At 71.2% G+C, this 87,722-nt stretch carries 73 protein-coding genes and 1 pseudogene; 30 read left to right on the top strand and 44 right to left on the bottom strand.

Annotated elements, in window-relative coordinates:
* Positions 1–2: 2 nt before the first annotated feature.
* The 15 genes from Q0P88_RS09645 to Q0P88_RS09575 all read right to left on the bottom strand — a co-directional run bounded on the left by Q0P88_RS09645 (position 3) and on the right by Q0P88_RS09575 (position 22,185).
* A complete protein-coding gene (locus Q0P88_RS09645) occupies positions 3–290 on the bottom strand; it encodes a WXG100 family type VII secretion target (protein WP_295013533.1) in 288 nt (95 codons plus the stop codon).
* Positions 291–409: 119 nt separating this feature from the next.
* A complete protein-coding gene (locus Q0P88_RS09640) occupies positions 410–1,084 on the bottom strand; it encodes a hypothetical protein (RefSeq protein ID WP_295013531.1) in 675 nt (224 codons plus the stop codon).
* A 1,039-nt stretch (positions 1,085–2,123) separates the two neighbouring features.
* Positions 2,124–2,978: a hypothetical protein gene (locus Q0P88_RS09635; protein ID WP_295013529.1), complete on the bottom strand. Its 855-nt coding sequence runs from the start codon at positions 2,976–2,978 to the stop codon at positions 2,124–2,126.
* Positions 2,975–3,553, bottom strand: coding sequence for a hypothetical protein (locus tag Q0P88_RS09630; protein WP_295013527.1), 579 nt, complete (start codon positions 3,551–3,553; stop codon positions 2,975–2,977). The genes Q0P88_RS09635 and Q0P88_RS09630 overlap by 4 nt, the downstream gene beginning before the upstream one ends.
* A complete protein-coding gene (locus Q0P88_RS09625; RefSeq protein WP_295013525.1) occupies positions 3,550–4,881 on the bottom strand; it encodes a hypothetical protein in 1,332 nt (443 codons plus the stop codon). The genes Q0P88_RS09630 and Q0P88_RS09625 overlap by 4 nt, the downstream gene beginning before the upstream one ends.
* A gap of 10 nt (positions 4,882–4,891) precedes the next feature.
* Positions 4,892–5,236, bottom strand: coding sequence for a hypothetical protein (locus Q0P88_RS09620; RefSeq protein WP_295013523.1), 345 nt, complete (start codon positions 5,234–5,236; stop codon positions 4,892–4,894).
* A 117-nt stretch (positions 5,237–5,353) separates the two neighbouring features.
* Positions 5,354–6,100, bottom strand: a complete 747-nt coding sequence (locus tag Q0P88_RS09615; RefSeq protein WP_295013521.1) for a hypothetical protein — start codon at positions 6,098–6,100, stop codon at positions 5,354–5,356.
* Complete coding sequence (locus tag Q0P88_RS09610; RefSeq protein WP_295013518.1) at positions 6,097–7,788, bottom strand: serine/threonine-protein kinase; 1,692 nt, start codon at positions 7,786–7,788, stop codon at positions 6,097–6,099. The genes Q0P88_RS09615 and Q0P88_RS09610 overlap by 4 nt, the downstream gene beginning before the upstream one ends.
* Positions 7,785–9,191 (bottom strand): FHA domain-containing protein, encoded by a 1,407-nt coding sequence (locus tag Q0P88_RS09605; protein WP_295013516.1) that lies wholly within the window; start codon positions 9,189–9,191, stop codon positions 7,785–7,787. The genes Q0P88_RS09610 and Q0P88_RS09605 overlap by 4 nt, the downstream gene beginning before the upstream one ends.
* Positions 9,191–10,027, bottom strand: a complete 837-nt coding sequence (locus Q0P88_RS09600) for a PP2C family serine/threonine-protein phosphatase (RefSeq protein ID WP_295013514.1) — start codon at positions 10,025–10,027, stop codon at positions 9,191–9,193. The genes Q0P88_RS09605 and Q0P88_RS09600 overlap by 1 nt, the downstream gene beginning before the upstream one ends.
* Complete coding sequence (locus Q0P88_RS09595; protein WP_295013513.1) at positions 10,024–11,319, bottom strand: RDD family protein; 1,296 nt, start codon at positions 11,317–11,319, stop codon at positions 10,024–10,026. The genes Q0P88_RS09600 and Q0P88_RS09595 overlap by 4 nt, the downstream gene beginning before the upstream one ends.
* Positions 11,316–13,799 carry a transglutaminase family protein gene (locus Q0P88_RS09590; protein ID WP_295013511.1) on the bottom strand — a complete coding sequence of 828 codons (2,484 nt, stop codon included), beginning with the start codon at positions 13,797–13,799 and terminating at the stop codon, positions 11,316–11,318. Before Q0P88_RS09590 ends, Q0P88_RS09595 begins: the two co-directional genes overlap by 4 nt.
* Complete coding sequence (locus Q0P88_RS09585) at positions 13,796–15,052, bottom strand: DUF58 domain-containing protein (protein ID WP_295013509.1); 1,257 nt, start codon at positions 15,050–15,052, stop codon at positions 13,796–13,798. The genes Q0P88_RS09590 and Q0P88_RS09585 overlap by 4 nt, the downstream gene beginning before the upstream one ends.
* Positions 15,053–15,098: 46 nt before the next feature.
* Positions 15,099–16,070: a MoxR family ATPase gene (locus Q0P88_RS09580; RefSeq protein WP_295013507.1), complete on the bottom strand. Its 972-nt coding sequence runs from the start codon at positions 16,068–16,070 to the stop codon at positions 15,099–15,101.
* A gap of 64 nt (positions 16,071–16,134) precedes the next feature.
* On the bottom strand, positions 16,135–22,185 hold the full coding sequence (locus tag Q0P88_RS09575) for an Ig-like domain-containing protein (RefSeq protein WP_295013505.1): 6,051 nt from the start codon (positions 22,183–22,185) through the stop codon (positions 16,135–16,137).
* A 238-nt stretch (positions 22,186–22,423) separates the two neighbouring features.
* On the opposite strand from Q0P88_RS09575, the gene Q0P88_RS09570 reads away from it, so the two are divergent.
* A complete protein-coding gene (locus tag Q0P88_RS09570; RefSeq protein WP_295013503.1) occupies positions 22,424–22,951 on the top strand; it encodes a hypothetical protein in 528 nt (175 codons plus the stop codon).
* Between the two features lie 36 nt (positions 22,952–22,987).
* Here Q0P88_RS09570 and Q0P88_RS09565 read toward each other — a convergent pair whose 3' ends face one another.
* From Q0P88_RS09565 to Q0P88_RS09545, 5 genes are all read right to left on the bottom strand, one after another.
* Positions 22,988–23,557: a DNA-3-methyladenine glycosylase I gene (locus Q0P88_RS09565; RefSeq protein WP_295013501.1), complete on the bottom strand. Its 570-nt coding sequence runs from the start codon at positions 23,555–23,557 to the stop codon at positions 22,988–22,990.
* Between the two features lie 88 nt (positions 23,558–23,645).
* The gene (locus Q0P88_RS09560; RefSeq protein ID WP_295013499.1) at positions 23,646–25,715 is read right to left on the bottom strand and encodes an acyl-CoA dehydrogenase; all 2,070 of its coding nucleotides are present in this window, start codon (positions 25,713–25,715) and stop codon (positions 23,646–23,648) included.
* A 197-nt stretch (positions 25,716–25,912) separates the two neighbouring features.
* Positions 25,913–27,931 (bottom strand): DNA helicase RecQ, encoded by a 2,019-nt coding sequence (recQ, locus tag Q0P88_RS09555; protein ID WP_295013497.1) that lies wholly within the window; start codon positions 27,929–27,931, stop codon positions 25,913–25,915.
* 349 nt (positions 27,932–28,280) lie between these two features.
* Complete coding sequence (locus Q0P88_RS09550; RefSeq protein ID WP_295013495.1) at positions 28,281–29,438, bottom strand: ROK family protein; 1,158 nt, start codon at positions 29,436–29,438, stop codon at positions 28,281–28,283.
* A 115-nt stretch (positions 29,439–29,553) separates the two neighbouring features.
* Positions 29,554–31,065 (bottom strand): family 20 glycosylhydrolase, encoded by a 1,512-nt coding sequence (locus tag Q0P88_RS09545; RefSeq protein WP_295013493.1) that lies wholly within the window; start codon positions 31,063–31,065, stop codon positions 29,554–29,556.
* A gap of 162 nt (positions 31,066–31,227) precedes the next feature.
* Here Q0P88_RS09545 and Q0P88_RS09540 point away from each other — a divergent pair, with 162 nt between their 5' ends.
* The 4 genes from Q0P88_RS09540 to Q0P88_RS09525 all read left to right on the top strand — a co-directional run bounded on the left by Q0P88_RS09540 (position 31,228) and on the right by Q0P88_RS09525 (position 35,781).
* Positions 31,228–31,587 carry a GNAT family N-acetyltransferase gene (locus Q0P88_RS09540; RefSeq protein WP_295013491.1) on the top strand — a complete coding sequence of 120 codons (360 nt, stop codon included), beginning with the start codon at positions 31,228–31,230 and terminating at the stop codon, positions 31,585–31,587.
* Positions 31,584–32,525: a pirin family protein gene (locus Q0P88_RS09535; protein WP_295013489.1), complete on the top strand. Its 942-nt coding sequence runs from the start codon at positions 31,584–31,586 to the stop codon at positions 32,523–32,525. The genes Q0P88_RS09540 and Q0P88_RS09535 overlap by 4 nt, the downstream gene beginning before the upstream one ends.
* 81 nt (positions 32,526–32,606) lie before the next feature.
* The gene (locus tag Q0P88_RS09530) at positions 32,607–33,152 is read left to right on the top strand and encodes an ECF transporter S component (RefSeq protein ID WP_295013487.1); all 546 of its coding nucleotides are present in this window, start codon (positions 32,607–32,609) and stop codon (positions 33,150–33,152) included.
* A gap of 73 nt (positions 33,153–33,225) precedes the next feature.
* Positions 33,226–35,781, top strand: a complete 2,556-nt coding sequence (locus Q0P88_RS09525) for an ATP-binding cassette domain-containing protein (protein ID WP_295013485.1) — start codon at positions 33,226–33,228, stop codon at positions 35,779–35,781.
* Between the two features lie 94 nt (positions 35,782–35,875).
* On the opposite strand, the gene Q0P88_RS09520 is transcribed toward Q0P88_RS09525, so the two are convergent.
* From Q0P88_RS09520 to Q0P88_RS09495, 6 genes are all read right to left on the bottom strand, one after another.
* Positions 35,876–36,640: an ABC transporter permease gene (locus Q0P88_RS09520; RefSeq protein WP_295013483.1), complete on the bottom strand. Its 765-nt coding sequence runs from the start codon at positions 36,638–36,640 to the stop codon at positions 35,876–35,878.
* On the bottom strand, positions 36,637–37,434 hold the full coding sequence (locus Q0P88_RS09515) for an ABC transporter ATP-binding protein (RefSeq protein WP_295013481.1): 798 nt from the start codon (positions 37,432–37,434) through the stop codon (positions 36,637–36,639). The genes Q0P88_RS09520 and Q0P88_RS09515 overlap by 4 nt, the downstream gene beginning before the upstream one ends.
* Complete coding sequence (locus Q0P88_RS09510) at positions 37,431–37,799, bottom strand: DUF1048 domain-containing protein (RefSeq protein WP_295013479.1); 369 nt, start codon at positions 37,797–37,799, stop codon at positions 37,431–37,433. The genes Q0P88_RS09515 and Q0P88_RS09510 overlap by 4 nt, the downstream gene beginning before the upstream one ends.
* Position 37,800: 1 nt before the next feature.
* Complete coding sequence (locus Q0P88_RS09505) at positions 37,801–38,172, bottom strand: PadR family transcriptional regulator (protein ID WP_295013477.1); 372 nt, start codon at positions 38,170–38,172, stop codon at positions 37,801–37,803.
* A 170-nt stretch (positions 38,173–38,342) separates the two neighbouring features.
* The gene (locus Q0P88_RS09500; protein ID WP_295013475.1) at positions 38,343–39,506 is read right to left on the bottom strand and encodes an acyl-CoA dehydrogenase family protein; all 1,164 of its coding nucleotides are present in this window, start codon (positions 39,504–39,506) and stop codon (positions 38,343–38,345) included.
* Between the two features lie 158 nt (positions 39,507–39,664).
* Entirely contained in the window at positions 39,665–40,627 is a 963-nt protein-coding gene (locus Q0P88_RS09495; protein ID WP_295013473.1) for a D-alanyl-D-alanine carboxypeptidase family protein, read from the bottom strand.
* A 97-nt stretch (positions 40,628–40,724) separates the two neighbouring features.
* Here Q0P88_RS09495 and Q0P88_RS09490 point away from each other — a divergent pair, with 97 nt between their 5' ends.
* Positions 40,725–41,834, top strand: coding sequence for an Rv2578c family radical SAM protein (locus Q0P88_RS09490; protein ID WP_295013470.1), 1,110 nt, complete (start codon positions 40,725–40,727; stop codon positions 41,832–41,834).
* An 88-nt stretch (positions 41,835–41,922) separates the two neighbouring features.
* Here the strand turns inward: Q0P88_RS09490 and Q0P88_RS09485 are convergent, their stop codons facing one another.
* The gene (locus tag Q0P88_RS09485; RefSeq protein ID WP_295013468.1) at positions 41,923–42,786 is read right to left on the bottom strand and encodes a phospholipase; all 864 of its coding nucleotides are present in this window, start codon (positions 42,784–42,786) and stop codon (positions 41,923–41,925) included.
* A gap of 288 nt (positions 42,787–43,074) precedes the next feature.
* Entirely contained in the window at positions 43,075–45,018 is a 1,944-nt protein-coding gene (locus Q0P88_RS09480) for a DEAD/DEAH box helicase (protein WP_295013466.1), read from the bottom strand.
* 310 nt (positions 45,019–45,328) lie between these two features.
* Between Q0P88_RS09480 and Q0P88_RS09475 the strand changes: the two genes are divergently transcribed.
* The 7 genes and pseudogenes from Q0P88_RS09475 to Q0P88_RS09445 all read left to right on the top strand — a co-directional run bounded on the left by Q0P88_RS09475 (position 45,329) and on the right by Q0P88_RS09445 (position 54,212).
* Entirely contained in the window at positions 45,329–46,894 is a 1,566-nt protein-coding gene (locus tag Q0P88_RS09475) for a carbohydrate-binding protein (protein WP_295013464.1), read from the top strand.
* A gap of 220 nt (positions 46,895–47,114) precedes the next feature.
* Positions 47,115–47,858, top strand: coding sequence for a galactose mutarotase (locus Q0P88_RS09470; RefSeq protein WP_295013462.1), 744 nt, complete (start codon positions 47,115–47,117; stop codon positions 47,856–47,858).
* A gap of 80 nt (positions 47,859–47,938) precedes the next feature.
* A pseudogene (locus tag Q0P88_RS09465) lies at positions 47,939–48,691 on the top strand (IclR family transcriptional regulator).
* 243 nt (positions 48,692–48,934) lie between these two features.
* Positions 48,935–50,410: a xanthine dehydrogenase small subunit gene (locus tag Q0P88_RS09460; protein ID WP_295013460.1), complete on the top strand. Its 1,476-nt coding sequence runs from the start codon at positions 48,935–48,937 to the stop codon at positions 50,408–50,410.
* Complete coding sequence (gene xdhB, locus Q0P88_RS09455) at positions 50,407–52,803, top strand: xanthine dehydrogenase molybdopterin binding subunit (RefSeq protein WP_295013458.1); 2,397 nt, start codon at positions 50,407–50,409, stop codon at positions 52,801–52,803. The genes Q0P88_RS09460 and xdhB overlap by 4 nt, the downstream gene beginning before the upstream one ends.
* A gap of 67 nt (positions 52,804–52,870) precedes the next feature.
* On the top strand, positions 52,871–53,737 hold the full coding sequence (xdhC, locus tag Q0P88_RS09450) for a xanthine dehydrogenase accessory protein XdhC (protein ID WP_295013456.1): 867 nt from the start codon (positions 52,871–52,873) through the stop codon (positions 53,735–53,737).
* 109 nt (positions 53,738–53,846) lie between these two features.
* Positions 53,847–54,212 carry a cupin domain-containing protein gene (locus tag Q0P88_RS09445; RefSeq protein ID WP_295013454.1) on the top strand — a complete coding sequence of 122 codons (366 nt, stop codon included), beginning with the start codon at positions 53,847–53,849 and terminating at the stop codon, positions 54,210–54,212.
* Positions 54,213–54,294: 82 nt separating this feature from the next.
* Here Q0P88_RS09445 and Q0P88_RS09440 read toward each other — a convergent pair whose 3' ends face one another.
* Positions 54,295–54,795, bottom strand: coding sequence for a tetratricopeptide repeat protein (locus tag Q0P88_RS09440; RefSeq protein ID WP_295013452.1), 501 nt, complete (start codon positions 54,793–54,795; stop codon positions 54,295–54,297).
* A 245-nt stretch (positions 54,796–55,040) separates the two neighbouring features.
* Here Q0P88_RS09440 and Q0P88_RS09435 point away from each other — a divergent pair, with 245 nt between their 5' ends.
* Genes Q0P88_RS09435 through Q0P88_RS09420 form a run of 4 tightly spaced genes read left to right on the top strand, consistent with a single transcriptional unit; the run spans position 55,041 to position 60,797 of the window.
* Positions 55,041–56,357: an XdhC family protein gene (locus Q0P88_RS09435; RefSeq protein WP_295013450.1), complete on the top strand. Its 1,317-nt coding sequence runs from the start codon at positions 55,041–55,043 to the stop codon at positions 56,355–56,357.
* Complete coding sequence (locus Q0P88_RS09430; protein ID WP_295013448.1) at positions 56,348–57,313, top strand: FAD binding domain-containing protein; 966 nt, start codon at positions 56,348–56,350, stop codon at positions 57,311–57,313. Before Q0P88_RS09435 ends, Q0P88_RS09430 begins: the two co-directional genes overlap by 10 nt.
* Positions 57,310–60,183 carry a molybdopterin cofactor-binding domain-containing protein gene (locus Q0P88_RS09425; protein ID WP_295013446.1) on the top strand — a complete coding sequence of 958 codons (2,874 nt, stop codon included), beginning with the start codon at positions 57,310–57,312 and terminating at the stop codon, positions 60,181–60,183. The genes Q0P88_RS09430 and Q0P88_RS09425 overlap by 4 nt, the downstream gene beginning before the upstream one ends.
* Positions 60,180–60,797 carry an NTP transferase domain-containing protein gene (locus tag Q0P88_RS09420; RefSeq protein WP_295013444.1) on the top strand — a complete coding sequence of 206 codons (618 nt, stop codon included), beginning with the start codon at positions 60,180–60,182 and terminating at the stop codon, positions 60,795–60,797. Before Q0P88_RS09425 ends, Q0P88_RS09420 begins: the two co-directional genes overlap by 4 nt.
* An 83-nt stretch (positions 60,798–60,880) precedes the next feature.
* On the opposite strand, the gene Q0P88_RS09415 is transcribed toward Q0P88_RS09420, so the two are convergent.
* Both Q0P88_RS09415 and Q0P88_RS09410 read right to left on the bottom strand, forming a co-directional pair.
* The gene (locus tag Q0P88_RS09415; protein ID WP_295013443.1) at positions 60,881–62,413 is read right to left on the bottom strand and encodes an NCS2 family permease; all 1,533 of its coding nucleotides are present in this window, start codon (positions 62,411–62,413) and stop codon (positions 60,881–60,883) included.
* 125 nt (positions 62,414–62,538) lie between these two features.
* Positions 62,539–63,057 (bottom strand): nucleoside deaminase, encoded by a 519-nt coding sequence (locus tag Q0P88_RS09410; RefSeq protein ID WP_295013441.1) that lies wholly within the window; start codon positions 63,055–63,057, stop codon positions 62,539–62,541.
* A 249-nt stretch (positions 63,058–63,306) separates the two neighbouring features.
* Here Q0P88_RS09410 and Q0P88_RS09405 point away from each other — a divergent pair, with 249 nt between their 5' ends.
* From Q0P88_RS09405 to moaA, 5 genes are all read left to right on the top strand, one after another.
* Positions 63,307–63,711, top strand: coding sequence for a molybdopterin-binding protein (locus Q0P88_RS09405; protein WP_295013439.1), 405 nt, complete (start codon positions 63,307–63,309; stop codon positions 63,709–63,711).
* Positions 63,708–64,517, top strand: coding sequence for a molybdate ABC transporter substrate-binding protein (gene modA, locus Q0P88_RS09400; protein WP_295013437.1), 810 nt, complete (start codon positions 63,708–63,710; stop codon positions 64,515–64,517). Before Q0P88_RS09405 ends, modA begins: the two co-directional genes overlap by 4 nt.
* Before the next feature lie 28 nt (positions 64,518–64,545).
* Positions 64,546–65,358: an ABC transporter permease gene (locus Q0P88_RS09395; protein WP_295013435.1), complete on the top strand. Its 813-nt coding sequence runs from the start codon at positions 64,546–64,548 to the stop codon at positions 65,356–65,358.
* Positions 65,355–66,476 (top strand): sulfate/molybdate ABC transporter ATP-binding protein, encoded by a 1,122-nt coding sequence (locus Q0P88_RS09390; protein ID WP_295013433.1) that lies wholly within the window; start codon positions 65,355–65,357, stop codon positions 66,474–66,476. The genes Q0P88_RS09395 and Q0P88_RS09390 overlap by 4 nt, the downstream gene beginning before the upstream one ends.
* 69 nt (positions 66,477–66,545) lie before the next feature.
* Positions 66,546–67,622 (top strand): GTP 3',8-cyclase MoaA, encoded by a 1,077-nt coding sequence (moaA, locus tag Q0P88_RS09385; RefSeq protein WP_295013431.1) that lies wholly within the window; start codon positions 66,546–66,548, stop codon positions 67,620–67,622.
* A gap of 57 nt (positions 67,623–67,679) precedes the next feature.
* On the opposite strand, the gene Q0P88_RS09380 is transcribed toward moaA, so the two are convergent.
* Together Q0P88_RS09380 and Q0P88_RS09375 are read right to left on the bottom strand one after the other, a co-directional pair.
* Positions 67,680–68,087: a molybdenum cofactor biosynthesis protein MoaE gene (locus Q0P88_RS09380; RefSeq protein WP_295013429.1), complete on the bottom strand. Its 408-nt coding sequence runs from the start codon at positions 68,085–68,087 to the stop codon at positions 67,680–67,682.
* A complete protein-coding gene (locus Q0P88_RS09375) occupies positions 68,084–69,271 on the bottom strand; it encodes a ThiF family adenylyltransferase (protein ID WP_295013427.1) in 1,188 nt (395 codons plus the stop codon). Before Q0P88_RS09375 ends, Q0P88_RS09380 begins: the two co-directional genes overlap by 4 nt.
* Before the next feature lie 101 nt (positions 69,272–69,372).
* On the opposite strand from Q0P88_RS09375, the gene Q0P88_RS09370 reads away from it, so the two are divergent.
* The 4 genes from Q0P88_RS09370 to Q0P88_RS09355 are packed head-to-tail and all read left to right on the top strand — an operon-like array spanning position 69,373 to position 71,154.
* Positions 69,373–69,615 carry a MoaD/ThiS family protein gene (locus Q0P88_RS09370; protein WP_295013425.1) on the top strand — a complete coding sequence of 81 codons (243 nt, stop codon included), beginning with the start codon at positions 69,373–69,375 and terminating at the stop codon, positions 69,613–69,615.
* Between the two features lie 54 nt (positions 69,616–69,669).
* Positions 69,670–70,098: a cyclic pyranopterin monophosphate synthase MoaC gene (gene moaC / locus Q0P88_RS09365; RefSeq protein WP_295013537.1), complete on the top strand. Its 429-nt coding sequence runs from the start codon at positions 69,670–69,672 to the stop codon at positions 70,096–70,098.
* Positions 70,095–70,568, top strand: a complete 474-nt coding sequence (locus Q0P88_RS09360; protein WP_295013423.1) for a molybdenum cofactor biosynthesis protein B — start codon at positions 70,095–70,097, stop codon at positions 70,566–70,568. Before moaC ends, Q0P88_RS09360 begins: the two co-directional genes overlap by 4 nt.
* A 46-nt stretch (positions 70,569–70,614) precedes the next feature.
* Positions 70,615–71,154, top strand: a complete 540-nt coding sequence (locus tag Q0P88_RS09355; RefSeq protein ID WP_295013421.1) for a YaeQ family protein — start codon at positions 70,615–70,617, stop codon at positions 71,152–71,154.
* Between the two features lie 12 nt (positions 71,155–71,166).
* Here the strand turns inward: Q0P88_RS09355 and Q0P88_RS09350 are convergent, their stop codons facing one another.
* The 4 genes from Q0P88_RS09350 to Q0P88_RS09335 all read right to left on the bottom strand — a co-directional run bounded on the left by Q0P88_RS09350 (position 71,167) and on the right by Q0P88_RS09335 (position 76,000).
* Positions 71,167–74,529 carry an efflux RND transporter permease subunit gene (locus Q0P88_RS09350; RefSeq protein WP_295013419.1) on the bottom strand — a complete coding sequence of 1,121 codons (3,363 nt, stop codon included), beginning with the start codon at positions 74,527–74,529 and terminating at the stop codon, positions 71,167–71,169.
* Between the two features lie 4 nt (positions 74,530–74,533).
* Positions 74,534–75,136: a TetR/AcrR family transcriptional regulator gene (locus Q0P88_RS09345; protein ID WP_295013417.1), complete on the bottom strand. Its 603-nt coding sequence runs from the start codon at positions 75,134–75,136 to the stop codon at positions 74,534–74,536.
* A gap of 94 nt (positions 75,137–75,230) precedes the next feature.
* Positions 75,231–75,596 carry a CrcB family protein gene (locus tag Q0P88_RS09340; protein WP_295013415.1) on the bottom strand — a complete coding sequence of 122 codons (366 nt, stop codon included), beginning with the start codon at positions 75,594–75,596 and terminating at the stop codon, positions 75,231–75,233.
* Positions 75,593–76,000 carry a CrcB family protein gene (locus Q0P88_RS09335; protein ID WP_295013413.1) on the bottom strand — a complete coding sequence of 136 codons (408 nt, stop codon included), beginning with the start codon at positions 75,998–76,000 and terminating at the stop codon, positions 75,593–75,595. The genes Q0P88_RS09340 and Q0P88_RS09335 overlap by 4 nt, the downstream gene beginning before the upstream one ends.
* A gap of 140 nt (positions 76,001–76,140) precedes the next feature.
* Between Q0P88_RS09335 and Q0P88_RS09330 the strand changes: the two genes are divergently transcribed.
* On the top strand, positions 76,141–76,806 hold the full coding sequence (locus tag Q0P88_RS09330) for a Pr6Pr family membrane protein (RefSeq protein WP_295013535.1): 666 nt from the start codon (positions 76,141–76,143) through the stop codon (positions 76,804–76,806).
* On the opposite strand, the gene Q0P88_RS09325 is transcribed toward Q0P88_RS09330, so the two are convergent.
* The 6 genes from Q0P88_RS09325 to Q0P88_RS09300 all read right to left on the bottom strand — a co-directional run bounded on the left by Q0P88_RS09325 (position 76,798) and on the right by Q0P88_RS09300 (position 83,732).
* A complete protein-coding gene (locus Q0P88_RS09325; RefSeq protein ID WP_295013412.1) occupies positions 76,798–78,210 on the bottom strand; it encodes an FAD-dependent oxidoreductase in 1,413 nt (470 codons plus the stop codon). The genes Q0P88_RS09330 and Q0P88_RS09325 overlap by 9 nt on opposite strands.
* A 71-nt stretch (positions 78,211–78,281) precedes the next feature.
* Positions 78,282–79,457 (bottom strand): Gfo/Idh/MocA family protein, encoded by a 1,176-nt coding sequence (locus tag Q0P88_RS09320; RefSeq protein ID WP_295013409.1) that lies wholly within the window; start codon positions 79,455–79,457, stop codon positions 78,282–78,284.
* Between the two features lie 59 nt (positions 79,458–79,516).
* The gene (locus tag Q0P88_RS09315) at positions 79,517–80,614 is read right to left on the bottom strand and encodes a LacI family DNA-binding transcriptional regulator (RefSeq protein ID WP_295013407.1); all 1,098 of its coding nucleotides are present in this window, start codon (positions 80,612–80,614) and stop codon (positions 79,517–79,519) included.
* A gap of 2 nt (positions 80,615–80,616) precedes the next feature.
* Positions 80,617–81,501 (bottom strand): carbohydrate ABC transporter permease, encoded by an 885-nt coding sequence (locus tag Q0P88_RS09310; RefSeq protein ID WP_295013405.1) that lies wholly within the window; start codon positions 81,499–81,501, stop codon positions 80,617–80,619.
* A complete protein-coding gene (locus Q0P88_RS09305) occupies positions 81,494–82,462 on the bottom strand; it encodes a carbohydrate ABC transporter permease (RefSeq protein ID WP_295013404.1) in 969 nt (322 codons plus the stop codon). Before Q0P88_RS09305 ends, Q0P88_RS09310 begins: the two co-directional genes overlap by 8 nt.
* 1 nt (position 82,463) lies before the next feature.
* Positions 82,464–83,732: a sugar ABC transporter substrate-binding protein gene (locus tag Q0P88_RS09300; RefSeq protein WP_295013402.1), complete on the bottom strand. Its 1,269-nt coding sequence runs from the start codon at positions 83,730–83,732 to the stop codon at positions 82,464–82,466.
* 259 nt (positions 83,733–83,991) lie between these two features.
* On the opposite strand from Q0P88_RS09300, the gene Q0P88_RS09295 reads away from it, so the two are divergent.
* Positions 83,992–84,933: an alkaline phosphatase family protein gene (locus Q0P88_RS09295; RefSeq protein WP_295013400.1), complete on the top strand. Its 942-nt coding sequence runs from the start codon at positions 83,992–83,994 to the stop codon at positions 84,931–84,933.
* Here Q0P88_RS09295 and Q0P88_RS09290 read toward each other — a convergent pair.
* Complete coding sequence (locus tag Q0P88_RS09290) at positions 84,891–85,715, bottom strand: MerR family transcriptional regulator (protein WP_295013398.1); 825 nt, start codon at positions 85,713–85,715, stop codon at positions 84,891–84,893. The two genes, Q0P88_RS09295 and Q0P88_RS09290, sit on opposite strands and share 43 nt — an antisense overlap.
* 209 nt (positions 85,716–85,924) lie before the next feature.
* On the opposite strand from Q0P88_RS09290, the gene Q0P88_RS09285 reads away from it, so the two are divergent.
* Positions 85,925–86,776, top strand: a complete 852-nt coding sequence (locus Q0P88_RS09285) for a DUF4097 family beta strand repeat-containing protein (protein WP_295013396.1) — start codon at positions 85,925–85,927, stop codon at positions 86,774–86,776.
* Entirely contained in the window at positions 86,773–87,417 is a 645-nt protein-coding gene (locus tag Q0P88_RS09280) for a PadR family transcriptional regulator (RefSeq protein WP_295013394.1), read from the top strand. Before Q0P88_RS09285 ends, Q0P88_RS09280 begins: the two co-directional genes overlap by 4 nt.
* The last annotated feature ends 305 nt before the right edge of the window (positions 87,418–87,722 follow it).

Raw genomic sequence — 87,722 nt, 5'->3', positions numbered from 1 at the left:
GCTCAGTTGCCGGCGAGCTGGGTGTCCAGATCCTGGATCGCCCGCATCATCCCCAACAGCGACTCCGACATGTCATTGATGCCATCCACCGCCTGCTTCAACCCCGTCGTCAGCTCCCCATACCCCTCACCGAACTTCCCCGACGCATGCTGCGTCTTGAAGTCCTCACCCAGAAGGTTGTCCACCTGACCCTTCAACGTGTCCAACTGCCCCTGAATGTCATCCCGAGCCTGCGACAGCGACGACGCCACCTGCTCCATCTCCGCATAAGACGCACCGAAATCGGCCATCGTCCACACCTCCGCTAAATCAACTGGACCGGACCCCACCGGCCCGACAACAACACCCTACGAAACCCCCACCACCCCCGTCGATGGGGACAACTCCCCATCACCCCCACACCGACAGCTCAGCCCTCGGGTTCGGATTCCCCTGTCGGGGCGGGCAGCACGGGCTCCTCGAGCTCGTTCTCCCAGGTGAACGTCGAGATCATGCCGTCGCTGAGCAGCTCCAGGGCATCGACGACCTCCTCCGGCACCACGTCGCCGTCGGGGATCACGATCGTCGTCGTGAAGACGAGCGCCTTGCGCCGCTGGGTGCCAGGCGCCGGGATCACGTAGGTGAGCGTCCGCCCGCCGACACCCTCGATGCGGCGCGCCCCGGCCGGTCGCTGCGGCTCGGAGCGCCAGCGCACGATGTGCGCGGAGTCGTCGTCGAGGAACTGCGCGCCCTTGGTCCGGAAGGCCTCGGACACCCAGCCGTCGAGGTTCTCCCCGTCCGGCGCGCTGAGCGCAGAGGCGGTGATCGACATCGGCAGCAGCTCGTCCATCTCCACCTGCTCCTGGCGGTAGATCGCGAAGACCTTGGTGCGGGCCATCGCCTGCGTGGTCTGCGCCATGAGCGCGCGGAACTCCGCGTCGAGATCCGGCCGGTTCGCCTGCCGGAAGATCGCGCTCGCCTTCTTGACGTCCTCGTCCTGCGCGGCGTTGGTCGGCACGTGCTGCACCCACCCGGGCGGAAGCACGAACCGGAACGCGGGGATGCCGAACCGCAGCTCCACCCCGAGATCGTTCATCGTCCCCATGTCGGTCCTCCCCCGGCCCGCCTCGCGGCGTGCGCGTCCCTTGTCGTCTTCTCGCACGATAGTTCATCGCGGCCGACGCGGCACCCTCACGGACAGCTTCGCGACGGATGCGCGGGCGTGGACCGGCAGAGGCTAGCCGAGGACGTCACGATCGCTCTTCAACGCCAGGGCGGCGAGACCGGCCGCACCTAGACCCCGCTTCGGAGCCCGCACAGACTCTGCACGGACCGAGGTCTGCATTGCTTTTGCGCCGAGTTGCCCAAGGCCGCGCCAACGCTCGGAGGGGAGACCCCTCCCCTCCGAGCCGCCACGACGCCGAGCCGGCCCGGACAACCTGCCCAACCGACGACCGCCCCGTGAGCGCACATCCTTGAGATCGCTTGCGGGAGTCTCGCTTCGACGTCCGATCTGTTTGTCCTGGCGGGCCTCGGTATCGACCAGGATCTCCTCCACCCGCACCCCATAATCCGGGACCCCCGCCAGCAGACGCACCTCCTCCGCCGCCCACCGCCGCACGATCACCTCACCGCACTCCACACACAAACCCCTCCCCACCACACCCGACTCCGCAAACCCGCACCCACAATCAATGAACGCCCGATTCGGAACCACCGGCCGAAACCCCCACGCCTCCCGCAACGACAACGCCCCCACCGCGCTCACCCACACCTCATCCACCAAAAGCCCACGCCCCGACCGCACCGCACCCTCGCCCACCAACGCCGACCACCGCGCCGCATCCGCCGCAGCGACCACCCCCGCCACACGCGCCGCATACTCCCCCCACAACGCGAACACCTCCGACTCCACCACCGCCGACCGCATCCCCGACGACGACGTAATCCCCCGCCACGGCGACCCCACCCGCACCGCACCCGCCGCCCTCACACGCCCCACACCCGACACCCGAAACTCCTCGAACACCGACCGCACCGCACCATCCCGCGCCAACACCTCACGCTCAAACCCCACCGCCGCATCGAACCACGGCAACACACTCACGGCAGCCGCTCACCGACATCGCCACGCCCGACGGGACTCACCGCGTCCTCCGAGCATCGACATCGCGGTTCCCATACAGGGCGAGCTGCGCGAGCTGGGCAGTACCAAGACGCCGTCGTCCTCGACGCGCCTCCGCCCGCATCGCCGGCAGTGACGCCCGCCGCGCGAGCGCGGCAAGTTCCTCCCAGCGAGTCAGATCGAGGATCGACGAATCCTTCCGATGGCGACGATGTGCGCGCGCGAGCGCCCGCCGCGCTCGGAACAGCGCCGCCTCCTCCGTGCTGAAGGAGTCATCGGTGCCCTTCGACCTCGCGGCGGCAAGGTCCGACGTCACCTCGTCCAGGACCTCGGACACCTCTGCCCCGAGCCCAGGAGCACGCTGGAGGAGCGACCGCTCCTCCGCCACCCACGCAGCACCTACCGCTCGCGCGCACGCGTTACAGAGCTGTCGTGGCACGACCCTCGTCGTGGCATACCCGCAGACGCATCTCTTGGCCGCCGCCGAAAGCGCCGTATCCAGGCCGCCCTTCGATTCCGGCCCTTCCCGCGCAAGGTCCATCGAGTCGAACAACCGCGCCGCGCCCGGCACGCCATGCTCGCGCAACAACGTCATCGGCCCGTTCGCCGGCAGTCGCTCGACGAACGCCCGCCAACGGTCCGTGTCTTCCGAGGAGAGCAGCCCGGCCGCGCCCGCGGCGTAATCGTCGAGAACCTCCGCGTACAACCGCTCCAGTCGTGACTCCAGCTGAGGATCAGCGACCCCATCGGCTTCATGCAGCGCCCTGACACCGGCGCGGCCCCGAGCCACCGCCTCCGCATGCACCCGCCGCAGCGGGGCGGAGCCCGCAAGGAGCTCCTCCTCGTAGGCGACCACCTCCCGCAGGGTCGTCATGCGGTGAGCGTCCCGGGAACGCGCACCCCGACAATCAGACCCGGCAGCTGCTCCTCGAACAACAGGAAGGCTGGGAGGCTCGTCCCGAGCACATCCACCAGCACCGTCCACGTCCCATCGTTGAGGACAACCGACCACTGTTCCACGAGGGTTCCTCCGCTGTCCTCCGGATCGATCAGTGCTCCCCACCGGATGAGGTATCCCGCGCCGTGCGTCGCCGTGCGTAGCGGCGTCACATCGATGCTGGTCGACGAGATGGCGTCGGCGAAGAGCTCCTCCGTGGACGGACGTTGCGCCGACGACTCCACCGCGACGTTCACGAGCAGATCGCTGTGCACGCCTGGCGGCGCGAACCAGAACTGAGCGGGTCCCGGCCGGGAGTTGACCAGCATCATCTGCGCGATCGCTTCGATTCTTCGAGCTTCGGGGGATGTGACGCCCTTCTCCACTCCGAATCGCTCGAGGCATGCCTCTATCCAGTCGGCGGAAGCGGCCGGGGAGGCCGTCCGAGGAAGGGATATGAACTGCGCCGCGTCGTAGGTGAGCTCCCAGGGACGCTCCACACGCTCGGTCATCGGAACAAGCCGTTGACGAGGCCCGCGGGCGAGAGCGCCCCGGACGGTTTGCCGTCCTGCGCGAGCGAGACCCCCCTATCCGTCCATTTGTAGGTGTTCCACATCGCCTCGAACGTCGAGAACGAGGGAGCATCGGCGATACTCCGCAGACCTGCCGGCAAAGACTCGCGGAGTGTCTTCTGGAAGAAAGGTCCTGCCGACTCGACGCTCTCATGGAACGCGACAGAGAAGGATCGACCGGGCCCGAACAACAACCGTTCCGTCATTCCCTCGGCAAGGCCGGTCAGAGGGTTCTGTCCGAACCGGTTCAGGCCGCGCACACTCTCGTAGTACTGCTTGAATCCACGGGATCCGTATTCGATTCCCGAGTCCGCAAAGCTCTTCAAGCCTCGGAGCTGCTGCACCGGGTTGCGGAACTGCCCGACGAACTCCGACCCGAATTTGCTGAGCATGTTCCCCTTGCCCGCGGAGAAGATCTTGCCCAGCTTGCCGATCGGGAGGACGCCGACGATCGCCCAGGCGAGATCACCCCAGCCCTTGCGGCCGTCGAACATGAGCGCGATGGTGAGCGCGAGCGCGATGACGCCGACGACGAGCGCCGCGATCGCGAAGAACGGGCCGCCGATGATGAGGCCGAGCACGGCGATCGCCAGCCCGATCCAGGAGACCCACTCCGAGATCACCGCGAGCACGCCGGCGATGTTCTCCCAGGTGCTGTCCTCGCCGATCTTGTTCGCGTCGCCCAGCCCGCTGACGGCGTCCTCGTAGGCCTCGTGCCAAGTGTCGTACGCGGTGTCGAAGCGACCGAGGTTGTGATCGTGCTCGGATCCGGCCGCGCTGAGCGTGGACGCCGCCGAGCTGGCCGCGTGCGCGAGGTTGTCGCCCGTGGTCTTGGACGACGCGGCCTGATCGGGTGTCGGCGGGTGGTCGGCGACCGCGTGCTCGTGCACCGAGAGCGCATGGCTGGCCTGCTGGGCGTCGCTCTGCGCCGTCGCTAGGGCCTGGTGGCTCTTCTCGCAGTCGGCCACGATGGTCTTCATCTGCGCCTGGACCGTGGCGAGGACGCCCGCGTAGTCGGTGAGCGTCTTGCCCGCCGGCTTGTACCGCCGGCCCGCTTCGTCCAGATCGCCGTGGACGTCGCCCACGACGTCCTTGATCTTGTCCATCGCGTAGCCCTTGCCGACGAGCTTGCCGCTCTTGATGTCCTGCAGGGTCTGTGCGGCGGTGGTCATCTGCGTCGCGAGCGACGAGATGGTCGCGCCGCGATCGTGGATCGCGGTCGCGTCGCCGTCGATGACCTCGACCTCATGCCCCTTGTGCGTCTTCATCCCCTGCTCCTCAGTTCGCGACCGCGCGGCCGTGCGCGGGAGCGGCCCCCTGGCCCGACTGGTGCATCGAGTTGGCCATGTCGTTGTCGGTCTTGGTCACCTCGTCGACCGTGCCCTTGACCCGCTCCGCGATGTCTTTGAGCTTGGAGAGCAGCTTGTCGCGGCTGTCGTTCCAGCTGCCCTCGAAATCGTGCACCCGCGACTTCAACCGGTTGTCGCCATCGGGGCGGCCGACGGCGCTCTCCAGGTCGTCGCGCCGGGCGGAAGCCGCCTCGAACTCCTCGACGATCGCGGTGAGCTGCGCGCTCGTGGTGCGCAGATCGTCGATCGGGTAGAGAACGCTGTCCCCCGCCATGTCATGCCCTCCGAGTCCTGTGGTGCCTGAAAACCATCGCTGTCGCGACCTCACCACAAGCTAACAACTCCCGTGGCGACGGTCGATGGGGACAACTCCCCATCGCCCCAACCTCGCTCACTCCGGATCCGCCGGGCTCGCGGTCGTGACGTCGAGGAGCACGAGATCGTCCTTGCCGACGAGCCGGGAGGCGATGACGTGCTCCACGAGCCGAGCGCGACGGTTCGTCGCGGATCCCCGCGCTCCGCCGCGCATGCCGGGGACGCCGATGCGGTCGAACTTGTCGCACACGTTGTCGAGCTTGCGGTTGAACCGCGTCACCGTCCAGCCCAGGCGGGCGGCCGCATCCGCGCTGGAGGGCAGCGCGCTCATCCCCGTGCCGTCGCGACGCAGCAGCGGCTCCGCGAGCGCGACGAGCAGCTGCTTCTGGCTCAGCGTGAGCGGCACCTCGCCGATCGTCGAGTCACCGTCGGCCTCGTGCTCCCGCCGGGTCTCCCGGAACGTCGGCTCCGCCGCGTGGATCGTGAACTCGTACGTGGTCGGGCCGGCCGAGAAGACCACGCTCGTCGTCGCGAACACGAGCGGGAGGCGCGCGCCGGGGGCGAGCCAGGCCTGCACCCCTCCCGTGGCGTCGGTCACCGTCGCCTGCAGCCGGCCGCCGATGTTGGCCAGCCACCACAGCCCCGCGAACTCGGCGATCTCCAGGAAGTGCCGATGCAGGAAGAGGTTGTCGTCGATGGCGAGGTCGCCTTCGCGCCCCACGACGAACCGCCCTCCGGGGGCGATGGGGAAGTACTCGCCCGCGAACTCGACCGTGACCTGAGCGCGCGCCGGGTCCTGCGTGGTCCCCACGTCGACGGTCACGGCGTGCACCCCCGCACGGGCGACGACGCCGATCCGTTCTCGCGGCGGAGCACGACCTCGACGCACGTCTTGCCGCCGGACTCGGCCGGGATCGTGATCTCGGGGGCGTCCGCCTTGACGGGCGCGCCGTCGCCGTCCAGCCGCACGACCGTGACCAGGAACGAATCGCCGTCCTGCGGGCTCGGGTTGGTCCACGTGACGTGCACCTGCCCCGATCCGGTCGGCGTCGCGACCAGGTCCTTCGGCGGCGGGGCCAGGTCGGCGAGCGGATCCTGCGGCTCCGCGGTCGCCGCGGTCGTGGGCTTCGCCGACGGGGCACCCGCGTTGAGCAGATTGACCGCCAGCACCGATCCGCCGACGAGCAGGATCACGGCTGCCATGGCGGCGAGGGTCCAGACGAGGCCCCGCCGGGAGCGCGGCGACCCGGTGTGCGCGGACGGGGGCTCGACGGGGGGCGCGGAGGACGGCGTGGCCGTCGGAACGGCCGCGACGGGATCGACCGTCCGCGGCGCGCGGCGCACGGTCGGGTCGCTCTGCGAGGCCCCTGGCGCGGAACCGGGGACGACGGACGCCGGGTGCGGGGCCACGGGCGCCTGCGCGGTGGGCGGGATCACCTGTGGCGCGCGGATGACGGTCTCGTCGTCGTCGGCGGTCCGCGCCGGTGCATCGAAGCGCGGCCCCGGCGCGGTGGGCGGCGAGGCCGGAAGCACGGGGCTCGTCGTCGCCGACGGCCGTGTGGCGGTGTGCCCCGGATCGATCTGGACGACCTCGCGGACGCGGGTCCGTCCGTCGGCGTCGTCCTCGGGATCCGGGTCGAGCGGATGATCGTCGACGATGTCGATCGGGGTGACCGAGTGGCTGAGCTCGATCTGCACCTTCTGCAGCGCGCGGGCGAAGGCCACGGCACTCCCGAATCGATCGTCCGGGTTCTTCGCCATGCCGCGGGCGAGCAGGCGCATGAGGCTGTCGGGGACGTCGGCCCGGCCCACGGGGGGAAGCGGCTCGGTCTCGATGCGGGAGATGAGGTCGGCCCCGCTGTTGCGCTGACCCGGCTTCTCGAAGGGGCTCCGCCCGGTGAGCAGCGTGTAGACGGTCGCGGTGAGCGCGTACACGTCGGAGCGGACGCCGCCGCGCGGCGGATCGGCGAAGGACTCCGGCGGCGACCACGGGATCGACATCCCCGCCGCCTCGTCGACGGCCCCGGTGGTCGACGCGATGCCGAAATCGGTGAGCGCGGGCCTGTTGTATGCCGTGACGAGGATGTTCGCGGGCTTGATGTCGCGGTGGAGCACTCCCGCCCGGTGCGCGGTCTCCACGGCTCCCGCCACCTGCACGCCCACCCGCAGCGTCTCGGCGACGCTGAACGGCTCCGTCCGCGCGCGCTGCTGCAGGTTGGGCCGCGGGCAGTACTCCATGACGAGGTACGGACGGCCGTCGGCGGCGACGCCCGTCTGGTAGATCGTGACGATGGCGGGGTGCGTCGACAGCATCGCCATGACGTTCGCCTCGTCGGCGAACTCCTGCGCGGCGCCCGAGGCGAGCCGATCGGCGAGCAGCACCTTGACCGCCACCTGACGGCGAGGCTGCTGCTGCTCGTACAGGAAGACGTCGGCGAAGCCTCCGGTGCCCAGGGGCTCGACGTAGTCGAAGCCGTCGAGCTGGGGAGGCGGGGACGGCGGCCGGCTCACGGCAGCTCCTCGAACGCGACGGTGACGCCGTCGCCGAGGTCGATCACGTCGCCGTCCACGACGATCGTCTGCTCGCCGGGGTGCAGGCGCACGGGGTCGGCGCCCGGACGGAGGAGCGTGGAACCGTTGGTCGTGTGCAGGTCGAGCACGACCACGGCGTCGGCTTCGGGACGGATCTCGAGGTGGCTGCGCGAGATGTCCTGCTCGGGGCTGTCGACGGCGACGAGGTGGGGCAGGGTCGCACCCGTGGATCGGGTGGCCCGCGGGCGCCGGCCGATGACCACGGTGCGATCCAGCAGCACGACCTGACCGGTGGAGAGCCGGATGCGCGGCGTTCGGGCGGGCTCCGCCCCGGCCGGCGCGGCGACGCGAGAGGCGGAGGATCCCGGATCCGTGATGCCGGGGACCACGGACACCGGCTCCGACGCGACGGACTGCCGCTCCTGCGGGGTCTGCGCGCGCTCCGCGGCGTCGCGCAGCGCCCTGGCCTGGGCGACGGAGACGGTTGCGCCGTCGTGATCACCGTCGACCGGCGCGGGCGGGCGGAGGTCGAGCGTGTGCCCGCCGAGCGGCGCGGCGAGAGTGTCGGAGGGGGGCAGGATCGTCTCGACCGGCGCCGGCACGCTGAGCACCGTGTCGTCCACATCGACGACGTCTTCGTCGGCAGACCCGGTCCCGGACGCGACGGCGACCGCCTCCGAGACGGTCGGATGCTCCGAGAATCCCGGGTCCTCCGAGGCGGCCGGGTCCTCCGATGCTGCCGGATCCTCCGAGACTCCGATCGGTTCCGGTTCCGGTTCCTGCTTCGCTTCCGGCTCGGGGGCGACGTGCGCCGTCGTCGGGGCGGGCTCCGCGCTCGCGGGCTCCTGCCCGGATCCGGCGTCGGTCGGGACGGCGTCCGTCGGGACAACATCCACGGCGTCGGTCGGGACGGCGTCGGTCGGCACGTCATCCGCGACGGCGGCGGGGGCCTTCCCTGCGACCACCGCGGCGGCACGGACGACGCCGGCGACGATCGGGAAGGACTCCGCGCCGACCTCCTCCGCCATGAGCTCCGCGCCGGTCATCCCCGCCACGAAGCGCTCGCTCCAGGTGGTGACCTCCGCGCCGCGGGCCTCCTGCACGCCCTCGGCGGTGAAGATGCGCGCGCGGACGGGGCCGCGCACGGCGATCCGCGCGTCCTGACCCTCGCGGACGACGGCGGCGAACGGCGGGATCGCGGAGAACGTCCCGCCGCCCGCGGCCGTGAACGCGTCGACGACGTCGGAGAACGAGATCGCGTCGTCCCGGATCCCCTCCCACAGCTGCGCACGCAGCGCGGGGTCCGCATCCGGCGGCAGCATCAGCACCGCTCGCGGTCCGATCAGGGCGTACCAGCTCCCTGCGCGGTAGACCGTTTCCATCACCGCATCCCTCCCATGGCCTCCGCACGCGGCCGCGTGTCGGAGTCGATGTCGTCGTCGACCTCGCCGCCTCCCGATCCCCCGGGACGGCTGCTCACATGCAGCGCGTCGACGACGATCGCCGTCACGTTGTCCCGCCCTCCGCATTCGAGCGCGTGCTCGATGAGGCGGTCGGCGGCGACCTGCGGATCCTCGTGCACCGTCAGCACGGTGCGGATCTCGTCGTCGCCGATCTCGCTGCTGAGACCATCGGAGCAGACGAGGATCCTGTCCCCGATCCGCGCCGGGATCATCCAGTAGTCGGCTTCGCCGGTGCTGCCGGCACCGATCGCCCGCGTGATGACGTTGCGACGCCGATCGCGCGACGCGTCTGCACGGGAGAGCTCGCCCGCGTCGATGAGCTCCTGGACGACGGAGTGGTCGACCGAGACCTGCTCGAGGACTCCGCCGGACAGCCGGTAGGTGCGCGAGTCCCCGATGTTCACCGCGAGCCAGTAGCCCACACCGTCGACCGCGGCGACCGCGACGCCGCTGAGCGTCGTCCCCGCCCGTGCCGCCGTCCCCTCGTCAAGCGCGGTGCCGCCGAGCGCCTCGACCGCCGCACGGGCCCGCGCGAGGGTGAAGGCGACGTCGTCCACGGTCAGGGTGGCGCGCCCGGCGAGAGCGGCGAACCCGTCGATCACGGTCCCGCTCGCGAGATCCCCGGCGCGATGCCCTCCCATGCCGTCCGCGACGAGGAACAGCGGAGCCTGCGCGAGATAGGCGTCCTCGTTGAGCGAGCGGCGCAGCCCCGTGTGGGTCGCGGCGCCGACGCGCGGCACGATCGGGGGGATCACGCGTACCCTCCCACGGTCACGATCCGGTCGCCGATCTCGATGGCGTCGCCAAGACGGATCCGCACGCGTTCCCCCGGAGGACATGCGATCCGCACCCCGTCGCGCACGATCGTCATGCCGTTCGTCGAGTGGCGATCCATCACCCAGCCGCCCGCGGACTCCGCCGCCGCCTCGAAGTGCGTCTTGGAGAGCGAGAGCGTCTCGTCGCGCACGACGACCACCGCGGCGCCGGCCTCCGCCGCGGGATTGCGGCCGAAGAGCGTGCGACCGGAGACCGTCGCGCGGGCGCCGTCGTCCCAGACGAACTGGAGGCGGTGGCCGGGGATCGAGATCCGCGTCTCCTCGAGGTCGTCGTCCTCGGCTGTCTGCGCGATCACCGGCGCTGCCACAGGGGTGACCGGCACGGGGGTGACCGGCACGGGGGCGGGAGCCGGTGCCGGAGGGGCGGACGGCGCCGCGCTCTCCGGTCCCGACACGATGGTCGGCGCCGGAGCGGCGACCGCGGGGCTCACGCCGGGGACGGTCGTGATCATCGCCTCGTCGGCGGATCCGTCGACCGTCGTGGAGCGGTTCGGCTCGGGCGTGCGCGCCGAGAGCACCGTTGCCTCGGGCGACTCGACCGCCGAGCGCGCCTCGGCCCCGGGCGCGTGCGGCAGGGTGTGACCCGTCGGTGCAGCGGACGGGGGCGGCGAGAAGGCGGACGATACGCCGGAGAGGACGGGCGCGGACGTGGCCGGCCCAGCCGCGGCCTGTGCGGGGAACGACGACGTCCCCGACGTGGCGTGCGGCGCGACCGCGGCCGGTGCGGCGGGCGGGGCCGGGCTCCGGACATCGCGCATGAGTGCGCCCGAGGCGCGGTCGTGCCAGCCCTGGAAGCGGCCCGAACCGTCGAAGAGCGGGGAGAAGTAGCCGACCACGATCGTCGCGGCGAGCCCGAAGACGACGTTGCGCAGCAGCGCGCGGCCGAAGCCGAGCGGCGCGTTCCCCTCCTCGCGCACGAGACGCAGCCCCATCGCGCGCATGCCGATCGATCCCGCCGCGCCCTGCAGGAAGCTGTAGACGAGCAACCACGCGACCAGCACGAGCGCGGTGATGCCGAGGCCCACGACGAGGGCGACGAGCGCCGCCGACAGATCGCGGCCGCCCGTGCCGCTCACGACGACGGACACGACGATCCCGACGATGCTCAGCGCCGACGCGATCGCCGCGTCGATGACGTACGCGATCGCTCGGCGCGAGATCGGGGCGATGGGCGCTGTCGTCGCGTCCGTGACGCTCGGGGCGTTCGTCATGGCGTCTCGCTCTCGGATCCGGGCCGGGGCGCACGGGCGTCGTCCGATCCCGGTGCGGTGCTCTCGATCGTGCCAGGTGCGGACGAGTTCGCGCCACCGCCCCTCGTGCGGCGGATCCGCTCCGCGGCCGCCTCGCGCAGGCGATGCACCCCCTCGGATGCCCGTGACCCGCCGAGCAGCGAGCGCAGGCTGAGCCGCGCGAGCATCCGCCGGTGCCACCGAGCGCGTGTGCCCAGGCCGGCCACGATGGCGTCGACCTCGCGCCAGAACGCGTCGACCTCCTCGGCCGTGGGCTCGTCCGGCCCGAAGACCTTCGCGTCCGCGTCGTCGGCGAGCGCCGTGACGGCGGGGACCGTGAGGGCGGCCGAGACCGAACGCGCTTCCTCCGCCCTGGTCGCCCGCACCGGGAGCCGTGCCCCGTAGTCGACGGCGCGATCCGTGAGCTCGTCCCATCCGCCGCTGATCCGGTCCGCGGCCAGCGTCGAGGCACGACGGCGGCGGCGCCTCGCCGCCTTCCATGCACCGATCAGGATGAACGGGGCGGCGAGGATCGCGAGAACGACGAGGAGGGATCCGGCGATCGCGAGGATCGCCCCCAGGATCCCGAGCAGGTTGTTCGGGCCGTCCTGGTTCCCGCGCTGGTCCGGCACCGTCGGGGGCAGCTCCGCGGGCTCCTGCGGCGGAGGCGGCGGCTGGAGCACCTGCGGCTTGGGGACGACCTTCGGCTTCGTGATCTGATTCTGCGGGACCTGATCCTTCGGCGGGGTCGGATCGAACGCGACCCAGCCGGCCTTCTCGAAGTTGACCTCGACCCACGCGTGCAGGTTGTCCCCGTTGGCGGCGAACGATCCACTCTTCGCCGCACCCTTGTCGGGGTAGAAACCCATGACGACGCGGGTCGGGATGCCGAGGGACCGCGCGGCGAGCGCCATCGCGACCGCGTACTGCTCGTCGTCGCCGATCATCTGCTCGCCGGCGATGAGGGTGGAGATCCGCTCCTCGGTGTGCCCGGCGCGCGACAGCGCCTCGCCCTGCAGCCCGTGGCTGAAGAATCCCTCCTCGGAGAACTTCTTCGTCAGCGCACGCACCTTCGCGATCGGGGTCTTCGCGTCGGCGACCGTCTGGGAGGCCAGATCCGCCAGCTTCTGCGGAGCGTCCGCCTGTTTCGGGATCGCGACGGATCCGAAGTCCAGCCCGTCGAGCTGCTTGTCCGTCCACGTCTTCGGGATCGTCGTCTCGACCGTGTACGTATCGCCCTTGCGGAGCTTCGAGGTGGCCACGGCGGTGCTCGTCGACTCGTTGTAGTAGGTGCCGCGGCGAAGGGTCTCCGCGTCGGAGCCGTGGAAGGCGATCGCCCCGACCTCTCCGGCGTCGGGCACCCACACCCCGCTGTAGGACTCCATCGTGAAGGTGAGCGTGGCGGACGTCCCCGTCGCGTCGGCGGACATGTTGTCGCGGATCGGGCTGAACGCGCCCGACGACCCCACGCCCCTGTCCGAGACGTCGTACACGACGCCGTTGTAGGTGTCCATCGTGCCGATGCGGACCCTGGCCCCCTCGGGCAGGCCCTTCACGGCGAAGAGGGTGTCCTTGCGGTGGTCCTTCACGTATCCCCGGTACGACTGCAGCGGGCTCGCGTACTGGTGCACGTCGAACGGCGGCAGCACCACGTCGCGGAAGACGTGACGCGGCTCGGCGAGCGTCGTCGCGCCCGCCAGCCCGGTCCCGGCGAGCCCCGCGACGGCGAGGACCGCCGCGCCCGCGACGAGCCGGCGCCGCGCGAGCGAGGATCGGCGGTTCCCCTCGCCGTCGGTGAGGGCGACAGCGGCGTCGGCCGATCCGCCCACCCCGCGCAGGGCCAGCCAGGCGACGACGGTGAGCGCGAACACCACGCCCTGTGCGAGCGGGGCGGCGGGATCCGGCACGCCCATCGCGATGACGAGCAGCAGGTGCGCCGCGGCGGGGATCACCGCCCAGCCCGCCGTGCGCAGACGCAGCGCGAGCGACGCCGCCGTGACGGTCGCGACGAGCGCGGCGAGGAAGGGCACCAGAGCGTGTCCGTCGGCGACCGAGACGGGCGCGACCGTGGTGAGCAGGGCCTTCCAGCTCGTGACGGCCCCCGCGGCGAGCGCGCCGAGCGTCGTCCCCGTCGGCACGACGCCGAAGAGCGTCGTCTGCGGGAGGGCGAGCGCGCCGCCGAAGAGGAAGTACACCGCCACGGTCGATCCGGCGATCGGGAGGATCCCCCAGCGTCGCCATGCACAGCCGAGCGCGATGGCGAGCCCCAGCACGAGTCCGCCGAGCGCGGCGGGCAGGAAGGATCCGCCGGCGAACGTGGGCCACCAGCCGACGGCGCCGACCGCGATAAGCACGGCGACGGCGACGAGGTCGACGACGGTCCGCCGCAGGGGCAGCGGTGCGGCCGAGCCGCGCCGGCGCGTGCGCGGGCCGGCCGTCGTCCGCGACGTGTCGGCCGTCATGCGAGCACCTTCCCCAGCGCGAGGGGCAGCTGCTCCAGCGCCCCGACCGTGACGACGTCGGCGTCGCCGATCCGACGCAGGGACGGTGCGGCGCCCAGATCGGCGACGATCGCGAGCACGCGCGAGCCGAAGGGCAGCCGCGCGCACGCGGAGCGCAGCTCCTCGGCGCCCGTGCCGCGACCGCACACGAGCACGACGACGCTCGACAGCGCCATGTGCGCGGCGACCGTGCCCGCGAGGGCGGCGAGCCCACCCTCCTTGGCACGGCTGCCCTCGACGCCCGAGAGCGAGTCGAGCAGCTGCTTCCCGGTGCCGGCTGCGAGCTCTCTGCCCTGCACCCGCAGCTCGACGCGCTGCGAATCGCGGATGGCGCGCAGCCCGACCGATCCCGCGAGCGAGACCGCGAGCTCGAACTCGTCCGGATCCGCGTAGTCGCCGAGGGAACGGCTGAGCCCGATGACGAAGTGCGAACGACGCGTCTCCTCGTACTGGCGGACCATGAGCACGCCCGTCCGCGCGGAGGAGCGCCAGTGCACACGGCGCAGGTCGTCCCCCGGCTGGTACTCGTTGAGCGCGTGGAACGAGACGTCGTCGCGGGACAGGTCCGCGGCGGGCAGCCCGTCCAGATCGCGGAGGAACCCCAGCGACTGGCCGTCGAAGAGGATCGTCCGCGGATGCACGAAGAGGTCCACCGGCTCGTCGCGGCGATGCGCCCTCTCGAACAGGCCCAGGGGGTCTCCGCGGACGACGCTCACCGGCCCGACAGAGACGACGCCGCGTCGGTGCGTGGGGATCGCGAAGAGCTCCTCGGCCTCCTCCCCGGCGGCCAGTCGCTTGATCGCGAACTCCCCGCGTCCGGATCCCACGGGCAGCACCACGCGCGAGGGCAGGATCGCCCTGGTGCCGCGGTTCGCGAGCACGAGGGCGCCGACGGCGCGCTCGCCGACCACCACGCGCGTGCGAGCGAGGTCGAGCCGCACGTCGTAGGCGGTCCGCCCCACGAGGAACAGCGCGCAGACGGCGAGCGTCACGGCCAGCACGATCGCGATCACGGCGAGCTCCCGCCACCCCAGGGGCAGCGCGATCAGCAGGGCGAGCAGCGCGATCCCGGCGAGCACCCACGCGAGCGGGCGCACCGCGGCGCCGACGAGGCGCAGGCGTGCGCCGACCCGCGCGAGCACGAGCCCGGCGACGTCGCGCCAGCCCGCCTCCTGCGGGGATCCGGTGATCCGGTCCTCAGCGGTCGTCGTCATGGGTGCGTCGTTCTCCGTCGGTGTGCGTGGGCGGCGGTGTCCGGGGTCAGGCGGCGGTGCGCGCCTGCGGTGCGGCGACCCGGTCGAGCACGCGGTCGATGACCGTCTCGGCCGTCGTGCCGGAGAACTCCGCCTCCGGGTCGAGCAACAGTCGGTGCTGCCACACCGGGCGCACGAGCGCCTTGACGTCGTCCGGCAGCACGTAATGACGCCCGTGCGCGGCGGCCCACACCTTCGCGATGCGCACCATCGCGAGCGCCCCGCGGACGGAGACGCCCAGCCGGATCGCGCCGTCCTCGCGGGTCGCCTCGACGAGCTCGGCGATGTAGCGCAGCACCGCGGGCTCGACATGCGCGCTCGCGGCGAGATCGGCCATGTCGGCGACCGCGCTCGTCGTGATCACCGGGGACAGCGCCGCCGACGGGTTGCGCTGTGCCGCGCCCGCGAGGATCGCGGAGGTGACGTCGAGATCCGGATAGCCGATCGACGTCTTGATGAGGAAGCGGTCGAGCTGCGCCTCGGGCAGCTTGTACGTGCCGGCCTGCTCGATCGGGTTCTGCGTCGCGATGACGAGGAACGGCCTCCCCGCCTCGTGCGCGACGCCGTCGACGGTCACCCGGGATTCCTCCATGACCTCCAGCAGCGCCGACTGCGTCTTGGGCGAGGCGCGGTTGATCTCGTCCGCGAGCACGATCGAGGCGAACACCGGCCCGCGGTGGAACTCGAACGAGTGCGTGTTCTGGTCGTAGATCGTCACGCCCGTCACGTCGGACGGCAGCAGGTCGGGGGTGAACTGGATCCGGGTGCTCGTGCCCTGCACGGTGGCCGCGAGCGCCTTCGCGAGGCTCGTCTTGCCCGTGCCCGGGGCGTCTTCGAGCAGGACGTGCCCTTCGGCGAGCATCGAGGCCAGCACGAGCGCGACCACGTCGCGCTTGCCCTGCAGCGCCTGGTCGACGTTGTCGACGAGACGGGTGAAGGTGCCCTGGAACCAGGCGGCCTGTTCGGGGGTCATGGTCATCGCGGTGCTGTTCCTCTGATGTCGGCGGGGGTGTCCTGCGGGTGGGCCGTGACGGATGCCACGGCTAGGGTCTCGGCCAGAAGTTCTTCTCGGTGTCCACGGACCCGCCCCAGCCCTGGATGTCGATCCAGACGTTGACGCCGTCTCGGCCCTGCCAGCAGTTGATCTGCACGGAGCCGTTACCGTTGAAGTTCACCGAGTTGCCGGTGCTGAACCCGTCCGGCCGCGCGTCCGACGCACAGGTGACACGGTGGCTGCCGATGTCGAGATTCTGGAAGTTCACGACGAAGAATCGGCATCCGTTGACGCAGCTCGCCGTCGCGCCGCCCTGCGTCACCCAGACGCGGGGCTGGGGCGGGCTGTCGGTCTTCGCCGAGTCCGAGGCGACGCCCGACTGCTGGTTCGCGTCGGTGAAGGCCTGGCCCTGGATCGTGTGGGTCTGGTCGTACCCGTTACCGACGACGCGCGACCCGCTCGCCCCCACGGTCTCCCAACCGTTGCCGTCGACGTTGATCTTCATCGTGACCGAACGTCCGTTCGGACTCGGCGCGGTCCACGACACGGTCACGCTCTGGCCGTTGTTGGACGCCTTCACGCTCGGTTGGCCGATCGGCCCGTACGGGCGCAGGTTTCCCTTCGATCCCGGGTCCCCCGGCTGCGATTCCTGCCCGCCGACCACCGAGTAGGCGCGCACGGACACGGTGTAGGTCTGGTTGTTCCGTGCGGGGATGTTGTGACCGTCCCAGTCGCGGGACCACCCGCCGCCGTTCGAGTACTCGTAGCGCACCTCGGAGCCGCTGGCCCCGTTCGTGCCCGCGATCGAGTAGTCGACCCAGATGTTGTTGTTCTCCTCGCGGCTGTTCGTGATCGTCACCGCACCCGGCTTGCCGAACGCGCGCTGCGGGCTCGACGCCCCCGACCACGCTCCCGCGCCGGCCTTGTTGTAGCCGCGGACCTGGAACGTGTACCCGTCGGTGGAGTTGTCCACGGTGACGTTCTGGCTCGTCCCCGCGATCCCGGTGACCGTCTTGACGACGCTTCCGCCGCGCATCACCTGCAGGTCGTAGCTCGAGACCGCGTCGCCGTTCGGGTTCGCGGCGCCCCACGTCACCGCCATCTGCGACTGGGATCCCACCGTCGGCGCGCTCTGCGCCGTCGGCGTGCCGGGGGCGAGCGGGGGCCCTGCGGGGATCTCCCGCGCCGACCACGCGCTCCAGCTCGACGGCTCGGGTGCCCGGTTCACGGCCTGCACCCGCACCTGGTAGCTCGCGCCGTTCTCCAGGCCCTCCCAGGTGAGGGAGTTACCGCTGACCCCGGTCTTCTGCGCGACGCCGCTGGGCGGCGCCGGGGAGATCTCGAGGTTGTACGAGGTGACGGGGGAACCCGGCGTGGTCGGCGTGACCCAGCTCACCTTCAGCGACTTGTCCCCGAAGACGAGGGTCGGAGGGTTGGGCGTGTCCGGACGCGCGTCCGGCCGCGCGACCGCGGACGTCGGGGACGGCTTGCCCTCGCCGACGCGGTTCGTCGCCGTCACCGCGAAGGTGTACTCGACGTTGTTCGTCAGACCGTCCAGCGTGCAGGTGGTCGACGAGCACTGCTTCGAGTAGGCGCCCCCGCTCGTCGCGCGGACCGTGTACCCGGTGATCTCGGCGCCGTTGTTCGACGGAGGGCTCCAGTTCAGCACCACCGTGCGATCCTGCACGCTCGTGACCTGCGGCGCACCCGGAGCATCCGGCACGCCCTGCACGGTCACGACGATGCGCCCCTCGACCTCGCGGTCCGCATCCTTCGTCGCGTCCTGGATCCGGTAGGCGGCGGTCACCTGACCGATGAAGGACCCGCCGGGCGTGATCACGACCTTGTCGCCCTGCACCGCCGCCCGGGCATCGCCGGTCTGCACGTCGACCGAGCGGATCTTCAGCGGCTTGTCCGGGAACGGGTTGACGTCGTTGTCGAGCACGGGGATCGTGACCGACTTGCCCTGGTCCGCCTGGGGCACGGTGTCCGGGTTCGCGACCGCGAGCGGACGCGTGGAGGCCGCGACGGTCAGCGAGACGGTCCCCTCGACGGGAGCAGTCTTCCCATCCGTCACGGTGAGCTTGACGGTACTGCCGCTGCCCTTGGGCGTGGACGAGTCTGCGCTGACCTTGAGCGTCGAGCCGTCGAGTTCGGCGCGCAGGCCGTTCTGCGGCGCGCCGGTGATCTTGAACGACAGCTTCTTGTCGTCGCCCGGGTCCGGATCCTTCGTGAGCGCCTTGAGGTCGACGGTCTGCGCGGGCTCCCCCGGCGCGACCGAGACCTGGGCGTTCGTGAACACGGGCGGCTGGTTGTCGGGAGGGAGGACCGTGATCGGGATGCTCAGCGTCGCCGTGCGTCCCTTCGGATCGTCGGGTCCTGTGCCGTCCGTGACCTCGAACGTGAGCGCGTCGTCGCCGAAATAGCCCTGCTTCGAGGTGTAGACGAGCGTGTGCTCGTCCTTGAGGAGCGAGGCGCCGTTGCTGTTCACCGCGCTGATCTTCGCGGCCTCGGTGATCCGCACCTGGCCGCCGCCGGCGACGGCGACGTACCGCGACAGCGGGAGCTCCTTGGTCTCGCCGCTCTTCACCTCGACCGGCTTGGTCGAGAGGAGCGTGGGGGCGAGCTCGCGCAGCGCCGGGACGAAGATGAACGCCGACGCGCTCTGCTTGTCCTGGTCGGTGACGGTGTAGCGCACGAGCTGACGCTGCTCGCCCACGGTCACCCGGACCTTGCGATCCGCCGTGATCTTCGCCGTGTCGTCCGCCGTGAGCTGCAGGTCGTCGACCGTGCCGTCCGGATCCTCGTCGTTGTCGAGCACCGGGACGTCGACCTGCAGGGACTCGCCCTTGACGTCCGAGGCCTTGACCCAGTCGTCGCGGGCGATCGGTGGGACGAGCGGCACGTCCTCGGCCACCGTGATCTGCACGGGCGCGGTCGCGGTCGCCCCCTTGTCGTCCGCGATCGTGTACTGCACCGAGGTCTGCAGGGCGCGGTTGGGGGCGGTGATAAGGACACGGTCCCCGCTGACCTTCGCACTCAGGCCGTCGACGCCGGGCGGGACCTCGAGCGCGTTCTTGACGAGGCCGATCGTGTCGCCGTCGGGGTCGGAGTCGTTCTGCATCACCGGGACCGCGACCGTGCGGCCGGGACGCATGGTGATCGAGTCCTTGACCGCGTAGGGCGCCTGGTTGATCTTCGCGCTCGGCGCGACGCCGACCCGGATCGTCGCGGTCGCCTCCTTGCCGAGTCGGTCGCGCACCTTGTAGGTGAACGCGTCGACTCCGCTGGCCGTGTCGAAGGCCTGATAGGTGAGGAAGGTCGAGCCGATCTCGGTGACCTGGCCCTTCTGCGGTGCCGAGTCCAGACCGACGAGCTCGACCGAGTCGCCCTCCTGATCCAGTCCGTCCAGGGGGACGGCGATGCGCACGCTCGTGCCGCTCAGCGCGCGCACCGTCAGATCCTTCGGCCGCGGCGCCGTGTTGGTCTTCTCGTCGACGGGGAGGATCTGGATCGTGATGTACCCCGCCGCCTTCTGCCCGTTCGAGTCGACGGCCTCATAGGTCGCGTACACCGTGCGCGGCGTCGTTCCGGCGCGGAACCGCACCGCGTCCTGGGAGACGAACGCCTCACCGTCCTTCGGATCCACGAGCGGCTCGACGAGCTTCGGGGAGACGTGCAGCGTCGTCCCCGGCGCGTGCTTGTCGTTGTCGAGCACGGGGATCGTCACGACGTCTCCCGCCCGGACGACGGCCGTGTCCTGGTTGGCCACGGGAGGGTCGAGCTTGGCGGGTGCGGGGATCGGGATGACGATGACGTCCCCGTCCGCGGTCTTGGAGCCGTTCGAGATCCGGTAGCCGATCCGGACCTCCTTGTCGAGGCTGCCCTGATCCGTGATCCGCAGCGTCTCGTGGTTCAGCACCGAGACGGCGATGCCGCTGTGCGGGGGCACCGTGACGGACTGCACCACGAGGATCCCGCCCGAAGGGTCGGAGTCGTTGTTGAGGACCGCCGTGAGCACGTCGCCGCCCGTCGGCAGGAGGGCGACGTCGCGCACCGCGATCGGCGGAGCCTCCTCCGCGTTCTTGTCGAGCACGTCGATGCGGACGAGACCCGGAACGCCGTTCGGTCCGGAACTGGCCAGGTACTGCGCGTAGTACGTGCCGGGCATGTTCGCCTGGAACGTGAACGTCCCCTCCGCGAAGTCGGGCGTGATCGTCGCCCCCGGAACCTCGTCGACCCTCGCCAGTCGCAGCGGCTCCCGACCGGACGTCGAGTCGTTCAGCAGCGGGGAGACCGTCACCTGCTCGCCGACGCGCGTCTGCGCGTGGTCGGCGTTCGTCACGGGCTGCGTCGTCCCGGCCGGGCGGACGTCGAGCCGGAGCGTTCCCCTGCCCAGCTCTCCCTGCGCGTCCGCGACCGTGATCGCGATCTCCTTGCGGCCGGGGGCGCTCGCCACGGCGTGATAGGCGATCTGGCCGTCCGGCGTGAAGTCCACCTGATCGCCGGAGGCGGCGATCACCTCTTTGAGGTAGATGTCGTCCCCGTCCGGATCCACCCAGTCCGGAAGCGCGTTGTATTTGACCGTGCCGCCTGTCTCGACCGTGAGCAGGGGCGTCCGCTGCTGCTTCGGAGGCGCGTTCACGCTCCAGTCGTGCACGTCGACCGTGGCCGTGGCGGTGGCCTTGCCCCCGCGCCCGTCGTCGGCCTGGTACTGGAACGCGGCGGATCCGGCGCCCTTGTCGTCGACCGCGATCTGCATCGCTCCCCCGTTGTTGATCGGCTGGACGTCTCCGATCGAGGGCTGCGCCTGGCTCAGCGACGCCACGAGGACGTCCCCGTCGGCGTCGGTGTCGTTGTCGAGGACCGGCAGATTGGTGGTGCGGCCCGGACGGACGCCGAAGTGGTCGTCGTGCGCGACCGGCGGCGTGTTCTCGGGCGTGCGCTTGGGCAGGGTCGTCTGCACCTGGTCGTCGGTAGTCTCGTCCTGCTTCTCCGTGTCGCCCTCCGGCGGCACGATGTCCTGCCAGTTGTCCACGCGCTGCAGATTGTCGGTCGCGAGCCACGCGGCGCCGCTCGCGGTGTCGTTGAGCACGACGACGTCCCGGTTCACCCGGAAGACGAGGGTGGTGCTGCTCTCCGCACCGTCGATCGACGTCTTCAGGTCGTTCGCGGAACCGGTGCAGTCGCGCAGGAAGGCGGCCGAGCCGCCCCACGCCGCGTACGCGCAGCCGGCGACGAAGACCGGGGCCGCGGGGGATCCCGGGCCGTCCGTCTTCTGAGCGGACGGGGCCGAACCGTCCACGGGCACCGACACGAGCGCGTCCGCCGTCGCGATCAGCGCGACCGCGTTGTCGTCCGAGGGCTGCTGGAGCACGGCGGCGTCCGCATCGCCGATGCCGCCGCCCGTGAGCGGTGTGCGATGCCCGGCCACGAAAACCGACTTCGACTCCGCGTCGAGGACGACCGGCGTCGATCCGACGACGCTGATGGTCGGCGTGGCCCCCTCCCCGAGGTCGAGTCCCTGCGTCGAAGGCTTGTCGGCGTCCCCCTGGTCGTTCACGCGGACGGTCACCACGGTGCGATCCTTGGCCGAGACGGCATACGCGGTGCCATCGCGCCCCACCGTGACGTCGGCGTTCGCGCCGAGCGTGGCGATCGGCTTGACCGTGGGCTTGAACGCGCTGAGCGCCGAGGCCGTGGTGACCCAGAGCTTGCCGTCCTTGCGGTCGAGGATCGCGAGCGTCGTCCCCCCGAGCGCGGTCTTGGCGCCGCCGGGGACGGTGACCGCGTCGCCGAGCGCCACCCGCGCCGGATCCACCGCCGCGAGCGTGGAGGATCCCTGGTCGTCGACGAGCACCGTCCCGCCGGCCTGCAGCACGTCGTAGTTCTCACTCGCGGCACGGAGCCCGCCGTCCAGCACGCGGGACTCGTTGTTGAAGTGCCCGACGAGCAGGCTCGACGTCTTCGTGAGCCAGACGCCGCCGTCGTGGAGGTCGACCTCGGCGGTCGGGTTGCCCTCGTACGCGAAGGCCATCCCCGTGATCGCGATCGCGGCGGCGGTGACGCCGGCGGCGGACGCGAGGGTCTTCGGACGCATCCTCAACCACGCGAACGACCTCACCACGAGCAATCCCCCCTGCACACCGCACCCAGGCGTCCCATGGCAGACATCCAGGGGACTGTAAGAGTGTAAGCGGACCGCCTGGGAGTCGCGATGGGCAGATCTGCCCATCGCGGCGGCCATCCGCAGGTCGTCGGGTGGTTGCGCTCCACCCTTCGATCGATTTCCGGAGACGGCGGCACCCCGCTCGGTCTGCGCCGCATAGGCTCGAGGCATGTTCCTCGACCCCGTACTGCGTCGCGTCGAGCCCTTCCTGCTGCGCCTCGATCGGATCGCCGGAGGTCGTCACGCGCACGAGAAGATCGCGGAGGCGGACCGCGATCACCCACGCACCCTGCGCGCCTTCCGCTGGACGTTCTGGCTGCTCGCTCTGGAGCTCGTGATCGGCGTCGCCGCCGTCGTCGTCGCGGTCGTGCTCGCGTTGCAGGCGCGCTCGATCGCCGCCGTGCCGTTCGCCGTGTGGATGCGCGCGCTCATCGTGCTCGCCATGACGGCGACGCTGTTCTACTTCGCCTGGCGAGCGGCCCTCGGCTGGCGCTGGGCCTACCAGCGGCTGCGGCTGTTCGCGCAGATCTTCCCCGTCATCACGCTCGTGATGGCCGCGATCCCCGGGCTCTACCCCGCCTGGATGGTGACCGAGCAGATCGTGTTCAGCCTGATCATGATCGGCATCGCCGACTTCCTCACAAGCGACCACATGCGTCAGGCGTTCCGCAAGCCGGAGGGCGAGCCGGTGGACTGAGCCGCGGACCGCCGGTTGGCGGACCGCCGCGGCGGCTCATTCCGCGCGCCAGCACCCCTCGAGGTGGTCGTCGACCATGCCCGCGGACTGCATGAGGGCGTACATCGTCGTGGGGCCGACGAAGCGGAACCCTCGCGCACGCAGGGCCTTGCTCAGGGCCTGGGATTCAGCGGTGACGGCGGGCACGTCCGCCATGCTCCGTGGCCGGGGCGAGCGGTCCGTCGGCGCGAACGACCACATGAGCGCGTCCAGTTCGCCGGGTGCCATCCCCTGCACGATACGGGCGTTGCCGATGGTCGCCTCGATCTTCGCGCGATTGCGCACGATCCCCGGATCGGCGAGGAGGCGATCCACGTCGTCCTCCCCGAACGACGCGACGGCGGCGGGCTCGAACCCCGAGAAGACCGCGCGGAAGCGCGGGCGCTTGCGCAGGATCGTGATCCAGCTGAGGCCGGCCTGGAATCCCTCGAGCGCCATCTTCTCGAACAGCGCACGGTCGCCGTGCAGAGGCCTGCCCCACTCCTCGTCGTGATAGCGGCGGTACTCCGGATCCTCACCCGCCCAGGCGCAGCGCACGCGGTCGTCGACGGAGGAAGGAATGGTCATGAGGACCAGGCTAGGCGAGCGCACCGACATCGCCCGCCCGATGCGCGTGCCGTCCGGGCAGAACGGCGCATCGGCGGCGCTCGTCCGGCTAGAGCTGTCGGGCCTTCTTCAGGGCCTTCTCGTCCACCGGCGCCTGGCCGGACGCGCGGAGCTCGTCGTAGTAGGCACGGGCCTCGTCCTGACGGATCCGCTCCGCGCCGGAGGCGATCGGCGCACGTACGTGCTCCGGCTCATAGCCGAACGCGTCCACGAGGTCGATTGCGTGCGGGCGCAGCCGCGCGCAAAGCCGGTCGATGTAGCGCGAGACGGATGCCGCGCGCTGCGCGGACAGCCGCCCGTTGATGAGGTACCAGGCGAGGTGCTTCTCGATGAGCTGCAATCCGAAGAGGTCGCGGAGCCAGGTGAGCACCGTGCGGCTCTCGTCGTCGGTCACCCGGTTCAGCGCCTCCGTGAACGCCTCCCACTGCAGCAGCTCCCCGTGCGCGCGAGCCGCCTCGATGAGCTCTGCCTGGTTCTCGTTGAAGAGGCGGGCGCCGAGCTCCTTGTCCTTGCCGCCGGCGCGCAGACGCCCGGCGATGTCGGCGACCATCTGCTGCACCCGGTCGGTGAGCAGCTCCTGCTGCTGCTCGGCGCGCAGTCCGTTCTCGACCGAGCGCGCGGTGGATCCGAGATCCGCGACCGCCTGGCCGAACTGGCGCAGCCCTGCTCCGTGGAACACCCGCTCCGCGGTCTGCCCGACGGCGTACTTCGCGAGCGCCGCGGCGTCCTTGCCCGTGAACTGCCGCGCGTAGTCGGTCAGCAGCCGCTTGCCGACGAGCTGCAGCAGCACGTTGTTGTCGCCCTCGAAGGTCACGTAGACGTCGAGGTCGGCCCGGAGGCCCACGAAGCGGTTCTCGAACATGAAGCCGGATCCGCCGCACGCCTCGCGGCACTCCTGCAACGTGTCCAGCGCGTGCCAGGTCGACAGCGGCTTGAGAGCGGCGGCGAGCGTCTCCAGGTCCTCGCGATCCTGCGGGGTGTCGGTCGCGCCGGAGAAGACGCCGTCGAACTTCTTCAGGAACTCGTCATGCGCGAACAGCTGCGCGTATGTCGTCGCGAGCCGCGGGAGCAGGCGCCGCTGGTGCTTGCCGTAGTCGAGCAGGGTGGTCTCGGATCCGTCGGCACCGGCGAACTGCCGACGCTGCGACGCGTAGGTGATCGCGATGTAGAGCCCCAGTGCGGACGCCCAGGAGGCGGCGCCGTCGAGGGAGACGCGCCCCTGGACGAGCGTGCCGAGCATCGTGAAGAAGCGGCGGCCGGGGCTGTCGATCTCGCTCGAGTAGGTTCCGTCCGCCGCGACGTCGCCGTAGCGGTTGAGCAGGTTCGTGCGGGGGATGCGCACGTGGTCGAAGCTGAGCCGGCCGTTGTCGATGCCGTTCAGGCCGCCCTTGAGCCCGTCGTCCTCCCGGCCGATGCCGGGCAGGTCCACGCCGTCCTCGCCACGCAGCGGCACGTAGAAGCAGTGCACGCCGTGGTTCACGCCGTTCGTGATGAGCTGCGCGAACACGGTCGCGGCGACGCCGTGCAGAGCGGCGTTGCCGAGGTACTCCTTCGTCGCCGCACGGAACGGCGTGTTGATCACGAATTCCTCGGCCTCGGGGTCGTACGTCGCGGTGGTGCCGATCGCGGCGACGTCGGATCCGTGCCCGATCTCGGTCATCGCGAAGGCCCCGGGGATCTCCAGGCTCATGATGCCCGGCAGCCACCGGTCGTGGTGCTCCGTGGTGCCGAGCTGCAGCACGGCGGAGCCGAACAGCCCCCACTGCACGCCCGACTTGATCTGCAGGCTGGGGTCGGCCGCGACGAGCTCCTCGAACCCGGCGATGTTGCCGCCGTTGTTCTCCTCGCCGCCGAGGCGCTTGGGGAAGGCGCGGTGCACGGCCTTGTTCTGGACGAGCAGGTGCATCTGGCTCAGCACGCGCTCGCGGTGCTCGTCCTTGCCGAGCGCATCGTCGCGCCAGAACGCCGGGTCCTTGATCATCTCGCGGGCCTCGCGGCGGGTGTCGGCCCAGGTGCCGAGCAGCAGATCGCCCACCGCGTCGACGTCGATGCGCGGCGCCGAGGGGGTGTCGGTGTGCGGGGTTTTCGCGGAGTTCGTCCGGACGGCGGCGTCGACCATGGGGATCCTCTCGTGAGGTCATCGGGGCACTTCGATGGTAGGTCTCGCACAACGCACGACGAAGTCGACTGTGGGATCGACCCAAGACGCTGCGGCGACGGTGCTCCCGCCGATTGTGGCGTCCCCACAGGAGCGCCCTCGTCCGGCCGAGCACCGCCCGGAATCGTGGCACGCCACGCGCGCGGCGGACGACGCGCTCAGTGCTCGGCTGCGATGACCTCGAGCACGGCCTCGCCGTAGGCCTCGCGCTTCTTCTCGCCGATGCCGCTGATGCCGACGAGATCCTCCGCCCGGGACGGCCGGTGCTCGGCGAGCGCACGCAGTGTCGCGTCACCGAACACGACGTACGCCGGCACACCCTGCTCGCGCGCGGTCTGCGCGCGCCAGGCGCGGAGGGCCTCGAAGAGTCCGCGATCGCCCTCGTCCAGCGCCTCCGCGGCTGCGCGCTTCGCGGAGCGGCCCGAGCCCGATGCGCCGGCTCGGGTGACCACGTCGTGGCGCAGCCTCACCGGAGTGGTCCCGGAGAGCACCCCGGCGCTCGCCTCGTTCACCGCGAGCGTCCCGTACTCCCCCTGCGCCTGCATGAGGCCCTGGGCGAGCAGCTGCCGCACGACCGAACGCCATTGCGCATCCGTGAGGTCGGATCCGATCCCGTAGGTCGCGAGCTCGTCGTGGCGGAACTTGCGGATCTTCTCCGTCGACGCACCCCGGAGGATGTCGACGAGGTGCCCTGCGCCGAACGACTGCCGCCGCTCGCGCTGCAACCGCACGATCGTAGAGAGGAGCTTCTGGGCCGGGATCAGTCCGTCCCAGCCCTCCGGCGGGGTGAGGCACGTGTCGCAGTTGCCGCACGGTTCCGCACCCTGCCCGAAGTAGCCGAGCAGGTTCTGCCGACGGCAGTCGACCGTCTCGCACAGCGCGAGCATCGCGTCGAGGTGCTGGTTCTGCCGCTGCTTGATCTGCCGGTCGCCGTCGCCCTGCTGGATGAACCGGCGCTGCTGCACCACGTCGCCCAGGCCGTACGCCATCCACACCACGGAGGGCTCGCCGTCACGACCGGCGCGACCGGTCTCCTGGTAGTACCCCTCGACCGACTTCGGCAGGTCGACGTGCGCGACGAAGCGCACGTCGGGCTTGTCGATCCCCATCCCGAACGCGATCGTGGCGACGACCACGACGCCGTCCTCGCGGAGGAAGCGCGACTGGTGGGCCGCGCGCGTGGCCGCATCGAGACCCGCATGATAGGGAATCGCGTCGAATCCCTGCTTCCGCAGATACTCGGCGGTCTGCTCGACCGAGGAACGGCTGAGCGCATAGACGATTCCCGCGGATCCCTCCGGCTGGCTGCGGATGAAGGCCACCAACTGGCTGCGGACGTCGACCTTGGGGTCGATGCGGTACTGGATGTTGGGGCGGTCGAAGCTCGCGACGAAGTGCTCTGCGTTCGGGAGGTGCAGTCGCTCGGTGATCTCGCGGTGCGTCTGGCTCGTCGCGGTGGCGGTGAGAGCGATCCGCGGAACGCCGGGGAACCGCTCCGCGAGGCCGCCGAGCGCGAGGTAGTCCGGCCGGAAGTCGTGCCCCCACTGCGAAACGCAGTGGGCCTCGTCGATCGCGATCACGCTGAGCGACCCGCGCTGCAGGAGCGCGAGGGTCTGCGCGTTCGAGAGCCGTTCCGGCGCGACGTAGAGCAGATCCAGCTCGCCTCGGAGGTAGGCGCGCTCGACCTCGGCCCGGTCCGCCGCGGTCTGCGTGGAGTTCAGGTACGCGGCGCGCACGCCGTTGGCGCGCAGGGCGTCGACCTGGTCGTGCATGAGCGCGATGAGCGGGCTGACCACGAGCCCCGTGCCTTCGCGGACGAGTGCGGGGATCTGGTAGCAGATGCTCTTGCCGCCACCGGTGGGCATGAGCACGACCGCGTCGCCGCCCGCCACGACCTGGTCGATGATGGCCGCCTGGTCGCCACGGAACGCGTCATAGCCGTAGACGGTGCGCAGCGCGTCGATCGGCGTCGCGAAGCGGGAGGGCGCGGGGGCCTGCGGGAGGGCCGACGCGGCCGGAGCGGGAAAGCTGCCCTGGGGCACGGCGCCGGGGGTGCCCGCCCACTCGCCCTCCTCGGGCGGCGGGGCGTCCCAGGGTTCGTCGGCGTAGGCCCCGTCGAGCGGCGCATCCGCCCAGGGCAGATCCGCGTACGGGTCCTGCGGATCGTTCACGGGCATGTCTCCAGCGTAACGAGGGCCACGGACGTCAGGGTCCGCCGAGGTCGACGGGCGACGTCGCCGCAATCCGGGACCCCGTTTCGTCTCGCTCCGCTCGCTCAACGACCCCCAAAGCGCACCACCCGGTGGTCGTTGAGCGACGACGCCGCCGGCGACGAAGACGAAACGCCCCCACCCCGCAAACCCCGTTTCGTCTCACTCCGCTCGCTCAACGACCCCCAAAGCGCACCACCCGGTGGTCGTTGAGCGACGACGCCGCCGGCGACGAAGACGAAACGCCCCCACCCCGCACACACCGTTTCGTCTCGCTCGGGCTCCGGCCGGGCTCGCTCAACGAACCCGACAGACATCAGGCCAGGCCCAGGCGCGCCTCGAGCACGAGCGCGGAGACGCCCACGAGCACCAGATCCTCGATGTCGTGCACCGCCTCGACCACGAGCTCGTCCTCCCCGCTCGGTTGCACCCGCGCCCGCACGGCGTCGCGGCACGCGCCGAGGAAGGTCCCGGTCACGACGTCGTCGGGCCCCGACACGAAGACGGATCCCACGCCGGTGACGGCGAGCATGGGCGCGATCGCGGTGCCCAGGACCGCTCCGGCCTCCGCGAGCACGCCGTCCCTCTCCTGCTCCGGGACCGCCGCGAGCCGTTCCCGCACCCGCGCCGTGTCGACGAGGCGCTGCAGGCAGCCGCGGCGTCCGCAGTCGCACAGCGGACCGTCGGGCTGCACGGACAGGTGCCCGATCTCCCCCGCCGCGAACCGGTCGCCCTCGACCAGCGCCCCGCCGACGATGAGCCCCGCGCCGACTCCGTACGTGAGCAGGATCCCGAGCAGCGACGCACGCCCCTCGGGATCGTGGGTGTACATCCCCAGTGCCGCCGCGTTGCCGTCGTTCTCGATGTACGCGGGCAGCCCCAGCCTCTCCGTCACGCGAGCGGCGAGGTCGAGGTCGAACCAGCGGCGGACGTCCGCGCGACGCACGATCCGGCGGTCGACCACGATGCCGGGCGTGCCGATCCCGATCCCGAGCACCGGCCCCTCGGCCGCGTCGACGAGCTGCTGCGCGAGTCCGAGCAGCGCCTCGATCGCCTCCTCGCCGACGCGCCCGTCGATCGGGACGCTCGCCCGATGCAGCACCGTTCCGCGCAGATCGGTCACGACCCCGATGAAGCGCACGGCGTCGGAGAGGTGGAGGGCGACGATCCGGAACGCGTCCTCCCGCACCGAGAGGAGCACGGCGGGCTTGCCGGCGCCGCTGTGGCGCTGCGTGCCGGTCTCGACGAGCAGCCCGCTCTCGACGAGCTCGCCCGCGAGATCCGACACGCTCACCGCGGAGATCCCGGATCGGCGCGCGAGCTCGGCGCGACTGAGGGGGCCCTCGGCGAAGACCGTCTGCAGCAGCAGGGTCCTGTTCTGCTCGCGGGCCTGCTGCGGGACGATCCGCTGCGTCGTCCGCAGCCGACGCAGCGCGGAGCGGCCAGGGTCGCCCAGGCGGTCGGCACCGGTCATCCTGCTCCCCTCCCGCGCGGGGCCGCGCGATGCCGGACGGATCCGGCTTCCGAGTCGACGATAGCGGCTGAGGGCGGGAGCGGCCCCGAGCCCGCGGCGGCGCAGGGAGGACGTCCTATGCCGGGAGGGGCGCCGGGGTCGCGGGGTCCCCGTCGACCGGGTGGGCGGCGATGCCCTGACCCGCGGGGCCGGGACGCACGCCGAGCCGGTCGAGCAGCGGACGCAGGGCGTCGACGCGGCGGGCGAAGGTCGGCCACTCCGGTGCGTCGACCGCCCAGGCGCGTTCTGCGACCGCGAACATCCGGGGGAACAGCATGCCCTCGATGTCCGCCTCGGTCTCCACCGTCTCGGTCCACAGCGGCGCCTCGACGCCGGCCACCGCGTCCTCGGGGATGCCGGGGAGGAGGGCAGCCGGTTCCCACGCGTACGCCTGTTCGAGCGAGATCGACGGTGCGGACCAGGTCAGACCGATCGGGTGGTCAGGGGTCGGCTTGATGTCGAGGTAGACCGCGTCGGCCGGCGAGGCGATCATGCGGCCGCCCTGGTCGACGATCGATCGGATCGGATCCGCGTCCTCGTCCGGCGCATCGCTGCGGCCCCAGTACTGACCGATCGTCCCTGGCGCGAGGTCTGCGCACGCGCCGGCCTCGTGCCAGACGATCGGAGTCTTCCCGTGCGCCGCGACGAGGCGCGTGGCCCGCGCCAGGAACGCCTCGAACTCTGCCCTCTCGGTGCTGCGGGCCTCGTCCCCGCCGATGTGGAGGAACGGCCCCGGCGTCTCCGCGGCGAGGAACGCGATGATCGAATCGACGAACGCGAAGGTCTCCTCCTTGCGGGTGTCCAGCGTGGAGAATCCGACGTCCGTGCCCGTGTAGGGCTCGGTCACGATGCCCTCCGGCGCGAGTTCGGGGTACGCCACGAGCGCGGCGTGCGTGTGGCCGGGCATGTCGATCTCCGGGACGATCGTGACGAAGTGCCGTTCGGCGTGACGGACGATCCGGCGGTAGTCCTCGACGGAGTAGAAGCCGCCCGCGGATCCGCCGACCTGCGTGGCGGCCCCGATCCCGGTCAGCGCGGGCCGTCCGGGGACCTCGATGCGCCACCCCTGGTCGTCGGTGAGGTGCAGGTGCAGGTGGTTGATCTTGAGCGCGGCGAGGCGCTCGACGAGCCGTTCGACGACCTCGACGGGGAAGAAGTGCCGGGCGACGTCGAGCATCGCGCCGCGGTATTCGAAGCGCGGCGCGTCCTCGATCGCGAGGGCGGGGATCTCCAGGCCGGCGACCGCGAGTTGGGCGAGGGTCTGGATGCCGGCGAACGCGCCCGCCGCGGAGGGCGCGGCGATCCGGATCCCGTCCGCGGCGACGTCGAGCGTGTAGCCCTCGGGGGAGACGCCGGCGCCGGTGATCTCGATGACGATCGACGGTGCGTCGATCCCGCGCCCGTCGGCCTCGTCGATCCGCTCGCCGTCGTCCAGGGCGAGCCCCGTCGCCGTGCGCAGCGCCGACGCGGCCGCGCGGCGGAGATCGGGGTCCGCCACGCGGAGCGGCGTCGCGGCGCTCAGCACGAACGGCGCCGAATCGCGCACGGCCAGACGTGCAGGGGAGGGAATCAGGGCGGGCGTCGTCATCGCGGCACTTCTCCGGACGTCGGGACGCCTCGGGCATGCGCGGCGTCGTACTAATTACTTCTAGATGCGTACGAATTACGCTAGGGCACGACCTCTCACCCGTCAACGGTCGATCTCGCGCAGAACGCCCCGGTCGCCGCCGGCACGCGTACGGTGGGTGCCATGCCGCAGATCTCCGTCTCGCTCGACGACGCCGCCTCCCGCTACGAGATCTCCGTCGACGGCGCTCTCGCCGGCTTCGCCGAGTTCCAGCGCCGACCCGGACGGATCCTCTTCACGCACACCGAGATCGACCCGACATTCCAAGGGCAGGGGCTCGCCGGGATCCTCGCGAAGGACGCCCTCGCCGACGCGGTCGCCACCGGCCTCACGATCGTGCCGTACTGCCCCTACATCGCGCGCTATCTGCGCACGCACGACGTCCCCGGCGCGCAGGTGGAGTTCCCCGATGACCCCGAAGCCTCCGACGGTTCCGACGCCCCCGCAAGCGGGTCCGCGGACTCCGGCACCGAGCACGCATGACTCCGCTCGGACCGCGATCGGTCGTGCTCGCGGCGCGCGAGGTGCCGCTGGGCGGCGTGCGCGCGATGAACGTTCTGCGCGTGCTGCCGAACAAGGACGTCCCGACGATCGGCGCGTGGTGCTTCCTCGACCGATTCGGCCCCGCCGACGTGCGGATGCGCGTCGAACCGCACCCGCACATCGGCCTGCAGACGGTCACCTGGCCGTTGGTCGGCGAGATCCGCCATCGGGACACGCTCGGCAGCGACGTCGTGCTGCACCGCGGCCAGTTGAACCTGATGACCGCAGGCCGCGGGATCGCGCACTCGGAGTACTCGGTCGGCGAGGACGCGGGGCCGCTCGACGCGCTGCAGCTCTGGGTCGTGCTTCCCGACGGCGCAGCGACCGGATCCGCGGGCTTCGAGAGCCACGCATCGCTGCCGAGGGTCTCCGTGCCGGCCGAGGAGGGACCGGATGCGGATGTGACCGTCGTGTTGGGGTCGTACGCCGGGGTCGACTCCCCCGCGACGGCGTACACGCCGATCGTCGGCGCGGAGATCCGCCTCGACCGGGGCACGCGGACGCGGCTGCCCCTCGAGTCGGCATGGGAGCACGGGCTGCTGCTCGTCGAGGGCGATGCCCGGATCGCCGGGGCGGACGGACTGGACGCGGCGCTGTCCACCGACGACGTGCTGTTCCTCGGCGACGCGCGCGACGACGTGACGGTGTCGTCCGAGACCGGCGCCCTGCTGTTCCTGCTCGGCGGCGAGCCGTTCACCGACGACCTCGTGATGTGGTGGAACTTCGCCGCCCGCAGCCACGAGGAGATCGTGCAGGCGCGTGAGGACTGGGAGGCCGGATCCGATCGCTTCGGCCACGTCGTGGGTCACGGCGACGAGCGGATCCCCGCTCCGCCGATCCCTGGCGTGCGTCTGATGCCTCGCCGCCGGCGCGTCTGACCGGCGTCGTCGGCGCGACCCCGCCGCCCCCGCGGTCCGTCGTCGCTCCCGGCGCTTGCCGGGCGCCGCTACGCTGAGGCCGTGCCCCGCACCCGCTCCCCTCTGCCCACGCGCATCCTGCTGGTCTGCGCCGCGATCGGCGTCGCCACCGGGCTGCTCGGCGCCGCCGCAGGCTGGGTGACGATCCCCGTGATCGCGGGGGCGCCGTTCGCCTACGGGCTGGTGCTCGGCTCGCACGTGCTGCCCGGGATCATCGCGCAGGAGGTGCTGCGACGACCGCTCGTCGCACTGCTCACGCACGTGCTGGCGGCCCTGGTCGCCAGTGCGTTCAACCCGATCTGGTTCCCTCGGTTCCTCGGTACGGCGCTGTTGTTCGGGCTCATCCAGGAGGGCGTCGCCGCGCTCACGCGATACCGGGCCTGGGGCGCCGTGCGCTTCTTCGTCTCCGCGGTGATCATCGGCGCGGTCATCGCTGTGGTCGTCTTCTTCGCCGTGGACCTCGCGAAGCTTCCGCTCTGGGCGCGGATCGTCTACCTGCCGATCGCGGTGCTCGGTCCGGTGCTCTGGACGGCGATCGGCCTGCGGATCGGCGTCCTGCTGCGCCGTGCCGGGGTCGCGCAGCGCTGATCCGTCCGGCTCGTCTCCCGCCCCGGAACAGCCCGGTTAGGCTTGCCTAAGCACCCTGCCGAGAGGATCCGCCGTGCCCGCCGCCCCGCTGCTGAGCGTGCGCGATCTCACCATCGCGCACCCCGGCGCGACCCAGCCCGCCGTTCGATCGGTGTCGTTCGACGTGCACGCGGGCGAGGTCGTGCTGCTGCTCGGGCCGTCCGGATCGGGAAAGTCGACCCTCGCCCTCGCCCTCGGCGGGCTCATCCCGCACTCCCTCGACGCCGAGGTGGCCGGATCCGTCCGCGTGGCGGGTCTCGATGCCGCGACCACCCCGGTCGCCGAGCTGAGCAGCCTCGTCTCGACCGTGTTCCAGGATCCGGATGCGCAGATCATCACCGGATCCGTGCTCGACGACACGGCCTTCGCGCTGGAGAACCTGCGGCTGCCCGTGCCGGCGGTGCTCGCCCGATCGGAGGCGGCACTGCGGCGCATGGGCCTCTGGGAGCGGCGTCACGACAATCCGGACCGGCTGTCCGGCGGCGGGAAGCAGCGCCTCGCGATCGCGGCCGCCCTCGCGACGGGTGCACCGGTGCTCGTCCTCGACGAGCCGACGGCGAACCTCGATCCGCAGGGCACCGCCGATGTGCACGCGGCGCTCGCCGACATCGCCGCCGCACACGACCGAGCGATCGTGCTCGTGGAGCACGACGTCGACGGTGCGCAGGAGATCGCGACACGCGTGATCGTGCTCGACCACGAGGGGAGGATCGCGTTCGACGGACCGATCGCGGAGACCCTGCGCGCGCACGCGGCCGAGCTCCTGGCACTGGGCGTCGCGCTGCCCACCGCAGCCCTGGCCGCGTTGCGGCTGGACGAGCGGATCCCCGCACTCGCCCTTCGCGCGATCGCCCCGCTGCCCCTCACGCCCGACGAGCTCCTGAGCGCTCTCGCACGGGCCGGGATCACCGCGGGAGAGACCCCGAGCGCAGCGGTGGTCAGCCGCGCGAGCGTCGGTCCGATCGACGGCCCGACCCATGATCCGATCGTCTCCGCGCGGAACCTCGACGTGCACCGCCGCGGCGTCCCGGTCTTGCGGGGCGTCGACCTCGACGTCCCGACCGCCTCGATCACCGCCGTGATCGGCCCGAACGGCGCAGGCAAGAGCACGCTCGTCCAGGCTCTCGCCGGGGTCGTCCCCCCACCCCGTGGACGCGTGCGTGCGGGCGGGTTGGATCCGGCCAGCGCCGATCCGCGCACCCTCGCCGCGCGGATCGGCTTCGTCTTCCAGAACCCGGAGCACCAGTTCATCGCACACACCGTGTTCGACGAACTCGCGCACGGGCTCCGCCTGCGTCGCACACCGGACGCCGAGGTCAGGGCGAGGGTCGGTGCGATGCTCCACCGGTTCGGCCTCGCCGCGAAGGCCGACGTGCATCCGTTCCTGCTCTCGGGCGGGGAGAAGCGGCGCCTGTCGGTCGGCACGGCGCTGATCACCGAGCCCCGTCTGCTCGTCCTCGACGAGCCCACGTTCGGACAGGACCGCGCCCGCACCGAGGAGCTGCTCGCGCTGTTCCGGGAGCTCCGCGCCGCCGGGACGACGATCCTCCTGGTCACGCACGACCTCGACCTCGTCGTCCGGCATTCGACGCACGCGATCCTGGTGGAGGACGGCGGAATCCGCGCCGCCGGCCCCACCGCGACCCTCGTCCGGGACGGACTGATCCCGCTGCCGGAGGCGTACCGCGTGATCCCCCCGGACCTGCGCACCCGGCTCACGGACGCCCCTGCCGCCCCTGCTCCGATCCTGGCCCCACCAGACGTCCCGGCACGGCCGCAGAACCGCCCGACCGACCCGTACGCCGAGCGGGGTACCCTCCCGCCGCACGCTTGGCTGCATCGGCTGAACCCGCTCGCGAAGCTCGGTGCCGTACTGCCCGCGATGACCCTGCTCGTCTTCGTGCGCGACCTCGCGACCCCGGCGGCGTTCCTCGTGCTCGCGTACGCGATCGTCCTCTCCGGTGCGCACCTGAGTCGGCGGATCTGGGGCGTGCTGATGGTCGCGGTGCCGGTCGGCGTGCTGGTGCTGTCAGCGGCGATGGCGCTGTGGACGGATCCGACCCAGGTCGCCCGAACACCGACGCTGCTCACGATCGGCGGGTGGACCCTGCACGCGGGGGCCGTCGAGGTCGGACTCGCGACCGGTCTGCGCCTCGCCGCGATCCTCGCCCTGGCCCTGATCCCCGGCCTGACCAGCACCGGACCGGAGCTCGTGCGAGCGGGCGTCCAGCAGCTGCGCGTCCCTTACCGGATCGGGTACGCGGCGCTGGCGGCCTACCGGTTCGTCCCGCGGTTCGGCGACGAACTGCAGACGATCAGGGCCGCGCATCGCGTCCGCGGCACGCACGGAGGCCGCGGACCGTTCGCCCGGATCGCGCGCGGCTGGGGATACATCGTGCCGCTCCTCGCGGGCGCGATCCGGCACGCCGAGCGTGTGGCGCTGGCGATGGACTCGCGGGCGTTCGGCGCCTACCCGACTCGCACCGAGAGGCACGAGAGCCCGTTCCGTGCGCGCGACGTGGCGTTCCCGATCCTGATGTTCCTCGCGTCGGCGGCGATCGCCGTCGCGTTCTTCCCCTGGCGGCCGTGACGGCCCGAACCGCGTCGAACCGCCTCCGCACGCACAGGGCGTCGAAGGCGGTTCGATCCGGTTCGGATGCTCGCAGGACCGGTGGAGGCCGAGCTCAGCCGATCCGCTTCCGGTAGACGACGATCGCGGCCGCGTAGGCGACGACGAGGATCCCGACGAGCCAGGCGAGCGCGATCCAGATGCTCGCGCCGACCGGTGTCCCGGCGAAGAGCGCCCGGATCGTGTCGACGATCGACGTGACCGGCTGGTACTCGGCGAACCAGGCCACCGGACCCGGCATCGAGGTGGTCGGCACGAACGCGGAGCTGACGAACGGGAGGAAGATGAGCGGGTAGCTGAACGCGCTCGCCCCGTCCACGGTCTTGGCGCTGAGGCCCGCGATCACGGCGAGCCAGGTGAGTGCCAGGGTGAACAGGATGAGGATCCCCGCCACCGCGAGCCAGGCCCCGAAGGATGCGCCGGTGCGGAAACCCATCGCGAACGCCACCCCCGTGACGATCGCCACCGACACCACGTTCGCGACGAGCGAGGTGAGCACGTGGGCCCACAGCACGCTGGACCGCGCGATCGGCATCGACTGGAAGCGCTCGAAGATCCCGCCCTGCAGATCCAGGAACAGCCGGTACGCGGTGTACGCGATGCCCGACGCCACCGTGATGAGCAGGATGCCCGGCAGCATGTACGCGACGTAGGACTGATCGGATCCGGTCCGGATCGCCCCGCCGAGCACGAACACGAACAGCAGCAGGAGCGCGATCGGCGTCACCGCGGTGGTGATGATCGTGTCGGGGCTGCGCAGGATGTGCCGGAGCGAGCGTCCCGTCAGTGCGCGGGCGTCGCTCAGGATGTGTCGGGTCATTTCGCCACCTCGTCCTTCTCGTTCGTTGTCGCCGGTCCCACCAGCGCGAGGAAGACCTCCTCGAGCGTGGGCTGCTTCTCGACGTACTCGACCCGTGCCTGCGGCAGCAGAGCCTTGAGTTCGGCGAGGGTGCCGTTCTGGATGATCGCGCCCTCGTGCAGGATCGCGATGCGGTCGGCCAGGTGCTCGGCTTCGTCGAGGTACTGCGTGGTGAGCAGCACGGTCGTGCCGCCCTTGGCGAGTTCCGTGACGGTGTCCCACACCTCGATCCGGGCCTGCGGATCCAGGCCCGTGGTCGGCTCGTCGAGGAAGATCACCGAGGGCTCGCCGAGGAGGCTCATCGCGATGTCGAGGCGACGGCGCATCCCGCCCGAGTACGTACCGGCGCGGCGCCCCCCGGCGTCCGTGAGCGAGAACCGCGCGAGCAGGTCGTCGGCCGCGGCTCCAGGATCGGGCAGGTGACGCAGCTTCGCGACGAGCACGAGGTTCTCGCGCCCGGTGAGGATCTCGTCGACGGCCGCGAACTGCCCGGTGAGGCTGATCCTCTCGCGCACGGCGTCCGGCGCTGTGGCCACGTCGAAGCCTTGGACGGTGGCGGATCCGTCGTCGGCCTTGAGCAGCGTGGACAGGATCCGCACCAGCGTGGTCTTGCCCGCGCCGTTCGAGCCGAGCAGAGCGAAGATGCTGCCCCGCTCGACGTCGAAGTCGACCCCGCGGAGCACCGGAAGACCCTTGAAACCCTTCGTGATGCCCTGCACCCGGATCGCCGGGGCCGCGAGAGCGGTGCTGGTCATGATCGCTGCTCCTTCTCGGCGGCGTCGATCGCGCTCGTGAACCGGGCGCGCTCCTTGTCGATCCACTCACGGCCGGCGTAGGCCGCGGCAAAGCTCTCCACGAAGTCGACGGGATCGTCGCCGACGATGTCTCGGATCGGCGTGCGATCGATCGCGGCCCGCTCCCAGAGGTCCGCCAGATCGGTGAACATGCGGATGAGGGTGTCGCCGTCGGTGATCCGACCCGAGGAGAGGAGGTAGCGGTGCATGGCGAGCGCGGCCTCCGCGTACGGCGCGGGAAGCTTCTCGATGCGCGCCTTGTCCTGCTTGTACTGCTTCTTCTGCTCGAGGGGTCCGGTGAGGGCTTCGATCCATTTGGCGGCCATGTCAGGCTCCTTCGTTCGTGTCGGTCGTGCGGTTCGTTCCGGTCGTGCGGTGGGTGTGGCGGAGCCGCTCGATGCGATCCGCGAGGAAGCTCCAGGTCCCCCAGAACTCGTCGAGCTGGTCGCGCCCCTGCGGGTTGAGCGAGAACACCTTGCGCGGCGGCCCCTTCTCGGAGGGCACCTTCTCCACATCGACCAGCCCGCGCTGCTCGATCCGCACGAGGACGGCGTAGATGGTGCCCTCCGCGATGTCGGTGAAGCCTTCGTCCCGCAGCCGCGTCGTGATCTCGTACCCGTAGGCGGATCGCTCGGCCAGGATCGCCAGGACGATGCCTTCGAGCGTGCCCTTGAGCATCTCGGTCATCTGGCTCGCCATCGCGATCACCTCCTTCTACTCAGTGATGTTGACTACCGGTAGAAAGTAACACTGAGTACCGGTACATAGCAACACTGAATACCAAGACTTATCCAAGCGCGTCGCCGCCGCACGACGGACGCCCCCGGATCCGAGGATCCGAGGGCGTCCGAGAGAGAGCCGTCAGCGGGTCAGCGCTTGCCCGCGATCTTGCGACCGACGAGCTCGCGCATGATCTCGTTCGTGCCGCCGTAGATGCGGTGCACGCGGGCGTCGAGGAAGGCGCGGGCGATGGGGTACTCGGTGATGTAGCCGTAGCCGCCGTGCAGCTGCACGCCCGTGTCGAGCACCTCCCACTCGCGCTCGGTGGCCCAGAACTTCAGCTGTGCGGCCTCCTCCGCCGTCAGCTTGCTGGCCGCGTAGGCCTTCAGGCCGCGATCCACGTAGGCCCAGAGCGCGTCGACTGCGGTCGCCATGTCGGCTACCCGGAACCGCGTGTTCTGGAAGTCGATGATCCGCTCGCCGAACGCTTCGCGCTCCTTCGTGTACGCCACGGTCCAGTCCAGCGCGGCCTGCGCCGCCGCGGCTGCGGCGACCGCGATCGAGAGGCGCTCGAGCGGCAGGTTCATCATGAGCTGGACGAAGCCGAGCCCCTCCTTGCCGCCGATGAGGTTCTCCTCGGGGATGAAGACGTCGCTGAAGCTCAGCTCCGCCGTGTCCCAGCCGTGGAAGCCCATCTTGCTGAGCTTCTTGCCGTGCTCGAAGCCCTCCATGCCGTTCTCGACGATCAGCAGGCTGAACGCGTCGGGACGGTTGCCCTCGCCGGTCTTCACGAACGTCACCACGATGTCCGCGGTCTTGCCGGAGGAGATGAACGTCTTCGCGCCGTTGAGGACGTACCCGCCGTCGACCTTCTTGGCATTCGTTTTGATGCCGCGCAGATCGCTGCCCGCTCCGGGATCCGTCATCGCGAGCGCGCCGAGGATCTCACCGGTGGCCATGCGCGGCAGCCACTTCTCCTTCTGCTCCTGCGTCCCCATGTGCACCAGGTACGGCACGGCGAGGTCGTCCTGGATCCCGAAGGCACCGGCGAGCGAGCCCGCACCGGCCGCGATGACCTCCTCGTTCACGATCGAGCGGAAGCGGTAGTCCTGCAGCATGCCCGCCCCGCCGAACTCCTCCGGGACGGACAGGCCGATGATGCCGGCCTCGCCCGCGGCGAGCATGGTCTCCCGGTCGATCTCACCGGCGGCGTCCCAGCGCTCGATCGCCTCGTTCGTGACGTGGCGCTTGATGAAGTCCTTGACGAGGTCGCGGAAGGCCTCGTGGTCCTCGTCGTAGATGTCGCGTTCCATGCGCGCTCCTTCGAAATCGTGTGCGTCTTCGCACTCGCGATCCTATGCGCGATTCCGCGGATCCTGGCCCCGTTTGTGGGAATGCATTCCGGGCTGGATGACACTCGGTGTCACGATTGTGGGGAGTGTCCAGCCGCCCGTGTGCGTCGATCCGCAGGTCACCCCGGGTAGGCGGGAGCGGCGGGCAGGCCGAAGAACTGCTCCAGGGTCGCGAAGCCGCCGTCGTGGTACGCGGTCGCCAGCGGCACGCCGATGAAGCGCAGATGCCACGGCTCGGCGTCGTAGCCGGTGATGGGCGTCTGCCCGGCGACGTAGCGGACGATGAAGCCGTAGCGCCACCCGTTCTCGGCGACCCAGGCCCCGGCGGGCGTGCCGCCGAAGGAGTCGATCGTTCCGCAGCCTCCGCCGCACGAGATCACGTCGGCCGCCATCCCGGTCTGATGCTCGCTGTGGCCCGGACGGGCCGAGAGCGCATCGCCCTTTGCCTGGCCGTAGGTCGCGACCTGCCCGGAGTAGGTCTGCACCTGGGTGTCGTAGGAGCGGTAGCCACTGCCGAGCGCGATCGTGCCCACGCCGGCCGCGTCGGCCCCGGCAGACAGCGCGTCGAGCGCCTGCGCCACGTCGGTCCGGAGCGGACCGGCGGTGTCGTCGACCACGAGCGAGGGTTCCGAGAGCGACGCAGGGGCGTAGGCGAGCGGGTTCAGCGGACGTGTCTTGTTCACGACGAGCCAGTCCCGGACCGGGTCCCCGAGGTCGATGCACGGCGCGTTGCCCGTGGCCACCGCGGCCCGGAAAGCGGCACCTCCGCCGAAGGCCGCGACGACCGCGTCGTCCCCGCCGGACGCCAGGGCCTCCTTCACCGCCGCCTGGCCGCAGGGATCCGCGACGGCGACGGTGCGCAGCGAGACCGCAGGGAGACTCTTCGCCGTGGGCGGCATCGCGATGGTCGACGCGCTCTTCACCGTGACCGGATCGGCCACGGATCGAGACGACGCCGACCCGTCGGCGAGCGCCCAGAGCGCTCCGGCGAGCGCGACCGCGAGACCGATCGTCAACGACAGACGGAACCGCAGTCGCGGGTCCATGCCACGACGTTCCGCGGGCTGGTTCGGGTCTGCCACGCCTCCATTCTCCCCGGCGAACCTGGACGTCGGAGTCATTCGAAGCTTTCGACGATTATCTCTTGACTCAAGATCGTCCTTATGTTCGAATATGGGCATGAGATGGCAAGGGCAGAGGATCGACGAGACCGACTCCGAAGCGCTCCCCGGCATGGAGAACCGCACGGGATTCCTCCGCACGGTGACGACGCCGGAGTTCGCGGGGATGACCTTCCACGAGGTGCTCGCGAAGTCCGCCCTGAACCACGTGCCGGGCAGCTCCCGGATGCCGTTCCAGTGGACGATCAATCCCTACCGCGGATGCAGCCATGCCTGTGTGTACTGCTTTGCCCGGGGCACGCACACGTATCTCGACCTGGACGCCGGACGCGACTTCGACTCGCAGATCGTGGTGAAGGTCAACGTCGTCGAGACGCTCGAGAAGGAACTGCGACGCGGATCCTGGAAGCACGAGACCGTGGCGCTCGGCACCAACACCGATCCGTACCAGCGGGCCGAGGGGCGCTATCGCCTCATGCCGGGGATCCTCGCGGCGTTGGCGGAGTCGGGCACCCCGTTCTCGGTGCTCACGAAGGGCACGCTGATCCGCCGCGACATCCCGGCGCTCGTCGATGCGGCGACACAGGTCCCCGTCGACGTGCAGTTGTCGATCGCGATGTTCGACGAGACGCTGCGTGAGGCGATCGAACACGGCGCACCCACCACGCAGGCCCGCCTCGACACCGTGCGGGCGCTCAGCGATGCGGGGTTCCGCGTGGGCGTATTCCTCATGCCGATCCTGCCCCACCTCACCGACTCGGTGGACGCGATCGACCGCGCACTGCGCCGCATCAGGGAGGCCGGAGCCGACCACGTCATCTACGGCGCCCTGCACCTGCGTGCCGGCGTCAAGGCCTGGTTCCTGCAGTGGCTCTCGCAGCATCGCCCGGATCTGTTGAGCTCCTATCGCGCTCTCTATCCGGGTGGGGCTTCCGAGGCGCCGAAGGACTATCGCACCTGGCTCGGGCGCAGGGTGAAACCGCTCATCCGCATGCACGGATTGGAGGCGCGGCACTCCGCGGACCGTCCCCGGCGGCGCTCGTTCTCCGAACCGGAACCGGTCGGCACGCAGCCGTTGTGGCTGTTCGAGCAGCCCGCGGGGGAACGCATCGCGCCGTCGAGGGTCGGCGCGCGACGAGCGCCCGCACCGACCCCGACGCTGTTCTGAAGCACGCTGCTCCGAAGCGTCTGTTCTGCGACGGAAGCCTCAGTCTCGAGCCCACGAGTCCACGAACCCACGAAGAGGCGATCGTGGATCAATACCAGTTGGTCGCCTGGGAGTGACCCCACGCCGAGCACGGGGTGCCGTAGACGCTGGAGATGTAGCCGAGGCCCCAGGTGATCTGGGTGACCGCGTTGGTCGCCCAATCGTCGGCGATGGTGGCCATCTTGTCGCCGGGCAACGCCTGCGGGATGCCGGTCGCGCCGGACGGGTTGTACGCCTGGTAGTCCCAGCCCGATTCCTTGGTCCACAGCGAGTCCAGGCACTGGAACTGGTCGTCGCCCCAGCCGTACTGGCTCGACATCAGCTGCCGGGCGGCGTTGCGCGCGCCGTCGGGGGTGTTGGCGGCGGCCTGGGCGTCGGCAGCGGCCTGCGCGGCTGCCGCCGCTTCCTCGGCGGCCTTGGCGGCAGCGGCGTCCGCGGCCTGCTTCGCGGCGACCGCGTTGTCGAGGTTGGTACGCACCTCGCTCACCTCGGACTCGACGCGCTCCGAGTAGGACGCGACGACGACCGCGAGCGTCGTGTGCGGGGCCGCGTTGTCGGAGGCATGGGAGGCGAGCACGTCGTGCGCGGAGCGCAGGCCGGTCGTGTCGACGAACTTTCGGCCCTGGCCGAGGTCGAGGCCGGAGGCCTTGACGTCGGCGTTGACCGCCGCCGCGTCGACCATCGCGGTCGTCGCCGTGTCGAGGGAGGCGCGCACCTGGGCACGTTCGTTGACGGCGTTCACGGCGCTTTCGGCCGCCGCCGCGGGTTCGGCGGCAGCCGTCGCGGGGGCAAGGAGGGCGGCGCCTCCTACGGCGACCGCGCCGAGAACGGCGGCGGCTCCGACGAAGGCGATGGTCTTGCTACGGGCCGAGCGGAAAAGCGGGGTCTGACGGGAAAGCGGGGTTTTCGACATGAAGAAGTAACGATCCTTGAGTCCGGGGCACCGCTCGGGAAGCGGCGCTGGCGCCTCGGGTGGCGCGCACAAGGTAACGATCCTGCATCACCCCGGCTGGGAGGTTTCCGAGTTTGACCCGGATGCACAATAATTTTTTACCCGATTCTCAGGCGCGTCCTTCCGTCGCTGGCTGCCCGCGCCCCGCGCTTGCCCGGCCTCCGCGCGGTCACCGCCGGTTCCACGACGGGAGGGCCCGGAGCGACGTGTCGTCGCCTCCGAGCCCTCCGCAGAACCGGATGGAGCCGGTCAGGACGTCAGGTCCGCCTCCGTCGGCATGCGTCCCGCGATCTCCTCGACGAGGTCGTCGCCGGGACGCGCCTGCTCGAAGGGGGCGTCGATCTCCGCCCGATCCAGCAGCTCCGACATGCGGCGGCTGCGCGGACGCGTGATGAGCGTGACGACGCGACCGGCGTTGCCCGCACGCCCGGTGCGGCCGGCGCGGTGCAGATACGTCTTGTACTCGTCGGGGGCGTCGGCCTGGACCACGAGGTCGATGTCGTCGACGTGGATGCCTCGCGCCGCCACATCGGTGGCGACCAGCACGTTGACCCGCCCCGAGGTCAGCTTCTGCAGATTGCGGGTGCGCTTCGCCTGGTTCAGATCGCCGTGCAGCGAGACGGCGGGGATACCGGCATCCTCGAACTGCTCCGCGAGCATCTCGGCATACGCGCGAGTCCGGGCGAAGACGAGCGTGCGGCCGTCGCGATCGACGAGCGAGCGCAGGATCTCGGCCTTGTCGCGGTGCTCGATCACGAGCACCCGGTGTTCGATCGTGCCGGAGTCCTGGGTCTCCCCCGCGACCTCGAACACGGCGGGGTCGACGAGGAACTCGTCCACGAGCGCGGCGACCTCACGATCGAGCGTGGCGGAGAACAGCAGTTTCTGGCTCCCCTCCCCCGTCGCTCGCAGGATCCGCTGGACGGGCTCGACGAAACCGAGCTCGCACATGTGATCCGCCTCGTCGAGCACGGCGACGCGCACATCGGAGAGGTCGAGCTTGCCCTGCGCGATCAGATCCTCGATGCGCCCCGGGGTGCCGATCACGATGTCGACGCCCTTCTTGAGCGCTCCGACCTGGCGGGCCTGGGGGACGCCCCCGTAGATCTGGGTGGTGAACAGGCCGACGCTGCGGGCGATCGGCTGCACGGTGCGGTCGATCTGCAGCGCCAGCTCGCGCGTCGGCGCGAGGATGATCGCGCGCGGCGACCGCCCGAACTCGCGCTTCTTGCCCTTCTGCGAGAGCAGGATGCTCTCGACGAGCGGCGCCCCGAAAGCGATCGTCTTTCCGGATCCGGTGCGCCCGCGAGCGAGCACGTCGCGGCCCTCGAGTACGGCCGGGATCGAGGCGGCCTGGATCGGGAAGGGGCTCTGCGCGCCCATGTTGCCGAGGACCTCGACGATGTTGGAGCCGAGACCCAGATCCGCGAAAGTGACGTCGGCCACGGCTTCGGCCTCGACGGTCTGCGCGACGAGGCGCTCGTGGACGACGTCCTCGGTCTGCTCGGGGCGAGGGGTCCGGTCACTGCCGCGGCTCCAGTCGTCCCTGGCCGGGCGGGAGGAGCGGTCGTCGCGACGCGGGCGGTCGTCCCGACGCGGGCGGTCGTCGCGATCGAATCGGGGCCGGTCGTCCCGATGGGGGCGGTCGGCGCGGTGCGACCGGTCCTCCCGACGCGCACGGTCGTCACGGTCATACCGCGGACGGTCGTCGCGACGCGCACGGTCGTCACGGCCGTATCGCGGACGGTCATCCCGACGCGCACGGTCGTCCCGGTCGAACCGGGGGCGGTCCGACCGGTCGTCCCGGCGGTGCGGGGCGTCGACCCGACCCGACTCGGCGCGACCGCGGATCGGACGGGCCTCGTCACGACCCGCGCGCTCCTGTGCGGACCAGCGACGCTTCGGATCCCGCTCGGCCCCCGCGGACTCTGCGCGGTACCCGCGGTGTCCGGGCGAGCGACTGCCGGGACGGGAGTCCACGCGGCGGTCGTCCCTGGCCGGACGGGCGTCGCGCCCGTATCCGCGGTCGACCCGGTCGCGATCGGTCCTGTCCCGGTCGTGGGCGCGCGGCGCGTCGCCGTCGCGGGCGGGGCGTCCCTGGCGATGACGATCGTGGAACGAGGTCTTCTTCGCGTAGCGCGGCTCGAAATTCGCCGAGGGGCGACCGCCCTTGGGCTTGTGGTTCTTGGGCATCGGGGTGTCCTTGTCTGGTTCTCGCACGAGAACAGCGCCCGTCGCCCGAGGAGGGCGCGGACATACCCGGGCGGCCTTCGGCCGGGGCCATTCCTGTGATGGTGTTCGCGTCAGGCGGGGTCCCGCCGACGCACCATCGGCCCTGGGCCGCCCACACGGGGCTCACACGTTCACACACAGCCGCGTCCCGGAGAAACAGGTCGCGGTTGCCCGAAGCCGACACCCCATTCTAACCGAGGCACCTCGACGCCCGCCGAGGAACTTCGCACGCGGTATATCGGAACGCCATCGCCGCTGCTACCGTTCGTCCATGTCCCTGCCGCGCGCCGTCTCTCGTCGAGTCGTGTCCCTCGTCGTCGCACTCGGCATCGCCGCGGCGTCGCTCGCCGTGCCCCTCGTCGCCGTCGCCGCACAGACAGGCGCCTGCCCCGACTTCCGCCAGCCCTATTCGGGCGATCCCGCGTACCAGAAGGGCGACAAGGTGCTCTTCCAGGGCACCGCCTACGTCTCGACCTTCGCACCCAACTGGTGGTCGCCGACCGCCGCGCCCTCGTACTGGGCCAAGACCACCTGCGACGGCGCCGTCCCCACGGCGACCCCTGCTCCGACTCCCGCGCCGACGTCCGTTCCGAGCCCGAGCGCGTCCCCGTCCGTCGCCTGTGCGCCCTTCCGGCAGCCCTATGCGGGGGACCGCGCCTACACCACCGGCGACAAGGTCCTCTTCGACGGCAAGGGATATGTGTCCACGTCGACACCGAACTGGTGGTCGCCGAGCGCCGCGCCGTCGCTCTGGGCCGCCACGTCGTGCGACGGATCCACGCCCGCACCCACCGCGCCGCCCGCCACCCCGAGCCCCACTCCGGCCCCGAGTCCCACTCCGGCCCCGACGACCGCGACCCCGCCGGCGACCGGATCCGCACCCGCGTTCCTCTTCAGCCCCTACAAGGACATCGCGCAGGCCATGTTCTGGAGCACGGGCTACGTGCTCGGCACGACGGCCGTCAACGGATCCCCGGTCCCTCTCGTCGGATCCGGGACGACGCTGGCCTCGACCCTGCCCGCACTCGACGCCGTGACCCTCGCGTTCGCAACCGGCGAGTGCGGCGCGGAGAACTGGGCCGGGGTGCCCGCACAGGCGTTCGCCGACGACAACGTCCACCGCCTCGATCAGGCGGGGTACGACTACGTGATCGGAACGGGCGGCGCCGCGGGCAGCTTTACCTGCTCGTCCGCTGCGGGCATGCGGACCTTCATCGACCGCTACGCGAGCGACAACCTGGTGGGGGTCGACTTCGACATCGAGCGGGGCCAGTCCGTCTCCGAGATCGGCGCACAGGTCGCCGCCGCGGCGGCCGTGCAGGACCGCTACCCCGGCCTGCGCTTCTCGTTCACCGTCGCCACGCTCGCCGCGTCCGACGGCAGCTTCGGCGGCGTGAACGCGACGGGCGACGCCGTCGTCAAAGCCGTGCTCGCGTCGGGCCTGCGCAACTACACGATCAACCTCATGGTCATGGACTACGGCCCCGCGTCCCGCAGCACCTGCGTGCTGAGCGGCGCGGTCTGCAACATGGGCGCCTCGGCGATCCAGGCAGTCGCGAACCTCCGGCACACCTATCCGTCCATCCCGCTCGCGCGGATCGAGCTCACGCCGATGATCTCGCGCAACGACATCGCCGACGAGAGCTTCTCCCTGCAGGACGTCGATGAGATGACGGCCTTCGCGCGGGAGAACGGCCTCGCGGGCATCCACTTCTGGTCCCTGGACCGCGACGTCCCCTGCACCTCGACGGCACTGTCCGACACGTGCAACTCGGATCCGTCCGTCCCCGCGCTCGGGTACACGAAGCGATTCCTCGCCGCTCTCGGCCGGATCTGACCTCTCCGGATCCCGGACGACGCACGGCCGCGCGCGACCTGCCACCGTCCTACGATGGCCGCATGACCACTCCCACCGGCACACAGGTCGTCCTCGACGCCCACGGCGTCCACGCGCAGATCTCCCAGGTCGGCGCCGCACTGCGCCATCTCGTCGTCGGCGGGACGGTCGTGGTCCCCCCTATCCGGAGGACCAGCCGGCTCCCGGCGCCTCCGGGGTCGTGCTGGTGCCGTGGCCGAACCGGATCCGCGACGGCATCTGGATCGACGGGGACGAGACCCGCGCGCTGGCGATCACCGAGCCGAAGCTGCGCAACGCGAGTCACGGCCTCCTGCGTTTCACGGCCTACGAGATCGCGGAGCGGACGGCGGATTCGGTGCTGCTGCGCGCCGACGTCGTGCCGCAGACGGGGTACCCGTATCTGCTCGAGACGTCGGTCCGATACACGCTCACCGCCGACGGCATCGAGGTCGAGCACGTGATCGCCAACCGTTCGGCCACTCCGGCCCCGGTCGCGCTGGGCGCCCATCCCTACCTCACGATCGGGGATGCGGATCCGAGCGAGCTGCGGCTGCGGATCCCCGCCGAGACGTTCTTCGAGACCGACGATCGCATGCTCCCGGTCGGCGAGTCCCCCGTCGCGGGCGGCACCGATCTGCGCATGCCGAGACGGCTCGGCGACCTGGCGCTCGACACGGGCTTCGCCACCCTGCGTCGGGATGCCGACGGCCGGGTGCGCAGCACGCTCGCCGCGCCGGACGGACGCACCGCTACCCTGTGGCAGGGTCCGGGTCTGGACTACGTGCAGGCCTTCACGAACGACAAGTACCCGGGCCGGCCGCTCGTCGTGGCGCTCGAACCGATGTCGGCACCGGCGGAGGCCTTCAACTCGGGGCGGGGGCTGCGCCGCCTGGGGCCGGGCGAGAGCTGGAGCGCGCAGTGGGGCGTGTCGCTGACCGTGTGACCGCGGGGCGGATGGGATAGCCTGCCCCTCATCCGCGCTTCCACGATGCGGATGTGCTCCTCCGCATCGAAAGGGTCGCGATGGCCGCCAAGGCACCCACCACCGTGCAGTCCGTGACGCGGGTCTTCGAGCTGCTCGAGCTCGTCGCCGGAGCCGGCGGCCTGCTCACGATCAGCGAGATCTCGGCGCAGGCCGGGCTCCCGCTGACGACGACGCACCGGCTGCTGCAGACGCTCATCGAGTGCGGCGCCGTGCGACAGCTGTCGGATCGGCGCTACGCGCTCGGCCCGCGCCTCGTGCGGCTCGGCGAGATCGCCAACCGTCAGTTCGGCGCGATCGCGATGCCCCAGCTGAAGGACCTCGTGCACCGCCTCGGAGAGACCGCCAACCTTGCGACGCTCGACGACGACCGGGTCGTGTACGTCTCCCAGGCGCCGTCGCCCCACGCCATGCGCATGTTCACGGAGGTGGGCGGACGGGCGCAGCTGCACTCGACCGCGGTCGGAAAGGCCTTGCTCGCGGAGCTGCCCGAGCAGCAGGTGCGTGCGCTCGCCGCCCGCACGGGTCTTCCCGCCTCGACGCCGCGGAGCATCACGGCGCTCGACGAGCTGCTTGCATAGCTCGAGCGCACGCGCGAGCGCGGTCACGCGATCGACGACGGCGAGCACGAGGTCGGGGTGCGTTGCTACGCCGTGATCGTCCCGCGGATGCCGACGCCCACGGCGCTCTCGATCTCGCTGCCGATGTCGCGAGCGGACGAGGGGCTCGCGGATCGCGCCGTGCCGGTCCTGCACGAGATCGCCGCGGAGATCTCGGCCGCCGCCGCCGCGTGAGCACCACATCGCGCGGCGACGAGGCCGCTTTTTGATTTCCGCCCAGCGGATGTGGAAATCCGTCTCTTAGAATTCTGCTTGCCACGTCCGTGCAGCCCGGGTTAGGCTGTCGGCACGCCTAGGCGGGTTCGGAAACGGATCATCTACCGGGCAGACCACGGCGATGCCGCCGAGGCTCATGCTCCGGGTCCCGACTACCCTTCTGGCCTCCACGCATCGCCCCACCTGGCGCGAGGAGAACCAATGGCCGACACCGCCGTCACCGTGAACGGGAACAGCCGTCCGCTCGCAGGCACGCCTGCGCATGCGACGGCGCTGGACTGGCTCCGCGACAGCGGGCTCTCCGGCAGCAAGGAGGGGTGCGCCGAAGGCGAGTGCGGGGCGTGCGCGATGCTTCTCGCGACGCCGACCCCGGACGGCGGCACCGCCTGGACTCCGGTCAACGCGTGCCTCGTGCCGGTGTACGCGCTCGACGGCCAGGAGATCGTGACCGCGGAGGGCCTCGGCTCGCCGGACGATCTGCACCCGGTGCAGGAGAAGCTCGCAGAGGCCGGCGGATCCCAGTGCGGCTACTGCACCCCCGGCTTCGCATGCAGCATGGCCGGGGAGTACTACCGCGCCGACCGCACCGCGGCGGACGCCGATGCGCACGACGAATCCGTCGCGTGCCCCGTGCACGACCCCGAGCACGGCCCGAACGGCTTCGATCTGCATGCCCTGAGTGGCAACCTCTGCCGCTGCACCGGCTACCGCCCGATCCGCGACGCCGCCTACACGCTCGGCTCGCCCGAGGCCGACGACCCTCTGCGGCAGCGGCTCGACCGTCCCGCTCCGTCGACCGTCGCGACGGACGCCACGGTCGACGGCGCTCGGTTCGTGCGCCCCGCGACGCTGGCCGACGCCCTGCGGATCCTGCACGACGAGGAGGCCGCGCTGCTCGTCGCCGGATCCACCGACTGGGGGGTCGAGGTGAACATCCGCGGCCGTCGCGCCCCGCTTGTCGTTGCGATCGAGCAGCTGCCGGAGCTGCGCACCCTGACGATCGGCGAGGACGTCGTCGAGATCGGCGCCGCACTGCCGTTGTCCGAGGTCGAGAGGAGACTGGACGGCCGGATCCCGCTGCTCGCGCAGCTCCTCCCGCAGTTCGCCTCCCGGCTGATCCGCAACCGCGCCACGTTCGGCGGCAACCTCGGCACCGGATCCCCGATCGGCGACACCCCGCCCGCACTGCTGGCCTTGCGCGCGCGGGTCGTCCTCGCCTCGGTCGACGGTGAGCGCGAGGTCGACCTGGCCGAGTACTTCACCGGCTATCGGCAGACCGTCAAGCGCCCCGACGAGCTCATCAAGGCCGTGCGGATCCCGCTGTCGCTCGCGACCACGACCGCTTTCCACAAGATCGCGAAGCGCCGTTTCGACGACATCTCCAGCGTCGCGGTCGCGTTCGCGCTCGACATCTCCGGCGGCGTCGTGACCGGCGCGACGATCGGCCTGGGCGGCGTCGCCGCGACCCCGCTGCGTGCCCGCGCCACCGAGGAGGCCCTGGTCGGCAAGCCCTGGGACGTCGCCACGGTGAAGGCGGCCTCCGAGGTGCTCCGCGGCGAGGGCACGCCGATGTCGGACCACCGCGCCAGCAGCGCGTACCGCTCGCACATGCTCGGCACCGCACTGCTCAAGCTCTACAGCCAGACCACTCTCGCATCGAAGGAGGTGTCGGCATGAGCACTCTCGCCGACCGCCCGGAGAACCCCGTCGTCGGCCTGCGGGCCGCCCACGAGAGCGCCGCCCTGCACGTCACGGGCGCCGCGATGTACACCGACGACCTCGCGGAGCAGACCGCGGGCGTGCTGACCGCGTGGCCTGTGCAGTCCACGAACGCGCATGCCAAGGTCACGATCGACGTCTCGGGCGCCTACGACGTCCCCGGCGTGGTGCGCGTCCTCACCGCCGACGACGTGCCCGGCCTCAACGATGCGGGCATCCGCAACGACGAGCCGCTGTTCCCGAGCGAGGCCATGTTCTACGGCCACGCCCTGGTCTGGGTGCTCGGCGAGACGCAGGAGGCCGCGCGACTCGGCGCCGAGCGCGTGACGGTCGAGTACGAGCCGCTGCCCTCCCTCGTCACCGTGCAGGACGCGGTCGACGCCGGATCGTTCCAGGGCACGCCCCGCACCGTCGAGCGCGGCGACGCCGACGCGGGACTCGCGGGATCCGCGCACGTCTTCGAGGGCGTCACCGAGTTCGGCGGTCAGGAGCACTTCTACCTCGAGACGCACGCGTCGTTCGCGGTGCGTGACTCCGAGGGCCAGTACTTCATCCAGTGCTCCACCCAGCACCCCACGGAGACCCAGGATCTCGTCTCGCACGTCCTCGGGATCCACGCGCACGAGGTGACCGTGCAGTGCCTGCGCATGGGCGGCGGGTTCGGCGGCAAGGAGATGCAGCCGCACGGATTCGCCGCGATCGCCGCGCTCGGCGCCAAGCTCACCGGACGTCCGGTGCGACTGCGCCTGAACCGCACCCAGGACATCACGATGACGGGCAAGCGGCACCCGTTCCACATCTCCTGGAAGGTCGGCTTCGACGAGGACGGCCTGCTGCAGGCCCTCGACGCCACGCTGACCTGCGACGGCGGCTGGTCGATCGACCTGTCCGAGCCCGTGCTCGGGCGGGCGCTCTGCCATCTCGACAACTCGTACTGGATCCCGAACGTGCGCGCCCACGGGCGGATCGTCAAGACGAACAAGCAGTCCAACACCGCCTACCGCGGCTTCGGCGGCCCGCAGGGCGTGTTCCTCATCGAGGACATCCTGGGTCGCGTCGCACCGCAGCTCGGGATCGACCCGCTGGATCTGCGCCGCCGCAACTTCTACCAGCCCGGCCAGACGACGCCCTACGGCCAGACCGTGAAGGACGCGGACCGCCTGGAGACGATCTGGGGACAGCTGTCCGAGGAGGCCTCCGTGGCGTCGCGCCGCGAGGAGATCGCCGCGTTCAACCGGACCAGCCCGCACGTCAAGCGGGCCCTGTCGATGACGCCGATCAAGTTCGGCATCTCGTTCAACTTCGCCGCGTTCAACCAGGCGGGTGCCCTGGTGCACGTCTACAAGGACGGATCGATCCTCGTCAACCACGGCGGCACCGAGATGGGCCAGGGCCTGCACACGAAGATGCTGCAGGTCGCGGCGACCGCGCTCGGCGTGGAGCTGCACAGCGTGCGCCTCGCACCGACCCGCACCGACAAGGTCCCGAACACCTCGGCGACCGCGGCCTCCTCAGGCGCCGACCTCAACGGAGGCGCCGTGAAGAACGCGTGCGAGCAGATCCGCGATCGTCTCGCGAAGGTCGCAGGGCGCATGCTCGACGTCGACGAGCGGGATGTGCGCTTCGGGGGAGGTTTCGTCACGGCGCTCGGCGCACCCGTCAAGAAGGTGTCGTTCGCGGAGGTCGTGAAGGCCGCGTACTTCCAGCGCGTGCAGCTGTTCGCCGCGGGCTACTACCGCACCGAGGGTCTGCACTGGAACCCGGAGATCATGCAGGGGTCGCCGTTCAAGTACTTCGCCTACGGCGCGGCGGCCACGGAGGTCGAGGTCGACGAGTTCACCGGCGCCTACCGCGTGCGCCGCGTCGACATCATCCACGACGTGGGCGACTCCCTGTCGCCGATGCTCGACATCGGCCAGATCGAGGGCGCGTACGTGCAGGGCGTGGGCTGGCTCACCCTGGAGGAACTGCGCTGGGACGAGACGGACGGCCCGCATCGCGGGCGGTTGCAGACCCAGTCGGCGTCGACGTACAAGCTGCCGAGCTTCTCGGAGATGCCGGAGGAGTTCCACGTGCGGCTGTTCCGCAACGCGCGCGAGGAGGGCGCCGTGTACGGCTCCAAGGCCGTCGGCGAGCCTCCGTTCATGCTCGCCTTCAGCGCTCGCGAGGCGCTGCGCGACGCCGTGGGCGCCTTCGGACCGAGAGGGCACTCCGTCGACCTCGCCTCGCCGGCGACGCCCGAGGCGGTGTTCTGGGCCGTGCGCGCCGCGCAGGACGCGACGGCGGCGGAGGCGTCGGCCGATCCGGCGCCGCGCGCGGAGCGCACCCTCGTCACCACCGCGGGCGACTGATGCGCGCCCCCACCCGGACGTTGAGCGAGGACGCCACCCGGCGACCGAGACGAAACACCCTCGCCCGATGCACCCTGCGCGCCCGGGGCTGACGATGGACTGGCTGGACGCGCTGCAGGATCTGCGGGCACGGCGGATCCCCGCGGTGATCGTGACACTGGCGACCGTGCGCGGGCATGCGCCGCGCAATGGCGGCGCGAAGATGGTCGTCTCCCCCGATGCCGTGCATGGCACGGTCGGCGGGGGGAACCTCGAGCAGACCGCGATCGAGCGCGCCCGACGGATGCTCACGCATGGATCGGCGGAACCCGAGCTGCTGGCGCTCACGCTCAGCGACAAGGCGGTCACGGAATACGGCGTGCAGTGCTGCGGAGGAGAGGTCACGATGCTGCTCGAACCGATCAGGGTCACCCCGGCCGTCGCCGTCTTCGGCCTGGGTCACGTCGGCCTCGAACTGGCGCGGATCCTCGCTCGGCACGAGCTCGACCTCGTGCTGGTCGACTCGCGCGCCGACATGCTCACCGAGGAGCGGGTCGGCGTGCCGGGGCGCATCGGCGTGCTCAGCGACGCGGTCGCCCGCGTCCGGGTCGTGCACGCCCCCGTGCCGGAGGCGACGCTGAGCGAACTGACCCCCGGCGCTCACGTGCTCGTCATGACGCACGACCACGTCGAAGACCTGGCGATCGTCGATCAGGCGCTGCGCGCGGAGCACATCGCCTCCATCGGCCTGATCGGATCCGCGTCGAAATGGGCCCGCTTCCGCAAGCGACTGCGGGAGCTGGGGCAGGGCGACGCCGACCTCTCCCGCGTGACGACGCCCATCGGGATTCCCGAGGTCTCCGGTAAGCAGCCGGCGGCGATCGCCGTGAGCGTCGCCGCCCGGATCCTGCAGCTCATCGAGGAAGCCGCGGCGCGGGATCCTGCCGCTTCCTGACTTCCGGAAGCGCACGGACGAGCTCGACCGGGACGCGCGCGCCCGGCGCACGCGCTCCCGCCCGGCGAGCGCGCGTCTGACGAATGAGGGGATCAGATAGCCTCGAGCCATGGCAGACGATGTCCGCAACGTGCACGATGCCCTCTCCGTGGTCGGTGAGTATTGGCAGCCTCATCGCCTCACGAGCATCAACGATTACGACGTCAAGGTGGTCAAGCTGCAGGGCGAGTTCGTCTGGCACACCCATCCTGATACGGATGAGCTGTTCATGGTCGTGAGTGGGCAGCTGACCATCCAGCTCCGTGATCGAGACGTCGTCCTCAACCCGAACGATGTTTATGTCGTGCCGCGTGGCGTGGAGCACTGTCCGAAGGCGAGCGACGAGGTGCACGCGATCCTGTTCGAGCCGAAGGGGACCGTCAACACCGGAGACGCCGGCGGGGAGCTGACCTCGGAGCTGCGCGAACTCAATTGATCGGCGACGAGAGCCGAGAACCTTCGTCCAGGCGATGGCGGTGGGGATGAGGACGTTGGCGCGGTAGACGGCCAGACAGGCGCTAGGCGTCGAGCGATGCGAGGTAGGCGCCGTTGCCGCGCAGCGCGGCCTCGTAGCGCTGCACCTCGTCGGTGGGGAACCGATCGGCGATCACGGTGAGCACGGCACCGAGTGCGGCGCTGGGCTTCCCCGCGGCATGCAGCGTCAGGGCGCGGAAGATCCCGAGGGACTCCGACTCCGGGAAGCGCTGCAGGCCCTCGTCGAAGACCGCAAGGCTCTCGTCGAGCCGCCCGAGGTTGCGCAGCGTGCTGCCGTACTGCACATAGCACTGTCGCAGCCATCGCCCGTCGAGACCGGCGTCCATCGCGCGGCGGTAATAGCCGAGGGCGGTCTCCTCCTGGCCATCGGTGTCGTAGGAGCCTCCGACCTCGTAGAGCACCGTCGCATCGTCCGGGTGCTCGGCGAGCACGTCCAGGAAGGCGGCGATCGTCGGCGCCATGTGCGCGCGGTCCCGGGCGGCGAAGATCTCGTCCAGGCGGGAGCGCAGGTCAGGGGTGGTCATGGATCCTCCTTCGTGAAAGATCACGCTATCGTTTCCGCCACGTCCACATCATGGAAGTTATCATCCGTGATGAGGAAAATCTGCTTGCCACGACACGAGGGCCGCCGTAGACTCCTCCCAGGCCTAGGCGGGTTACCACCGCGAACCATCTACCGGGCATCCCTGGCGATCACGCCGCGGATCGTGACCGGTGAACGCCGTCACAGCCCCGGCGCATCGCCTCATCCGGATGAGGAAGGTGCCCCATGCTCGACCGTATCGCCGACTACGCCGAGTGCTTCGCCGAACCAGGACGCTGGGCGATCGCGACGATCGTCGAGGTGTCCGGATCCGTCCCGCGCCCCGCCGGAACGTCGATGGCCGTTCGCGACGACGGCCGCACGATCGGGTCGGTGTCGGGCGGTTGCGTGGAAGGGGTGGTCGTCGGCGCCGCCCTCTCCTGTCTGGACTCGGGCGACGTCGAACTGCACTCCTTCGGCTACGGGGACGACGAGGGACTCGGGGTCGGTCTCCTGTGCGGAGGCGACGTGCGCGTGCTCGTGCAGCCGCTGCGGACGATCGGATCCGCGGCTCCCGCCGCCCACACGCATCTCGTGCGCGACCTCCCCCTGCACGACACGACCTCCGGCGCGCTGCTGACCGCGGAGGGCATCGGCATCCCCCTCGACGAGACGGCCCTGTGCGTCGCGTTCGACGGCGACGAGCCGCCGGCGGCGGTGCGCGCGGCAGCGGCGCACGCGGCCGATCGGGTGGGCGCCGCGCTGCGGGCCGGCGGCGCACACGTGGTCGAGATCGCCGACCGCTCCGTCCCCGGATGCCCCGTCGTGCGGCGCCTCTTCGTGGAGTCGACGATCGCGCCGCCTCGGCTGATCGTGTACGGCGCGAACGACTTCTCCGCTGCGCTCGCCCAGGCGGCGGCGGTCCTGGGGCGTCGTGTCACGGTCTGCGACGCACGCCCGGTCTTCGCCACCCGCGAGCGCCACCCCGGGGCGGACGAGGTCGTGCTCATGCACCCCGCCGAGCACCTCGCCGAGGAGCTCGCCGCGGGTCGCATCGGCGCGCGCACCGCCGTCGTCGTGCTCACCCACGACCCCCGCTTCGACCTGCCGGTGCTCGATCTGCTCCTGCGCCGAGAGGTCGCCTACGTGGGAGCGATGGGCTCGCGCGTGACGCACGAGAAGCGGATCCAGGAGCTCCGCGCGGGAGGCCTGACGGACCACGAGCTGAGCCGCCTGCACTCGCCCATCGGGCTGGATCTGGGCGCGCGGACCCCCGCGGAGGTGGCCGTGTCGATCCTCGCGGAGCTGATCCTCACCGAGTCCTCCGCACGAGCGGGGTCGACCGCCCCGGCGACGGCCGCCCGGCCGGTCCCCTCCCGTCTGCGCGACACCACGGGCGACGTCCACGACGACGCCCGGCGTCGCGCGGCGGGGACGGCCCGCACCGAGCCCGCTCGCACCGACCTCCTCCCCGCCGCCCCCGCCGCGACGGCCGCCACCGTCCCGACGCGCCGGGCGTGCGCCGCGTCCCCGAGCACGAGGGAGACACCGGCATGGACGTGACGAGCGTCGACGAGGTGCTGCTGTGCGCCGATCCGCGCCGGTGGCGGCCGGGCGACTCCTGGCTCGCCGGAGGCACGGTGACCTTCTCCTACGGCACGGACATCACCCGCGGCGCGCCGACCCGGCTGCTCGACATCACCGGGGCGGGCTGGCCGCCGCTCGTCTGGCATCACGAGGACGACGGCACGGTCTCGCTCGAGATCGCCGCGACCTGCCGCATCGCCGAGCTCCGCGCGCTCGCCGTCGAGGCAGAGCCGGGAGGGATGCCGCGATCGAGCTTGCCCGGGCTGGACCTCATCGCCCCGGCGTGCGACGCCTTCGTCGCCTCCTGGAAGATCTGGAACGTGTCGACGGTCGGCGGCAACGTGGCCACCGCCCTTCCCGCCGGACCCATGATCTCGTTGCTGAGCGGATGGGACGCCGTCGCCCTCGTGCGGCGACGGGACGGATCCCTCCGTCGCACGCCGGTCGCGGAGCTCATCCTCGGCCCCGCGCGCACGCGCCTCGGCGACGGAGAGCTGATCCGCGGCTTCCACGTCCCCGCGGCCTCGCTGCGGGAGCGCCCCGCCTTCCGGCGGATCTCCCTCACCGAGCGCGGACGCTCCGCGGCGCTGCTCATCGGACGCCGCATATCCGACACGGCGCTGCGGCTGACCGTCACCGCCTCCACGGTCCATCCCGTCGTCCTGGATGTCATGTCGGAGCCGCACGCCCGCGGGGGAACTCGCACGGTCCGCGCCGACGGATCCGCCTGGCGCGTCGCGATCGACCGCGCCGTCTCGCGCACGGGCGGCTGGTACGACGACATCCACGGGAGTCCGGCCTGGCGACGGGCGATGACCCACCGGCTCGGCGACGAGATCCTGGCCGAGCTCCTGCCCGGGATCGCCACCGGCGTGGATGCGGCGAGGGGCAGGACCACGGGCGATCTGCGCATGGAGAGGAGCACACGATGAGCGCCACGCGCATCGAGCCGACCGAGCGAGAGACCTGCGCCCCCGAGGCGGCGACCACGACACCGCCGAAGCGCAGTGCCGTGGTCGACGGACGGACGGTCATGGTGGATCCGCAGCCGGGCCAGTGCCTGCGCACCTGGCTGCGCGACCAGGGATCGTACGGCGTGAAGAAGGGCTGCGACGGGGGCGACTGCGGCGCCTGCACGGTGATCGTCGACGGGGATGCCGTGCACAGCTGCGTCTACCCCGCCCAACGCGCGGCCGGGCGCGAGATCGTGACGGTGCAGGGTCTCGGGACCCCCGAGGATCCGCACCCGGTGCAGGAGCGGTTCCGCCGGGCCGCCGGGTTCCAGTGCGGGTTCTGCACCGCGGGGATGGTGTGCACGGTCGCGGCGATGCCCCCGGGGGCGGAGCACGACCTCGATCGCACGCTCAAGGGCAACATCTGCCGGTGCACCGGCTACCGGGCGATCGAGGACGCCGTGCGCGGAACGGTGAACATCGACGACCGCGCCGGAGGCGTGGGGCGCGCCACGGGGGCACCGGCGGCGGCCGGGGTCGTGACCGGGACGGTCCGCTACACGATGGACGTCGATCCGTCGGAGCTTCCCGCCCCTCTGCTGCACGCCGCGGTCGTGCGCAGCCCGCACGCCCATGCGCGGGTCGTTCGCATCGATGCCGCCCGCGCCCTCGCCGCGAGCGGGGTCGTCCGCGTGCTGACCCGTGCGGACGCCCCGTCCACGCTCTTCTCGACCGCGCAGCACGAGATCGAGGCCGACGACCCGGCCGACACCCACGTGTTCGACGAGTACGTCCGCTTCGTCGGGCAGCGCGTCGCGCTCGTCGTCGCCGAGACCCCGCGCGACGCCGAGCGGGCCGCCCGCCTCGTCGACGTCGAGTACGAGGTGCTGCCCGCGAACCTGGATCCGGAGCGGGCGGACCATCCCGACACAGTCGCGCTGCACGGCGCCTCCTCCCCCGGTGGGCTGCGCGCACAGGCGGAGGGCCGCGCGGTCCCGGATCCCGCCGGCGTCGACCGTGCCGCGGACAACGTCCTCGTGGAGCTGCACACCGAGGTCGGCGACCTGGCGGCCGCCCTCGCCGCGAGCGACGTCGTCGAGGAGCGCGAGTACCGCACGCACCGCGTCTCGCACACCGCACTGGAGACGCACGGCTCGATCGCCTGGCAGGATCCCGACGGGCGCTGGGTCGTGCGCAGCAGCACCCAGGTGCCGTTCCTCGCCCGGCGCACCCTCGCCCGCGTCTTCGGCCTGGAGCCCGCGCGGCTGCGCGTCTACGCGACGAGGGTCGGCGGCGGCTTCGGGGGCAAGCAGGAGGTGTTCACCGAGGACCTCGCCCTGCTCGCGGCCATGGCGACAGGGCGCCCCGTCCGCGTGGAGTTCTCCCGCAAGGAGGTGCTGACCGCGACGAGCGTGCGTCACCCGTTCCGCATCCGGGTGCGGATGGGGGCGACGAAGGACGGGCGGATCACCGGGATCGGGGTCGACGTCCGCTCGAACACCGGGGCGTACGGCAACCACGGGCCCGGGGTGATGTTCCACGGCGTCGGAGAGTCGATCGCGGTCTATCGTGCCGCGGCGAAGAAGATCGACGCCGACGTCGTCTATACGAACACCATCCCCTCCGGGGCGTTCCGCGGCTACGGCCTCAGCCAGATGATCTTCGCGATCGAGTCCACGGTCGACGAGCTGGCCCGGCGCATCGGCTGGGACCCGCTCGCGTTCCGTGCGCAGAACCTGATCGGCCCCGATGATCCGATCATCGCCGCGCACGAGGAACCGGACCTCGTGATCGGCAGCTACGGCCTGGACGAGGGCGTCGCCCTCGCGCGGGACGCCCTCGCCCGGGACCGGGAGAGCGACCGCGGATCCCTCGCGCCGGGGTGGCGCATCGGGGAGGGATCCGCGGTCGCGATGATCGCGACCGTCCCGCCGCGCGGCCACCACTCGCACGTCGCGATCCGTCTCGACGCGGACGGCGCGTTCGGGCTCGACGTCGGGACGGCAGAGTTCGGCAACGGCACCTCGACCGTGCACCAGCAGATCGCGGCGACCGTTCTGGGGACGACCGCCCGGGCGGTGCGGCTGCGACAGTCGGACTCCGACCTCGTCCCCCACGACACCGGCGCCTTCGGCTCCACCGGGACCGTCGTCGCGGGGCGCGCGACGCACGCCGCCGCGACTGCGCTCGCGGACCGGATCCTCGCGCTCGCGGCGGAGCTGCTCCGCGCACCGGTCTCCGAGTGCGTGCTCACCGCCACCGGCGTCGTCCGCGGTGACGTCTCCCTGACGCTCGCGAAGCTCGCCGCCGAGGCTGCACGGCGCGGTGAGCCCCTCGAGGAGAAGGGGCACTGGGGCGGCACGCCGCGCTCGGTCGCCTTCAACGTGCAGGCGTTCCGGATCGCGGTGCACGAGGCGACCGGTGAGCTGCGGATCCTCCGCTCGATCCATGCGGCCGACGCCGGCGTCGTCGTCAACCCCGAACAGTGCCGAGGGCAGGTCGAGGGCGGCATCGCGCAGGGGATCGGCGCCGCGCTGCACGAGATCGTGCGCCTCGACGAGAACGGCCGCGTGGTCTCCGACATCCTCCGCCAGTACCACGTGCCGACGTTCGCCGACGTTCCGCGCTCGGAGGTGATGTTCGCGCAGACCTCCGATGTGCTCGGGCCGCTCGGCGCCAAGTCCATGAGCGAATCCCCCTTCAATCCGGTCGCCCCGGCGCTCGCCTCGGCGATCCGGGATGCGACCGGGATCCGGATGACCGAGACGCCGTTCACCCGCGACCGGATCCATGCGGCGCTCGTCGCCCGGGACGCGAGGCGCCCCACGTCCGGGGAGAGCGCCTTATGAGGCCCCCGCTCCCGCACGCGATCGTGCTCGCCGCCGGCCGCGGTGTCCGCCTCGGCCGCGGACCGAAGGCGCTGTTGCCGTGGAAGGGCGAGGTGCTCGCCACCCGCGCCGCCCGGGCCGCCGTGGAGGCCGGGTGCTCGGTGACGGTCGTGGTCGGGCCCGCGGCGCGCACCGTGCGCAGCTGGCTGCGCTCGCGGTGCCCTGCCGCGCACGCCGTGGAGGTGCGCGAGGCGCACCGGGGGATGTCCGCCTCGTTGCGGGCGGCGGTCGTGCCGCTCATCGTCTCGGACGCCCCTCCCCGCGCGGTGGTCGTGCTGCTCGTAGATCAGCCCGGCGTCGGCGCCGCGGTGATCCGCCGGCTCCTCGCCGCGCACCGCCACGGCAGGGTGACCCGCGCCGCGTGGGGCGGGTACCCGGGCAATCCGATCGTGTTCGACACCGCGCACCTGGCGGCCGCGGCGGCGATGGCGGAGGGGGATGCCGGGGCGCGCGCCTGGATCGCCGCGCATGGCCACCTCGTGGACGTCGTCGACTGCGACGACCTGGGCCGCGGCGACGACATCGACGAGCCCGCGGATCTCGCCGGCTGGCCCGAGCTGGGTTTCACCCCCTGAGCCGGACCCGCTCCGGGCCGACGGCGAGGACGCCGAAGCCCCCGGCCCGCTGAGGCGCGGATCGGGGGCTTCGGAGTCGGAGGTCAGTGCGGGAGCAGCTGCTCCACCGGACCGCGGACGAAGTAGAGCGCGAAGCCTGCGGCGACGATCCACATGAGCCAGTGCACCTTGCGCGCGCGTCCCGAGAGCGCGTTGATGAGCGCCCAGGAGATGAAGCCCACGCCGATGCCGTTCGCGATCGAGTACGTCAGCGGCATGGTCACGATCGTGAGGAAGGCGGGGAGCGCGACGGCGAAGTTCGTGAACTTGATCTCGCGGATCTGGGCCATCATCATCGCTCCGACGACCACCAGCGCGGCCGATCCGACCTCGATCGGGACGACGAGCGTCAGCGGGGTGACGAACATCGACAGCAGGAACAGCGCGCCGACGACGAGCGAGGCGAGCCCGGTGCGCGCTCCCTCGCCGATCCCGGAGGCGCTGTCCACGTAGACGGTGTTCGAGGAGGTCGAGGTCACTCCGCCGGCCACCGCGCCGAAGCCCTCGACGACGAAGGCCGAGCGGAGCCGCGGGAAGGTGCCGTCCTTGTACGCGAGTCCCGCGTTGCGGGCGAGACCCGTCATCGTCCCCATCGCGTCGAAGAAGTTCGAGAACACCAGGGTGAACACGAGCATGGTCGCCGAGAGCGCGCCGATACGACCGAAGGCGCCGAACAGGTCGAACTGCCCGACGAGCCCGAAGTCGGGCACCGTCACCCACGAGCTGGGGAGCTGCGGGATGGTCATGTGCCAGCCGTTCGGATCCTTGAACGAGGGTCCGAGCTGCAGGACGGCCTGGGCGATGAGGGCGACGATCGTGGTCGCGACGATCCCGATGAGGATCCCTCCCGGCACCTTGCGGGCGACGAGGATCCCGATCACGACGACGCCGAGAAGGAAGATGAGCGTCGGCACCGAGGTGATGGATCCGCCCTCGCCGAGCTGGACGGGCGGGCCGCCCGCGGTGCGGTTCACGAAGCCGGAGTCGACGAAGCCGATGAAGGCGATGAACAGGCCGATACCGACGGTGATCGCGGCCTTGAGCGGCTGCGGCACGGCCTTGAAGATCGCGGTCCGGATGCCCGTGGCCCCGAAGAGCACGATCAGCACACCGTTGATCACGACGAGCCCCATCGCCTCCTGCCACGTCACCTGCCCGACGACGGAGACCGCCAGGAAGGAGTTGATGCCGAGGCCCGCGGCGAGTGCGAACGGGAGCCGTGCGATCACGCCGAAGAGGATCGTCATGACGCCGGCCGTCAGGCCGGTGGCGGCGCCGATCTGGGCGGCGTCGAGGGCGTGCGCGGCTACGTCCTTCGTGCCGCCGAGGATCAGCGGGTTGAGGATGACGATGTAGGCCATCGTGACGAACGTCACGATGCCGCCGCGCACCTCGCGTCCGACGGTCGAGCCGCGGCGGGTGATCTCGAAGAAGCGGTCCAGCGCGTTCTTCGGCTCCCCCTCCACGGTCGTGGTCGCGCCGGTCTTGAGCGGCGGCAGGGTGTCGGCGGTGCGGGAGAACGGGGATCCGGAGACCTCGGGGACCCCGGATCCGTCGTCGGGTGTGGTCGACGTCATGGTCTGCTCCTTTGCAGCGAGAGTCGGTTCGTACGACGCGCCGCGGGGTCGCGGGCGCGCGAGGAGGCGCGGGCGGGATCGCCTGCGCCGGGAGGGCCGCGGCCTCGGCGGCCGGGCCCGTCGATTCAGTAGTCGATGCGGGTGGCGGTGTGCGCCCACTCCGTGAACGGCGCGACGCGCTCGGCAGCCGGCAGCTCGATGTCGGACACCGGCATGATCTCGCGATCCTCGGCGCCGCCTTCGAAGTACCGGTAGAACACGGCGTCGTCGAAGCCGGCATCGGCGGCGTCATCGCGGTTCGCGGCGAAGTACACCCGGTCGATGCGCGCCCAGAGCGAGGTGGCCAGGCACATGGGGCACGGCTCGCAGCTCGTGTAGAGCACGGCGCCGCTGAGGTCGAAGGTCCCCAGCCCCTGGCAGGCGTTGCGGATGGCGGTCACCTCGGCGTGCGCGGACGGGTCGAGGTTGGCGGTCACGCGGTTGACGCCCTCGAAGACACGGCCGTCGGCGGCGACGACGAGGGCGCCGAACGGGCCGCCGGCTTCACGGACGTTCTGCGTGGCGAGCGCGACGGCGCGGGCCAGGTAGGCGGCCGGCGTGGCGTCGACCGCGGAGGTGGTGGCGGGCGCTGGGGTGCTGTTCATGCGGAGAGCTTCCTTGCTTTCAGCGCAGTGATACGGCTTATCGGGTCGGACCCGGAGTCGGGTCGTTCCACGAGATATACGTCGAACCGCTCGATGTTGGTGATGTGCGCCGGGGCCGAGGGTGCGGCGCCGGGTTGGGACGACTGTAACAACGATGGCGTGGACGTGTCGAGGACTTTTCGGAACACATATTCCATCATTCGGTATTCCGAGTTTGCAAACCGCATTCACGGCGCTATGGTCTCTCTCATGACGCATTTTCGGATCCGGGAGGCAGCGAGTTTGCTGGGCGTCAGCGACGACACCATCCGCCGCTGGGCCGCGGAAGGGATCTTGACCCTCTCCCGCGACGACTCGGGGCACCAGGTCGTGCCCGGGACGGAGCTCGCCGAGCGCGCTCAGGCGATCGCCGCCGATCCCGGCGAGGACGAGATCCTGCGCAGTGCCCGCAACCGCTTCGTCGGACTCGTGACCGCCGTGCGGATCGAGGGGCTCATGGCCCAGGTCGAGGTGCAGAGCGGTCCGCACCGCATCGTCTCCCTGATGTCCGCGGAGGCCGCTCAGGAGCTGGCGCTCGAGGTCGGATCGAAGGCCGTCGCCGTCACCAAAGCCACCATGATGATCATCGAAGCCGAGAGGACCGACTCTCGATGAACCGACTCCGCCTCCCCGCACTCACGACCGCGGCGCTTGCCGCCGCCCTGGTGCTCAGCGGTTGTTCCGGCACGGCGACCGCGCCGAGCACGGCCTCGTCCACGCCGTCCGCGACGGCGACGAGCAGCGCGACCGGCGAGTTGACGGTGTACGCTGCCGCGTCGCTCAGCGGCGCCTTCGCGAAGATCTCCGACGCGTTCTCCGCGGAGAACCCGGGCGTGACGGTCAAGCCGATCACGTACGACGGATCCTCGACCCTCGCCACGCAGATCATCGCCGGCGCGCCGGTCGACGTGTTCGCCTCCGCGGACACCAAGAACATGGACAAGGTCGCCCAGGCGGGCATGGCCGGGGATGCCCCCGTCTTCACGACGAACGCGCTGCAGATCGCGGTCGAGCCGGGCAATCCGCACAAGGTCACGGGGCTGGAGTCGCTGAGCGACCCGGCTCTCAAAGTCGTCCTCTGCGCCCCGGCCGTCCCCTGTGGCAACGCGGCGAAGACGCTCCTCGACGACGCAGGAGTGACCGTCACGCCCGTGAGCGAGGAGCAGAACGTGACGGCGGTGCTCACCAAGGTCAAGTCCGGAGACGCGAACGCCGGCCTCGTCTACACCACCGATGTGAAGGCGGCCGGGTCCGCGATCACAGGGATCACGATCCCCACCGCGGACAAGGCGGTGAACTCGTACCCGATCACGGTGCTCAAGGGGGCGCCGAACCCGAAGGCCGCCGAGGCGTTCGTGACGTTCGTGCGCTCGGACGCCGGGCAGAAGATCCTGAAGGACTTCGGGTTCGGCGCCAAGTGACCATCGAACGCCGTATCGCAGAGGCATCGTGACGATCGCCGGGACCGGGATCCGCGGGCGCCTTCCGGCATGGCTGCTGATCCCGGCAGGTGTCGCGGTGCTCTTGCTGGTGCTGCCGTTCGTCGCCCTGATCGTCCGACTCGACTGGGCGACGGTCCCCGCAGCCGTCACCTCGCCCGAGGCCGTGCAGGCCCTGGGCCTCTCCCTGATCACCGCGACGATCGCGACCGCGATCTGCGCCGTGCTCGGAGTGCCTCTGGCCGTCCTCATCGCGCGCAGCCCGAGCGGTCTCGCCGCCGTGCTGCGCACGCTCACCACGCTGCCGCTCGTGCTGCCGCCGCTCGTCGGCGGGATCGCCCTGCTTTCGCTCCTCGGCCGCAACGGCCTGTTCGGCGGTGCGCTCGCCGTCCTCGGCATCCGGATCCCGTTCACCACCACGGCCGTCGTGATCGCGCAGGCCTTCGTGGCCCTCCCCTTCCTGGTGATCTCGATCGAGGGCGCGCTGCGCGCGATCGGCACCGAGCACGAACGGGTGGCCGCAGGGCTGGGCGCGAGCCGGTTCACCGTCTTCCGGCGCATCACGCTGCCGCTCGCCGCCCCCGGCCTGGTCGCGGGGACCGTGCTGTGCTTCGCCCGCGCGCTCGGCGAGTTCGGCGCGACCGCCCTGTTCGCCGGCAACGCGGCGGGCGTCACGCGCACCATGCCGCTCGCGATCTACACGGCGTTCAACGGCGCCGGCGTGCAGGAGGACACCGCGATCGCGCTGTCGCTCATGCTGATCCTGGTCGCGATCGCCGCCCTCGTGCTCGTGCGCGGATGGCGCCCGGGAGCCGTGCGATGACGCTCTCCGTCGACCTGCGTACGGAGCGCGGCGCTTTCGCCGTCGCCGCGGCGTTCGCGGTGCGACCCGGGGAGATCCTCGCGGTGATCGGTCCGAACGGCTCCGGCAAGTCCACGCTGCTCGACGCGATCGCGGGGAACCTGCCCTCGACCGGCCGGGTGGCGATCGGCGATCGCGTGCTCGACGACAGCGCGGGCCCCGCGGGCGATCGTTCCGCCGGCCGCCCGATCCGCCTTGCCCCCGCCGAGCGCCGACTCGCCCTCCTCGGACAGCGACCGGTGCTGTTCCCGCACCTGTCGGTGCAGGAGAACGTTGCGTTCGGCCCTCGCGCGCAGGCGGTCCCGCACACGGACGCACTGCGGGCAGCGCGCGCCCGGCTCGCGGAGGTCGGCCTGTTGGAACTCGCCGAGCGCCGCCCCGCGCGCCTGTCCGGCGGGCAGCAGCAGAGGGTCGCGATCGCCCGGGCGCTGGCATCGACCCCCGAGGCGCTGCTGCTCGACGAGCCGTTCGCGGCGCTCGACGCGCAGACCGCGACCCAGGCGCGGAGGCTGATCGCCGCGCAGCGCGACGACGCCCGGATCCCGATCCTGCTCGTGACCCACGATCCGATGGACGCCCTCCTCCTCGCCTCGCGCACCCTCGTGCTGCAGGAGGGCGTCGTGGTGCAGCAGGCGGCGACGGCCGAGGTGCTGGGCCACCCCCACTCGCCCTTCGTGGCCGCGCTCGTCGGGGTGAACAGGCTGACCGGCTCCGGGAGCGGAACGGGCGCCGTGCGCGCGGACGGGATCGACTTCGCCGGTCACGGGGATCCGATCGGCGCAGGAGCCGGCGCGACCGTCGTCTTCGCCCCGGGATCCGTCCGGGTCCTCGCCGACGCGGACGAGGCCGACGATCGCGCCACCGCCGGGACGGGCTCGGTCTGGACGGGCGCGGGCTGGACGGGAACGGTCGCGGAGTTGGAGCCGGCGGCAGCCGGGATCCGGATCCGCACCGCCGAGCACCCCGCGATCGCCGCGGACTGCCCGTCGACCGTCGCCGTCGCGCTGGGCCTGAGGCCGGGTCAGCGCCTGCGCTTCCGGGTGTCGGCGGAGGACGTCTCGATCCGGCGCGAGGCCTGAGCGACCACCGCTCCGCGCGGCTTCCCCCACCCGGGCGGTGCTACCGTTGCCCCTCGAGAGGAGGAGCCGATGTCGTTCACGCCATCCGAGAAGACCCGCGCGGTCCGGCTCGCCTCCACGGGTCTGCGCGATGCGCGCGAGCGCCCGCTGCGCGATCTGCGGATCTCCGTGACCGACCGCTGCAACTTCCGCTGCGTGTACTGCATGCCGCGGGAGGTTTTCGGTCGCGACTATGCATTCCTCGAACGGCATGAACTGCTCACCTTCGAGGAGATCGAACGGATCGCGCGCGCCGCGCTCGGCCACGGCGTGCGCAAGCTGCGTCTCACGGGCGGCGAGCCGCTGCTGCGACGCGGGCTCGAGGAGCTCGTCGCGATGCTCGCAGCGCTGCGCACCGTCGAGGGGACCAAGCCGGAGATCGCGCTGACGACCAACGGCTCCGCCCTCGCGGTCAAGGCGGTCGCCCTGAAGGCCGCAGGCCTGGACCGCGTCACGGTCTCGATCGACTCCCTCGACGACACGCTGTTCCGCCGGATGAACGACGTGAACTTCCCCCTGCAGCGCGTCCTGGACGGGATCGACGCGGCGCAGGACGCGGGCCTCCCGGTGAAGTTGAACACCGTCGTCAAGCGCGGGCTGAACGACGGCGAGATCCTGCCGATGGCGGAGCGCTTCCGGGGGACGGGGCACACGCTGCGCTTCATCGAGTACATGGACGTCGGCGCGACCAACGGCTGGACGATGGACGACGTGGTCCCCTCGGCCGAGGTCGTCGCACGGATCGCCGAACGTCATCCGCTCGAACCGATCTCTGCTTCGGTGCCCGGGGAGACCGCCCGGCGATGGCGCTACCTCGACGGCGGCGGCGAGGTCGGGGTGATCTCCTCGGTCACGAACGCCTTCTGCGGAACCTGCAATCGCGCCAGGCTGTCGACCGAGGGACGCCTGTTCACCTGCCTGTTCGCGAGCGAGGGCCACGACCTGCGCGCGCTCCTGCGTGGCGGCGCGGACGACGCGGAGCTCTCCGCCGCGCTCGCGGGCATCTGGGGGATCCGCGACGACCGGTACTCGGAGATCCGCTCCCTGCTCACACCTGAGCTGCGCGCGGCCCGCCCGCACGTCGAGATGAGCTACATCGGCGGCTGAGTCCGCGCCCGCCGAGCGGCAGGCGTGCGGCCGGGCACGGACGCGGACGCCGGATGTCTAGAGCCCGACCCACTCCGAGACGCCGGTCTCGTAGTGCTGGCGCTTCCAGATCGGGACGCCTCGCTTGATCTCCTCCACGAGCCGTTCGCACGCGTCGAAGGCTTCCTTGCGGTGCCCGGCCGACGCGGCAGCGAACAGCGCGACGTCGCCGATGCGCAGGTCGCCCACCCTGTGGGACGCCGCCACCCGCAGCCCGGTCTCGGCCGCGACGCGGTCCACGATCTCGCGCAGGAAGCGCTCGGCATCGGGGTGCGCGCGGTAGTCGAGCGCGCGCACGGCCTGCCCGCCGTCGTGATCACGGACCACCCCGGCGAACATCACGGTCGCGCCGTGCGCGGCATCGGCCACCGCCTCGCGGATCGCGGCCTCGTCGAGAGGCTCCTCGCTGATCTCGGCCAGGGTCATGCTCGTCCTCCTCGTGCGGGTTCGACCCGCGGCTCCGCATCCGCCTCGGCGCCGATCGTCTCGCCGCCGAGCTCCGCGAACGCGCGGATCCCTCCGGCGAGGTAGACCGCGTCGATACCGCGCTCCCGCAGCAATCGCACCGCCCGGCGCGAGCGCGGATCCTGCGCGCAGTAGACCACGAGCGGCGCCGTCGCCGCGAGGAGCTCCGGCGGGACGGGCGCCCCGCCCTCGAGCTCGCCGAGGGGAAGCACGGCGGCGCCGGGGATCCGTCGTGCGGCGACCTCGTGCGGTTCACGGACGTCCAGGAGACGCGCCTCGCCCTCGCGGGTCTCCGCGAGCAGCGCGGCGGCGGAGACGGACGGCAGCTCCTCGGCGTCGCCGGCGGACGGCCCCGCGCAGAAGAGCTCGTAGTCCACGAGCTCGGTCACCGCGGGCGTGCCCTCGGCCCGCGCATACCCGATCTCCTGCGTGCGCGCGGTGAGCGCGTCGTAGAAGAGCACGCGTCCGACCAGGGGATCGCCGATGCCGGTGATCAGTTTGACGACCTCGGTCGCCATGAGCGATCCCACCGTGACGCACAGGCTCGGCAGGACCCCGCCGAGCTCGCAGGACAGCACCTCGGACGCCTGCGGCGGCACGGGGAAGAGATCCCGGAAGCCGACGGAGGGCACCGAGACGCCCACCTGCCCCTGGAAGCGCAGGATCGAGCCCCAGACCAGGGGTTTCCCCGCCAGGGATGCCGTGTCGTCCGCGAGGTAGCGGGTCGGGAAGTTGTCGCTGCCGTCCACGAGCAGGTCGTAGTCCTCGAGCAGCGCGGGCAGCGTCTGCGCCGTGGCGCGTTCCCGGTGCGTGACCACGGTGACGGAGGGATCCGTCGCGGAGACGGTCTCGGCGAGCGAGTCCGTCTTGGCGCGCCCCAGGTCGGCGACGCCGTGGCTCAGCTGCCGCGGCAGGTTGGAGAGCTCGACGGTGTCGTCGTCGAGGACGCCGATCGTGCCGACGCCCGTCCCGGCGAGCGCGGGGACGAGGGCGCTGCCGAGCCCGCCCGCGCCGATCACGAGCACCCGCGCGGCCCGCAGCCGGCGCTGGGACGCCTCTCCGAATCCGGGCAGCATCAGCTGGCGGCTGTACCGGGAGATGAGCTCGGGGGTCAGCTCCTGCCCCGGTTCGACGAGCGCGATCATAGGATCGAGTGTACGGCGGGATTGCCGTGGCAGGATGGATACGTTTCCGACATGCGGAGGCATGATTCCGCAGAATGAAGGTCAGTGGAGGGAGAGGTGCGATGATCACCGTCCGATACTTCGCGGCCGCCGCCGACGCCGCGAGCCGCGACGAGGAGCTCCTGGAGATCCCCGCCCCCGCGACGCTGGACGCTCTGCGCGCGGAGCTGATCCGCCGCTACGGGGACCCGATGGCGCGCGTGCTGCGCTCCGGATCCTTCCTCGTCGACGGGACCGTGAGCCGCGACCCTGCCCGCCCGCTGGGCGCCAGGGTCGACATCCTTCCGCCCTTCGCGGGCGGCTGAGAGGAGCCGGAAGTGAGTGACCTGACACATCTGCGGGCGGATGGCACTGCGCACATGGTCGACGTGACCGACAAGGCCGTGACCCGACGGGAGGCGACCGCGCAGGCGGTGCTGCGCACCACCGCCGAGGTCGTGGCGAAGATCGCCGACGGCTCGCTCCCCAAGGGCGAGGCGCTGGGAACGGCACGCATCGCCGGGATCATGGGCGCCAAGCAGACCTCGGCCCTCATCCCCCTGTGCCACCCGCTGCCGCTGAGCAAGGTCGAGATCGATTTCGAGCCCCAGCACGACGCCGTGCGGATCCTCGCGACCGCCGTGACGACCGGGGTCACGGGCGTCGAAATGGAGGCGCTCACCGCCGTGAGCATCGCCGCCCTGACCCTCTACGACATGATCAAGGCGGTCGACAAGCACGCGGTGATCGACGACGTCCGGGTCCTCGCGAAGTCGGGCGGCAAGAGCGGCGACTGGTCGATCGCATGACCCGCTCGGCTCTGGTCCTCGTCGTCTCCACCCGCGCCTCCGCCGGGGTCTACGCCGACGAGACGGGTCCGCTGATCCGCACGTGGCTGACGGAGCGCGGCTTCGCGGTGCCGGAGCCGATCGTCGCCCCGGACGCCGAGGTCGCCGTCGCGCTGGCGGCGGCGCTCGCGACGGGGCCCGATCTGATCCTGACGACCGGAGGGACGGGCGTCTCCCCCGACGACCGCACGCCCGAGGCCACCTCCGCGCTGCTCGACCGGGAGCTCCCAGGACTCATCGAGGAGTTGCGCCGTCGTGGCCTCGCGGCCACGCCGATGGCCCTGCTCACCCGCGGCGTCGCCGGGGTGGCCGGACGCAGCGTGGTGATGAACCTGCCCGGATCGCGCGGCGGCGTGCGCGACGGGCTCGCGGTGCTGGATCCGATCCTCGATCACCTGCTCGGACAGGTCGCGGGCACCGCCGGACACTGAGGTCCGCCGCGGGCGCCGCCGCGCACGGGCCGTAGAGTTGTCTGCGATGGCAACCGGGGCGACGATCCACACGTTCGACGTGCAGCTGGCGGACACCGACCGCGGCGTCTACGAGGACTACGCGCTGCGCGTGGCGCGGCACCCCTCCGAGACCGACGCGTACATGCTCACGCGCGTCCTCGCGTACGGCCTCGAATTCGCCGAGGGGATCGCCTTCGGCGAAGGACTCTCCTCGACCGAGGAGCCCGCCGTCGTGGTCCGCGATCTCACCGGGCGCCTCGTCGCCTGGATCGAGGTCGGCGCGCCCGATGCGGAGCGTCTGCACCACGGCAGCCGCCTCGCGGAACGCACGGTCGTGTACACGCACCGCGACCCCGCGAAGGTCATGGCGGCGTGGCAGGGCAAGCGCATCCATCGCGCCGAGCACCTTCGCCTGCACAGTTTCGACTCGGGCTTCATCGACGCCGCCGTGGCGCTGATCGCACGCCGGAACGCGGTCACGATGACGGTCACCGAGGGCACGCTCTACCTCGACCTCAACGGCACGGCGCTCAGCACGGCCGTGCACGAGCACGTCCCGGGCTGATCCGCCGAGCGCTCAGGCGCCGCCGTGCTCCCGCAGCTCCCGGCGGGTCGGGTGATGGCCAGGGGCTTCCGTCCCGCCGGCGTACGCCGCGGCGATCGCCGACAACTGAGACGTCGAGGTGGACGGCTCCGGCGACCCCGCGGGCACGCCGGGCTCCGTGCCGGCGCCGTCCGCACCGGCGGCGTGCGCCGCCTCGGCGTCCGAAGCGGGCGCACCAGGGTGCGGCGACGCTTCCTCCCCCGACCCTCCGCCGCCGGGACCGGCCGGGTCCGGGCCGTCGCCACCGCCGTCCGCGGAGCCGGTGTCTCCCCCGCGCGCCGCCCGCCGGGCTGCGCGGCGCTCCTTCGCCCCCTCGACGAGGTTGTAGAGCGTCGGCAGCACGAGCAGTGTCAGCACGGTCGAGGACACCAGGCCGCCGATCACGACGATCGCGAGCGGCTGCGATATGAACCCGCCGTGTCCGGTGACGCCCAGGGCCATCGGGGTGAGCGCGAAGATCGTCGCGAGCGCGGTCATCAGGATCGGACGCAGACGCCGCGATCCACCGGCGATGGTCGCGTCGTGCGCGCTCATGCCCTTCTCGCGGTACTGGTTCACGAGATCGACGAGCACGATGGCATTCGTCACGACGATGCCGATGAGCATGAGCACGCCGATGAGCGAGGCGACGCCGAGCGGGACGCCTGTCGCGATCTGCAGCAGGATCGCGCCGGTCGCCGCGAACGGCACAGAGCTCAGCAGCAGGATCGGCTGGCGCAGGGACTTGAACGTCGCGACCATGACGATGTAGACGATGAGGATCGCGGCGAGCATCGCCAGGCCGAGCTGGCCGAACGAGTCCTGCTGCTGCGTGACGACGCCGCCGAGGGAGGCGTCCGCGCCGGCCGGCAGTTTCGCGTCCTTGATCGCCGCGCTCACGGTGGCCGACGCCGTGGCCAGGTCGTTGCCCTCCGGGGTGACGGACACGGTGGCGGTGCGCTGGCCGCGCTGCGTCGTGATCGACGCGGGGCTCTCGCTCTGGGCGACCGTGGCGATCTGGTCGAGGCGGAGGAGCCCGGTGCGAGAGGGGATCTGCAGCGCCTTGAGCTCGTCGATCGTGGCCGGCGGGTTCGCGGCCTGCAGATAGACGGTCAGCGAGGAACCGTCGATCTCGACCGTGCCGACCTGCTGCGGCCGCTGGGCCTGCGACACGATCCCGCCGACGGCGACCTCGCTGAGGCCCGCCTGCGCCGCGGCATCCCGGTCCACCTGCACCGCGATGTACGGCAGCGAGGCGGCGAGGTTGCTCGTGACCTGGCTGACGCCCTTGCGGCCCTCGAGCTTGGCCACGAGCGCGTCGGACGCGGTGCGCAGCGTCTTGTCGTCCGGGGCGGTGACCTTGACCTCGATGTCGCTGGATCCGAAGCCCTCCGAGGCGGCGATCGTGATGTCGCCGACGTCGGTGAGCTTCTTCACGGCCGCGCGCACGTCGGCCTGGATCGCGTCCTGATCCGCCGCGGGGTCGGTGGTGATCGAGTACGTGATGCCGGAGCCTCCGCCCGAGAACGCGTCGCGGAGGGCGGATCCGCTCGACCCGATCGAGACCTGCACGGTCTTGATGCCGTGGATGTCCTTGATCGCCTCCTCGACCTTCTGCGCGGCGGCGTCCTCCGCGTCGAGGCTCGGGGAGGAGCCGAGCGTCTGGGTCATGCTGAAGGTGTTCTGCCCGCTGGATCCGAGGAAGTTCACCTTCATGAGCGGTGCGGCGGCGCCCGTGCCGACGAGCACGAGGACGGCGAGGACGAGCGTGATCCAGGAGTGCCGGAGCGTCCAGCCGAGGATCGGGATGTACGCCTTCTGCAGCCGCGACGGCGGAGCGCCGGGATGCTCGGGGTCGATCACGCGTCCCTCGGCGTCGTGGAGCGGCTTGCCCGGGCGCAGGAACCAGTACGCCAGCACGGGGACGATGGTGAGCGCCACGAACAGGGACGCCAGCATCGCGATGGTGACCGTCAGCGCGAACGGGCGGAACAGCTCCCCGGTGACGTCCCCGACGAACGCGATCGGCAGGAACACGGCGACGGTCGTGATGGTCGACGCGGTGACCGCCGTCGCGACCTCCCGCACCGCGAGCAGGATCGACGCCTTCTTGTCGGCGTCGCCCACATAGTGCCGTTTGATGTTCTCGATCACGACGATCGAGTCGTCCACGACGCGGCCGATCGCGATCGTGAGGGCGCCGAGCGTGAGGATGTTCAGCGAGTAGCCGAACGCCTGGATCCCGATGAACGTGATGAGCACGCTCGTCGGGATCGAGATCGCGGTCACAAGCGTGGAGCGCACGGACAGCAGGAAGACGAGGATGATCAGGACGGCGAAGCCGAGTCCGAGCAGACCCTCCTCCGCGAGCGAGTCGATCGACTGCTGGATGAACGGCGCCTGGTCGAACACCGTCGTGAACGTCGCGCCGGGCAGGTCGCTCTTGAGCTGCGGCAGCAGCGCGGTGACGGCCTTCGACACGTCGACCGTGTTGGCGGACGGGAGCTTGGTGACCGCGATCGTCAGAGCGGGCTTGCCGTCGACGCGCGAGATCGAGGTGACGGGATCGCCGTCGAGCTTCACGCTCGCGACGGATCCGATCGTGGTGCCCGGCGCCGCGCCGACGAGCGGGATCGCCTGGATCTGCTCGACGCTGGTGAGCTTGTCGCCCGTCTGCACCGTGAGGGTCTTGTCGCCCTCGGTGATCGTGCCGCCGGGGAAGAGCGTCCCGTTCTGCTGCAGGGCGTCCTTGATCGCCGTGCTCGCGGCGCCGGCCTTGAGCAGCGCGGTCTGATCCGGCACGATCGTCACCCGCTTGCCCTGACCGCCGACGAGCGAGGCGGCGTTGACGCCCGCCTGCCTCTCGATCTTCGGGATGATCGTCGAGGTGATGCGCTGCTGGGCGAGCGCGGCGTCGTCGAAGCCGGTCACGGCCACCTGGATCACGGGGAGGTCGTCGATGCTGGCGCTGATGACCTGCGGATCCACCCCGTCGGGGAGCTGCGAGGAGATGCGCCCGATCGCCTGCGTGATCTTCTGCTCGGCGGTGGCGAGATTCGTCCCGTACGCGAACGACGCCTGGATGACCGAGGAGTTCGTCGTGCTCGTGGCGGTGGAGGTGTCGAGACCCGGAACACCCTGGATCGCGGTCTCGATCGGCGTCGAGACGTCGTGCTCCACGACCTCGGGCGAGGCGCCGGGGTAGCTCGCGACGACGGCGAGCTGCGGGAACTCGATCGAGGGGATGAGCTCCTGCTTGAGATTGGTCAGCGCGAGGCCGCCGAAGACGGCGGCGACGATCGTGATGAGGGCGATGAGCGCGCGGTTGCGCAGGCTCAGGACGGCGAGCTTCGACACGGTTTCAGTCTCCCGATCGGCGGGTGGTCGGTGATGGCACGGAGGCGGAGTGGGCGGATTCGATCACGAGGATCCCGGTCAGACCGGTCTCGATCGTGGCGCGGGAGGGTGCGGCCTCGCCGATGAGCGTCGCCCAGAGCAGCCCGTCGATGAACGCCGCGGCGGCCCTCGCGCGGGTCGCGCCGTACGAGGGGGTGAGGAACTCGACGAGCCGGTCCGACCACAGGCGGGCGAGCGCGCGGACGCGCGGGTCGTGCACCGCCGCGGTGACGACCGCACGGTCGGCGTGCACGGCGCCGGCGTCGGCGAGCCCCTCCACCAGCAGCCGGGTGAGCACGGCGGGCGTCACGCCCTCGGCGTCGAGGACCGCTTTGACCTCGCCCGTGCGTGCGTCGATCTCCCGAGCGAGCTCGGCGAGGGCCTCGGCCCGCAGGTCGTCGAGGGTGTCGAAGTACTGGGTCGTCGCCCCGAGCGGCACGTCGGCGCGCCCGGCGATCATGCGATGCGTGACGGCGTCGACGCCGACCTCCGTGATGAGCTCGGCGGCGGCGCTCACGATCGCACGACGGCGCGCCGCGGGATCGCTGCGGCGTCGTGCCTGTGCCATGCCGTCCCCTCTCGGCCGTCCCTCTGTACATCTGTACAGAGTCGAGTGTAGAACGACCTGAGAGCGACGGGGAATCCGTCATCCGCTGCTCTGCTCAACGGGCGAGCGCGGCGCCGAGCGCGAGCCCCGCCCCCGCGGCGAGAAGGCCGAGGAGCAGCATCCCGACCGCGTTGAAGGCCGCCGCCCTGGACGCCCCGTCCCGTCGCAGCGCCACGGTATCGAGCATCGCGGTGCTGAAGGTCGTGTACCCGCCGAGGAGCCCCGCCCCCACGATGAGGACCGCTGCGGGGAAGCCGCCGGTCACGAGGCCGAGCGCGAAGGAACCGGTGAGGTTGATCACGAGCACGCCCCAGGGATAGCGGGTGCCGACCAGCCGGGCGACGAGGAGATCGACCAGGTAGCGCAGGCCCGCGCCGATCCCTCCGGCGAGCGCGGCGCAGACGAACAGGATCGGACTCATCCGCCCTCCCCCCGACGCGCGCCCCGCGGGCGCGCCAGATCGAGTCCCAGAGCCGCCGCGCCGATCCCCAGCACGAGGCTGCCGATCGCGTAGCCGACCGCGAGCACCGGGGCTGCTCCCCACAGCGTGATCGTGCCGACCATGAACGAGCTGTAGGTGGTGAACCCTCCGAGCACCCCGGTGCCGAGGAAGATCCGCCGTGCGCTCGATCCCGGCAGCCGGGCGGCGAGCACCCCGATGAGGAACGCGCCCCCGACGTTGGCGAGGAGCGTGGACCAGGGCACGGCTCCCCAGCCCGATCCGCTCGTGGCGGGCAGGGCGAGGCCGAGGCCGATCCGCGCCGCCGTGCCGATCACGCCGCCGGCCACGACGAGACCGAGACGCAGCGGGACGGGGGAGGACACGGCTCTCAGCCTATGCCCGCGTCCGTCCTCGTCCGCGAGCGCGGAGCCTGCTCCCGGACGCGTTCCGTAGACTCGGGCGGGGCGGTCGCCCGAATCGTGGCCGCCGGGAGCCGGCGGAGGAGGACGATGCCCGCGTGAGGATGAGGATCGCCTTCGGCTGGTCGCGCCTCCTCACCGCGGCCGTGTGCGCCGCCGCCCTCGTGCACCGGCTGTTCTGGGGTCTCGGCTCGCAGACCATCGCCGGCCAGAACTTCTTCGCCTACCTCACGATCCAGTCGAACATCGCCTTCGCAGCGCTCGCCATCGTCGCAGGGATGGTCGCGCTGCGCCGCGCGGAGGATCCGCCGTGGCTGACGGCCGCGCGCGCCGTGGTGCTCAGCTGGACGATCACCGCGGGCCTCGCCTTCGGACTCATCGTGTGGCAGGCCGGGGTGCACGGGGTGCCGATCTGGGTGCCCTGGTCTGACGTCGTGTTGCACTGGGTTCTGCCTGCCTGGACGATCGTCGCCTGGGTGTTCGGACCCGGCCGTCGCGCGGCGCCGTGGCGGATCCTGCCGGTCGTGCTCGCCTACCCGGTCGTCTGGGGCGTGTTCACCATCTGGCGCGGAAGGATCGTCGGCTGGTACCCGTACTACTTCTTCGACCCGCGTCAGGTGTCGGGGCCGGGCGAGACCGTCGTCGCGTGCGCGACCGCGCTGGCGATCTTCGCCCTCGTCGCGGCAGGCCTCGTCGCGCTGAGCCGGCTGCACGTCACCGCCGGATCCGGCGCCACCCCCGGATCCCGCGCCGCCCCCGGCTCAGTGTGACGGCGTGGGCGTCGGCGACGGGGAGGGGGTCTCCGCGACGAAGAACCGCAGCGATTCCCGCACCCCGAGGAGGGCCTGGTCGTCGCCGAGCTTGGCGAAGGCCTCCGCATCCGGTCCTCCCACGAGCCCGACGAGCACGGGATGACCGGTGACCGGCCGCAGGTTGAGCCAGGTGCGGATCGGTCCGTCCCCTCCGACGACGTGCCAGATGTCGGCGTCGGCCTTCCAGAACGCCTCGTCGAAGCGCGCCCACACGGTCTCCACGAAGCCCGAGGCGAGACCCGCGATCGCGCCCCGCTGCGCGAACGGCAGCGCGGGCGAGAACTCGATGCCCTGCCGTTGCAGCACACCGAGCGGTGCCGTGACGACGACCCGGTCGAAGGACTGCGCCTCCCCCGTGCCCAGCCGCAGGCTGACCCCCGAGTCGTCGTACGCGACGCGGGAGACCGGGGAGGCCAGAGCGACCTTGACGCCGTCGAGCGCGTCGTCCACGAGCACCGAGAGATCTCCGTCCGCACCGAAGAGCGCATCGGGGAGGAACGACGGCGGGTACCAGCTCGATGCCTTCGCGGTGTCGGCCCCCGTGGTCGCCTGAACCCAGGCGAGCGCGGCGGCCAGTGCCGGATCCTCGGGGTTCGCGCCGGCCGCGGTGAGCGCTTCGTCGACGGGGACGTCGGACGCCGCGTTCGCGGCGCGCTCGAGCGCGGCCTTCAGCGGACCGCCGTCCACGGTCGGGGCGGCGCCGTCCTTCGACCAGCCGGTCGCCGCGTCGAAGCCGATCCGGTGGATGCCTTCGGCGGCGAGGGTCCCGCCGAGCGTGCCGGCGTCCTCGGTCGGGGAGAGCCACGCGCCGAGCTGGACCGTGAACGGCCAGTCCTTGCCCGAGATCGACCGGATCCGGCCGCCGGTGCGTTCTCTCGCCTCGAAGACGGTGACCGTGCGTCCGGCGTCGGAGAGGGCCCGCGCGGCCGCGGCGCCCGCGGCACCCGCGCCGATCACCGCGATCCGCTCCTCGCTCGAGGAAGCCGCGACGACCTCCGCGGCGGCGCGGCGCCCGGAATCGACCGCGCCGGGCACGGTCCCCGGGCGGTCGGGGTCGGTGGCCTCCCCGGCGAAGAACACGCGCTGCGCGAGCGCGGAGGAGAGGTCTTCGCGCAGCCGGGGCGTCGCCCCCGCCGGCAGGTAGCTCATCGCCCCGCGGGCGTAGGGATCCGTCGACCAGGCGCTGCGGACCCACGCCGCGGGCTCCGGCGCGGCGCCGGGGGCGAGCGTCGGCCGTGGTCGCGGAGGACGGGTCGCCGTGGGACTCGTGGTGGGCGACGGCTGGGGCGTGCACGCGGCGAGGACGACCGCGACGGCACCGGCTCCGGCGCCGACGAGCAGGGTTCGCCGCGTGATGCCCATCGTGCTGTCAGCCTATCCCGCCGCCCCGTGCCTCGCCCACGCGGAGAGCGCCCGCATCGGCCGGAGCGCGTTCAGTCCGCGTCGACCTGCCCTCGCGCGAAGTAGCCGATCAGGTCCTCGCTCAGCGGGGGCACCTCGATCGCGGATCCGTCGCCCCGCAGCGAGGCGGTCGCGAGGATCCCCGCCGCCACCGCCTCCCTCGCCGCGACCGGGGAGGTCTCGGTCGGCCCGCCGTCGCGCACGAAACGGAGGAACTCGGCGATGAGCAGGGCGTCGGCGCCGTCGTGCCCGGCGTCGGGGACCTCCGGGATCGGGAAGACCTCGTCGGCCTCCGCGAATCCGCGGTGACGACGGTCCCACAGGCGCACCTCGCCGCCGGCGCTGTCGCCGATGTTCTCGATGCGTCCCGCGGTGCCGATCACCGTGTAGTTGCGCCAGTAGTCGGGCGTGAAGTGGCACTGCTGGTAGGACGCGAGCACGCCGTTGTCGAGCGTCATCGTGACCATCGACACGTCCTCGACGTCGATCACGGGGTTCAGCCCGGTCAGCGACGCGGGCGGCCAGTTGTCGACGCTGAACCAGTCCGGCATCCGCTCGCCGACGCGGTCCCGCCGATCCTCGTTCTCCCCGTAGACGGTGAGCGCGCCCATCGCCGCCACGCGCGCGCTGTATCCGCCGGCGAGCCAGTGGATGATGTCGATGTCGTGCGCGCCCTTCTGCAGCAGCAGACCCGTGGTGCGGCGCCGGTCGGCGTGCCAGTCCTTGAAGTAGTAGTCGCCGCCGTGACCGACGAAGTGGCGCACCCACACGGCCTTGACCTCGCCGATGCGACCGTCCTCGATGAGCCGGCGCATGAGCGTGATGACCGGCATGTGCCGCATGTTGTGGCCGATGTAGAGGCGGGTGCCCGTGCGCCGCGCGGTCTCGAGCATCCGATCGGCGTCGGCGAGATCGATCGCGAGCGGCTTCTCGCAGAACACCGCGACACCGGCCTCCAGGGCACGGATCGAGATCGCGGCGTGCGTGTCGTCCGGCGTCAGCACCATCACCGCGTCGAGGTCCGCGGCGAGCAGCTCGTCGAGGGAGTCCGTCACGAGGGCGTCGGGCGCGAACGCGCGCGCCTCCTGCCTGGCGCGTTCGGAGGGATCGCAGACCGCGACGATGCGGGACCCTTCGCCGGGGCGATGCGCCTCCGTGCGCAGGGACGCGCGCGCGCCGAAGCCGATGATTCCGATACGCAGATCCACGCGGTCCTGCTCCTTGCTGTCGAGGGGTGATGGTAGGCGGTGGAGGGCGGAGGGGGACGTCATGCGCGCGCCGGCGGGGCGTCGAGGTCGGTGGATCCGCCGGGGAAGAGTGACCACGGGAACTCGTGCATGCGCGGCGGATCCGGCTGCTCCTGCACCGCACGGCCGACGATGATCTGCGCCTGCCGCTCGTAGAAGTCGGTGGGGCCGACCGTCGTGAGCGTCGGGGCGATGAGATGCGCGTCCGGAGTGTTGCCGACACCGATCACGGCGACGTCGTGCGGCACGCGCAGGCCGAGCATGTGCGCGGCGTTGATGGCCGCGATGCCCGCGAAGTCGGTCGTCGCGTAGATCGCGCTGGGACGCTTCGGGCGCGACAGGAGCTCCACCGCGGCGGTGAAGGCGGTCGCCTGCGTCCCCGCGAAGAAGGCCTCGTGCTCGGGACGATACGGCAGTCCGGCGGCGGCGAGCTTCTCCCGGTAGACGGAGTAGCGGGTGCGCTGGGTGGCGCTGGCGTCCACGGCGCTCTGGGCGGCGAGGCAGCCGATCTCCGTGTGGCGTTCGAGGAGCGCGTCCATCGCGAGCTCGCAGCCGGGCAGCGACAGCGAGCGGATCACGTCGAAGCCGTCGGCCTCGAGCGTCTCCGAGAAGACGACCAGGCGCTGCCCGCGCCCGACCAGGCTCTGCAGCTTGCGCCGGGTCTCGGCGTCGTCCTCGATCCTGTCGAGGTACGCGACGTCGCTCTCGACCCGTTCGAGCGCGGCATGCCAGTCCCCGTCGGCGAGGATCAGGGTGGTGAGGCCGTGCCTGTTGGCGGCCTCGTTCACCGCCTCCGCGACCGCGAGCGCCCACGGGTCGCTGAGCATGTAGAGCGAGAGCTGGACCATCTCGGTGCGGCCCGTGCGGATCGCCTGCGCCGCCCGGTTGGGCCGGTAGTGGAGGCGCGCCGCCGCCTCGTGCACGCGGCGGGCGGTGCCAGGAGAGACCCCGGCGCCCGGACCCCGCCGTCCGGAGAACACGTAGGACGCGGTGGCGGTGGACACGCCCGCGGCCTCGGCCACGGCGCGCAGCGTGGCGCGACGCGGACTGCTCGCGGACGAGGCGCTCTCGCCCGCGACGACCTCGTCCACCGGCTCGGGAACGGATGCGGATTCCATGGTCAGCCCTTCGTCCCGGAGAAGGCGATGCCCTGGATGAACTGGCGCTGCAGGATCATGAACGTGATCAGCATCGGGAGCGTCGCCAGCAGCGCTCCGGCCATCAGCACAGGATAATCCGTGCCGTGCAGGCCGACGAGCTGGGACAGGCCGACCGACAGCGGCATCTTCTCGGGATCGGTGGTCACCACGAGCGGCCAGAGCAGATCGTTCCACGACCACAGCACGGTGAAGACGGCGAGTGCCACGATCCCCGGCTTCGCGAGCGGCAGCATGACCTTCCAGAAGACCTGCCACGGGTTCGCCCCGTCGATCCGCGCGGCCTCCTCCAGCTCGGCGGGAAGCGACATGAAGAACTGGCGCATGAGGAACGTGCCGAACGCGCTGAAGATGCCGGGGACGACGAGCGCCTGCAGCGAGTTCAGCCAGCCGAGCGACTGGACGATCTCGTACTGCGGCAGCAGGTAGAGCTGCGACGGCACCATCAGCACGGACAGGAACACCACGAACAGGGCGTTGCGTCCGCGGAACGGCATGCGCGCGAACGCATAGCCGGCCATCGTGCACAGCACCACTTGGCCGAGCGTGCGGCCGATCGTGAGCAGCACGGAGTTGAGGAACATCTGCGCGAACGGCATCGAGTCGAAGACCTTGCCGAAGTTGGTCCATACCCAGGGCGAGGGCAGGATCGTCGGCGGCACCTGCACGGAGGCCTGGAACGTCTTGAACGCGGTGAGGGTCTGCCACACGAAGGGGAAGACCATGAGCACGGCGCCGAGGATCAGCACGATGTGCACGGCGAGCAGGCCGCGGTTGAGGGGACGCCGCCGGGGAGCGTCCGGCACGCCGGCGAAGGCGCGGGTGTCGGCGGGGATCGTGTCACTCATAGTGGACCCACTTCTTCTGCAGCCGGAACTGCACGACGGTCAGCACGAGGATGATCACCAGGAGCAGGAAGGCGATCGCCGCCGCGTAGCCCTGCTCGTGGTCGATGAAGCCCGCCTGATAGAAGAGGTAGACGATCGTGCGGGTGTTCGGCATCGCGGGGTTGTTGCGCCCGAGCATCATGTAGACGAGGTCGAACACCTGCAGCGCGCCGATCACGCCGATCACGCTGACGAAGAAGATCGTCGGGCTGAGCATCGGGATGGTGATCGAGAAGAACTTGCGGATCGGACCGGCGCCGTCCAGGTCCGCGGCCTCCATGATCGTGTCCGGGATGCCCTGGAGCCCGGCGAGGAAGATGACGACGTTCGTGCCCAGCCCCGCCCAGATGCCGACGACGGCGATCGCGACGAGCGCCGTGTGCGGATCCGTCAGCCAGGACGTGCCCCGGATGCCGAACACGGCGAGGAACTGGTTGAGCACCCCGAAGTCGCCGTTGAAGATCATGCGCCACACGAGCGCGATGGCCGCGGGCATCGTGACGACGGGGATGAAGTAGAGCGTGCGGTAGGCGCTGCGCCCCTTGAGTCCCGCCGTGTTCAGCAGCGCGGCGATCGCGATGGCGATCGGGATGCCGACGAGCGCGATGACCGTGTAGATCGCCGTGTTGCGGAGCGCGCCGAGGAGCTCGGGGTCCTGGAACAGCCGGGCGTAGTTGGCGAGTCCGACGAACTGGGAACCGCCGAACGGGCCGGTCTCGGTGAACGACATGAGGAACGTGCGCACCGTCGGCCACAGGTAGAACACGGCCATGCCGAGCGCCGTGGGGCCCACGAAGAGCAGCGCCCACCAGCCGGACTGATGCGGGCCGCGCCGCCGGCGGCGGCCGGAACCGGGGGCCGCGAGCCCCCGGTCCGGCACGGCGGCCGGCGCGATCTCGCGTGCAGCGATCGCCTCGGTCATCTCACTTCTTCTCCTTGTCGAGGAGCTCCTGCATCCGGGAGGCCAGCGTCTTCAGCCCGGCCTCCGGGGTCACGCTCCCCGCCCAGACCTGCGACAGCTGCTCGTCCTCGACGGCGTTCCACGCGGCGGTGTTCTTCGATACCGGGTACGGCACCGCCGTCTTCAGCGCGTCGATGTAGACCTGCAGGTGGTACTGCGGGAGCGCCTTCACCCAGGCGTCCTGCGTCCCCGAGAGCGCGGGGATCACGATTCCGGCGTCGGCCTGCAGACCGGCCGCCTCCGAGCCGCTCGCGAAGGCGGCGAACTGCCGGGCCAGGTCGAGGTGTTTGCTCTTCGCGTTCGCGACGTTGGCGAGTCCGTGGATCACGCTCTGGTTGCCCGCCTTCCCCGCGGGCAGCGGCGCCACGTCCACCTTGTCGGCGACGTCCGCGTTGTCCGCATAGGTGTGCGCGGCCCAGGAGCCGTTCTGCAGCATCGCGACCTTACCGCTCAGGAACATGTCGGTGGGCGCCGTGTCGGTCATCTGCTGCGCCGTCGGCGAAGACCCCGCCGCGATGAGGTCGGTCCACAGCGTGATGCCGGCGAGCGCCTCTGGGGAGCCGTATCCCGTCTTGGTGCCCGCCGCGTTGATGACCTGGCCGCCCGCCTGGGCGATCGAGTCGTAATAGTTCTCCTGGTTGAACTGTGCGGCGGCGATGCCGTACTGCCCCTTGGCGGGATCGGTGAGCTTGGCCGCGGTCGCCTTCATGTCGTCCCAGGTCCAGCCCGCCTTCGGATAGGCCACGCCGGCCGCGTCGAAGAGGGTCTTGTTGTACCAGACGGCGATCGTGTCGAAGTCCTTCGGGGCGCCGTAGAGCTTCCCGTCGAAGGTGTAGAGGTCGACGAGCCCCTTCGGATAGTCCGCGGTCTTGATCCCGGTGTCGTCAAGCGGCGCGATCACGCCGTTCGAGGCGTACAGCTGGAAGTTCGGGCCGTTCATCCAGAACGCGTCGGGGGCGGAACCGCCCGAGACCGCGGTCTGCAGCTTGGTGAAGTACTCCTTGTACGGCGTCACCTGGATGTCGATCGTCACGTTCTTGTGCGTCCGCGTGAATGCATCGGCGATCTTCTGCATCGTCGGCTTCTGCGTCGCGTCCCAGATCCCGTAGGTGAGGGTGACCGGGCCGGAGTCGGCTTCCGCCCCGCCCGAGCTGCACGCGGCGAGGCCCGCGGCGGCCGCGGCCGTGACGGCGAGGAGCGCCGCCGTTCTGGTGAGTCTGCGTCGAATCATCCTGATCCTCCTTTGGATCCTGGTGCTGCGGGCCGAGACGGGTGTTCCGCCCGGATCGGGGCGCGTCGGGAGAGGCGACGATTCGCGAGGAGGGACCGTGCCGTGACGCTGTCTGTGAGGGATGTTAATCGATTAGCTAACCGATTAATAGGTGAGATTAGGCGATCATGTACGCGGGCGCAAGTGCTCGGCGAGCCCCTTCGCGTTCGACGCGCGTTCCCGCCTCTTTCCTCGCCGTGCGCTCCCCTACGCTGGGCGGATGTCCGCCTCGCCCTCCGCCCCCCACCGCGATCTTCGCCCGCACGTGCTCATCATGGGCTGGGACGGCGTCCGCGACGACGTGGTGCGGGCCGTGCACACGCCGCACCTGGACGCGCTCGCCGCGCGAGGATTCTTCGCGACCGTGCGGGTGCACGAGAAGAACCCGACGATCTCGGGGCCCGTGTGGTCGACCCTCGCGACCGGGGTCTACCGCGACCGCCACGGCGTGCACGACAACGACTTCCGCGGCAACGCCTTCGCCGCCCACCCCGATCTGTTGACGCGCGTGCGCGCCGCTCTGCCGGGATCGACGACCTTCGCCGCCGCGTCCTGGGCCCCGCTCGTCGAGGAGGTCGCGGGAGGCCCGGTCTTCGCGCCCGGCGGCTACCGCCCCGCGCTGCCTCCCGGCACGGAGGACACCGGATCGCTCGAGCTCATCGCCGCGATGGACGACGCGGTCATGAACCGCGCGGCCCGCGAACTGCTCGACCGCGACCACGCGGTCGTCTTCGCGTACGCGGTGCTGCCGGACATGGTGGGTCACGCCGAGGGCGTCACGGACCGCTACCGGGCCGCGATCGAGGCGTGCGACGAACAGCTCGGGGTCCTGCTGGCCGCGATCGCCGCCCGGCCCACGCGGTCCCAGGAGGAGTGGACCGTCGTCGTGGCGACAGATCACGGACATCTCGACGCCGGGCACCACGGCGGCGACTCCGACGAGGAGCGCCTCGCCTGGATCGCCGCCGCGGGTCCGGGGATCGCCCCGCATCCGGTGGGAACCGCGCCGCTCGTCGATCACGCCGACGTGCTCCCGCAGGCCCTCGCGGCGCTGGGCCTGCCGGCGGACCCCACGCTGCCCGGCCGACCGTTCGGCGCGGCGGCGGGGCCGACACCGACTCAGCGGCCGGCGACGGCGTCCGAGAGGTTCGCCTCCGCGTAGATCCGCAGCGCGTCGCGGACGAATATCGCGCCCGTCGTCGTGCCGTTCTCGCGGTCGGCGGCGGTGGCGTAGTTCGCGCCGAAGCGGGGGTCCGCCACGTACATCTCGGCGAGACCGGTGACGTAGGCCCGTCGATCGGCGCCCGGATCGTGTGCGGGCGTCCCGGGGACGCCGGTGAGCCACGCGACGTGACGGCGCGCGACGTCCTGCGCCTCGGCCGACGCGGGATCCGCCCCGTCCTCGGCGAGCGCGATCCAGGCGGCGCCGAGGTCGACGACGCGCTGCTTCCACGCGGCCCTGTCGTCCTCCGACAGCTCCCGCCACCAGCGGTCGCCGTCCGCGTAGGCCTCGGTCCCCCAGCGGGTCTCGACCTCGTCCTTATACCTCGTGTGATCGAAGCCGTCGAACATGCTCTCGGGCATGAGGGCTCCTCCTTTCCTCAGTGATGCGATGGTGTTCTGGACCGACGCGATCTGCCGCGCCAGCCTGGTCTGTTCCGCGCGGAGCAGACCGAGATGCGTCTCGAGCGCGGAAGCCGCCGAGGCGTCGCCGCTCTGATCCGCTCCGAGCAGCTCGGCGATGGCCGCAAGCCCCAGGCCGAGCTCGCGCAGCAGCAGGATGCGCTGCAGGCGCACGAGCGCCTCCGCGTCGTAGTGCCGGTAGCCGTTGGCCGCGATCCTCGTCGGCGGCAGCAGACCGATCTCGTCGTAGTGGCGCAGCGTCCGGCTCGTCGTGCCGGCGAGGCGTGCGATGTCCTGGATCGACCAGTCCCGTCCGCTCATCCCGGACCTCCTCTCGTGCTCCTGACTCCACGGTAGAAGTTGACGTCGCGGCAAGGTCAAGCAGGATTCGCGACGCGCACGGAATCACCCCTTGACAGCTTCGAGATATATCGTGTTATGCTCTTATTCACGATATATCTCGATCTGAGATCGGGATCCTCATCCTCATCCTCATCCTCATCCTCATCCTCATCCACAGGAGAACAGACATGACCGAGAAGTGGCTCATCGCCCCCGGGCAGGAGCGCGTGATCGACATCGAGCGCGCGTCGAAGCTCAAGATCGGACTGGTCGGCGGCCAGGTCGACGTGATCGCGCACGACGAACCGGGCATCCGGATCGAGGTGCACAACGTGACCGTCAAGGATCTGCGGATCGAATCCGACGGGACTCAGATCGAGATCGATCACCCGCAGATCGGCTGGGACAACTTCCTCGAGGTGTTCCGCAACTTCGGCGCCGGTGGCCCCAAGGCCGAGATCAGCGTGGCGGTGCCCCGCGACATCGCCCTGAACCTCGGCGTCGTCAGCGCCGGCGCGCTCGTCTCCGGGCTCACCGAGGACGCGCGGCTGAACACCGTCTCGGGCGATCTGATCGTCGACACCCACGCCGGCGACCTCACGCTCAACACCGTCTCCGGCGACGTCCACGTCCGCGGGCTGAACGGCGCGGCGACGGCCAACACGGTCTCCGGCGCCGTCGCCCTCACCGGCCAGGTGCGCAAGGCGACGATCGACAGCGTCTCGGGCGCCATGCTCATCGACGCCACGGGCGCGGTCAACACCGTCGCGCTGAACAGCGTGTCCGGCGACGCGACCGTCCGCCTCGACGAGGATCTCGCCTCGAACTACGTCACCCGCACGCTCAGCGGCCGTGTCGTGATCGACGGGGTGCCGCGCGGCAACTCCGGGCCGTCCAACTTCACCGGCTCGCGCGGCGAGCTGGCGGGATCCTTCGCGGATGTCCGGGTGAACACGGTCTCCGGCGACATCACGGTGCTGCGCCGCGACGCGGCCGAGGCACCGGTGTCCTTCACGGCGGACGGCGAGGACCTGCTGTGAGCCCCGCGGTCTTCTCCCACGGCGATCTGCGCCTGTACCTGCTCGCGCTGCTGGCGGAGTCGCCGCAGCACGGCTACGGCATCATCCAGGCGCTGACGGATCGCACGGGAGGCACCTACACCCCGAGCGCCGGCACGATCTACCCTCGCCTCGCGAAGCTGGAGGAGGAGGGCCTCGTCACCAAGACGGCCGACGGCCGGACCACGATCTACGCGATCACCGACGCCGGCCGGGCCGAGCTCTCCGCCCGCGAGGGGGATCTGCACACGATCGAGGCGGGACTGAACGACTCCGTCCGGCTCATCGCGAACGAGGTGCGCCAGAGCGTGCAGGAGGCGATGAAGAGCCTGCGGGCCGACCTCGCCGCCGCCGCGCGCGAGGAGCACTCCGCCTCGGCTTCGTCGTCCTCCCGGGAGGCCTCGTCCCGTGCGGACGAGCGGATCGCGAGCCGCGAGGAGCTTCGCCGCGCCGACGCGTCGATCAACGCGTTCCGCGCCCGCGTCCGCACGGATCTGCGCACGCACGTCGCCCGCGGCGGCGCGCTCCCCGGCACGGTCGTCAGTCAGCTCGACGACGCCCTGGACGCCGCGGCCCACGCTGTGACCGCCGCCCTGTCCACCCTTCCCTCCGGCGGTCGCTGAGCGACGCCCTCCCGCCGGGGACACCGCGTTTCGTCTCGCTGCGCTCGCTCAACGACCCCCAAAGCGCACCACCCGGGGGTCGTTGAGCGACGACGCCGCAGGCGACGGAGACGAAACGCCCCCCATCTCGGAGACCGCGTTTCGTCTCGCTGCGCTCGCTCAACGACCCCCAAAGCGCACTACCAAACCGGGGGCGTTGAGCGACGACGCCACCGGCGACGGAGACGAAACGCCCCCACCCCGGAGACCCCGTTTCGTCTCGCTGCGCTCGCTCAACGACCCCGAAAACGCACCACCCGAGGACG

The organism is uncultured Microbacterium sp. (assembly GCF_945952435.1).
In the GTDB taxonomy this organism is placed as follows: Bacteria; Actinomycetota; Actinomycetes; order Actinomycetales; family Microbacteriaceae; genus Microbacterium.
The sequence above is the reverse complement of the archived record's forward strand: the minus strand, read 5'-3'. Positions and strand labels throughout refer to the sequence as shown.

Excerpts from the sequence above, each read along its gene's own strand:
- Q0P88_RS09645 (WP_295013533.1), bottom strand. The coding sequence starts at position 290 with ATGGCCGATTTCGGTGCGTCTTATGCGGAGATGGAGCAGGTGGCGTCG.
- Q0P88_RS09640 (WP_295013531.1), bottom strand. The coding sequence starts at position 1,084 with ATGGGGACGATGAACGATCTCGGGGTGGAGCTGCGGTTCGGCATCCCC.
- Q0P88_RS09635 (WP_295013529.1), bottom strand. The coding sequence starts at position 2,978 with ATGACGACCCTGCGGGAGGTGGTCGCCTACGAGGAGGAGCTCCTTGCG.
- Q0P88_RS09630 (WP_295013527.1), bottom strand. The coding sequence starts at position 3,553 with ATGACCGAGCGTGTGGAGCGTCCCTGGGAGCTCACCTACGACGCGGCG.
- Q0P88_RS09625 (WP_295013525.1), bottom strand. The coding sequence starts at position 4,881 with ATGAAGACGCACAAGGGGCATGAGGTCGAGGTCATCGACGGCGACGCG.
- Q0P88_RS09620 (WP_295013523.1), bottom strand. The coding sequence starts at position 5,236 with ATGGCGGGGGACAGCGTTCTCTACCCGATCGACGATCTGCGCACCACG.
- Q0P88_RS09605 (WP_295013516.1), bottom strand. The coding sequence starts at position 9,191 with ATGGAAACGGTCTACCGCGCAGGGAGCTGGTACGCCCTGATCGGACCG.
- Q0P88_RS09595 (WP_295013513.1), bottom strand. The coding sequence starts at position 11,319 with ATGACGAACGCCCCGAGCGTCACGGACGCGACGACAGCGCCCATCGCC.
- Q0P88_RS09590 (WP_295013511.1), bottom strand. The coding sequence starts at position 13,799 with ATGACGGCCGACACGTCGCGGACGACGGCCGGCCCGCGCACGCGCCGG.
- Q0P88_RS09585 (WP_295013509.1), bottom strand. The coding sequence starts at position 15,052 with ATGACGACGACCGCTGAGGACCGGATCACCGGATCCCCGCAGGAGGCG.
- Q0P88_RS09580 (WP_295013507.1), bottom strand. The coding sequence starts at position 16,070 with ATGACCATGACCCCCGAACAGGCCGCCTGGTTCCAGGGCACCTTCACC.
- Q0P88_RS09575 (WP_295013505.1), bottom strand. The coding sequence starts at position 22,185 with ATGCGTCCGAAGACCCTCGCGTCCGCCGCCGGCGTCACCGCCGCCGCG.
- Q0P88_RS09570 (WP_295013503.1), top strand. The coding sequence starts at position 22,424 with ATGTTCCTCGACCCCGTACTGCGTCGCGTCGAGCCCTTCCTGCTGCGC.
- Q0P88_RS09565 (WP_295013501.1), bottom strand. The coding sequence starts at position 23,557 with ATGACCATTCCTTCCTCCGTCGACGACCGCGTGCGCTGCGCCTGGGCG.
- Q0P88_RS09560 (WP_295013499.1), bottom strand. The coding sequence starts at position 25,715 with ATGGTCGACGCCGCCGTCCGGACGAACTCCGCGAAAACCCCGCACACC.
- recQ (WP_295013497.1), bottom strand. The coding sequence starts at position 27,931 with ATGCCCGTGAACGATCCGCAGGACCCGTACGCGGATCTGCCCTGGGCG.
- Q0P88_RS09550 (WP_295013495.1), bottom strand. The coding sequence starts at position 29,438 with ATGACCGGTGCCGACCGCCTGGGCGACCCTGGCCGCTCCGCGCTGCGT.
- Q0P88_RS09545 (WP_295013493.1), bottom strand. The coding sequence starts at position 31,065 with ATGACGACGCCCGCCCTGATTCCCTCCCCTGCACGTCTGGCCGTGCGC.
- Q0P88_RS09540 (WP_295013491.1), top strand. The coding sequence starts at position 31,228 with ATGCCGCAGATCTCCGTCTCGCTCGACGACGCCGCCTCCCGCTACGAG.
- Q0P88_RS09535 (WP_295013489.1), top strand. The coding sequence starts at position 31,584 with ATGACTCCGCTCGGACCGCGATCGGTCGTGCTCGCGGCGCGCGAGGTG.
- Q0P88_RS09520 (WP_295013483.1), bottom strand. The coding sequence starts at position 36,640 with ATGACCCGACACATCCTGAGCGACGCCCGCGCACTGACGGGACGCTCG.
- Q0P88_RS09515 (WP_295013481.1), bottom strand. The coding sequence starts at position 37,434 with ATGACCAGCACCGCTCTCGCGGCCCCGGCGATCCGGGTGCAGGGCATC.
- Q0P88_RS09510 (WP_295013479.1), bottom strand. The coding sequence starts at position 37,799 with ATGGCCGCCAAATGGATCGAAGCCCTCACCGGACCCCTCGAGCAGAAG.
- Q0P88_RS09505 (WP_295013477.1), bottom strand. The coding sequence starts at position 38,172 with ATGGCGAGCCAGATGACCGAGATGCTCAAGGGCACGCTCGAAGGCATC.
- Q0P88_RS09500 (WP_295013475.1), bottom strand. The coding sequence starts at position 39,506 with ATGGAACGCGACATCTACGACGAGGACCACGAGGCCTTCCGCGACCTC.
- Q0P88_RS09490 (WP_295013470.1), top strand. The coding sequence starts at position 40,725 with ATGAGATGGCAAGGGCAGAGGATCGACGAGACCGACTCCGAAGCGCTC.
- Q0P88_RS09485 (WP_295013468.1), bottom strand. The coding sequence starts at position 42,786 with ATGTCGAAAACCCCGCTTTCCCGTCAGACCCCGCTTTTCCGCTCGGCC.
- Q0P88_RS09480 (WP_295013466.1), bottom strand. The coding sequence starts at position 45,018 with ATGCCCAAGAACCACAAGCCCAAGGGCGGTCGCCCCTCGGCGAATTTC.
- Q0P88_RS09475 (WP_295013464.1), top strand. The coding sequence starts at position 45,329 with ATGTCCCTGCCGCGCGCCGTCTCTCGTCGAGTCGTGTCCCTCGTCGTC.
- Q0P88_RS09460 (WP_295013460.1), top strand. The coding sequence starts at position 48,935 with ATGGCCGACACCGCCGTCACCGTGAACGGGAACAGCCGTCCGCTCGCA.
- xdhB (WP_295013458.1), top strand. The coding sequence starts at position 50,407 with ATGAGCACTCTCGCCGACCGCCCGGAGAACCCCGTCGTCGGCCTGCGG.
- xdhC (WP_295013456.1), top strand. The coding sequence starts at position 52,871 with ATGCACCCTGCGCGCCCGGGGCTGACGATGGACTGGCTGGACGCGCTG.
- Q0P88_RS09445 (WP_295013454.1), top strand. The coding sequence starts at position 53,847 with ATGGCAGACGATGTCCGCAACGTGCACGATGCCCTCTCCGTGGTCGGT.
- Q0P88_RS09440 (WP_295013452.1), bottom strand. The coding sequence starts at position 54,795 with ATGACCACCCCTGACCTGCGCTCCCGCCTGGACGAGATCTTCGCCGCC.
- Q0P88_RS09435 (WP_295013450.1), top strand. The coding sequence starts at position 55,041 with ATGCTCGACCGTATCGCCGACTACGCCGAGTGCTTCGCCGAACCAGGA.
- Q0P88_RS09430 (WP_295013448.1), top strand. The coding sequence starts at position 56,348 with ATGGACGTGACGAGCGTCGACGAGGTGCTGCTGTGCGCCGATCCGCGC.
- Q0P88_RS09425 (WP_295013446.1), top strand. The coding sequence starts at position 57,310 with ATGAGCGCCACGCGCATCGAGCCGACCGAGCGAGAGACCTGCGCCCCC.
- Q0P88_RS09420 (WP_295013444.1), top strand. The coding sequence starts at position 60,180 with ATGAGGCCCCCGCTCCCGCACGCGATCGTGCTCGCCGCCGGCCGCGGT.
- Q0P88_RS09415 (WP_295013443.1), bottom strand. The coding sequence starts at position 62,413 with ATGACGTCGACCACACCCGACGACGGATCCGGGGTCCCCGAGGTCTCC.
- Q0P88_RS09410 (WP_295013441.1), bottom strand. The coding sequence starts at position 63,057 with ATGAACAGCACCCCAGCGCCCGCCACCACCTCCGCGGTCGACGCCACG.
- Q0P88_RS09405 (WP_295013439.1), top strand. The coding sequence starts at position 63,307 with ATGACGCATTTTCGGATCCGGGAGGCAGCGAGTTTGCTGGGCGTCAGC.
- modA (WP_295013437.1), top strand. The coding sequence starts at position 63,708 with ATGAACCGACTCCGCCTCCCCGCACTCACGACCGCGGCGCTTGCCGCC.
- Q0P88_RS09390 (WP_295013433.1), top strand. The coding sequence starts at position 65,355 with ATGACGCTCTCCGTCGACCTGCGTACGGAGCGCGGCGCTTTCGCCGTC.
- moaA (WP_295013431.1), top strand. The coding sequence starts at position 66,546 with ATGTCGTTCACGCCATCCGAGAAGACCCGCGCGGTCCGGCTCGCCTCC.
- Q0P88_RS09380 (WP_295013429.1), bottom strand. The coding sequence starts at position 68,087 with ATGACCCTGGCCGAGATCAGCGAGGAGCCTCTCGACGAGGCCGCGATC.
- Q0P88_RS09375 (WP_295013427.1), bottom strand. The coding sequence starts at position 69,271 with ATGATCGCGCTCGTCGAACCGGGGCAGGAGCTGACCCCCGAGCTCATC.
- Q0P88_RS09370 (WP_295013425.1), top strand. The coding sequence starts at position 69,373 with ATGATCACCGTCCGATACTTCGCGGCCGCCGCCGACGCCGCGAGCCGC.
- moaC (WP_295013537.1), top strand. The coding sequence starts at position 69,670 with ATGGTCGACGTGACCGACAAGGCCGTGACCCGACGGGAGGCGACCGCG.
- Q0P88_RS09360 (WP_295013423.1), top strand. The coding sequence starts at position 70,095 with ATGACCCGCTCGGCTCTGGTCCTCGTCGTCTCCACCCGCGCCTCCGCC.
- Q0P88_RS09355 (WP_295013421.1), top strand. The coding sequence starts at position 70,615 with ATGGCAACCGGGGCGACGATCCACACGTTCGACGTGCAGCTGGCGGAC.
- Q0P88_RS09345 (WP_295013417.1), bottom strand. The coding sequence starts at position 75,136 with ATGGCACAGGCACGACGCCGCAGCGATCCCGCGGCGCGCCGTCGTGCG.
- Q0P88_RS09340 (WP_295013415.1), bottom strand. The coding sequence starts at position 75,596 with ATGAGTCCGATCCTGTTCGTCTGCGCCGCGCTCGCCGGAGGGATCGGC.
- Q0P88_RS09330 (WP_295013535.1), top strand. The coding sequence starts at position 76,141 with ATGAGGATCGCCTTCGGCTGGTCGCGCCTCCTCACCGCGGCCGTGTGC.
- Q0P88_RS09325 (WP_295013412.1), bottom strand. The coding sequence starts at position 78,210 with ATGGGCATCACGCGGCGAACCCTGCTCGTCGGCGCCGGAGCCGGTGCC.
- Q0P88_RS09315 (WP_295013407.1), bottom strand. The coding sequence starts at position 80,614 with ATGGAATCCGCATCCGTTCCCGAGCCGGTGGACGAGGTCGTCGCGGGC.
- Q0P88_RS09310 (WP_295013405.1), bottom strand. The coding sequence starts at position 81,501 with ATGAGTGACACGATCCCCGCCGACACCCGCGCCTTCGCCGGCGTGCCG.
- Q0P88_RS09305 (WP_295013404.1), bottom strand. The coding sequence starts at position 82,462 with ATGACCGAGGCGATCGCTGCACGCGAGATCGCGCCGGCCGCCGTGCCG.
- Q0P88_RS09300 (WP_295013402.1), bottom strand. The coding sequence starts at position 83,732 with ATGATTCGACGCAGACTCACCAGAACGGCGGCGCTCCTCGCCGTCACG.
- Q0P88_RS09295 (WP_295013400.1), top strand. The coding sequence starts at position 83,992 with ATGTCCGCCTCGCCCTCCGCCCCCCACCGCGATCTTCGCCCGCACGTG.
- Q0P88_RS09290 (WP_295013398.1), bottom strand. The coding sequence starts at position 85,715 with ATGAGCGGACGGGACTGGTCGATCCAGGACATCGCACGCCTCGCCGGC.
- Q0P88_RS09285 (WP_295013396.1), top strand. The coding sequence starts at position 85,925 with ATGACCGAGAAGTGGCTCATCGCCCCCGGGCAGGAGCGCGTGATCGAC.